The sequence below is a fragment of the Rubritalea sp. genome, from assembly GCF_051252225.1.
GTDB lineage: Bacteria > Verrucomicrobiota > Verrucomicrobiia > Verrucomicrobiales > Akkermansiaceae > Rubritalea.
This window is the reverse complement of the sequence record NZ_JBPOGE010000006.1, coordinates 115,343-230,685: the sequence shown is the minus strand read 5'-3', so window position 1 is coordinate 230,685 and position 115,343 is coordinate 115,343. Positions and strand designations below refer to the sequence as shown.

General features: G+C 48.3%; 83 protein-coding genes and 1 pseudogene (2 of these 84 running past the window's edge). 54 read left to right on the top strand and 30 right to left on the bottom strand.

Going from position 1 to position 115,343, the window contains the following annotated elements:
- From fbaA to ACSHX2_RS08230, 5 genes are all read left to right on the top strand, one after another.
- A protein-coding gene (gene fbaA / locus ACSHX2_RS08250) for a class II fructose-bisphosphate aldolase (RefSeq protein WP_435692386.1) crosses the window boundary here: on the top strand, positions 1–689 show its 3' portion. Its footprint begins 340 nt before the window's first position; only the last 689 of its 1,029 coding nucleotides appear in the window; its start codon lies beyond the left edge, outside the window; it ends in the stop codon at positions 687–689.
- Between the two features lie 287 nt (positions 690–976).
- Complete coding sequence (locus ACSHX2_RS08245) at positions 977–1,327, top strand: zinc ribbon domain-containing protein YjdM (RefSeq protein WP_435692385.1); 351 nt, start codon at positions 977–979, stop codon at positions 1,325–1,327.
- 235 nt (positions 1,328–1,562) lie between these two features.
- Positions 1,563–3,938 carry a glycosyl hydrolase family 95 catalytic domain-containing protein gene (locus ACSHX2_RS08240; protein WP_435692383.1) on the top strand — a complete coding sequence of 792 codons (2,376 nt, stop codon included), beginning with the start codon at positions 1,563–1,565 and terminating at the stop codon, positions 3,936–3,938.
- A gap of 424 nt (positions 3,939–4,362) precedes the next feature.
- Positions 4,363–4,755 carry a hypothetical protein gene (locus ACSHX2_RS08235; RefSeq protein WP_435692381.1) on the top strand — a complete coding sequence of 131 codons (393 nt, stop codon included), beginning with the start codon at positions 4,363–4,365 and terminating at the stop codon, positions 4,753–4,755.
- Between the two features lie 108 nt (positions 4,756–4,863).
- Positions 4,864–5,298, top strand: coding sequence for a DUF1214 domain-containing protein (locus ACSHX2_RS08230; RefSeq protein ID WP_435692379.1), 435 nt, complete (start codon positions 4,864–4,866; stop codon positions 5,296–5,298).
- 282 nt (positions 5,299–5,580) lie between these two features.
- Here the strand turns inward: ACSHX2_RS08230 and ACSHX2_RS08225 are convergent, their stop codons facing one another.
- Genes ACSHX2_RS08225 through ACSHX2_RS08210 form a run of 4 tightly spaced genes read right to left on the bottom strand, consistent with a single transcriptional unit; the run spans position 5,581 to position 10,276 of the window.
- A complete protein-coding gene (locus tag ACSHX2_RS08225; protein WP_435692377.1) occupies positions 5,581–7,191 on the bottom strand; it encodes a DUF3299 domain-containing protein in 1,611 nt (536 codons plus the stop codon).
- 2 nt (positions 7,192–7,193) lie between these two features.
- On the bottom strand, positions 7,194–8,435 hold the full coding sequence (locus ACSHX2_RS08220; protein ID WP_435692375.1) for a carbohydrate porin: 1,242 nt from the start codon (positions 8,433–8,435) through the stop codon (positions 7,194–7,196).
- A gap of 19 nt (positions 8,436–8,454) precedes the next feature.
- A complete protein-coding gene (locus tag ACSHX2_RS08215; RefSeq protein WP_435692374.1) occupies positions 8,455–8,781 on the bottom strand; it encodes a hypothetical protein in 327 nt (108 codons plus the stop codon).
- A 7-nt stretch (positions 8,782–8,788) separates the two neighbouring features.
- Positions 8,789–10,276 (bottom strand): amidohydrolase family protein, encoded by a 1,488-nt coding sequence (locus ACSHX2_RS08210; RefSeq protein WP_435692372.1) that lies wholly within the window; start codon positions 10,274–10,276, stop codon positions 8,789–8,791.
- A gap of 133 nt (positions 10,277–10,409) precedes the next feature.
- Here ACSHX2_RS08210 and ACSHX2_RS08205 point away from each other — a divergent pair, with 133 nt between their 5' ends.
- Positions 10,410–11,420 (top strand): helix-turn-helix domain-containing protein, encoded by a 1,011-nt coding sequence (locus ACSHX2_RS08205; protein WP_435692370.1) that lies wholly within the window; start codon positions 10,410–10,412, stop codon positions 11,418–11,420.
- A 71-nt stretch (positions 11,421–11,491) separates the two neighbouring features.
- Here ACSHX2_RS08205 and ACSHX2_RS08200 read toward each other — a convergent pair whose 3' ends face one another.
- Entirely contained in the window at positions 11,492–13,108 is a 1,617-nt protein-coding gene (locus ACSHX2_RS08200) for a PQQ-binding-like beta-propeller repeat protein (protein ID WP_435692368.1), read from the bottom strand.
- An 87-nt stretch (positions 13,109–13,195) separates the two neighbouring features.
- Positions 13,196–14,599, bottom strand: a complete 1,404-nt coding sequence (locus tag ACSHX2_RS08195; RefSeq protein WP_435692366.1) for an ATP-binding cassette domain-containing protein — start codon at positions 14,597–14,599, stop codon at positions 13,196–13,198.
- Between the two features lie 157 nt (positions 14,600–14,756).
- Between ACSHX2_RS08195 and ACSHX2_RS08190 the strand changes: the two genes are divergently transcribed.
- Complete coding sequence (locus ACSHX2_RS08190; protein ID WP_435692364.1) at positions 14,757–15,542, top strand: SDR family oxidoreductase; 786 nt, start codon at positions 14,757–14,759, stop codon at positions 15,540–15,542.
- Positions 15,543–15,640: 98 nt separating this feature from the next.
- Here ACSHX2_RS08190 and ACSHX2_RS08185 read toward each other — a convergent pair whose 3' ends face one another.
- The gene (locus ACSHX2_RS08185) at positions 15,641–16,369 is read right to left on the bottom strand and encodes a FadR/GntR family transcriptional regulator (protein ID WP_435692362.1); all 729 of its coding nucleotides are present in this window, start codon (positions 16,367–16,369) and stop codon (positions 15,641–15,643) included.
- A 137-nt stretch (positions 16,370–16,506) separates the two neighbouring features.
- On the opposite strand from ACSHX2_RS08185, the gene ACSHX2_RS08180 reads away from it, so the two are divergent.
- The 20 genes from ACSHX2_RS08180 to ACSHX2_RS08085 all read left to right on the top strand — a co-directional run bounded on the left by ACSHX2_RS08180 (position 16,507) and on the right by ACSHX2_RS08085 (position 46,115).
- Positions 16,507–17,328 carry an amidohydrolase family protein gene (locus tag ACSHX2_RS08180; RefSeq protein ID WP_435692360.1) on the top strand — a complete coding sequence of 274 codons (822 nt, stop codon included), beginning with the start codon at positions 16,507–16,509 and terminating at the stop codon, positions 17,326–17,328.
- A 29-nt stretch (positions 17,329–17,357) separates the two neighbouring features.
- Entirely contained in the window at positions 17,358–18,107 is a 750-nt protein-coding gene (locus tag ACSHX2_RS08175; protein ID WP_435692359.1) for an SDR family NAD(P)-dependent oxidoreductase, read from the top strand.
- Between the two features lie 42 nt (positions 18,108–18,149).
- On the top strand, positions 18,150–18,494 hold the full coding sequence (locus ACSHX2_RS08170; RefSeq protein ID WP_435692357.1) for a four helix bundle protein: 345 nt from the start codon (positions 18,150–18,152) through the stop codon (positions 18,492–18,494).
- 37 nt (positions 18,495–18,531) lie between these two features.
- Positions 18,532–19,395, top strand: coding sequence for a fumarylacetoacetate hydrolase family protein (locus tag ACSHX2_RS08165; RefSeq protein ID WP_435692355.1), 864 nt, complete (start codon positions 18,532–18,534; stop codon positions 19,393–19,395).
- A 52-nt stretch (positions 19,396–19,447) separates the two neighbouring features.
- Positions 19,448–21,094 carry a UxaA family hydrolase gene (locus ACSHX2_RS08160; RefSeq protein ID WP_435692353.1) on the top strand — a complete coding sequence of 549 codons (1,647 nt, stop codon included), beginning with the start codon at positions 19,448–19,450 and terminating at the stop codon, positions 21,092–21,094.
- A gap of 101 nt (positions 21,095–21,195) precedes the next feature.
- Positions 21,196–21,633, top strand: coding sequence for an L-fucose mutarotase (gene fucU / locus ACSHX2_RS08155; protein ID WP_435692351.1), 438 nt, complete (start codon positions 21,196–21,198; stop codon positions 21,631–21,633).
- A gap of 32 nt (positions 21,634–21,665) precedes the next feature.
- Positions 21,666–23,147 carry an MFS transporter gene (locus ACSHX2_RS08150; protein WP_435692349.1) on the top strand — a complete coding sequence of 494 codons (1,482 nt, stop codon included), beginning with the start codon at positions 21,666–21,668 and terminating at the stop codon, positions 23,145–23,147.
- A gap of 109 nt (positions 23,148–23,256) precedes the next feature.
- The gene (locus tag ACSHX2_RS08145) at positions 23,257–24,801 is read left to right on the top strand and encodes a phospholipase D family protein (protein ID WP_435692347.1); all 1,545 of its coding nucleotides are present in this window, start codon (positions 23,257–23,259) and stop codon (positions 24,799–24,801) included.
- Between the two features lie 166 nt (positions 24,802–24,967).
- The gene (gene trpA / locus ACSHX2_RS08140) at positions 24,968–25,771 is read left to right on the top strand and encodes a tryptophan synthase subunit alpha (protein WP_435692345.1); all 804 of its coding nucleotides are present in this window, start codon (positions 24,968–24,970) and stop codon (positions 25,769–25,771) included.
- Between the two features lie 70 nt (positions 25,772–25,841).
- Positions 25,842–26,648: a diaminopimelate epimerase gene (dapF, locus tag ACSHX2_RS08135; RefSeq protein WP_435692343.1), complete on the top strand. Its 807-nt coding sequence runs from the start codon at positions 25,842–25,844 to the stop codon at positions 26,646–26,648.
- 213 nt (positions 26,649–26,861) lie between these two features.
- The gene (locus tag ACSHX2_RS08130; RefSeq protein ID WP_435692342.1) at positions 26,862–28,430 is read left to right on the top strand and encodes a sulfatase family protein; all 1,569 of its coding nucleotides are present in this window, start codon (positions 26,862–26,864) and stop codon (positions 28,428–28,430) included.
- 147 nt (positions 28,431–28,577) lie between these two features.
- Positions 28,578–29,108: a sigma-70 family RNA polymerase sigma factor gene (locus ACSHX2_RS08125; RefSeq protein ID WP_435692340.1), complete on the top strand. Its 531-nt coding sequence runs from the start codon at positions 28,578–28,580 to the stop codon at positions 29,106–29,108.
- A gap of 77 nt (positions 29,109–29,185) precedes the next feature.
- Complete coding sequence (locus ACSHX2_RS08120) at positions 29,186–30,658, top strand: FecR family protein (protein ID WP_435692338.1); 1,473 nt, start codon at positions 29,186–29,188, stop codon at positions 30,656–30,658.
- A gap of 284 nt (positions 30,659–30,942) precedes the next feature.
- On the top strand, positions 30,943–31,662 hold the full coding sequence (locus ACSHX2_RS08115) for a PEP-CTERM sorting domain-containing protein (protein WP_435692336.1): 720 nt from the start codon (positions 30,943–30,945) through the stop codon (positions 31,660–31,662).
- 84 nt (positions 31,663–31,746) lie between these two features.
- The gene (locus ACSHX2_RS08110; protein ID WP_435692334.1) at positions 31,747–34,530 is read left to right on the top strand and encodes a sulfatase-like hydrolase/transferase; all 2,784 of its coding nucleotides are present in this window, start codon (positions 31,747–31,749) and stop codon (positions 34,528–34,530) included.
- A gap of 390 nt (positions 34,531–34,920) precedes the next feature.
- Positions 34,921–35,580 carry a PEP-CTERM sorting domain-containing protein gene (locus ACSHX2_RS08105; RefSeq protein ID WP_435692332.1) on the top strand — a complete coding sequence of 220 codons (660 nt, stop codon included), beginning with the start codon at positions 34,921–34,923 and terminating at the stop codon, positions 35,578–35,580.
- A gap of 85 nt (positions 35,581–35,665) precedes the next feature.
- Positions 35,666–38,365: a sulfatase-like hydrolase/transferase gene (locus ACSHX2_RS08100; protein ID WP_435692330.1), complete on the top strand. Its 2,700-nt coding sequence runs from the start codon at positions 35,666–35,668 to the stop codon at positions 38,363–38,365.
- 79 nt (positions 38,366–38,444) lie between these two features.
- Positions 38,445–44,042 carry an Ig-like domain-containing protein gene (locus ACSHX2_RS08095; RefSeq protein WP_435692328.1) on the top strand — a complete coding sequence of 1,866 codons (5,598 nt, stop codon included), beginning with the start codon at positions 38,445–38,447 and terminating at the stop codon, positions 44,040–44,042.
- Positions 44,043–44,251: 209 nt separating this feature from the next.
- Positions 44,252–45,004, top strand: coding sequence for a hypothetical protein (locus ACSHX2_RS08090; protein WP_435692326.1), 753 nt, complete (start codon positions 44,252–44,254; stop codon positions 45,002–45,004).
- 343 nt (positions 45,005–45,347) lie between these two features.
- On the top strand, positions 45,348–46,115 hold the full coding sequence (locus ACSHX2_RS08085) for a hypothetical protein (RefSeq protein ID WP_435692324.1): 768 nt from the start codon (positions 45,348–45,350) through the stop codon (positions 46,113–46,115).
- 26 nt (positions 46,116–46,141) lie between these two features.
- Here ACSHX2_RS08085 and ACSHX2_RS08080 read toward each other — a convergent pair whose 3' ends face one another.
- Positions 46,142–46,792 carry an SDR family NAD(P)-dependent oxidoreductase gene (locus ACSHX2_RS08080; protein ID WP_435692322.1) on the bottom strand — a complete coding sequence of 217 codons (651 nt, stop codon included), beginning with the start codon at positions 46,790–46,792 and terminating at the stop codon, positions 46,142–46,144.
- 96 nt (positions 46,793–46,888) lie between these two features.
- Here ACSHX2_RS08080 and ispG point away from each other — a divergent pair, with 96 nt between their 5' ends.
- From ispG to ACSHX2_RS08060, 4 genes are read left to right on the top strand one after another with little or no spacing between them, the layout of a single operon-like run.
- Positions 46,889–48,691: a (E)-4-hydroxy-3-methylbut-2-enyl-diphosphate synthase gene (ispG, locus tag ACSHX2_RS08075; RefSeq protein ID WP_435692320.1), complete on the top strand. Its 1,803-nt coding sequence runs from the start codon at positions 46,889–46,891 to the stop codon at positions 48,689–48,691.
- Between the two features lie 21 nt (positions 48,692–48,712).
- Positions 48,713–49,558, top strand: a complete 846-nt coding sequence (locus ACSHX2_RS08070) for a lysostaphin resistance A-like protein (protein WP_435692318.1) — start codon at positions 48,713–48,715, stop codon at positions 49,556–49,558.
- Positions 49,559–49,562: 4 nt separating this feature from the next.
- Complete coding sequence (locus ACSHX2_RS08065; RefSeq protein WP_435692316.1) at positions 49,563–50,447, top strand: thiamine-phosphate kinase; 885 nt, start codon at positions 49,563–49,565, stop codon at positions 50,445–50,447.
- A gap of 8 nt (positions 50,448–50,455) precedes the next feature.
- Positions 50,456–51,547, top strand: a complete 1,092-nt coding sequence (locus ACSHX2_RS08060) for a HupE/UreJ family protein (RefSeq protein WP_435692314.1) — start codon at positions 50,456–50,458, stop codon at positions 51,545–51,547.
- On the opposite strand, the gene ACSHX2_RS08055 is transcribed toward ACSHX2_RS08060, so the two are convergent.
- Positions 51,540–52,706, bottom strand: coding sequence for a hypothetical protein (locus ACSHX2_RS08055; RefSeq protein ID WP_435692313.1), 1,167 nt, complete (start codon positions 52,704–52,706; stop codon positions 51,540–51,542). The two genes, ACSHX2_RS08060 and ACSHX2_RS08055, sit on opposite strands and share 8 nt — an antisense overlap.
- Positions 52,707–52,777: 71 nt before the next feature.
- On the opposite strand from ACSHX2_RS08055, the gene ACSHX2_RS08050 reads away from it, so the two are divergent.
- Positions 52,778–53,236 (top strand): glycine zipper 2TM domain-containing protein, encoded by a 459-nt coding sequence (locus ACSHX2_RS08050; RefSeq protein WP_435692311.1) that lies wholly within the window; start codon positions 52,778–52,780, stop codon positions 53,234–53,236.
- A 55-nt stretch (positions 53,237–53,291) separates the two neighbouring features.
- Here the strand turns inward: ACSHX2_RS08050 and ACSHX2_RS08045 are convergent, their stop codons facing one another.
- The 3 genes from ACSHX2_RS08045 to ACSHX2_RS08035 are packed head-to-tail and all read right to left on the bottom strand — an operon-like array spanning position 53,292 to position 63,323.
- Positions 53,292–60,137, bottom strand: a complete 6,846-nt coding sequence (locus tag ACSHX2_RS08045) for a hypothetical protein (protein ID WP_435692309.1) — start codon at positions 60,135–60,137, stop codon at positions 53,292–53,294.
- Between the two features lie 54 nt (positions 60,138–60,191).
- Positions 60,192–62,768: a YfbK domain-containing protein gene (locus ACSHX2_RS08040; protein WP_435692307.1), complete on the bottom strand. Its 2,577-nt coding sequence runs from the start codon at positions 62,766–62,768 to the stop codon at positions 60,192–60,194.
- 3 nt (positions 62,769–62,771) lie between these two features.
- Positions 62,772–63,323: an RNA polymerase sigma factor gene (locus ACSHX2_RS08035; protein ID WP_435692305.1), complete on the bottom strand. Its 552-nt coding sequence runs from the start codon at positions 63,321–63,323 to the stop codon at positions 62,772–62,774.
- A gap of 488 nt (positions 63,324–63,811) precedes the next feature.
- Between ACSHX2_RS08035 and ACSHX2_RS08030 the strand changes: the two genes are divergently transcribed.
- On the top strand, positions 63,812–64,276 hold the full coding sequence (locus tag ACSHX2_RS08030; RefSeq protein ID WP_435692303.1) for a M50 family metallopeptidase: 465 nt from the start codon (positions 63,812–63,814) through the stop codon (positions 64,274–64,276).
- A 37-nt stretch (positions 64,277–64,313) separates the two neighbouring features.
- On the opposite strand, the gene rseP is transcribed toward ACSHX2_RS08030, so the two are convergent.
- Positions 64,314–65,789, bottom strand: coding sequence for an RIP metalloprotease RseP (gene rseP, locus ACSHX2_RS08025; protein ID WP_435692301.1), 1,476 nt, complete (start codon positions 65,787–65,789; stop codon positions 64,314–64,316).
- Positions 65,790–65,894: 105 nt separating this feature from the next.
- Between rseP and ACSHX2_RS08020 the strand changes: the two genes are divergently transcribed.
- Positions 65,895–66,923 carry a hypothetical protein gene (locus ACSHX2_RS08020; RefSeq protein WP_435692299.1) on the top strand — a complete coding sequence of 343 codons (1,029 nt, stop codon included), beginning with the start codon at positions 65,895–65,897 and terminating at the stop codon, positions 66,921–66,923.
- A 78-nt stretch (positions 66,924–67,001) separates the two neighbouring features.
- Here the strand turns inward: ACSHX2_RS08020 and ACSHX2_RS08015 are convergent, their stop codons facing one another.
- Positions 67,002–67,964: a 6-phosphofructokinase gene (locus ACSHX2_RS08015; RefSeq protein ID WP_435692297.1), complete on the bottom strand. Its 963-nt coding sequence runs from the start codon at positions 67,962–67,964 to the stop codon at positions 67,002–67,004.
- Positions 67,965–68,147: 183 nt separating this feature from the next.
- Positions 68,148–68,870, bottom strand: coding sequence for a DUF1287 domain-containing protein (locus tag ACSHX2_RS08010; RefSeq protein WP_435692295.1), 723 nt, complete (start codon positions 68,868–68,870; stop codon positions 68,148–68,150).
- Between the two features lie 327 nt (positions 68,871–69,197).
- Between ACSHX2_RS08010 and ACSHX2_RS08005 the strand changes: the two genes are divergently transcribed.
- Positions 69,198–69,665, top strand: a complete 468-nt coding sequence (locus tag ACSHX2_RS08005; RefSeq protein ID WP_435692293.1) for a hypothetical protein — start codon at positions 69,198–69,200, stop codon at positions 69,663–69,665.
- A gap of 71 nt (positions 69,666–69,736) precedes the next feature.
- Positions 69,737–70,330: a hypothetical protein gene (locus tag ACSHX2_RS08000; protein ID WP_435692291.1), complete on the top strand. Its 594-nt coding sequence runs from the start codon at positions 69,737–69,739 to the stop codon at positions 70,328–70,330.
- A 6-nt stretch (positions 70,331–70,336) separates the two neighbouring features.
- On the opposite strand, the gene ACSHX2_RS07995 is transcribed toward ACSHX2_RS08000, so the two are convergent.
- From ACSHX2_RS07995 to ACSHX2_RS07960, 8 genes are all read right to left on the bottom strand, one after another.
- A complete protein-coding gene (locus tag ACSHX2_RS07995; protein WP_435692289.1) occupies positions 70,337–72,871 on the bottom strand; it encodes a VWA domain-containing protein in 2,535 nt (844 codons plus the stop codon).
- Between the two features lie 174 nt (positions 72,872–73,045).
- A complete protein-coding gene (locus ACSHX2_RS07990) occupies positions 73,046–74,779 on the bottom strand; it encodes a vWA domain-containing protein (protein WP_435692287.1) in 1,734 nt (577 codons plus the stop codon).
- A complete protein-coding gene (locus tag ACSHX2_RS07985) occupies positions 74,779–75,657 on the bottom strand; it encodes a DUF58 domain-containing protein (protein WP_435692286.1) in 879 nt (292 codons plus the stop codon). The genes ACSHX2_RS07990 and ACSHX2_RS07985 overlap by 1 nt, the downstream gene beginning before the upstream one ends.
- On the bottom strand, positions 75,644–77,098 hold the full coding sequence (locus ACSHX2_RS07980; RefSeq protein WP_435692284.1) for an ABC transporter permease: 1,455 nt from the start codon (positions 77,096–77,098) through the stop codon (positions 75,644–75,646). Before ACSHX2_RS07980 ends, ACSHX2_RS07985 begins: the two co-directional genes overlap by 14 nt.
- Before the next feature lie 2 nt (positions 77,099–77,100).
- Entirely contained in the window at positions 77,101–78,105 is a 1,005-nt protein-coding gene (locus ACSHX2_RS07975) for an ABC transporter ATP-binding protein (protein WP_435692282.1), read from the bottom strand.
- 8 nt (positions 78,106–78,113) lie between these two features.
- Positions 78,114–79,910 (bottom strand): hypothetical protein, encoded by a 1,797-nt coding sequence (locus ACSHX2_RS07970; protein ID WP_435692281.1) that lies wholly within the window; start codon positions 79,908–79,910, stop codon positions 78,114–78,116.
- A gap of 35 nt (positions 79,911–79,945) precedes the next feature.
- Positions 79,946–80,962, bottom strand: coding sequence for an AAA family ATPase (locus tag ACSHX2_RS07965; RefSeq protein ID WP_435692279.1), 1,017 nt, complete (start codon positions 80,960–80,962; stop codon positions 79,946–79,948).
- Between the two features lie 10 nt (positions 80,963–80,972).
- The gene (locus ACSHX2_RS07960; protein ID WP_435692277.1) at positions 80,973–81,920 is read right to left on the bottom strand and encodes a hypothetical protein; all 948 of its coding nucleotides are present in this window, start codon (positions 81,918–81,920) and stop codon (positions 80,973–80,975) included.
- 520 nt (positions 81,921–82,440) lie between these two features.
- Between ACSHX2_RS07960 and ACSHX2_RS07955 the strand changes: the two genes are divergently transcribed.
- From ACSHX2_RS07955 to ACSHX2_RS07940, 4 genes and pseudogenes are all read left to right on the top strand, one after another.
- On the top strand, positions 82,441–83,025 hold the full coding sequence (locus tag ACSHX2_RS07955) for a rhomboid family intramembrane serine protease (RefSeq protein WP_435692275.1): 585 nt from the start codon (positions 82,441–82,443) through the stop codon (positions 83,023–83,025).
- 257 nt (positions 83,026–83,282) lie between these two features.
- Positions 83,283–83,459: pseudogene (locus tag ACSHX2_RS07950) on the top strand (hypothetical protein); the annotation flags it as partial.
- A 331-nt stretch (positions 83,460–83,790) separates the two neighbouring features.
- The gene (locus ACSHX2_RS07945; protein WP_435692273.1) at positions 83,791–84,618 is read left to right on the top strand and encodes an inositol monophosphatase family protein; all 828 of its coding nucleotides are present in this window, start codon (positions 83,791–83,793) and stop codon (positions 84,616–84,618) included.
- Positions 84,619–84,661: 43 nt separating this feature from the next.
- Entirely contained in the window at positions 84,662–85,117 is a 456-nt protein-coding gene (locus ACSHX2_RS07940; protein ID WP_435692271.1) for a 6-pyruvoyl trahydropterin synthase family protein, read from the top strand.
- Positions 85,118–85,133: 16 nt separating this feature from the next.
- Here the strand turns inward: ACSHX2_RS07940 and ACSHX2_RS07935 are convergent, their stop codons facing one another.
- Entirely contained in the window at positions 85,134–86,144 is a 1,011-nt protein-coding gene (locus ACSHX2_RS07935) for a hypothetical protein (protein WP_435692269.1), read from the bottom strand.
- 134 nt (positions 86,145–86,278) lie between these two features.
- Between ACSHX2_RS07935 and ACSHX2_RS07930 the strand changes: the two genes are divergently transcribed.
- Both ACSHX2_RS07930 and cls read left to right on the top strand, forming a co-directional pair.
- Complete coding sequence (locus ACSHX2_RS07930; protein ID WP_435692267.1) at positions 86,279–86,800, top strand: hypothetical protein; 522 nt, start codon at positions 86,279–86,281, stop codon at positions 86,798–86,800.
- Between the two features lie 61 nt (positions 86,801–86,861).
- Positions 86,862–88,331: a cardiolipin synthase gene (gene cls / locus ACSHX2_RS07925; protein ID WP_435692265.1), complete on the top strand. Its 1,470-nt coding sequence runs from the start codon at positions 86,862–86,864 to the stop codon at positions 88,329–88,331.
- Between the two features lie 286 nt (positions 88,332–88,617).
- Here the strand turns inward: cls and groL are convergent, their stop codons facing one another.
- The 3 genes from groL to dnaK all read right to left on the bottom strand — a co-directional run bounded on the left by groL (position 88,618) and on the right by dnaK (position 92,616).
- Positions 88,618–90,270, bottom strand: a complete 1,653-nt coding sequence (gene groL / locus ACSHX2_RS07920) for a chaperonin GroEL (RefSeq protein WP_435692389.1) — start codon at positions 90,268–90,270, stop codon at positions 88,618–88,620.
- A 32-nt stretch (positions 90,271–90,302) separates the two neighbouring features.
- The gene (locus ACSHX2_RS07915; protein WP_435692263.1) at positions 90,303–90,590 is read right to left on the bottom strand and encodes a co-chaperone GroES; all 288 of its coding nucleotides are present in this window, start codon (positions 90,588–90,590) and stop codon (positions 90,303–90,305) included.
- Positions 90,591–90,678: 88 nt separating this feature from the next.
- Positions 90,679–92,616, bottom strand: a complete 1,938-nt coding sequence (dnaK, locus tag ACSHX2_RS07910) for a molecular chaperone DnaK (protein WP_435692261.1) — start codon at positions 92,614–92,616, stop codon at positions 90,679–90,681.
- Between the two features lie 453 nt (positions 92,617–93,069).
- Here dnaK and ACSHX2_RS07905 point away from each other — a divergent pair, with 453 nt between their 5' ends.
- The gene (locus ACSHX2_RS07905; protein ID WP_435692259.1) at positions 93,070–93,795 is read left to right on the top strand and encodes a type II secretion system protein; all 726 of its coding nucleotides are present in this window, start codon (positions 93,070–93,072) and stop codon (positions 93,793–93,795) included.
- A 130-nt stretch (positions 93,796–93,925) separates the two neighbouring features.
- Positions 93,926–95,824 carry a biosynthetic arginine decarboxylase gene (gene speA, locus ACSHX2_RS07900; RefSeq protein ID WP_435692257.1) on the top strand — a complete coding sequence of 633 codons (1,899 nt, stop codon included), beginning with the start codon at positions 93,926–93,928 and terminating at the stop codon, positions 95,822–95,824.
- Between the two features lie 180 nt (positions 95,825–96,004).
- Here speA and ACSHX2_RS07895 read toward each other — a convergent pair whose 3' ends face one another.
- Positions 96,005–97,321, bottom strand: coding sequence for a mechanosensitive ion channel family protein (locus tag ACSHX2_RS07895; protein ID WP_435692255.1), 1,317 nt, complete (start codon positions 97,319–97,321; stop codon positions 96,005–96,007).
- 294 nt (positions 97,322–97,615) lie between these two features.
- Between ACSHX2_RS07895 and ACSHX2_RS07890 the strand changes: the two genes are divergently transcribed.
- The 6 genes from ACSHX2_RS07890 (at position 97,616) to dnaE (ending at position 109,179) form a co-directional block, all read left to right on the top strand.
- A complete protein-coding gene (locus tag ACSHX2_RS07890) occupies positions 97,616–99,364 on the top strand; it encodes a LamG-like jellyroll fold domain-containing protein (RefSeq protein ID WP_435692253.1) in 1,749 nt (582 codons plus the stop codon).
- 74 nt (positions 99,365–99,438) lie between these two features.
- Positions 99,439–100,398 carry a DUF6268 family outer membrane beta-barrel protein gene (locus ACSHX2_RS07885; protein WP_435692251.1) on the top strand — a complete coding sequence of 320 codons (960 nt, stop codon included), beginning with the start codon at positions 99,439–99,441 and terminating at the stop codon, positions 100,396–100,398.
- A 55-nt stretch (positions 100,399–100,453) separates the two neighbouring features.
- On the top strand, positions 100,454–104,107 hold the full coding sequence (locus tag ACSHX2_RS07880; protein WP_435692249.1) for a hypothetical protein: 3,654 nt from the start codon (positions 100,454–100,456) through the stop codon (positions 104,105–104,107).
- A 39-nt stretch (positions 104,108–104,146) separates the two neighbouring features.
- Positions 104,147–104,926, top strand: coding sequence for an SDR family NAD(P)-dependent oxidoreductase (locus tag ACSHX2_RS07875; RefSeq protein WP_435692247.1), 780 nt, complete (start codon positions 104,147–104,149; stop codon positions 104,924–104,926).
- A 124-nt stretch (positions 104,927–105,050) separates the two neighbouring features.
- Positions 105,051–105,269 carry an RNA-binding protein gene (locus ACSHX2_RS07870; RefSeq protein ID WP_435692246.1) on the top strand — a complete coding sequence of 73 codons (219 nt, stop codon included), beginning with the start codon at positions 105,051–105,053 and terminating at the stop codon, positions 105,267–105,269.
- A gap of 403 nt (positions 105,270–105,672) precedes the next feature.
- A complete protein-coding gene (gene dnaE / locus ACSHX2_RS07865; protein ID WP_435692244.1) occupies positions 105,673–109,179 on the top strand; it encodes a DNA polymerase III subunit alpha in 3,507 nt (1,168 codons plus the stop codon).
- A 106-nt stretch (positions 109,180–109,285) separates the two neighbouring features.
- Here dnaE and ACSHX2_RS07860 read toward each other — a convergent pair whose 3' ends face one another.
- Positions 109,286–109,696 carry a VOC family protein gene (locus ACSHX2_RS07860; RefSeq protein WP_435692243.1) on the bottom strand — a complete coding sequence of 137 codons (411 nt, stop codon included), beginning with the start codon at positions 109,694–109,696 and terminating at the stop codon, positions 109,286–109,288.
- A gap of 101 nt (positions 109,697–109,797) precedes the next feature.
- Entirely contained in the window at positions 109,798–110,739 is a 942-nt protein-coding gene (locus ACSHX2_RS07855; protein WP_435692241.1) for a helix-turn-helix transcriptional regulator, read from the bottom strand.
- Between the two features lie 143 nt (positions 110,740–110,882).
- Between ACSHX2_RS07855 and ACSHX2_RS07850 the strand changes: the two genes are divergently transcribed.
- The 4 genes from ACSHX2_RS07850 to ACSHX2_RS07835 form a co-directional block, all read left to right on the top strand.
- The gene (locus ACSHX2_RS07850) at positions 110,883–112,184 is read left to right on the top strand and encodes a hypothetical protein (RefSeq protein ID WP_435692239.1); all 1,302 of its coding nucleotides are present in this window, start codon (positions 110,883–110,885) and stop codon (positions 112,182–112,184) included.
- 160 nt (positions 112,185–112,344) lie between these two features.
- Entirely contained in the window at positions 112,345–113,655 is a 1,311-nt protein-coding gene (locus ACSHX2_RS07845) for a hypothetical protein (protein ID WP_435692237.1), read from the top strand.
- 388 nt (positions 113,656–114,043) lie between these two features.
- The gene (locus ACSHX2_RS07840; RefSeq protein ID WP_435692235.1) at positions 114,044–114,847 is read left to right on the top strand and encodes a hypothetical protein; all 804 of its coding nucleotides are present in this window, start codon (positions 114,044–114,046) and stop codon (positions 114,845–114,847) included.
- On the top strand, positions 114,844–115,343 hold the beginning of the coding sequence (locus tag ACSHX2_RS07835; RefSeq protein WP_435692234.1) for a hypothetical protein. Its footprint extends 748 nt past the window's final position; the window shows 500 of its 1,248 coding nt (coding positions 1–500); the start codon lies at positions 114,844–114,846; the stop codon falls past the right edge of the window. Before ACSHX2_RS07840 ends, ACSHX2_RS07835 begins: the two co-directional genes overlap by 4 nt.

Genomic DNA, 115,343 nt, shown 5'->3' with positions numbered 1-115,343 from the left:
GTGAGCGTATCGCAGCTGGCAAAGGACCACTTTTCCAATCTCACATGTTCGACGGCTCCGTAGTAGAGCTCGATGAAAACCTCGCTATTTCCAAAGAACTCCTCAAGGAGTGCGCTGAACTCGACATCATCCTCGAGATCGAAGCGGGCTGCGTAGGCGGTGAAGAAGACGGCCATGACACATCAGGCCTTCCTGCTGAAAAACTGTACACTTCACCTGCTGACATGCTGCAGGTCTACGAAGAGCTCAACGGTCTCGGCCGCTACATTTTCGCAGCTACATTCGGCAACGTCCACGGCGCTTACAAGCCAGGTTCTGTAAAACTCGAACCAACGATCCTTCGCGATGGTCAAAAAGCAGTCATGGACAAGTACGGTGCTGACGCTGAAATGGATCTCGTATTCCACGGCGGTTCCGGCTCTTCCCTAGAAGAAATTCGCGAAACTCTCGACTACGGCGTGATCAAAATGAACATCGATACTGACACCCAGTACGCATTCACTCGCCCAATCGTTTCTCACGTCTGTGAAAACATCGAAGGTGTACTCAAGATCGACGGCGAAGTCGGTAACAAGAAAAAGTACGACCCACGTTCCTACCTCAAGCTCGCTGAACAAGGCCTCTGTGACCGCTTGAAAGTAGCTTGTGATGACCTCCTCTCCACAGGAAATTCCATTTTTAAGAAGTAATCAGCTTCAGACTGAACCACTTACTTTAACTAAAATTTAGCCCCGTGTGATGACTATTCATCCACGGGGCTTTTTCATGTAAAAAAACCAAAGTCACCAGACTTTGCGAAATTGACCTTCGACCTGTAGACCCTCGACACACCGCAGTCGAAAAAAATGTTCACCACTCTAAACTGCCAAAAGTCTGAAGATCACAAGTCGGATTCAGCATCCTGTGATAGCAATGGAGCCACCTAACTTTTCACTTCACACTTGAAAATTCACCCCGCTTCAGCCTTGCTAAAGCCATGTCTGAACTTACCTGCCCGCTCTGCACCATGGATGATGTAGTAGAACACGATGCTAACTACGAGTGCATGGTCTGTGGCCATGAATGGAAAAAAGAAACTGAGGCAGAACAAGAAGAAGAGAGCGGTCCTCGTGTCGTCAAAGACGCCTTCGGAAACGTTCTCCAAGACGGTGATATCGTTCAGATGATCAAGGACAAGAAGCTAACAGGCACTTCAAAAGTCCTCAAAAGTGGAATGAAGTCTAAGCCTATCCGCATCCAAGAAGACGGTGATCACGAAATCACCTGTAAAATGGACGGGCTGACCATCGGTCTCAAAGCCATGTTCGTTAAGAAGGTGAATCCATAGCTCCCCCCACTATCATCAATACGTGCTATTGATTGTTACTTAAAACATTCAAACACACATTGCGCGGCGGCTAAGTAATTCTTGGCGCCACCACCTACCCCAGCTCGCTGGGGTATTTTTCTTTAAATTAAGAACCTTACCTTTCAAATAGGGTTTTCTACTACTCCCCCTTTTTTACTAGGGGTTTTGTAATATTGAGGGCAGGCACGCTGTACTTCTATGACCCTCTAGAATCATGATGAAAACAGCATTTGCATTACTACTTAGCACTATCATTGCGATGATGGTTCAAATCACTTCAGTCGCCGCTGAAGAGAAAGTCGATTATGAGAAATTCCTGTCCCGTCATGACATGATCTGGGATCGGACTCCTAACAGATGGGAGCTCGCGCCCTACACCGGCAATGGCAACGTCGGATTCTTATTCTATCAGGCGAAAGGTGAGGCTAAAAATGTAATCTCTATCTATGCTGGCCGCCACGATTATTACGATCACCGCGAACCTTATAAGGGCAACGAGAACCTCTGGATCTATCGTAGTCGCTTACCACTCGGTCATTTCAAACTCACCTCTCAGGGTGACATCTTAGAGACCGACCTGCGCCTCGACCTTTGGAATGCTGAACTCACCGGCAGCATCAAAACCTCTAAAGGCTCTTACACACTTCGTGGCTTCACCCACAGCTTGCACGATGTGATCTACTTCGAGACCGACGCCAACAATGAGTCTATCAAAATTTCTTGGCACCCAGACGCACCTAAAGCGCCAGTTCGCACCACACTAGAGCAAGGCGGAGGCCCCAAAGGTGGGAGCTGGGATAAAATGCGTGAAGCTCCTTATGAGATGCCACCTGCTCCAAGTTTGAGCGAGCAAGACGGCATGACATTCTCTTTCCAGCCGTTGTATAAAAATCGTGGGGAGACAACCACCGGCTGGGAGATCAAAGGCAAGGCTGATGCAAAGCAATACATCATTACAAGCACCCATCACAGCTTCCCAGAAAATGACAGCAAGGCAGTCGTTAAGAAGAACCTCCAGGAAGCCAGAGACTTGCTCGCTAAAAACACATTCGTGAATACGCACCAAGCTTGGTGGCACGAGTACTACCCACTGAGCTTTCTCACTATCAACGACCCGGAAAAAGAAGCCTTCTACTGGATTCAGATGTACAAGTTCGCCTCTGCCACCCGCGCGAATGGACCAGTGATGGATCTTATGGGGCCATGGTATCACAAAACCTTTTGGCCAATGGTATGGGGCGACCTCAATGTCCAACTACAGTACTGGACACACCTGACAGCAAACCGTCTCGATGTAGGTTCCTCACTCTGCAATTGGTTTGATAAACACGAGGCTCAACTCTTTAAAAACGTACCCTCTCACTGGAAAGGCAGCGCCGGCTTAGCGACCTTGTTTCCACAAGACCTGGTAGCAAGCCAGGGCGCCATCGTGCCAGATATGTTATGTTGGGTTCTCCATAATTATTGGCTCCATTGTGAATTCGACGCAGACCGTCAGCGGATGCGTGATGGCTTGTTTCCAAAACTACGCGGAACAGCCAATAGCTACTTAAATTACCTCAAGGACAACCCTGTCACATCTGACGATGGAAAAATTCATATTAAAAAGAGCTGGTCACCAGAATACCCCGGCGGTCGCGGGCAGGACATCAACTTTACAATCGGCTTGATGAAGTGGTGCTTCCAAACATTGTTAGATATCAATCAAGAGCATCAATTGAATGACCCGAAGGCCGCAGAATGGCAAAACATTGTCGATAACCTCGTGGATTACCAGATCGATGAAAACGGATTACGGATTGGAAAAGATATCCCCTATGACAAACCACACCGGCACTATTCTCATTTGCTGCCGTTTTACCCTCTCGCCTTAATCACTCCTGAGAACTCGAACGACAGCGCTATGCTGCGCAAGACCTTAGACCATTGGCTCTATGTCATCGATAATGAAAAGAAAGTGGATTCAGCCATGCCTTTCACCGGATACACGGCCACCGGAGCTGCATCTATGTACGCCTGCTTGGGTGATTCTAACAAAGCCTCTGAGTACCTGGATTTCTTAATCCAACACGATCGTGTCTCTCCTACCACCATGTATGCTGAAGGCAACCCAGTCATCGAGAGCCCGCTCTCCTTCGCCACCTGCGTCCACGATATGTTGCTGCAGAGTTGGGGAGGAAAGATCCGTGTATTCCGTGGCACCCCCGAAACTTGGGCTGATGCCGCATTCACAAACCTACGCACACAGGGCGCATTCCTAGTCACTGCCAAAAAGGTCTCTGGCACCACTGAATTCGTTAAAGTCGAAAGCCTCGCTGGCTCCCCATGCTTTGTTCAAACTGATGTGATCAACCCTAAGATTTACATCGATGGCAAGACCGCCACACCAGCCCAAATTCTCGAGAATCAAGACGGCATGTATCATCTTGATCTCAAGAAAGGGCAAGTGGCCGTTTTCTCAGCCAAAGATATCAAAGACCTCAACATGAGCGTTCAACCCATCCCCATAAGCGAAGCTCAACATAATCTTTTTGGACTCAGTGAGAAAACCAAACGACTTCCTGGGCATAAACAGTATTACCGTAAGTAAACCTGACTGTGGTCTTTGCCATTTCTCTCTCTCCCTACAAGAACGGTATTCAAAAGACACCGCGGTAGATTCCCCTCCGCTAGAGCTCATACCAGCGTAGAGAGGCCACTAGCTGAAATGGGGGGGCTCTTTCCACGCTAAGCAACCAAAGCGTTTTGCCGCCACTCGGATACGAGTGCAGGCAGGGTTTCATCAGACGCAGCATAGCTAGAATAACGGTCAAACAGATAAAAACTAAGCCAATGTAGATTTCTGGTTTATCTGTAATCTTGACCTTATTCGTTGAGTGGCATACTCATTTTAGTGCTTCATTTCATTTTACAAATCTAACAAAAAATCTGCTATGAAAACTAAATACCTGATAACGACTGCTGTGGCCGCCTCGCTGGCGTCTCACGCTTGGGCCGAAGCGCCCAAGATGAAGATGAGCACCGAGTTCCCCGAGGGGATCGAGACTCCTGACAAGCTAGAAACTTCCATCGGAACCCTGACTTCGGTTGATGGAGTCCCGGACCAGGAGACAACTCAGAAAGTCTATGACAACCTCGACCTCAATCGAGCAACCGAAGCGTTTTTGAACTGCATTCCAGTTTCGTCATTGAATGCTATGGAGCATGGCTTGCTGAAGCATGGACCCGCCAACACCACCGCGGTGCTGTTTGAGGAACTTATGGATTCGAAAGCCTTTTGGCTGACGCCGAACACCACTTCAGTTTACATGGCTTCATGGCTTGAGATAGGCGACGAGCCGATGGGAGCTCGCGCCCTACACAGGGAATGGCAACGTCGGATTCTTATTCTATCAGGCCAAAGGTGAGGCTAAAAATATGATCTCTATCTATGCAGGCCCCACGATTATTACGATCACCGCGAACCTTTCGAGGGCAACGAGAACCTCTGGAGCCTGCTGGATTCACGGATTTACATGCACTTCTACGCAACGGGGATTACTCCTGCGATGGCAGTAAAGAATGTCGTCAAGGGTTCGCAGTACGCGATTGCCTATCTAGACGAGGACGATGAGTCTCTCGACGGCAGCAAGACCTACAAGTTCCATTTGCCGAAGGATGTTCCAGCCAAGGACTTCTGGTCGTTCACGCTCTATGACAACCAGAGCCGTGCCATGCTGCAGACGGACGAGCGTTTCCCAGGTATCGACAGTAACAAGGAAGGCCTGAAGAAAAATGCGGATGGTTCCTTTGATCTCTACTTCGGTCCGAAGGCTCCCGAAGGACAGGAAAACAACTGGGTCCAGACGGACCCGAGCAAAGGCTTTAACGTGATCCTGCGTCTCTACGGACCACTCGAGCCATGGTTCGACAAAACCTGGAAGCCGGCAGATCCCGTGAAGGTGAAGTAACTAAAGCGGGAGACTCAACAATCCCTACCACTTTGGGGTGGCGTCCTGGCCTGGGCGCCGCCCCTTTTTACGACCGCGATGCGCGCGACACCGGGCGGAGGAAGCAACGGCATAGCATCGGAGATCGACCCTTCAAAGGGCGGGAACATTGTCATCGGTAATCCTCCGAAGCAGACTGATGTTTTTGTGGACGGCCGCAAGAAGGCCTCAGAGGGAGGAGTGAACCTTGAACTGGTGGCCGCATATAAGTCAGAGACAGTTGATGCAGAAATCGAGTTATTCCTAACGCATCATCCACGTCAGGCTGAAAAGACCGCAGCCGATCAGCACTACCGCCAGCGCCCCGACGATCCTCGCAGCTCGCGCAAATCGCTCTTGTCGCTCGCCTTCACCCAGACGTTTGTCGGCGAAGCGCCTCCCCAACAAGGCCAGCACGCCAATCCCGCTCATCGCCAGCGCCATGCCTGCGGAAATCGCGACGACCAAGAGAATCGACGGAATCAACAAGTCATTCGCCATCCCGAAAAGCAGCACCAGCAAGGCACCCGTACACGGCACCGAGCCCACCGCCAGTGCCAGCCAGCCACTCATTCCCTGGCCACCTTTCGCCACCGCCGCACAGGCATCGCAACCATCGTGGTGGTGATGTTTATGATCTGACTCCTCACCTGCGCTCGTATGCTGATCCCCTTGCGAATGATCGTGAGTATGCTTCGGCACCCGCAACGCCTTCCACAGCATCCAGCCACCTAGGCCCGCGATGACCGTGTAGCTGATCAGCTTGACCACCCGGTAGTCCGATGGCGCCGAACCGGTCGCTTGTCTGACCGCAAAGTCCGTCACCCACACAACGATCACTGCCGAAAGCACGTGGAATATGGCGATTTTCGTCCCCATGCCCACGCCTTTCATCAGCCCGCCTCCTTCGCCGACGAAGTAGGAAATCACCACTGCCTTGCCGTGGCCTGGCCCGAGTGTGTGGACAACGCCGTAGAGGAAGGCGATCAATAAACCTGTCCACAGCGGCCCGGATGATTCGCGGTCGCGAATGCTCGTCATCGTTTTCGTAAATGTCAGCGAAATTTTAGTCTGCAAGTTCTGCCACCAGGAATGCTCTCCTTCAAATAACGGCACCTCCACCTTGGACAGCACGTCAGAATCCTTCGATGAATAGACCGAAACCTGATGCGTCTCCATCGAGTAGGACACGCTCACCGAACGGGTGCCATCGACCAGAAAGAGCTCATACTTGCCAGGCTTGAGCTCCAATCCCCCCTCCAACCAGATCGCGGCAAAGCGACCTCGATCCTCCACCCCGTCCGGGCAATTCACGTGAACCATCTGGTTCGCTGGCGGCGGCGGCGTGTGAATGCACGCTCCCACCCACGGCACTAGCAGAAATTCCCTGACCCCTCCCGAATCCTGCTTCAGCGGCAGCATGTAGCCGGGAATCCGGATTTCCTCACCATCGATCCCTTCATCAACCCTGCCCGCCGCCTTCTCCCTCTGTTCGGCGACCCTCTGTCTCTGGGCCATGATCCAATCGATATCGACCCCCTGCTCCTCAAGCTTCTCAGCCAGACGCTTCTCCTCTTCGAAGTCTGCACCACCGGCCTCGACCTTCTCGCTCTCCAGCAGGAACCGGATCCGGGCGATCATGCTGAGATCCAGCAACTGCTCCTCGCTCAACTTCGCAAAAGGATCATCAAAGGTTTCCGTATCTTGCGGCAACAAGTCGGCCCACGCCAGTGAACGCACCTCCGCCTGAAGCATCGATCCTCCGTATCCAAAAACCACGAGAGCAAGAAAAACAGCCTGGCAAGCCGCTCTGTGAAAGCCGGCCAACTTCCGCCATCGCAGTGAGCCCTGATCATCCCAAATTTTGATGCACATATTCAGAAAGATAAAACTCCGCGCATGCCGAATATCACAATTAAATCATGCGAGGTATCCAATGCTGGATTACCCAATAGCTGAATGGAAGGTGTGGCACGCAGGCTCTGGGTGATCTGAGCACGGTAAAAGACTTCGAGTCCATACTGGTCATTAAGTCCGGGGCCGAAACTGCTCTCGTTCGGGCGACCCCAGTTGGCCGCAAATCCGAACAGATCGTCCTCGCTCGGCTGCCAGGCCAACCCCGCATTCAACGAGAGTTCTAGCAAGGATCCGCCGTCATCGGCATAGCCCGCGCGAAAAAACGGCATGTAGCTATCATTCACCCAAAACGATGAGGAGAAATTCACACCCCAGCCATCTGGCGTGGCGGTAGCTGTGATTTCATCCACCTGCCAGAAAGTCAGGTGCACGTTGTCAAAGTAGAAGCGATCCTTCGAACTCGTCCAGCCGATCTCCGCATACTTGTAGAACTCCGCCTCATCGAATACCCGCTCGACGCCCTCCCAGGGATCGGTCGGATCGGAATTCAGTCCTGCCATCCCTCCGGTAAGGTAAACGTTTTCCGTCAGCCACCCGCCCAACATGATTCCCGGAGCCGCATCGTTGGGCAGCGCCATCGAGGCCGCACCCGTGCTGAATGTCAGGTTGCTGAACCCCGTCCATGGTGAACCGAGCGCATAGACATCGACAAAATCTGTCACATCCATCATCCCGATATAGCCAACCATCCGGTCACCGATCTGTTGGCGCCAATAGAGGTTGGTCAGGCGCACTCCGTCATCGTTAAATGGAGCCCCCATGAAGCCGACACTGCCGAGATTTAACTGGTAGCCCGCTGGTGACGTGTCGGTGTAGCTGTCCCGGTATTCCACTTTGAAGCGCAGGCCTCCGGCGTTTTCCTTACCACGATTCACCATATCCCAGGACCCGTAGAGCCGGAACATTCCGCCCGCCGCCGAGTCATCAGTCGGGCTGTCCGAGGCCGTGAAATACTGCGCGCTGTAATCCGTTCCCCAGCTGAAACCCGTACGCTCGGCCACGCCTACCTTCCAGTTGTCATAGGAATTGAAAAAGTCCTGATCGAACCAGGACTGCTTTTTCTGTCGCTGCTCTTCAATAAGCACGTCGACCGAGTCCGGACCTCCGTCCATGGCACTCTCGGCAATCAGTGCTTGCGGCAGTATCACCGAGGCAATCAGGGTCCAACCGAGCGAGCAAAATAGTGTGGGCTTCTTTTTCATGTTTGATAAATGACGAGATCTACTTGAACCAACCTGCGAGTGCGTTCTCAACCACCGGCGTGATGTTGAATCCCACTATCCACGCCGTGGTCCCGTCGGTATCGGCATAGATGTTGTCGCCAAGGAAGGTGAAAAGATCCGGCTTCTTCTCGATGATCGCATTCCAAATCGGCTGCGGCTGCCAGTGCTTTGCGCTGGAACCAAACGCAATTCCCTGAATCGGTCCGGCAGGAAGCGTCAGCCATGCCTCTTGTCCCCCTGCCAACAAAGGCACAGCGGCAAAGAGTAAAACTGCCGCACTTGAGCTAAGTGCAACCGATGAGAAAATGGAAACGGATCGAAGCACCGATGAGTTACTTAAGCTCGTTCTTGTAGACCTTGCCGCCCTTGATGATGAGCTTGAGGTGCTCCTTCGGCTTGGTAACTACCATGATGTCCTCAAGTGGGTTCACATCATAGATCAGCACATCGCCCCAAGCACCCTCTGCCACCACGCCGAGCGGAGCAGCCTTGTAGGGATCGCGGGAATTTGCAAAGCGAAGCAACTCGGCATTGGTCGAGGTGGCCTGCTTGAGCAATTCCAGTGCGGTGAAATATTTCGAACGCATCTCGAATTCGTAAAGAATGGTATCCACCATTCCGGCGGCAGCATCAGTACCAAAGCCCATCTTTATACCGTGTTTCTTAGCGAGCTTCATCACGTTGGCATAGCCATCCAGCACCCGCTTGCCCTTGGCGCGATTTTCATCGGTGAACCAAGGCACGTCCATCAACCCAAACGGAGACGACAGGCTCCCCAGCCAGACGTCGTTTTCGGCCATCAGTTTGGCGGTTTCTTCGCTGATGAGGTGACCGTGCACGACGTCCTTCACCCCGGCTTCGATGCAGCGCTTCACCGCTTCATCGGTATAGGCGTGGGCGCAGACATAGGTGTCGTAGTCCGTAGCAGCCTCGACGGCGGCCTTCATTTCTTCCAACGAATACCCGACGCTTTCCAAGGGATCCTTGAGGGACGCGACTCCGCCTCCGGCCATGATCTTGATCTGGTGGGCGCCGTTGGCGATCGCGTGGCGGGTCGCTCCGCGGACTTCAGCCGGTCCATCGGCGAGCGTCGCAAAATTGATGGCCGAGGACCACCACTGGGTGCTGCCCGGATAGTCCTTCTGATTGGTCGGCGCCTGGCCGGCAAAGTCACCATGCCCTGAAGTACAGGTCACCATGGCACCGCTGGAATAGATGCGCGGTCCGTCCACGAAGCCGGCGTCGATAGCTTTGCCCAGTTCGACCGAAGGTCCGCCCGTGTCACGAATCGTGGTGACGCCCATCATCAGCATCGTCATTCCCTGAGGAATAGCATTGTAGGCAGGCGTGTAAGGCAACTGCTGGTTAAGAATATCGTTCGGCCCGGTCCCTTTGGACAGCATGATGTGCTGATGGGAGTCGATGATGCCGGGAATGAGATAGCCTCCCTTGCCATCGATTACCGAGACCTCGGCAGCTACTTTCTCTGCTTCACCTTTCTCGTTGGTGACGTTAAAATTGTAGGTTCCGCCCTCGAGACCTGGCGCATCAACCCCTTGCTTGACCGTCCTGCGAACCGCATCGACCTCCATCGTTCCTTCAGTCGGAATGTCTTTGGCTACTTTGCGGATCTTGTCACCGATGATGAGGACGTCATGATCCATTTTCAGTTCATCGCTTGTCCCGTCCCAGACGTGAACATTCTGGATGACAGTGCATGATGGGATTTCGATGCTCGTTTCAGACTCTTGCGCCGAAAGTACAGAGGTCGCTGCAAGGCTGACACCTGCGACGAATTTAAGGATGGGATGATATTTCATAGAAAATTTTTCGATTAATCTGCAGATGCCTATTATTACATCACGAATGTCTACCCGCCCAAAGCTCAAACTAGTTCTCAATTAGTGCCACGATGTAGACGAATCTATCATGGCGTGATAGCCTCGAAGAATCTTGAAGGACATCCCCATGATCAACACCTGCTGGTTGAAGCCATTCGCTGACTACTTTACTGCGCGGGAAATTAGCTTGGAGCCATACTGCCTGCAGGCTCAAATTGAGCTCAGCCATGTAACTTTAGGCGATGGTTGGATCACCAAACACCAACTCTACCTTTTCCTTGAAGCTTTAGCGAAAGGGGAGAAGATGCCGGAGGTAGGGTTTGTTGTCGGTGAACTCATTACCCCCAACTGTCTTGGTGCCCTGGGTGAAGCCATGGCCCAGCAAACAACTCTCGGCGGTGTCATCCGCACCTTTGGACAACTCATCAACCGCCACGTGGAAGGCAACCATTGCTGGCTGGAAGAGGGAGAAAATGGTGAAGTCTGGCTCTTCAACGAAAAATCCCACTCTCCCGAACATGGACGGACTATCGCCGACCACGCCGGACTGATGTCGATGATCAACCTAGTCCGCCTCATAACAGGACCCAGTTGGCACCCCGCCAAGGCCTGCCTCCAGACCGACGAAACGAACCTGTATATGAAACTCCAGGGATTTGGAGGATGCCAGATGGCGTTTAAAAAAAGAGCTACTGGCTTCGCTTTTCCCGCGAGCTGGCTACTGCACTCGACAAAGGGCAACCCATTCAACCCAGAGCACCTACAGCAATCTCCCGGACTCCTGAACGAAGGAGAACCGATCACCACCAAGATCAGGCTAATCCTCACTGAAATCATCGGCGTCGGAGGAATCCTTCCCTCCGCCAGCCTCGCTGCGGATCTCATCGGTATCAGCCTTCGAAGCCTCCACAGGACACTTAGCTCGCACGGCACATCCTATCAGAGAATCCTCGATACAGTCCGCCTTACCAAAGCGACGTCTCTGCTTGAGGACACGGACTCGTCAATTGCCGACATCTCAGTCGATCTGGGTTTTTCGGGTGCCAATAATTTTATCCGCTCCTTCAAAAAGACCAACGGAATGACGCCTGGTGCCTATCGTTTGGCTCGGAATCCGTCATAATCCAGACAACCAAACTGAGAGAGGCACTGCGCTAAACACTCAGAGCATCGTTAGGGTGAGTAAATACTACTTTATTTTCCACCACGTATTCGGACAACCTCCTTAAGGCCACGCTGGTAGATACTTCCTCCGGCGTAGCTCAGTCCACTCAGGCTCCACGTGGTTTTTGCGGGTCCTAGATCGTTGATCGATACGAGCGCGGAGGCATCAAACACGGGACGCGAAGCATCGACCACATAAGTCATGCCCAACATAGTTGGGAAATACACATATTGGTTCACCGCGATAGGTGCTCCGTTGCTGACGTGTCCCCAGCCGTCACCTTGGGCGCGCTTATCCGCAGCGGTATCGATCCCTCGCGAATTGACAGCTCTCGAGGGTAGATGTTTTCTCCAAAGAGTTTGATCCTTCTTCCCTGCTTCACGCACCACTTGGACTGGAACTTGAAGGTACTCGACCTTGCCATTTTCGGTATCTACTCGCCCGACACAGTGTCCTTCGTGAGTGAGAAACAGGAAATACTTGCCTACTAGAATAGGGCTTTCATTCGTAGGGCACGCTTTAAATTTACGTACCACTACACTGAACGGTTTGTTCAGATGGACAGTATATTTCTGAGTATCCTCGTCCCATAAATGAATGTCCGCCTTCGTGAAAAGCGGAAACTGTTCAATGAGTTTACCGCTCTTGGCTTCTAACTTGAGTAAATTACCCTGATCTATGCCATAAGCGTGATTTTCATCAAATTGCGAAACAGTGTAGGCAAAAGAGCCTCTCACATCATAGCTCCAGAGGCATTTACCCGCCTCCTCGCCACCTGCTAGGGAGAGACTAAAACCGCTTGGAGCCTCTGGTGGCCGATGCCCGCCTCCTCGCATATGATAAACGACTGGCTTCCCGCCCACATAGCCAATACGTGGAGTATTGTGCACTGAAGTCCCACTCGACTCTACCCACAGCGGCTTGCTTGTTAGAGAATCAAAGGCGCGAATATAAGTCCACGGCCAATCCTTTGGAGATGAATTGCGATCACCAACCTTGGCTTTCATCGGCTTGGCGAGTGGATCATCACTCTCGCGCATCATCACATAGAGCAACTGGCTATCAATGAGAATGGGCTGGCATTGCTTTGCATTATGCCTAGAACGAGCCTCGAATGGACGCTGCCAAACTTTAGCGCCAGCCATGTCATAGCAAGCCATCATCCCACCTGCATTTACGAACCAAACATGCTTACCATCGGTGACAGGCGTGGGAGTCGACGCATCAGTAAAGAGTGAGGAAAAGGGCCGCACCCGCGGACTAGGTATCGTGACCGACCATTGGATATCTCCACTCTCAGCATCGAGACAATAGCCCACGATGTCAGACCCTTCAGCCGCCCCATCTGCAGTGCCGTCCGGTAAAGGTTTATTGGTCGTTAGAAACACCTTATCCTTCCATACAGCGACCCCACTCAAACCCGCTTCAGGCAACTCAGTGCGCCAGAGAACGTTTTCCCCACGACTCACACTCCAAGTAGTAGGAACTACTTGCTCAGTCGTTGTGACGTTCGTTCCATTCGGGCCCGAAGCCATCGGCCATTGTCCTGCCGCGCCCTCGACAGGAGCCTGCGCGCTCGCAGTGGAATGGAAAAATCCAGCGAGAGCAATGGCAGTAACCGTGGTGAGTGAGAAAAGTGGTTTCATCGAAATAGAATCTAAAATTAAAAAAAAATCCAGCTATGGGGTGCTGAAGCTCAGTATCTATACTCACACAATAGCACTAATATTTCTTCAGCTCAGAAGCGTTTTCTCGATCGTATACGGCGCCTTACCCGCAGCTGCATTCTCAGGCGACGCCACGAATGTCAGCTCGTGCGTAAGAAACTCCACCTTGTCTTCTTGTTCGTGAGAAATGTAAATAATCTGCGCCATCCCCCTCTCCACAATGGTACGCATAAGCTGTAACACCAACGCTCTATTCACTGGGTCTAAGCCCTGGCAGGGTTCGTCTAAAATCAACAACCTTGGTCGCTTGATGAGAGCTCGAGCAATAAGCAACATCCGCTGCTGACCAAATGAGAGCTTTTGAAAATGTATAAGTTTTAAACGATCTAACCTGAGGAACTTAAGCCATTCTTGAGCGATCACCCGCTGCTCTGGAGTGACTGGTCGGTACACTCCAATGGTATCGAAGAACCCCGAAAGCAAGACCGTTTCAGCTGTCACCGTGACCCTGTATTGCTGATGCAGAGCAGTCGACATGATACCGATGAAATGCTTCACCTCCCAAATCGACTCTCCCGTCCCACGCCTTTTCCCAAACAGATAAAGTTCGTTAGAATAACACTGCGGATGGTCCCCAGAAATCACACTCACCAGTGTCGACTTTCCGCAGCCATTTGGCCCAGAAACCCTCCATTGCTGGCCTGGATAAATTTTCCAATCAAGATCAGCTAGGATCGGCTTATTGTGATAACCAACACTCACCTTACACAGGTCTACAATCGGCTGCTCCGCGCTCCCCTCGTATTCATTAGTCTGCGGCAAACTGCTAGGAAGCTTACTTTGACTAAAGTCTCCGGAAAAAAGCTGCTTCACCGCAGGATTCCCTAACACCTCTTCTTTTGCCCCTTGGAAAACGATCTTCCATTGGTCGAGACAGAACACATGCGTGATCCGCTCGTTAATCTGCGACAGACGTTGCGTAATCAGCAGCGTGGGGACTTTATGGGCAATCGTATCAATACACGTCTCGATACGCGACACGGTATCCACATCAACCCCGTCATATGGCCCATCTAAAATGAGTGCGTCAGGCAGCTGTGCAATCGCACGAGCGAGCATCAGCCTACGTCGCTCGCCAGTAGAAAGCAGACGAAACCCAGTATCGATACATTGCTCTAATTGCAGCTGCTCGATCAAATCTTCCATACTCACTTCAGCGACCCGATGCTCCTCTATCAGCTCACGCATCGTGCGACCGGTATCCACCTTATTCAGCCACTCGCTATCGTCTTCATAGATTTCGCGTTCGAGCAGAGCTTGTTCTTCTTCAAATGAAACCACCTGAATGTTTCGTTCAGGTGAAGAGTCTCGGAGCTCTCTCGCAAAACACGTCTTGCCTGAGCCATTGCCGCCCACTAGCGCCCAATGTGCATCACCACCCAAGTTCTCTATCGACCAGCTCTCTGTCATCGCCATTGAACAAAGCAACCCTCACTCGATCATGCAAGCGCCACCTTCCATACAACTCAACCCATGCAGCTATTTCCAGCAAGAAGGCGGCCAGGAAGACAGATAGCGGAGAATTTGTTCTTGCCATCAGCGCACGAATTCTCAACCTGTATTACAAATGAATTTGAACCTAACTGACAAAGTGGTCATCGTCACAGGTGGCGCAAAAGGAATTGGCGCTGGATGCGTAACTGCCTTTGCCGAAGAAGGCGCGATCCCAGTCATCGTGGGAAGATCTCCACAAGTGGGCCAAGCATTGATCGACCAATGCAAAGTAGGCGCAGTCATTGAAGCCGAGCTTACTTCTGAAGAAGCCTGTAAAAGTGCCATTGAACAAACCCTCAAACTCTACGGAAGAATTGATGGCATTATTCATAACGCCGGAATCAACGACGGAGTTTCTCTCGACAAAGGCACACCGGCTGAGTTCATGGCCTCATTGCAAAAGAACATTTTCCACGTGTTCACGCTTACCCATTACGCGCTTCCAGCACTCAAGGAGTCAAAGGGTTTCATCATTAACATTTCTTCCAAAGTGGCAGACACTGGGCAGGGTGACACCTCTGGCTACGCAGCATCTAAAGGGGCGATGAATGCCCTTACTCGTGAGTGGGCACTCTCACTCGCTAAAGATGGAATCCGCGTAAACACCGTGGTTCCAGCAGAAGTGATGACACCGCTCTATGAAAACTGGCTCAACACTCTCGAAGATCCGGAAACCACACTCAAGCAGATCGAGGCTCGTATTCCATTTGGCCAGCGCATGACCACCTCTGAAGAAATTGCCAACATGGTCGTTTTCTTATCTTCTGAAAAATCTAGCCACACTACTGGTCAGATCATCTACCCAGATGGCGGCTACGTGCACTTCGATCGCTCTTACGGCGCTGTGGAGAAAGAATAGCCAGCCTAGCGAATACTTTCTCTCTAACACCCGCTCACTCGATGAAAATCAGTGAGCATTTTTTTTGGCAATCGCGCACTCCGATTCGAGATAATATATTAATGAATACCCATGAGCTCTGAACGCTCAGTGGCAGCAGATAGGTGGTTCTCTAGCGCTAATCGAGCGGCCTCGCCATCTGCCGAGATCAGTGACGTCACAATAGCGTCATGTTCCGCCACAGTATCCTCACGCATTCCAGCTGTAGCCATCGCATGCGCATGACCGATACAACTCTGATAATGCGAATAGAGCGCCTTCCCTATCATGTTGATAAAAGCATTATTACACGACTCGAGAATCTGAATGTGAAACTTGGAGTCAAGTTCGCCAAAAGCCGCGGGATCTTCTTCAACACGCATTTTCTCTAAAATCTGAATCAAGCTCTCGACCCGAGCCTGCTTATCGCGCTCGCTACGCGCTAGGCGATTCAGCGCGGCACCCTCAATGAGGACACGAAATTCGATAAGATCATTAGAGGCTTTCTCGTCATTGATCAAACTCGAGTAAGTAGCCACCGCCTTCGAAATCACATCCAGATTCCCGCGCGCCACATAGCTACCACTGCCACTAATTGTTTCGATCATTCCCCGGCCACGCAGTTGCTTCAACGCCTCGCGTAAAGCGGTGCGACTCACTCCGTATTCTTCACACAACTTCCCTTCAGATGGCAGCCTTTGGCCTTCCTCTAATTTACCTGATAAGATTTTCCCTTCCAACGCCTGTTCCACGCCTTCGCTTAACAAAACCTGTCTAGTCGTATTGGATGTGGCGGAGCTTCTATTCATTAAAAGGTAAAAGTATATTAGACTCCTAAACTGGACAAGTGAATGTTCATCTTCCGGATCAATCACGAATCTGGAGCCGCTTACTATAAGAGATTGACCACGTTCATCCTGTATTACAGACTTCCGCCCCAAACGCTATGATCGATGCCCACCACCACCTCTGGAAGTACACCGAAGAAGAATTCGGCTGGCTAGAAACAGACAGTACCCGTCGCGATTTCCTCGCAGCAGACCTCGATACCCTATTCGCAGAAAATAAGGTCACTGCCGCGGTTGCAGTACAAGCTCGTACTATTCTTGAGGAAAATGACTTCCTCTTGGCAGAAGCATCAGCCAGTAAGCTCATCAAAGCTGTCGTAGGATGGGTCGATCTCAAATCCACCGCCGCGGGAGCACAGCTTGACCACTATGCAGCGAACCCATTTTTCAAAGGTGTGCGCGAAATCACCCAAGGCGCTGACGATTCTACATTTTTAGATAACAATGACTTCCATGCGGGAATTCGCGAAATAACCGCGCGTGACCTCACTTATGACGTTCTCATTTTCCAAGGGCAATTAGAGACAGCTAGCCGCTTTATCGATCAGCACCCAAACCAGCGCTTCGTACTCGACCACGCAGCCAAACCAGAAATCCGCGCGAGCCAGTTTCCTAGCACATGGGAGAAGCAGATCCGCGAGATGGCTAAGCGTGAACATCTCGTTTGTAAAATTTCAGGTCTCGTCACCGAAGTCCGCGATGACTCGTGGGACGACGCTCTCATGAGCCGCTATTTCGAAACTTTGCTAGAAGCCTTCGGACCACAGCGTTTAATGTTTGGCTCAGACTGGCCTGTAAGCCTCCATGCGAGCGACTACGCACGCTGGAAAGACTGTTTCACGGCATACTTCGACAAACTATCGGATGATGAGCAACGCGCCATCTACACCGATACCGCCACCCAATTTTACTCACTTTAATAATCTAACTTTCTAACACACTTATCTCTATGAAAACAGCAGTCGTCACAGGTGCAGGTTCTGGCATCGGCCAAGCAATCGCTATCAAACTCGCAGAAGCAGGCAATCACGTTGCCATCCTCGACTTCAATGTCGAAGCAGCCACCAGCACAAAGGAAATCATCGAATCTAACGGCGGCACCGCTGAGATCGTTCAATGCGATGTTTCCTCTACAGAGTCCGTTAAAGCAGCATTCGACCAACTCGAGCGCGTAGATATCCTAGTCAACAACGCCGGCATCGCAGCCATCGGTAACGTAGAAGTCTGCACCCCGGATGAGCTCGACAAGATCTACAACGTAAACGTCAAAGGCGTCTACCACTGCTGTCACTTCGCAATCCCTAAAATGCTCGCCAACAAGAGCGGCGTCATCCTCAATCTCGCGTCCATCGCGAGTAAAGTAGGCATCCTCGATCGCTTCGCCTACTCCATGTCCAAAGGTGCTGCACATGCGATGACTCTCTCTGTTGCTCGCGACTACGTGGACAAAGGGATCCGCTGTAACTGCATCTGCCCAGCACGTGTACTCACTCCATTCGTAGAAGGCTTCCTCGAGAAGAACTACACTCCAGAAGAGCGTCCAAAAATGATGGAAACACTCAGCGAGTACCAGCCAATCGGCCGCATGGGCACACCTGAAGAAATCGGCGATCTCGCTGCCTTCCTCTGCTCAGATAAAGCATCCTTCATCACAGGTTCCGCCTACGACATCGACGGCGGCGTCACTCTTCTTCGCTAGGAAACTGAAATCTTAAATCTGAAAAGTAAGAAGTAAGAATCCATGGAAAGCCTAGAAGACAGAACCTACAGTTTTGCCTTACGCGTCATCAAGATCACAAAAGCGCTTCCTGATGACCGTGAATCTAGACACATTGCTAACCAACTTTTCAGATCGGGAACTTCCGTCGCAGCAAACTACCGAGCATCTCGCAAAGGCAAATCCAAGAAAGATTTCATCGCGAAATTAGGTATCGTTCTAGAAGAAGCCGATGAATCCCATTTCTGGCTCTCCATTATCATCGACACCAATATACTGCCTCAAGAACTTGTAGAACCGCTACACAAGGAAGCCTCTGAACTTACCGCCATATTCACACAATCAATCAAAACAGCACGAAGCACGTAAACTTCTCACCTCTAAAATCTAACTTTTTACTTAATCTATGAAACTCATCCGCTTTTACAAAGACAACACCATCACTCCTGGCATCATCTGTAAGGATTGCTCGAACACAGCTGTCGACTGCTCTTCTTTCGGTGAAGACTGGAACGAGTCATTCTTCGAGAATGACGGCCTAAAGCGCCTCCTTGCATTTCTTATTGAGAACCGTGCAAGCCTCCCAGAATCTGAACTAGACTCCCTCACGCTCGCACCTGCGATCGCGCGCCCGTCTAAGATCGTCTGTATCGGCCTCAACTACGCACTCCACGCCAAAGAATCTGGTATGGAGCCACCAACTGAGCCAGTAGTCTTCTTCAAGTCGACTTCCGCTTGGTCTGGTCCTAACGATGACATCCTCATCCCACGCAAGTCTGAGAAATCTGACTGGGAAGTCGAACTCGCTGTCGTTATCGGCAAAAAAGCAAAATACGTTTCTAAAGAAGATGCGCTCGACTACGTCGCTGGTTACGCAGTCCACAATGACCTCTCTGAGCGTGCCTGGCAGATTGAAATGGGTGGCCAGTGGGTCAAAGGCAAGTCCGCGGACACCTTCGCCCCATTCGGTCCATACCTCGCGACTGCTGACGAAGTTGCTGACCCTAACAATCTCAATCTCTGGCTCAAACTCAACGGAGAGAAGATTCAGGACAGCACCACCGCTGACTTCATTTTCAACGTTCAGCACGTCATTTCCTACCTCTCTGAGTTCATGACTCTTCTTCCTGGTGACGTCATCTCCACCGGCACACCTGCTGGTGTTGGTCTTGGTTTTAATCCACCGAAATACCTCAAAGAAGGCGACGTAGTAGAACTAGGCATCGACGGCCTCGGCACACAAAAGCAAGTCGCTGTTAAAGAGAAGTAAGAACGTAGGGCAAATCCTTCTACTTTCTAATTTCCACCATCACCCTTCAAACATGAACGTTCTTCAAATTGACCCACGCGACAATGTACTTGTCGCTCTTCAAGACCTCAAAGCTGGCGACACTGTCAGCTTTAAAGGCAATGACATCACGCTCACCACGGACATTGATGCCAAACATAAGTTCCCGATTGCTGACCTAGCAGCTGAAGCAAAGGTAACAATGTACGGTGTGCTCGTAGGCACCGTCTGCGAAGACGTCGCTGCTGGCACCTTGCTCCACACGCACAACCTCCATCACGCAGCAGACCCATTCGGTATGGATCTCTATAATGAAGGTGAATTTCAGTGGAACACAGCTCCTGATGTTTCCCAATTTGAAGGACGTACATTCCAAGGTTTTCCACGTGAAGATGGCACCGTAGGCACCGCAAACTACTGGATCGTTATCCCGATGGTCTTCTGTGAGAACCGCAACCTGCGCATGCTCCAGGACGCACTCCTCAAACCACTCGGTTATTCTAAATCCACTAAATATGCAGATTTCGCCGAGCGCATGGCTGAAGCTGCTACAAATGGCAAAGACCTAACAGAGGTCACATTCGAATCTAATGAATCAGAAGCAGCGAAGCGCCTCTTCCCTAACATCGATGGCATCAAGTTCCTCTCCCACTCCATGGGCTGTGGTTCTGACCGCGGTGACTCTGATTCGCTCTGCCGTCTACTCGCAGGCTACGCAACTCACCCGAACGTAGCCGGTGTCACCGTACTTTCACTTGGCTGCCAGCACGCACAAGTTTCCATTCTTAAGGATGAAATGAAAAAGCGTTGCCCTGAGTTCAATCGCCCACTCCATGTGTTCGAACAACAGCAGTACCCTTCTGAAGAAATTCTTCTCGAAGAAACCATGCGCCAAATGTTTGCCGGTCTCGCAGAAGCGAACAAGCAAACCCGCCAAGAAGCACCGATCACCAAACTTGCCGTCGGTATGGAATGTGGTGGATCCGATGGATTCTCTGGTATCTCCGCTAACCCAGCAATCGGTCATGTCACCGACGTTCTCACCGTTCTCGGCGGACGCGCTGTACTCTCTGAGTTCCCAGAGCTCTGCGGCGTAGAAGCAGACCTCATTAAACGTTGTAAAACGAAAACAGAAGCCGCGCGTTTCATCCAGATCATGGAAGACTACAATGCCCGCGCAGAAGCGATTGGCTCAGGCTTCTCCATGAACCCTAGCCCAGGCAACATCAAAGACGGTCTCATCACAGACGCTATCAAGTCTGCTGGCGCTGCAAAAAAAGGAGGAACAGCTCCAGTCACCGATGTTCTCGACTATACCGAGCCACTCAGACGCGATGGTTTCACCCTCCTCTGTACACCTGGTAATGATGTCGAGTCCACCACCGCCATGACTGGCTCAGGCTGCAACGTCATCCTTTTCTCCACTGGACTCGGCACTCCTACAGGTAACCCTGTCTGCCCAGTGATCAAAGTCGCCTCTAACCGCATCACGGCTGAGCGCCACCCAGATCTTATTGACTATAATGCGGGTACAATCATTGAAGGTCAGGAAACAATCCAAGAAACGGGCAACCGACTGTTAGAAATGATTCTAGAAGTCGCCAGCGGCAACTACACCACAAAAGCAGTCGGCCTAGGCCAAGACGACTTCATCCCGTGGAGACGTGGTGTTAGTTTATAAGGTTGCATCACGGAGAAAAAAAGAGAGTACTACCAGCCAATTAAACGACCGTTAAGAAATTCTTAACGGTCTTAGCTCATCAATTTAAAACTAGATTAGTCATGCTAAAAGGAATCAGCCATCTCCTCTCACCAGAACTTCTCTCCACGCTCTATCGTATGGGGCATGGTGAAGAAATTATTTTCGCAGACGCACATTACCCAGTGCATGTGGCGGGAGTCCCAGTCATCCGTGCAGATGGTCACAAGATACCTGAGCTCTTAGATGCTGTCTTACCACTCTTCGAACTCGATGCCTACTCCGAGCATCCAGCAGCGATGATGGACGTCGTCCCCGGGGACACACCTGACCCAGCAGTCGAAGCAAGTTACCGCGCCGCGATAGATCGCCACCAGAAGGACGTACCATCTATCGACAAGGTCGAGCGCTTCGCTTTCTACGAACGCGCCAAGAACGCCCACGCCATTGTAGCGACTGGAGACACCTCCAAGTACGCTAACATCATTCTTACTAAAGGGGTCACCCCAGTAAGTTCATAAAACTTCCCCTCTAACCTACTACACTAACTACAATGAATAAAACACCCGTCGTACCTAAACAGTACCTCATCCCATTTATCCTGGTTACCGTCCTGTTTGCTCTCTGGGGCTTTGCTAACAATTTCACTGACCCCTTGGTGAAAGTATTCAAGGACGTCTTTGCGATTACCAATGCTCAGTCCACATGGGTGCAAATGGCATTCTACGGAGGCTATGCCACTATGGCTATCCCAGCGGCACTCTTCATCCGTAAATTCTCCTACAAGGCGGGTATCCTAATGGGTCTCGGACTTTTCGCTACTGGAACGATGCTCTCAATCCCAGCGGCGAATAGCGTAAACTTCAACCTCTTCATCGCCGCGATCTATATCCTCACATTTGGATTGGCGTTCCTTGAAACCACTGCGAACCCATACATCCTTTCCATGGGTTCAGATGAGACTTCCACCCAGCGACTTAACCTCGCGCAAGCATTCAACCCTATTGGCTCACTCGGTGGAGCATTTGTTGCCGCAAGCTTCGTGCTGTCGAACATCCAAGTTGCAGACTTCAAACAAGACATCTCAGGCTATAAAGAAGAACTCGCTGTCGAAAAATCAGCGACCAACGAACTGAACATTCTTCCATTCCTTAAAGCGAAAGAAAAGCCACGTAAAAATGATGAGAACGCGAAACAATACGTAGTAGAGCAAACTTCCGAAAAAACAGATGTCGACACAGCGATCAAAGATTTCCGCGACGGAAAAATCGAAAGCTATCAAGGAAAGACTTTCCCGGAGATTCAGAAGCACGACCTTAACCTTGTTTCAAAAACCTACATGACTCTCGGTCTTGTAGTTCTGGCAGTCTTTGTCATCTTCGTGATTAAGAAAATGCCATCCGCAGCTAAGACGGATGACAATGACCACGAACTCCACGTCAAGAGTACTCTTGCACGCCTGTTCAAAAATCCTCGTTATATCTGGGGTGTGGTGGCGCAAATGTTCTATGTCGGAGCTCAGATCATGGTCTGGACTTTCATCTTCCATTACGCCGAAACAGAAGTCGGTATGGACAACGCCACCGCAGGTAATCACCAGCTCGCAGCGCTTGTTCTCTTCTTGAGTTTCCGCTTCATCTGTACAGCCTTCCTCAAGTACATCTCTCCTGGTAAGATCCTCTTCGTTCTCGCTGCTGCAGGTATTGCCTGCACACTCGGAGCTATCTACCTCACCGGTATGTCAGGACTCTACTCACTCATGCTCGTATCTGCCTGCATGTCACTGATGTTCCCAACGATCTACGGCATGGCACTAGAGGGTGTTGGACAAGATGCTAAACTTGGTTCAGCAGGTCTTATCCTAGCTATCGTAGGAGCAGTTTGGCTCACTGGCTTCCAAGGTCGCATTCTTGACCTTGAATCCTTCATGGGCACCACTTCAGTCAGAGGTTCTTTCTACCTCACTGTTGCCTGCTTCCTCATCATCGCAATCTACGGCTTCTTCTTCAGAAACCCTAGATCCAAACAAGCGTAAGCTCACCTCAATCTAACCCTAACACTAGGGCGCTCCAAAATGGCAGGATTTACTCCTGCCATTTTTTATTTCCCTGAGTAATTTGAGCACTAAATCACCATTGAAGTAAATGAAACGACTACGAACCCTCATACAGCTATCCCAATTCCTTCTGTACGCGATAGCTGTCGCTGGGCTCAGTAGCTGCACGACCTTGCCAGAAGTCACCCACACTGAAAAAGTAGTAACGCTTAAAGCTCCAGCCTCTAGCAAGTTGGTAGAAGCTTCAAGAAATGTGAGCAATGGAAGTGAGTCACACTTTCTCCTCCTAAACGAGGCAATGGAAGCGATGCTCTGGCGACTCGCATTGATCGACTCTGCTGAGAGCTCTATCGATATCCAAACATTCATGTGGGAGAACGATGAAGCAGGCGCTTTGCTATTTGATCGGGTGCTCAAGGCTGCAGACCGCGGAGTTCGCGTGCGCCTCTTAGTAGATGATATCTGGCTGGAATCCAATGAAGATGGTTTAGCGGCTATCGATGCCCACCCTAATCTATCAATTCGTCTCTATAACCCACTTGAAGTACGCGGAAATGCTCTGAGCCGCGCCACCCATTTCCTCATGAACTATGAGCAGCTAAATCAGAGGATGCACAATAAAACCTTCATCGCAGATGGCGCTTTTGCCATCAATGGAGGAAGAAACCTTGGAAATAAATATTTCGGACTATCCGATAATTACAATTTTAGAGATCTCGATGTCATCTCTACTGGGAAGGTCATCAGAGACATCAGTAGTGAGTTCGACCTTTTCTGGAATAGTGCCTATGCCTACCCAGCGGAGTATTTGTCTAACAAAGCAGATCGCTTCGATGTGCCAGCTAGCCTCAACAATATGCGAAAATTACTCGCGAAAGAAGAGCATCACTTTCTAAAATCCTACCCCATCCACCGACAAAACTGGTCTAAGCGACTCGAAAAATTACCAACACTGATGCAAGCTGGTGAAGCGCATTTCCTAGGTGACGACCCCTATGGCCGTGAACGCATCGTCGTAGATTATCTGACGGAAGCGGTCAGTCAGGCTAAACAAGAGATAATCATCATTTCCCCCTACTTCATTCCTTATGCAAACCGATTTGACGGTGTCAAAGAATTGATCAAACGAGGGGTGCGCGTGAAGATCATCGTACCTTCATTGGGAGCGAACAATCACACACCTACACATAGTCACTACCGTAAATACCGCAAAGCTATCCTTGATGCAGGCTGTGAGCTCTATGAATACAATTTTCAACCCAGTGCCGAACAACGAGCATTGTGTGAAGTGAAGCCCGTTACAGCGGACTTTATTGGCATGCACATGAAGGCTGTGATTGTGGATAGAAAGACATGCTTCATCGGTTCTTTAAATATGGACCCGCGAGCCATGGACATTAATACAGAAGAAGGGCTAGTGATCGACTCCATAGCTCTCACTTCCGAGATGCTAGATACGGTAAAAACTATCACTGCACCCGGAAATGCATGGAAGCTCGAATACGATGATCAAGGCAAGATTGTCTGGAAAGGTGGGAACGGAGAGGTCCTCACTCGTCAACCGGCACGTACTAACTGGCAAAGAGTAGTTGATTCTATCGCCCGCTGGCTACCGATTGAGAGCGAACTTTAGTCACACCAATATGACTGATTATGTGTAATCGTATAGCTAACTATACAGATAAGAACTGTAAACCGCTTCCAACTGAATACGAAGTGAGTGCTACACTTATACTCACATGCAATGAAATGCGTATATTCCACTTGAAAATTAAGTGCTTCAGAATCAGATTCCACGCATGAGCAATCGCATCGACACCACTTTCCAAAAGCTGGCCGAGACCAACACCCCAGCCTTCGTCGCCTATGTCGCGGCTGGCGATCCAAACTTGGAAAAATCGCTCGAAATCATCAAAGGCTTAGCAGACGCTGGTTCTGATGTGATCGAACTTGGCGTCCCATTCTCGGACCCACTTGCCGATGGAGTAGTCAACCAGCTCGCAGCTGAACGCGCGCTCAAAGCCGGCACTACGCTTCTCAAAGTCCTTCAGCTGATCCGCGACTTCCGTAAGACTCACGAGACACCTATCGTGCTCTTCACCTATCTCAATCCGATCTATACATACGGTTACGAGAAATTTCATGCTGACGCTGCAGCAGCAGGCGCAGATGGCGTCCTCCTTCTCGACCTTCCACCGGACGAAGTCCCGTTCAACTCCGAGCTCGCAGCCAGAGAAGGGCTCAAGCACATCACTCTCATAGCGCCTACTTCACCAGAAGAGCGCATCGAATCACTCGCGAAACAATCCGAAGGCTTCATCTACGCGCTCTCCCGCACTGGTGTGACTGGTGCACAAGCAGCACCTTCTGATGCCATTGGAGCAACCGTAGAAAAGATCAAGCAATACACCGACACTCCAGTCTGTATTGGATTCGGCATCAATACTCCTGAGCAAGCCAAAATGGTTGGCGAGCTCTCAGACGGCGTAGTCGTGGGCTCTGCCATCGTTAACCAAGTCGCAGAAAATGCCGACTGCCCAGATGTCGCAGCCAAAGTCGCGGCATTCGCCACTCCACTTATTCAAGCCGCAAAAAATCAGTAAGATTTCAGGAATTCTGTCTAAATGGCTTCAGCCTACTGGTCATAAAACTTAACACCTAAAACATACCACTATGTTAAATTTCACCAAAATGAACGGCGCGGGCAACGACTTCGTTGTCATCGATAACCGTGACCTTTCCATCAATCTATCTAAGGAACAGATCGCCCAACTTTGCGATCGCCACCGCGGTGTAGGCGCAGATGGCCTACTCGCTGTAGAGCCTGCTGAAAAGGGCGCTGACTACAAGTTCCGCTACTACAATGCAGACGGCGGCGAAGCCGAAATGTGTGGCAACGGTGCGCGCTGCTTTGGCGCATACACTGCCCGTCTCAGCTCACCTATCAAAGAGCTCGTCACCTTCGAAACCATCGCTGGGACACTCTGCGCACAACTCATCGGCGACAACGTACGCATCGCCATGTCAGATCCATTTGATCTCGCCATGAACCTGCCTATCGACCTCGAAGACCTTGGCGACATTCACTTCGTCAACACTGGAGTGCCACACGTAGTAGCCTACGTGGATGACCTCCCAGCGCTCGATGTTGTGAAAAATGGCGCATCCATACGCTACCACGACCACTTTGCTCCCAATGGAACAAACGCGAACTTCGCCGCGGTGCTTGCTCCTGACCACATTGCTATCCGCACTTACGAGCGCGGAGTCGAAGGCGAAACTCTCGCCTGCGGTACTGGCATGTGTGCTTGTGCACTCTACCACCACATTCTCAATGGCGCTACTTCACCAGTCAAAGTAGACGTCGCTGGCGGCGACACACTCGAGATCGGCTTCGAACCACTTGGCGACAATAAATTCTCCAATGTCACCCTCACCGGCCCAGCTGACTTCGTTTTCACTGGCACCGTCGAGGTCTAACAAGCTTCGATAGTTACAAATTTTTTAAAATGCCCAGCAGCGTCTTTGTTACTGGGCATTTTTTATGGAACCAATCAGATTAGCTGTCATATAAAGACCCAACTCCATGAAATACTTCGGAATCGCTAGCGTATCTACTCTCACTAAAATGTGACACAGCGCTACCGACAGGCTAAGTCACCCGTACTAAAACTTACTTTCTACACAAACATCATGAAAAACATCTTCAAAAAAGCGGCAAATATAGGCTGCTGTCTTAGCGCGCTCAGTTGCGCCTTAACTGCCTCAGAAAAGCCCAACGTCGTTCTCATTTTTGCCGATGACCTTGGCTATGGTGACTTGAGCTGCTACGGCGCAACCAAGCTCAAGACTCCGAACATCGATAAACTCGCCGCAGATGGCAGACGCTTCACCGATGCTCATTCCGCGTCTGCTGTATGCACGCCCTCGCGCTATGCTCTACTCACTGGTGACTATCCGCTTCGGATCGGTTCGACTCGCCCGGTTTTCCTGAAAAGCGGTTTGGTGATCGATCAAGAAAAACAGACCTTGGCAGATGTGATGAAGGACGCCGGCTATGCCACTGCCTGTGTTGGCAAATGGCACCTTGGTTTTGGTGAAAAAACGCCCGATTGGAATGGCGACCTCAAGCCCGGACCGCTCGAGGTCGGCTTTGATTATTACTACGGTGTGCCAACGGTGAATAGCCACCCACCATTCGTTTATGTAGAAAACCACAATGTCGTGGGACTGCTCCCCGATGACCCTTTGGTCTATGGAAAGAAAGCGAAGACCGAGGAAATGCATGAGAAAATGGGCATTGATGAGATCGGTGGCGCAGATGCGGCTCATGAGCTTTACGATGATTATCAGGTGGGAACCCACCTCACTGAAAAGGCCGTGGACTGGATCAAGGAGCAAAAAAAAGATCCCTTCTTCCTCTATTTCGCGACCACAAACATCCATCACCCCTTCACTCCTGCACCGCAATTTCAGGGAACTAGCGAGTGCGGCCTCTATGGCGACTTCGTACATGAGCTCGATTGGATGGTCGGAGAAATCGTTAAAACGCTCGAAGAGCAAGGCGTGGCGGACAATACTTTGATCATTTTTACTAGCGATAATGGCGGCATGTTCAATGAGACTGGGCAAGATGCTTGGGATGCTGGACATCGCCTGAATGGCGAATTGCTTGGCTTCAAGTTTGGCGCATGGGAAGGTGGACACCGCGTTCCCTTCATCGCCAAGTGGCCTGGGCACATCGAAGCTGGCTCAGTATCCTCACAGCTCATTTGTAATGTTGATATGCTTGCTACTATGTCTGCGCTGACAGGAGCCGAGATCCGAGAAGGCCAAGCGATCGACAGTGTGGATGTGCTGCCTGCTTTCACAGGAAACACCTCAGAAGCCGTTCGTGAGAATCTAGTCCTCGCTCCGAGCAGACCAGGTATCCTCGGTCTCCGTAAGGGCAAGTGGATGTACATTAACAGCAAGGGAAGCGCAGGATTTGGCGGAAAAAAACGCGGCGAACATGGCTTTGCCGGCCCAGCTGCCATTACCTATGCTGGCTACTCCAATAGTGATATTGAGAACGGAAAAATCAAAAATGATGCTCCGCCTGCACAGCTCTATGACCTAGAAAATGATCTAAAGCAGACGACTAACCTCTATAAAGAGCATCCCGAAATGGTGAAGGAAATGGACGCACTTCTACAGACCTATCAGCCTGCAAAGAAGCCCGCGCCAAAGAGAAAGAAAGCTAAAGGCACCTCCGGCAACTAGCGTTATTGGTGCTCGAGAGAGAATTACAAGCGAAGCTAGGCGTAATGAATGAGCAGACTTTTTGAAAACACCCGTATTGCAGCACAAAATAGTCATTCGCGATCCTAATCTTGCTAAGCGTAGTTGGATCAGCATATTAAACTCCAGATGAACGAGGAGCCACTATCGCAAAACAACTCAGAAGCTCCACGCTTCGAGCAGTTGCTTGCAGGTGAGCAAGGGTTTCTGCACGCCCTCATTCGTTCTCTCGGAGTCCCCTCATCAGACTCAGCCGATGTCCTGCAAGCGGCGAATATTTACCTCATCGAGAACGTCGAAAAGTTTGAGGCTGGGACTAATTTCCGTGCTTGGGCGGCCCAAGTCACCCGCTACCGCTGCCTCAACTACTTCCGCACAGAAAAGCGTCGCCCCATGGTGAATCTTTCTGAGCAAGCACTCGACCTGATCACTGAGGAAGTCTGCCGCCAATACGACGAAACTGCGCAACAACTCTCCCACCTTGACCAATGTCTAAAAAAACTCCCCCCCGAGCATTCCTCTCTGATCCACGCCATCTACACAGAGGGCCAATCGCTCAAGGATTACGCCAACGCACAGAAGAAATCCCACAGCGCTGTCCGTAAAACCATTTCCCGTGTTCGCCAACTCCTCAAAGACTGTATCGAACGCCAAAACTAATTCACCACTCCTGCCACAGTAAAAAGTGAAAAATACTGTGTCACACTTCCCCCAATTTCACTCTATCTAAGTAAGACATGCCCGAGCCATCACCATATCAACCAACGCAGGAGTTCACCGAACTCGTCCAGCGTGTGCTCGATAAAGAATCTAGCCTCGAAGATGTCGCGGAGCTAAACCGTATACTGCCTCAGGATCCACAAGCTCTACAGTACTTCGTGAAAATGCGGATGCTACACTCCCGCCTGGTGGATCAGTTTAGCACGCACTCGTCTGGCCTTACTGCTATTCATCAGGCCACAAAATCTTCCTCCTCCCACTCTCCTACAGAAAAACTTAGCGTCCCATTCACGAGTCGCTTCTCGCGCCCAGTGGTCAAAAAGGTCGCTCTCGCGGCCGCAGCTCTGGTTCTTCTATCTTTCCTCGTTCCTACCCTCTACCGCAGTGCCGTAGCTGAAGACGCCTACCAAGTAGTTGCCACTCAAAATACGAGCGAATTCCAGCGTGGTTCATGGATGACCACCCACAGAACCTACCGTCTAACGGAGGGCTCTATTCAGATCAACTCTCCTGACCACAATAGCCTCACTATCCAGGCGCCTGCTAAGTTTACGATTAACTCTCACCAAGAAATCACACTCAAACAAGGTAAAGTCTGGGCTGAGCTCGACGGCAAACCTCTCGACATTCACACACCCCAAGGCCTCGTCCAAGACCTTGGAACCACCTTTGGCATCGACCAATCTTCACCTAAATCGACTCGAGTCGATGTCTTCGATGGAGCTATTCAGCTCTCTTTATCACACACTCGGCACAAAAAGGCAGGGAAAGGCCAAGCGCTCATTATCGATGCACACCAGTGGCCACCCAAAAAAGTCAATGCAGATGCCTCGCTCTACACCTCCAAGCTCCGGCAGCCCGTAGGCATCGCTTTCAGCGACAACTACCTAGACAACAAAAGCATCTTGGCTGAACAACCTATGTCTACTTGCTGGACTGTAGCTGATACTATTAGTGGCTCCACGCCTCTCGACCAATCACCTATCACGGTCAAATGGTTCTGCGGCTATAAACTCTTCCCAGAAGGCAACGCTGTATCAGCTGAAGCAGCACTCTTTCGCACCCATCTCCTATGTGGAAGCCAAAATGAAATAGATCCATCAACCGCTAAGGCTCTTGGTTTTTCTGGTGATCCAGAGATAGGAATTATTATCCGTATTGAAAACATCAAGCCTTGGCTCGAAAAAATCGGAGCCACCGGCTACCGCCTACAAGCCTTGCGTAATACGGGTTTACCAAATGTCCATTTCCTCCCCCTCAGTGTCCGAGCTTCAGAAGGATCTCCTGCGATAGAAGTTCAAGAAACCGACCGAAGCGAGCTCCTCTCATCGAGCTACCCTCAACCTGCCGATGGCACCGTCGGTTCAAGATCCATCACAAACTTCCAAACCATTTTCACCTCAGACTCACTTACCCTCACTTCCCCCACCCAAAAATCAGGCAATGACCGAGCTAACATCTCTGCCGTGAGAATCATTCCTGTCTTCTAGAGAGTCATTTTTTCTCATTGGCTAAGCGTTCTCCATAGCCTCGTCGGCATCACATTGATTCTTCGCCACCGTCGCGCCTAATCGTTCACGCTGACCAGACCAACCTTATCTTTAAAGCCGTTTAGGGTGTCTTTCCTCGCGGCTTTATCCTGTTCCCCCCACCTCCCAACAAAAAACGTCACTTTTTTTGTCACACTTGAGTACCATAGGTTCTTCGTTGGTGTATAAGTTTTCTGAGTTTAGTGCTCACGAGATCTCAACACCCTAGAAACGAACACGATTCAATGAAAAAAATAAAACACCCTATTCTCTCGAGTCTAACGGTTGCTCTACTCGCTTCTGCCACCACTACTCAAGCTTCCAGCGTCCTCATCGACTTCGGCTTTGCGGCTGGCGTTACAACTGGCAATTACAACAATATCAACGGCGGCGGCGCCACTGGTTCAGGCTCCATTTCAACAGTTGAGGGGACTTATAGCCTCATTAATACCACTGGGGCATCCGCTGGCCAAGTAGTGGTCTCTAGTGGCGTGACTGCGAACTGGGGAGACTCAGGTTCTGGAGCAAACTATACTGGCTCCAAGCCTCTTGCATTAAGCGGTATCGCAGCGACAGCAACCGATGACGGCTTATTCTTGAACAACAACGGCGGCACGCCAACTGTCACCTTCGCTTTCACAGGTTTAGACGCGTCCCAAGCTTATACTGTTTTGTTCTATTCTGCACGCGGTAACAACGGTGGACCGGCTACCGATATTGGAGTTTCTGTAGGATCAGGTACTGGCGCCAGTATCAGTAATAGCCTCAATAACGACTCGGAAGTTGGTACTTTTGTGGCCACTACAACCGCTGCTGGAGAACTCTCACTCACCTATTCATCTGGTGGCGGAAACACAGCTACAGCTCTTAACTTCATGTCAATCACCACCGTACCAGAGCCGTCCTCCACAGCTCTTCTCGGCCTTGGAGGCATCGCTATGATCCTTCGTCGCCGTCGCGCCTAAGTTCCCAGTCGGGGGCACATTCATCCATCATTTTTCAGCCGGGAAGCGAATCATCTCTTCCCGGCTTTTTGAAAAAGTAACTCTATGAAAATTCACCACTCTCTCTTTTATCTATTCGTCTGCATAAGCTCAGCACATGCTCAGATAAAAGTCTCCATAAACGAAGACAGCACCATCACAGCTGGTATGACTTCACGTCCAGATGGTTCGGTGGTGAGCACTTCATCAGAAACTTGGAATAGCTCCATCGATCAAAGTGGATCAAATCTCAGCCTTGCTGACACCTCTGGCGACGCCACCTCCGCAGAACTCTCGTATTCCGCCGGATTCATCAAATCAAATGAGCTCGGCTGGGAATCTCAATCCCAGGACTGGGTGATGATGGAAACTTGGGTAGGATTTAAACAAAGCGAATCGCTTACTATCAGCAATCTTCCAGCCAGTTACGCAGCTGGCTACTCCGTCGTCATCTATGGCGATTCGAATGACGGCAACACTCGCACGATGGATTATTTCATCGACGACGGCACTAGCACTAAAAGCGGCACCATCCTCGATGGTGGTTATTTCGACGGCAGCTTCTCGAGCGATAAGACGGTCACCATCACTGGCCTCACTGGTACTTCCTTCACTCTCACTGGTAATACTGGCAACTCGCGCTCGGCTATCTGTGGATTTGAGATCATTCCAGGAGCGATACCCTCGATCTCCTCATTCGAAGCCGATGATCACTACGTTCAATCAGGCACTGAAGTCACGCTCACCTGGTCAGCTAGCAATGCAACGTCCCTTACACTCGATCCTGGCAATATTGATGTCACGGGCACCAGTTCCCTCGCTGTAACACCAAGCGAAACCACCAACTACACTCTCACTGCTACCGGCGAGTCCGAAAGTGATACCGCAGAGATCACCGTAAGTGTCGGACCAGAAGTGCCGAACGTCATCATTTTCCTCGTCGACGACTTTGGAGTCACGGACACTTCCGTACCCTTTGTATACGACCAACACAACGATGCGGGTGTCCAAGTACAAACCGCTTTCAACAACTTCTATAAAACACCCAACATGGAAGCTCTCGCGGCCAAAGGCATGAAATTTTCCCAAGCCTATGCCATGCCAGTGTGCAGCCCTACGCGTACGAGCCTAATGACCGGTTACAACAGCCCGCGCCACGGAATCACGGTGCATTTGAACCTCGCTGGAACCATCGATAACACCGCCTTCACCCGAAAGAACAACCGCGGCCCCAACAATTGGCGTTACATGGGGATGGATGCTACAGACGTGACCCTTCCTCAACTGTTCTCCGCTGCCAACTACCGCTCAATCCACTGTGGTAAAGGACACTTCGGTGGCAATGGAAGATATGCAGCAGACCCTACTGCCATCGGCTTTGACGTCAACATCGCCGGATCCTCCTCGGGTCAGCCTGCACGTTACATTTCAACTTCCTCATTAGGTTTCGAGAGCGGAACCCGTGCGATGCCAGGTATGGAAGCCTACACAGGCGACGGCGCGGGAACCTACCTCACAGATGCGCTCACCACGGAAATGAATACCGCTATCAGCGACGCAGTCAGCGATGGTGTGCCATTTTTTAGCTACATGTCCTATTATGCGGTTCATTCACCCTTCACCTACAACCCAGGAGTCGATGCCTCAGCTTATAGTTCAGCGGTCTCAACCAATCACCAAAAATTCGCCACCATGGTCGAAGGGGTTGATATCTCCTTGGGAAACATCATCCAGCACTTAGAGAACCTCGGAGTCGCGGAAGACACCCTCATCCTCTTCATGGGCGATAACGGTAGTGACTCACCAGCACTCAGTGCCGAGGGGCAAATCGGATCGGCCACATTCAATGACTACCCGATCCGAGGTAAAAAGGCCTCCGCTTACGAAGGTGGCTCACGCATTCCTCTCATCGTTTCTTGGGCAAAACCAGATTCTGACAACACATTTCAGCAAGTACTACCTATCATTCAAGATAGCGTGGAGCACGATATTGTCTCCGTCATGGATGTCGCTCCTACAGTTCTCTCTATCTGTGGACTCGAAACTCCTTTCATGGATGGACATGACCTCAGCCCTTACCTCACCGGTCAGGCGGGATCGCACCGGCCACAAAAGCTCATCAACTATGTCCCCCACGAACACCGCAGCGATTACTTCCTATGGTACCGCGAGGTCGACTGGAAATTAATCTATCGCTTCTACAACGACTCCTTTGAGCTCTATAACCTCGCATCCGACCCTGATGAATCAGACGATCTGTCCTCTGCGCAACCTGATAAAATGCTCACCATGGCGCGCACAATGGCAGAAGAATTGGACAATTCCTGGGGTGATCTCGGCAAACTCTGGCCCACACTCAACCCTACTCAAGTTGCCGTTCCTGCAAGACCACTAGAAGACGATCCTTTCTTCATCCCCTTTGATGTCGATGGAAGAGACACCGTCGACACCGATAACGATGGACTTACCGACGCCGAGGAAGACCAAGACGCAGACGGCCTGCTCGGCACAAGCGAAACCAGCGCAGATGATTCTGACACGGATGACGATAACACGGACGACTATACTGAAACTCGCTTAGGTTTAGACCCGCTTGACCCGAATGAGGCATTTACAGTGCGCGCTACGCAATCAGCCGAAGACACGCTGACTCTCACTTGGCCCTCCGCACCTGGCTTAACATTCGATATCCTATCCAGCCCTGATTTAGCCACACCCATCTCAAGCTGGACACCGCTCTATTTAGATGTCGACGCAGATTCTACCGAAGCAGAAACCAGCTGGGGCATCTTGATGGACCTCGACCGAGAGTTTTTCTCCATCCAGCTCAAGCCCCCGGAATCTCAATAAAACATTCACTCCATCACCACAAAACATCCAACACACTGGCAAATGCTACATCCTCTCAGCTGTAGCATTTGCTTTTTTGGGTGCTTTCCTGACTGGTAGTGATTCTACGTAAAATACAGACATTTTACCCACTCCTTGATACCGCGGAGTCCACCGTAGCTTCAAGTGATGCGAAAAAAATGCCAGTCTTGGCGCACTAAACTCCCACTCATGCACCCCGATTCTTGAGCAATCCTCTACAGTACTCTCTGTGAGATAAATACCTAGCCATACAGTTATTTAAAAAAAAGACACTTTCTTTGTCACACATGTCCCACTTGCGCTCTTTCTTAATGAGAACCCGTTTGCGTGTATCGTGTACGGCACTCACTAAAATCACAAACTAACAATATGATGAAAATTAAAGCAATAATGGTAGCTCTCGTTGGATCAGCTATTTCAGCTAATGCAGCTTATATACTCACAGGTACTGACGTCGCACTCGGTGATGGATCAGGCATCACTTACACGGTAACTGGTGATCTCTCTAATCCCTCAGGAAATGATCTCCGGTTTTCTACCAATACTGGAGGTTCATTCACAATCACTTTTACAGGTGGCGCCGTCAATCTTAGCATCTTCAATTCAGAAGTGAACCAAGCTGTTAACTTCGATGGAACCGTAGGCAACAGTGCCGAAGTTATCGCAAATGCTGGTACTTGGTCATACAGTGCTGGCGACCTTGATTTAACGAACAGTAATGGTGCTGGAGCCAACGCGGGAGTCAACGTCGTAGGTGGCCTAGGAACTAACACATTTACGATCGGTAACGCACGTAAATTTGCCGACAACAATGGCGATAACGTTGCTGGCAGCGGCGCTCCATACAGTGAATCAGATTGGGGAACATTCTCGATTAACGGTGTATCTTCAATCACCTACACCTATTCCGACACAACCAACTTCGATGGTTTCCGTATCGACGCTGTTGCCGCAGTTCCAGAGCCTTCTTCCACAGCTCTTCTTGGACTCAGTGGTCTTGCTCTGATCCTTCGTCGTCGCCGCGCATAAGCTCGTCGATTTCGATAATCACAACTGTTATTTTTTGAGCCGGGAGGGAAGTGATTCCTTTCCGGCTTTTTCTACCTAAAAACCTATGAAGCTCAACCATTCTCTCCTCTTTTTCTTCGCCTCCATTACTTCTCTCTCTGCCCAGATCAAAGTAGCGATCCACGAAACCAGCGCCATTGCGGCAGGTATGAGTTCACGTCCGGATGGCTCAGTCGTCACAGGCTCCACGGAGACTTGGAATAACAGTATCGGCCAAACAGTTTCCAATGTCAGCCTTGTTGACTCCTCCGGCAACACCACCACCGCCACATTTTCCAACAATGCGGGCTTCATCAAATCGAACTCCCTTGGCTGGGAATCTGAATCCCAAGACTGGGTCATGATGGAAACCTGGGTTGGCTTTAAACAAAGTGAATCCCTCAGCGTCAGCAACCTACCAGCAAGCTACGCCACAGGCTATTCAGTCGTCATCTACGGCGACTCTAACGACGGCGGCACCCGCACGATGGATTATTTCATCGACGACGGCACCAGCACCAAGTCCGCCACCATCCTCGACTCTGGCTATTTCGGCGGAACGTTCAGCGACGACAAAACTGTCGTCATTACAGGCCTTACCGGCACCTCTTTCACTCTTACAGGTAATCCCGACTCCGGCGATTCTCGCTCGGCCATCTGCGGCTTCGAGATCATTCCCGGCGTCACACCCATCGTCACTTCCTTTACCGCTAGCGATTCCTACATTCAACCTGGAGAAAGTACCACACTCTCATGGTCAGTGAGCAATGCCACCACACTCACCCTCGACCCAGGCGCGATTGATGTCACTGGCACCAATTCGCTCTCCGTCACCCCAAGTGCCACCACCACCTACACACTCACCGCCAGTGAGGACGATGATAGCGATGTGGCTCAGCTCCAAATCGGCGTAGGCCCCGAGCGCCCAAATGTGCTGATCTTTCTGATCGACGACTATGGCTCCATGGACACCTCGGTTCCTTTCGCCTATAATAGCTATGATGACAGCGGCACGCCTCTCGTCACCGCGTTTAACACCTTTTATCAAACGCCAAACATCGCAGCGCTTGCTGCAAATGGCATGAAGTTCACCCAGGCCTACGCCATGCCGATGTGTAGCCCGACACGGGTCAGCCTGATGACGGGTCAAAACTCTCCGCGCCACGGCGTCACCGTCCATCTGAATGCATATGACACCATCGACAATAGATCCTTCAGCATCAAGACCCACCGAGGTCCAAACAACTGGCGCTACCATGGGATGGACGGCTCCGACGTCACTCTCCCGCAGCTCCTCAAAGACACAGGCTATCACACCTTCTTGGTAGGTAAGGACCACATGAGCCATGTGCAAAACCCAACTGCTATTGGCTTCGACGTCAGTGATGACGGACTCGTCAAAGCCACCGTCATGACGACTAAAACGAACACAGCTCTTGAAAATGCTGTGGCTAGTGGAAGCCCATTCTTTGCCTACGTTTCCTACCGAGATGTCCATACTGCCTTCTACACTGCGGGCGATGCCATCGGTGACTACAGCGACGCCTATAATGCAAACCACGCCAAATTCGCTAGCATGGTGGAAAGTGTCGATAACTCCGTCGGCGCCATCATGACCAAGCTCACTGACCTAGGTGTAGCGGAAGATACCCTCGTCATCTTCCTCGGTGACAACGGTAGTGACTCACCTGCCCTTTCCGATGAAGAATGGCCTCTCGGCACCTTTTTCGATGACTTCCCAATGCGTGGCAAAAAAGGATCAGCCTACGAAGGCGGCATCCGCGTGCCACTCATTTTCACATGGGCCACACCCGATGCTACTAACAGCCTCCAACAGAGTCTAACTATTCCGGCTGCTAGCGTGGAACACGACATGGTCACCGTAGAAGATCTCGCACCCACCGTCTTGTCATTGATTGACCAATCTTCTTCCACCATGGATGGCTACGATCTTACTCCCTACCTGCGCGCTGAATCCGGCACCCACCGCCCTCAGAAAGTCTTACGCCACATGCCGCACGAACACCGTAGTAACTACTTCACCTGCTTCCGTGAGGGCGACTGGAAAATCATTTACCGCTACCATATCGAAGAATCGATCGCGAACTCTGAAACCCATGAAGACGCAGGCTACGAATCCTTCGAGCTCTACGACTTAGCTAGTGATCCAGATGAATCCGACAATCTCGCCACATCGAACCCTGAGAAACTCCTCACCATGGCCAGAGCGATGGCGCAAGAACTCAATGAATCATGGGGAAGCTTCGGCGCACTTTGGCCAGCTCATAACCCCACACGCGTATCCATACCCGCTCGAGATTTAGTCGATGATCCATTTTTTATTGATTTCTCATTAAACACACGCAGTCTGGTCGACACGGATGAAGATGGCCTCACTGACGTAGAGGAAGATATCGATGCAAATGGACTTGTTAGCCTAACAGAAACAAGCGCCGATGACTCCGACACTGATAATGATAGCACCAACGATTACGTAGAAACCATCCTCAATCTGGACCCGCTTAACCCTAGCGAATCCTTCCAGCTACATAGTGAGCAAAACCCTAACGGCTCACTCACACTCACCTGGCCCTCCGCCCCAGGTTTGACTTTCGACCTTCTCTCTAGCCTCGACCTCGCCACTCCCCCTTCCACTTGGAGTATTCACACTCCAAACGTGCCAGCTGACTCGAGCGACCCAAAAACCAGCCTAGATATCCCCATCTCGGCAGACCGTGAATTCTTCACGATCGAACTCAATCCCTAGCAACAACGCTAGAGATACCCGATGCACGCCCTCGGATTTAGGAATCCGTAAATGTGCATATAACCCAAAAACCAAACTAATGAAACCCACTCATTTACTTACCTGTGCCCTGATGTCGGCACTGACTCCGCTTACCCAGGCGGAAATACTCGTAGCATATGATTTTAATGCTACTGCCACCGACCTCAGCGCGGCAACGATCGTTGCCAACAAAATCATTGCCAGCCAAATCAGCTCACCAATGGACATCGCATTCGTCACCACCGCAGGTGACAATAGCGGCCTGGATGCTGACGGCAATAGCCTCGGTGACCCAAACACCAACGGCTCTATCGGCATCCAAGTCATCGATGCCACTACCAGTAGCTTCGAAAACGCGCTTGCAGGCGATGACTACATCGCCTTCACCGTCACTCCTGAGCTCGGCCAAAAGTTAAATCTCACGAGCCTGTCATTTAAAGTCGGTATGAAGGCTGCGACATCAGTAGATGAGTACGCTCTCACCGATGCATCCGGCAATCTGATCGGCTCCCCAGAATTGATCACCACAGTAGTTACTTCCGGCATTGGCACTTACCAAAGCGTCAGTATCGACTTGTCTGACCCACAATATCAAAACCTAACAGAAGAAACCACCTTCCGACTCTACGCATGGGGCCGCGAAACCACAAATACCGCTAGCACTATCGCCTTTGTCGATAAAGTAGTACTCAATGGCAGCGTCGAAAGCACGCTCCTTGTAGGCTATGATTTCGACAGCACGGCGACAGACCCCAGCGATGTGACATTTCTTGCGTCAAACCTGACAGCAAGCGCTCTCACATCGCCAATGGACATCGCCTTTGTCGATACTGCTTCTGATAACACTGGAGTCGATGCCTTTGGCGCTGATTTCGGCAGCACCACATCTGTCGGTGCGGTCGGCATTCAAGTGACTGATGCCACAAGAACGAGCTTCGAGCTTGCAGTGGAAAGTGATCATTATGTCGCCTTTACCCTCACGCCTAATCAAGGGTCAGGACTTCAAGTGAATGGCCTTTCGTTTAAAGCCACAAAAAAGGCAGAAACATCCGTAGATGAGTACGCCATCACCGATGCAGCTGGCAACTTGGTCGCTGGTCCCTTTGCCATTAGCAATGTAGTCGGTCTCACTGGAGTCTATGATGGACTCACAGCTAACCTGACAGGAACTGACTTTGAGTATCTCACCGAAGCCACAGAATTCCGCATCTATGCGTGGGGACGTGGAACCAATAAAACCGCTAACACCTTGGCGGCAATTGATAAAATCACGGTACACGGTAACACCTTTGCTATGGGTAGTGATTTCTATGTCGCAGCCAATGGCAACGACTCCAACTCTGGCTCAGTGGGTCAACCACTCGCCAGCATCCAGCAAGCCATCGATAACTCAGGACCTGGAAGCACAATTTACCTCCGCGGTGGCAACTACCATCAGGAAGTAGATTTGTCAGGCGTCGCTGGCATAGCTGGGCACCCTATTACCATCACTCCTTACAATGGTGAAACGGTAACCTTCGACGGGACAAAACCGATCACCACCAACTGGACGCTAGACGAGGGAAATGTCTACAAGACAACACTAACAGAAGATGTCACTCAGTTGTTTGTCGACGACCAAATCATGACACTCGCACGTTTCCCCAATGCTCTAGTCTGGTCAGATGAAATGTGGCACGCACGCACAAGTAAGCAGTCGGGATCAACCCGTGGTTATATTGTGGGTGCAGATGCCATCGGCGATGCAGGTGTCTCTTTCGAAGGCTGTATCGGCATGTTTAACTTCGGAAATTTCGAAACCATCATCTCACGAGTCTCGTCACATACGTCTGGCGCTAATGAGTTCAACTATTCTCCAAGTGCGGGTATTTACAGACACTCAGATGAGTATTTCTTCGAAGGTGGTGTCGATAATGCAGAGCGTGCCATACTCGATATCGCCCAAGAATGGGCCTATGATGAATCCACCAAGACCCTTTACCTTTGGGCTGACGATGGATTGAATCCGAATGGCCGCTCGATCTCTGGCAAGGTTCAGAAGTTTGCCATCACAGGCGATGCCTCTACTCAGAACATCGTGCTCGATGGCTTGGACTTCCATGCTACCGCGTTCAAGTTCACTTCATCGGATGGCATTACCATTCAGAACTGTGACTTGCGCTATCATACGGCTTCAGATCGTGCACTCGGCTCGATCGAGGCACCAGAACCAGCTCAGGTGAGCGGGACGACCGATGATTATTGTGAAGACCTCCTCGTCTACAATAACACCTTCCGCTATTCTGATACGGCAGCGCTCGTTTGCTCGTATTTGCAAGACCCCGTAGTCGAAAATAACCTCTTCAGAGATGTCAACTACACCTGTGTGATTAGCACGGCAGTCCAAACTTCGCAGGCTCAGAACCTAGTTCTCCGCCGCAATACCTTAATCAACTCGGGGCCTTTTGCGGGTTTCCGATTTGGGCGGAACAAGGAAGACGAAAGCTTCGAGCCATTCATCCTAGAGCATAATTACACCGAGAAGTGTTCGCGTCTACAGGAAGACGGAACTGCGTTTTACAGTGCTCTTGGCGGACTCGCTGGCTCCGTTTGGCGCCACAATTGGGCCTATGATAATTATGAAATCGATTATCGATTTGATGGCGCTAATACCCCGCTGGAAGGGGTCGAGGCTAATTTCTATCGAAATGTGGCAATGGCGACTACCACCAAGCAGGTGAATCAGATCGGTGCAGCGTATAAGCTAAAAGGCGACTATCACGAGATCTATAACAACATCGCCGTGCATGGTCGTGCTGACTTCGAGGTCTCGATCGAAAAGGGTGGGAATGAAAACTCCTTCACCTCTAACAATGCGGGCGACAAATTGGTTGGAAATGATGGTGGATCCGCAGTTCCAGGAACCGCATCCAATAATTATGCTGCTCAGAACGAGCCGAGAAGGATGCTCGACATCCTGCGCGATCCTTACAATTTCGACTTCCGCCCCAAAGCGGATGCCGTCGAATTTGTCGATCAGGGGAAAACTATCATCTGCGACATCAATGGAGAAAGCGTTGATCTAACCGCTGGTTATTATGGTGCAGCTCCTGATATCGGAGCCTACGAATACGGTGATGAGAATTACAGTATTCCTGGCTACCAGTATCCGCAAGCAACTGTCCCATATCCAGCAGATGAAAGAAAAGACGCTCCGTATGATGCCGACTTAATGTGGCTCGGAGGACTAGATACAGTCTCCTATAAGGTGTATCTCGGAACGTCGGCTAACAGCCTTGCGCTTGCTGTAAGTCAGACCAACAACATCTACAGCCCAACAAACTTAGTCAACGACCAGGCTTATTTCTGGCGTGTTGACTGTGTGCTAGCCGACAACTCAGTGGTGACTGGCGATGTTTGGTCATTTACTGTTAGCGATCACGCACCACGTCCGCATTCAACGCGCGTGTCGCTCGATGAAGATAGCTCTTTAGCCATTGAACTCACAGCAACAGACCCGAACGGCGCGGCATTGACCTACTCAGTGATCTCACAACCTTCCAATGGTTCACTCAGTGGCACTGCTCCAAACCTTGTTTACACGCCAAATGAGAATTTCTTCGGCACTGACTCCCTTGTCTACACCGTAAACAATGGTACGACCGACAGCCTCAGAGGTATTGTGATGTTTGATGTAACTGGAACTGAAGACTCCCCTACCTTCAGTCTGGCTACGAACAGCATTGCCACCGCTAGCACTTCAGGACCTTACAGTGGTTCTCTCGGTACATTGGCCACCGACCCAGATGGTGACGCTCTGAGCTTCACAGTACTCAGCGGTCCATCCTGGTTGACATCCACTGCGGATGGCACGCTCAGCGGCACACCACAGCTTGCTGACCTTGGAACCAATTCCTGGACTATCCAGGTGACCGATTCCACTGGACGCTCTGACACTGCCACACTTGAAATGAGAGTGGTCGAAGGAAGCGTATTACCACTCAGTTTTGCTGACCTTGGCACCTCACTTGATGCCAATGCTCTGACAGCTGAAGGGAGTGCTACAGACCTAACAGTCACAGGTGCTGCAGACGGCAATGACTACCTCTATTCTGTGATCTACAGTGGTACAGATTACGATGGAGACTCGGCCAATGACACACTGACCTTCGATGTGCGCGTCAAGGGTTGGAGCGGTAGCTCGACCGATGTCGGAATTGCAACAGACGGAAGTACGAATACGGCTTCGGCTACGATAGGCACGACCTCTGCCAGCGTGGTCTTCTCTGGAGCTCGATTTGTCGTGGGCGACTCCAAGATGAATACTACTGAAAGCCTAGAGTTCCTGACGGAAAACATGGCTGTATCTCTGACAGACACGCAAAACTCAGGTAACGTTTTCTCAAGCGGCTTCACCTCTGCCCGCTTGGAGCAAACTTCGAGTACGGGTAATTCGCACCGAGCTATCTTCGGCTCTGGCACAGAATTGCTAGGCATGGGCTTCGCGACCAATCAGGAGTCCGGCACTCTCAACGTAGGCAGCGGTTCACTCTACATCTCATCAGATGAAGGGGGCGGCACTCGCTCTACCAGCTGGGGTGTGGCTAATGTCGATTTCGACCTCGAAGTCGAAGTCGTTCCGTCGGGAAGCTATACGCAATGGGCCGCTTCATACAACCTAGGTGAAGATGGACCACTAGTCGACAGCGACGGCGATGGTATCTCCAACCTCGAAGAATACCAAAATGGCTATAACCCATCGGTAAATTCTACACCTGTATTTAGTGAGAGTTCATACACAGCTGCGGACGCCACCGCCGGTCTAGCCTACAGCTCCACGATTGATGGATCAGCAGCTGACCTCGAAGGCAATGCTTTGACTTACAGCAAGCAAAGCGGCCCAGCCTGGTTAACTGTTTCCTCTTCAGGTGACTTAAGCGGTACTCCTTTTGCTGGAGACCTCAGCTTAAACACTTGGACAGTGGAAGTGTCTGACGGCAACAGCAGTACCACTGCCACACTGGAAATCACGGTCAATATGAACCAGGGTGTTGTGGCTCAATGGGCCATGAACGACACTTCTGGCACAGTAGTGACAGATGTTACTGGGAATGCATTTGACGGAACTTCCGTAGATTGCTCTTCCATGACTGGTGTCGATGGCGACGCGCTGCTCTTCAATGGAACTAGCTCACGAGTGACTCTCCCAGTAGAGGCATTTGCAAGCATCAGCGACCAAGTCAGTATCTCGATGTGGGCCTATGGCAATACGGACCTACCGAAAAGCAACTCGGTATTCTACGCCGTAGATGCATCTGGTAACCGTCTGCTCAATATCCACCTACCTTGGGGGAACTCCCGAGTCTATTGGGATGCCGGTCATGACAACACTTCCTATGACCGTATCTTCAAGACTGCCAGCGCAGCCGAATATAAAGAGGCTTGGAACCATTGGGTCTTCACCAAAAATGCCACCACTGGTGACATGAAGATCTACCTCAATGGAGCACTCTGGCATTCAGGTACTGGCAAGTCTAAGCTCATTGGAACAGTCAACACTGCCGCCATAGGAGCTCAGGTCTCAGGCTTCAGCTACAGCGGCGTATTGGATGACGTCCTGTTAATGAATATCGAACTCAGCGATGAGGAAGTCCTAGATCTCTATCTCAGTTACTGAAACAACTGATCGATAGAATAAACTAAATACACGCTGCACACATTTATTGTGATGCAGCGTTTTTTTATTTCACATTGATCACCAGCACTCTATGTATTTTTTCACACCACTACTTTAAAGTACGCATGGCCATCTCACCCTTATGCAGCCCTGTAGTGAACGCCATTGACTGACCTTCCAGCCACGAACATCTTTATAGACACCAGCACATGAAAAATACGTCACCCCTCCTCTCACTCATAGCTACTGCACTCTTAATCCCCTCTCTAACCGCAAGCGATGCACCTATCCTCATCGACCTAGGGAGCGGAGCTGGCAAAGCTGAAGGTAACTATAATTTGATCAATGGTGATGGACTCACTGGTAGGGATGCCATTAAAAAAATACTAACATCCTATCCTCTGGTTGATGAAAAGGGCTCACCTGCAGGAACTCTTGTAGTGAAGAGCGACGACCTTGTAAACTGGGGAGAAGCCGAGTCGGATGCTTGTTGGACTGGCTCCAAACCTGCTGCACTTGCCGGAATCCCTGCCTCAGCCACAGATGATGGATTCTACATCAGGTGCCGCCACGGCATCACACCAACCATGAGTTTTGCCTTTTCTGGACTTCCTGCATTTCAGGAGTACTCCGTTGTTTTCTACTCTGCACGCGGAGCTCTAGGAATTGGTGTAACCAAACTTTCAGTAGTACTAGGTAAAGGTAATGGAGCGAGCATTTCTAGCAGTTTTGAAAACTCAAGCGAAGTCGGCACTTTTACCGCGCAATCCACATCTAAGGGATACCTCACCCTTGATTACACTGTCCCCTTGAGGGGAAAAAGTAGCCTCGGTGCGTTAAATTTTATATCACTGACACCCATTTCCGGAACGTCTTCTGTTGCAGTTCCGTCTTCTATTTCTGATCCATCTGTTGGGGCTTTACTCAGCTTAGGGGACGCCACCGTCATACTAAAGAAGTAAGAGAGCGCCTCTAAAAGGTAAGACCCTCATTCGACTGAGCCCCCTCACAAAATCCGACTATCTCGATTGAGCTCAGCGATGAGGAAGTCCTAGATCTCTATCTCAGTTACTAAAAACAACTGATCGATAAAATAAACGAAAGTCACGCTGCACACATTTATTGTGATACATCGTTTTTTGTTTCACATTGACCATCAGCACTCTATGTGCTTTTTACATCGCTCTTTTATACTACTTGCGTAGGCACCTGACCCTGATACCGCCGTCCAGTGAGCACAATTGACTACTCGGCAATTTTCAGCGGACATCACTCTACCACGAACATTTCTATCGACACCAGCACATGAAAAATACGTCCTGCCTCCTCTCTCTCCTAGCTACTTCACTAGTAATCCCCACCCTAATAGCAAGTGACGCACCTATCCTAATCGACTTAGGAAGCGGAGCTGGCAATGCTAAAGGTAACTATAATTTGATTAACGGTAAGGGACTCACTGGTCTCGACTCTATTAAAAACATACTCGGAACTTATCCTCTAGTTGATCAAAAGGGCTCACCGGCAGGAACTGTCATAGTGAGGAGCGGAGAACTTTCAAACTGGGGAGACGCCATGTCGGACGCTAGTTGGACGGGCTCCAAACCTGCTGCACTCTCAGGAATTCCAGCCTCAGCCATAGATGATGGACTCTTCATTGGTAACCGTAGTGGCATCACACCAACTGTAAGTTTTGCCTTCTCTGGACTTCCTAAATTTCAAGATTACTCGGTTATTTTCTACTCTGCACGCGGTGCACAAGGAATTGGTCCAACCAAAATTTCAGTAGTAACTGGTAAAGATAAAGGTAATGGAGCGACTATTTCTAACAGCTTTGAAAACTCGAGCGAGATCGGCACTTTCACCGCGCAATCCTCAGGCAAGGGATTCCTCACCCTTGACTACACTGTCCCCGTAAAGGGAAAAAATAGCCTCGGTGCGTTAAATTTCATGTCACTGACTCCCATTTCTGGAACGTCTGCTATTTCAACTTCAGATCCATCCGTAGGGGCTTTACTCAGCTTAGGGGATGTCACCGTCATACTAAAAAATCAAAATATCACTTCTAAAAAATAGTGCGCGCGCTCCGGTAGAAAGCGTCCTCACAAAACTCGGCTATCGAGATTGAAATTCTGGCCCGAAGTCTGCATCATTACTTGATCAAGAAAGCAGACAAATTGCGCGACCTTTTCAGGGGAGTTAAACTCACCTAACACGTGCCTCTGCTTTGCTGATTCGTGCACAGTATCAGGTAAAACTTGGGTCATTTTCGTCTCCATGAAGCCTGGTACTATCAAATTCACTCGTACACCACGCCCACCCCATTCCTGGGCGAGTGACTTGCACATTCCTTCCAGACCAGCCTTAGCCGCTGCGTAGTTCACCTGTCCCAATGGCGGGTGAAATGCCGAGTAGGAACTGATAAAAATCACATGGCCAGTTCTGCGCTTAAGCATTTGTTTACTTACCGCACGGGCACAGCGAAAGGCTCCCTTCAGGTTCACATCCATAGCTAAATCCCATGCTTTTTCAGTCATCTTAGCGAACAGCGCATCTTCCGTTTTCCCTGCATTACAGACTAGCAGGTCGATCTCTCCCGCTTCTTTAAAAAAAGCATCGACCGACGCGCTATAAGTCACATCTAGCTCCCCCCTACCCGGAGCTAACACCACATAACCATCGGCTTCTAACTGCACCCGCAGAGCCTCTCCCAAGCCTCCTTGTCCACCGGTGATCACTGCACGTTTTGCCATAGACATTTTCTACTAGTAGATTCTAGCATAGGCCAACGAAAACTACTCAATGGGAGTTGGACTGAACTAGAAATCTAGTCTATACCCTAGTACATCATGACCGAAGACGCTCACACAGCTCTCCACTATTGCCCAGACCTCTTCGCATACCAGCGCCGAGTCTCACGCGAAATCACTATTGGCCCATTAAAAATGGGTGGCGACAACCCCGTTCGCATCCAGTCGATGATTACCACGGACACACGTGATACAGATGGCTGTGTACAGGAGATCCTAGAGCTCGCTGAAGCAGGCTGTGAGCTGGTGCGAATCACTGCACAAACGCGTAAGTACGCCGAAAATCTCGAGAACATAGTGAATGGCATTCGCGCCGCTGGTTGTGAAGTCCCACTCGTGGCTGACATTCACTTCAAACCAGACGCTGCGCTTGAAGCTGCGAAATGGGTCGAAAAAATTCGCGTCAATCCGGGTAACTTCGTCGATAAGAAGAAATTCGAAATCCGCGAATACACCGACGAGCAATACGAAGAAGAGCTCGAACGCATTCGAGAAGAATTCACCCCACTCGTCGAACTTTGTAAGAGTAAGAACCGAGCGATGCGCATTGGCACCAACCATGGCTCTCTCTCTGATCGTATCATGAACCGCTACGGCGATACTCCGCTCGGCATGGTCGAGAGCGCACTCGAGTTCGCACGCATCGCCCGTGATAACGACTACCACAATTTCATTTTCTCGATGAAGGCTTCCAACCCGAAAGTCATGATCGAGGCCTACCGACTCTTAGTCGCGCGTCTCACCCAAGAAGGTCCAGACTGGAACTACCCTATCCACCTCGGTGTTACCGAAGCCGGTGACGGCGAAGATGGCCGCATCAAGTCAGCAATCGGCATTGGCTCTCTCTTAGCAGACGGCGTTGGCGACACCATCCGCGTCTCACTCACTGAAGATCCAGTAAAAGAAATTCCAGTGGCTCAAGCACTCGTCGACAACATCGAGTTCTCTCACCTTCCTCACGACCCTGAGAACCAACAACGTGGCACACTCAGCTATGACCCGTTTTCCTACAAGCGCCGCGCAAGTAAGGAAATCACCATCAATGACTTTAAACTCGGTGGAGCAAACACCGTCCGCGTTTTTACTTCTCAAGAGAAATACGACGCCCTCTCACACAAGCTCGACAAACTCGGTGACTTCCAACCCGAAATCGTCGCTGAAACATCTGGAGCTGTCGAAATAGATCCTGAAAACGAAAAGGAAATCGCCACCATCAACTCTGAGGCTAAGCCCACTCTCGTAACCATTCCAGATGGTCATCCAATGGCTGTGATCCATGCGTATCGCCTACTCGCATGTAAGCTCGATGCTCACCATCCTATCTTACTCAAAGACACATTCCACCCATCTAACGATCCCGAAAAGGATTTTCAAGATACCCTACTAACAGCTGCTAGAAACATCGGTTCCTTACTCTGTGATGGCATTGGCGACGCGATTCTAATCCAAGGAGAACAGGCTCCGGGCCAATCACTCCGCCTCGCTTATAACGTCCTCCAAGCAGCTGGGACACGCATTTTTAAAACTGACTACGTTGCCTGCCCAAGCTGTGGCCGCACGCTCTTCAACCTCCAAGAAACCACCCAAAAGATCCGTGCTGCCACTGGTCACCTCAAAGGTGTTCGCATCGCCATCATGGGCTGTATCGTAAACGGTCCCGGTGAAATGGCTGATGCCGACTTCGGCTACGTCGGTGGCGCTCCTAACAAGATCAACCTCTACGTCAATAAGACGCCAGTGAAGTTCAACATTCCTGAAGATGAAGCAGTCGAACGCCTCATGGACCTGATCAAGGAACACGATAAATGGATCGAGCCTCCTTCTGTCGTGGCAGAGATCTAAGCATTTCTAACATCACCTTTAATGCTTCAGCTCGCAATCAGCCAAGGTGCCTTCGGCCACCAAATTCTCCAAGACATTGGACTCGTCTGTTTCATCTCTATGTTGCTTGCGGGAGCATTCCACGTGTGGCTACGTAAAACCACGCCTAGCCTGCAATGGAACCAATTTGGTAAAGTAGATGTCTCTCGCATTGTCCCAGCCGACATTCTCGGCTGTGTCTTCGTGACCCTCCCGTTCACCCTCACTCTTCTCATGCCCTACACTGGGCCGGCGAAATCACTCAGCCCCATCCAACTAGCACTTAGCTTTGGGATGCTCCTGATGATGGCTGGCATTGTACTCTTCATGTACAAGCAACGTGACATGCTTCCGGAGACATTAGGGCTCAACCCGCGGCATCCAGCCTACGTCTTTGCCTGGGGAGTTGGCGCCTATGTCTGCTTCATTTTACTCTCTATTACCCTCCAGAACGCTGGGCTCGAAACATGGCTAGAGAGCCGTCTCGGTAAACCACAGCATCAGCAAATTGTTCAAGAAATGATAAATGCTGTGCAAGTAGAACGAAAATTGATTCTCATCCTTGGAGCCTGCGTAATAGCTCCTCTAGCAGAGGAAATAATTTTCCGCGGCTACCTCTACCCAGTGCTCAAGCGCTACACTGAGCCAGCCTTCGCAGCCATCATTACGGGCATCATATTCGGTGCTATCCACGGCAACATCTGGGCAGTCATCCCGCTCTCTCTCTTCGGCATTTTACTCGCTGTCCTCTATGAATTTAGTGGTAGTATTTGGTCCTGTATTCTCTGCCACGCCCTTTTTAATACAATCAATGTCGCCTTCTTGCTCTCCATGGGAGACCAGCTCTAAAAAGATGAAATTGGGCGACAGCAATGAGGACTGCATTATCGAGCGCCTTTGCACTCAACTCACTCAGCTCGATGATGTCATCGTCGGACCTGGTGATGACTGTGCTGTCGTTCAGTTAGAAAATGGCGAGCTCCAGCTACAGAAAACCGACTGCGTAGTGGAAGGCGTGCATTACTATCCAGATGAACAAGCAGAGCGAGTCGGCTGGAAATCCATGGCTCGGGTGGTGAGCGACATGGCTGCGATGGGCGGCACACCACACACCATGCTCGTCACTCTCATTTTACGCTCAAATACTGAGCTCGCATGGGTAGAGTCACTCTATAAAGGGATGCAAAAATGTGCCGACGCCTTCCAGTTCTCCATCGTCGGTGGCGAGACCTCATCTGCCCCAGATGCCTCGGCAAATATGATCTCCATCGCTGGAACAGGAAAGGTAAGTAAAGAAAGTCTCACCCTACGCAGTACGGCAAAACCTGGCGACGCGATCTTCGTCACAGGATCACTAGGTGGTTCACTCGCGGGTAAACACCTCGATTTTACTCCTCGCATTAAAGAAGCGCAGTGGCTCGCTCTCCACTGTAAACCAAGCGCCATGATGGATCTCTCAGATGGACTAGCAAAAGACCTCCCTAGGCTCGCAAAACTCAGTAATGTAGGGTTCCTATTAGAACCTGAAAACCTTCCTGTGAACCCAGAATGCTCTCTCCAACAAGCCCTCAGCGATGGCGAAGATTACGAACTACTTTTGACCGTCCCTAATCAACAAGTAGAGCATCTTCTTTCACTCTGGCCATTAGAGCGCGCACCCCTCTCTCGCATCGGCGTCATTCAAGAACGTTCCGAAAAAAATAGCACACTCGATGGAGGCTGGGATCACTTCCACTAGCATCTACCATGAGAATTACTCTGCTCATACTTCTCATCACATGCTTGAGTTGCCACGCACACGTGGTACAGCAGCTCTTCGTCGATTTCACTACTGACGAACAAGAATGGACGGCAACCGTTCGCTTCGATGCAGGTATAGCATTGCCAGAGATGCGAGCAGACAAAGACGCCCTTCAGCCAAAACGTGATTGGCTGCTAGGTCAGTCAGTTAGTGAACATGAAAAACTCCGTAGAGAAGCGGAGAAATATCTAAAGTCGTGCCTCATTTTTACAGATGGCACATCACCATTGCCATGGAAAGCCACATTTCCAGAATGGCAAGCTACTCCTCCCCAATTTAGGTCACCCTTCACTGACCTCGGGTTTGCATACTTCGATATTGTTATGAGCGGACAGCTGCCACAGCAAGAGCTTGTCGTAAAAGTCGCTGAAGGAGAGCATCCCGACTTCGTCTTTGCCAATGGTGACACCTTACTCACTGTCGAACCACAACACTCTATTAGCTTGTGGCGAGCTCAACTCACTAAACCTAGCAGCACTCAAAGTTTCTGGAATTTTGTCCAATACGGCTACCGCCATGTACTACCGAACGGCTGGGACCACGTACTATTCATCGCGGCCCTCTGCTGCCTCAGCTTCGCTTGGCGACCACTCCTAGAGCAGTCACTTATTTTCACTCTCGGCCACAGCATTACAATGGCGTTGAGCATCACTAATATTCTGCCTCCTCTTTCCCCTAACAGCTTGCAATGGGTCGAGGTCTGTATCGCGGCAACCATCGTTTATGTTGCCGTTGAAAATGTCTTTTCTCAAAAAATGCGAGCACACCGCTTCATTACTATCTTCCTTTTTGGACTAGTTCACGGTCTTGGATTCGCAGCAGTCTTAGGCAATACCATCCGTGCTACTAAACACATTACCATGCCCCTAATTGCCGCAAACCTTGGTGTAGAACTCGGTCAACTCACAGTCATAGCGCTCATGATTTGCGCGCTATTCTGGCTACACAAGAAACCCTATTTCAGAAAAATACTTCAGACCATTTCCATTTCTATAGCCCTCACCGGAAGCTACTGGATTATTGAGCGAATCAGTTAAAATTGATCTTCACCCCGCGCTTTCGCCAGCCAGTTGTCACATCCTCTTCGAGTTCCTCCCAGCTACGTCCTGCGCGCAATACCTCAAGAGCCTCTTTCCCTTTCTTGCCCTCTTTCAATGCTCCCAGGAAGTTCTTGAGATTAGCTGCATCACCTTCGCCATCGTAGTGATTGAAATACGTCACAAGTAAAGCTCCCAACCCATAATTGAAATTAGCATTCCCAGCAAAAGCGAAGTCTCCATATGACATCGTCATAAAGCTCTCTAACTTGGGCGCAGAGATCTCCTCACCAAGATTCCTTCCTCGGTTATCGGCCTTAGCAAAAGAGGTCACATATTGCTCAACATAACTAGGAGCCTTACTCACAGAAAACTTGCCGCTTCGATAAGGCGTAACTGCCACGTACTCCGCAAAACCTTCGCTAAACCATCCTCGTGCACCTTCAGCGTAATACTCTCTATCAGTCAGCTGGTGAGTGATCTCATGCGGTAATGTCTTATTGCTACGGTCATAATCGAGCGCCCAACTACTACCACGCTTAATCAGGCCAAGACTCTGGCAAGGCACCATAATGACGTCTTTTCCAGACATATACACACCGGCAGACCCTTCTGGCCCACCTGCTCGAACGTACGACTCAATAGTATCAAAGAGAAATACCTTGTAGCGCTCCCCTGTCTGATATGCCTTTTTGTTAGCATAAGGGAGTTGCTGGACATACTCCCGTGTAGCTTCAAACAAGACGGCAAAACGCTTCACCGGCACTTTACTCAACTTGGTATTGCTCACAAACTCGTAATGCGGACTACGATAAATCACCCTCCCATCTTCTCCCTCTTCTTCTGTGATCTCTATATCTAGGTCGGTCGACACTAATTTTGGCCACTCTTGCTCAAACTGCTTTTTGTAATCTACCGACTGATCACTAGCTTGAGCGCCCTCAGCCTCCCAGCCCTTCACGAATTCTTGATCCTGCTTGCTAAGCTTCGTCAAAGGAATCTCAGTCTCCTTCCCTTTTAATAGCACGGTCACCGTAGTATCAGTCTTATTAATGAGCTCAGCCTCTAGGCTACGCCCTTTCACATCTGTCCACGTGCGCGCATTCACTTGGGAAAAGAGAAAAATTGTAACGGCAATTGAGTGTGAAAAAAAATTCATATTAATACGTGCAGACCTTTCCTATCATGATTCTTGCAGAAAAGAAAAAAAATTGTACCATCAACTCACTTATGAAAAAGTTACTTACCCTTGCAGTAGCAACCCCTCTACTTTTTGCCTCCTGTGCTCAGGACTCTATGACTGGTGACACCTACACTCGTGGTGAAGCAGGTCGTGCTCAGTCTGTTAATGCTGGAAAAATCACTTCTATCCGCAATGTGAAAATTGAAGGTAATAACAAGGCTGGCGCTATCCTCGGCGGTATCGCTGGTGGTTTCCTAGGAAACGAGATCGGTAGTGGATCCACAGCAAACACAGCAGGTGCCATTGGTGGTGCAGCCGTTGGTGCGGCTCTCGGTTCCCACATGGAACAAGCTATCGGTTCCCGCCAAGGCCTTGAAATCGATGTAAAACTCGACAACGGCCGCAGCGTTTCTGTAGTTCAAGAAGCGAACCCACGCGAAAGCTTCAACATCGGTGACCGCGTTCGCGTTCTCAACAATGGTGGCACTACTCGCGTGACTCACTAATCCTTATTTAAACAACTTTCTAAATGCCCTGTTAGTTCAAACTAGCAGGGCATTTTTATGCACGTCTGAAGAATAAAACTGTCGCCAAGCTCAGAACAAAAAGCAGCGCAAAGAGCTTGGTGATACCAGCCCAACCGAAACTACTTGGGTTCTCAATTTTCAATTCTAACAACATTGGTGTATTGGCTGAAAGCTGACTTTCTCTACGGAAATGAAGTACAGTTTCAGTCTCTGGAATATCCACTTCTATTGTCTGAGTGGCTGGCTGCGCGGCTAACTGCTGACTCACCATCCGATCAGCGATCTTTTGCATCGCATCACGCTCTTCCTTACTGTTACCCATGAGCATTTGTTCAACCTGAGCTGGATGGTAATTATCTTTGCCTTGGAATAGAGGGTTATTATTTGCCGCTTCCTCAAAAGCTGCATTTTGGGTAAAGGCATTCCCTTGCGCTTTATTCTCAAGATAGAGTTTCTGACGTCGGGTATTTAAGCCCATGATCGCTTGCTGATTTCTTAAATTGCGTAGCTGTACCCGAGCATCCTCATTCGAGGCCGCATCTACAGCTCGGTTTTTGGAAACTTGGCTGAGCACTTTCTCAGCCTTCTTGTAGTCACCCGTAGCTATCCAGCTATTCGCTTGATCTAGCTGCACACGTGCCTGCTCAGCTTGTTCAGTACGCTTCACATTTATCTTACTACGATAGTCTAACATATCGTAAGATTTCTTACCATATCCTGACTCCACTAGGTCGAATCCTCCAGCGCGCCCGACCAGTTGATATCCTTCGGGAAGACTCACAAACCAATCCACCTTCTCTAGAGGCGTGCTTAACTGCGGCCCTACCAACTCGATAGAGCGCAACTTTTTCTCAGATCCCTTGGTACGATACAGAATATTTACAGTGGCGTGCTCACCATCTTCTGTACCTTCAGTCACGTAGAACAAATGTGCATTTCCCTCACTTACGATGTCCACACTCTCGCCATTGACTGTCACGCTGAACAGCTCAGCTCCATCAGGAAGAATTGCGCGCATCGATCCTTTTTCTACCACGCGCACATTCAACTCCGAAAGTGTGACCGATGCTCCATCCACGCCAAACACAGTGGTAAGCTTCCCGCTCAATGCTCGTAACTTTAATGTATCCGCTACTTCATGCCTCTGCACTTTTACGCGGAGAGTATTTTCTGGTTCTGACACCACATAACATAAGGCGGGCACGCTACTATCCGCTTTATTTTTCAAACGTTGAGGTACTGCTGACCAATCACTATCTCTCCAGCCCACTGCCGCTGAAGCACGCATATCCAGTCTACCACTCGTACGGATAGCCACATAATGCTTCGACTGTCTCACTCCTTCTAACAACAACGGATAGATCATCTCATCACCATTGCGATGTTCGACATTTTGCTGAAATTCTACTTCGAAAGGAATCTTGCCAATCATTCCCCTTCTGAGACGGACTTCCCATTTGTTATCCTCAAGATGCACCATCTCTTTTACCGCAGCACCACTCGCACGCACCGTCAGCATTTCAGCTTCGCTGAGACTTGGAAGCTGGAGTTGAAGAGCTTTCACGGCTGCATTCTCAACTTCGTAAAGAAAACTCAGACGGTTCCTTGTTTGACCCTCACGTAAGCTTATTTCCTGCAAGAGGTTCGCTCTCACCCAAGGATCTAACTTCTCAATGCCCAGGCTCAACATCCAATCTGACTGCAGAAGCTTGAATGCCAGATCCCCTTTACGGTGGCTACCACTCTGCCGAGCATCACGCTGGGTCACATGCTGACGCTGAACAATTCGGACTTGGATTCCTTGCTCCGGGACTACTAGCAATTCGCCAATCTGACGCATAGCATCGACCAAATTAATTTGCGGTACTAGCCAGTCACTTTGATCACCGTCAGCAACAGGAGAGTTCGCAGTATAGCTCAGGTGAAACTTCTGCATGCCCTGAGTCTTCCCATTGAGTTGAATGACGAGATGCCCATCACGCTGAGTCCAATCCCTCATCGCTGCGCCACTCACGGACTCAACTTCTAGCCCTTCTGGCATAGTAAACTGTAACTCAAACACACCAGCTCGCAAGATTTCTACCTCTGCATCTACTGATAGAAGAAGCCGTTCTTCTGCAATAGAAAGCACCTGTTTTAGTTCTGCACGCAGTTCTGGTGCTACTGGGTTAACTTGCAGGGCTAGGGAGGCCTCTTGAGTTCCGTAACGGTAGACTTTGTTCAATACAATATCCTTTCCGAGATCGCGCTGAACAGACTGAAACAAGCCCTTATGGAAATCACTCAAGTTCGCGATAGCCATTCCTTCCGTCGTCACAGCATCTGGCTGAGCATCATTTCCAAATGCCAAACCAAACACACCTACTACCGAGCTCGCTCCTTCCACTCTCACCGGCTCTAAGTCTAATCCCTGAGGCAGACTTTCTATCCCTCTCTGTGACTTAATAAGTATATTTATAGAATCAGTATGAGGCTTTGTTAAATGGACGCGTAGAGTTTCTTTTTCAGGATCAAAGTACCAATCTTCGACCGCCCTTCCTGATACCTCACCAATCATCATTCCCTTAGGCACCTTGGCCTCAAACTCTGACATTTCCCCAGAAATGGGACGGAGACGAAGACTATGCCACGCATTCACCACACCTGGCGCAGGGATATAGATGTCCGTGCTCTCCACTGAAAATCGGAGTTCCTCCTGTTTAGGATCACGTCCCTGTGGCTTGAACTGCAGCATTACAGTTCTATTAGGAATAAAGACCATCGCAGCTCCACTCTTAGTAGCGTCAACATCATCTAACTTCTTAGTTTCTACTGCTTGGTCCGAGGAAACTTCCCACCCATTTTTATCAAAACTAACTTTCAATGTACGCGCTAAACTATCGCCAGTAGGTAACTGCCACTTACGGTCTGCCACCCCCTTCATCGACATTTCGTAGCGCATATCACCTCGCACCACGCCGCTCTCTTCAGCGACTAACTGCCAGTACGTGATCCCTTTTTCTGTATATTTATTCAGCTTAGCACCCGTAATGTTTATTGAGGTAAGACTCGCTGGTGACTGGAGTAGAGCAATGCTTTCCCCAGCCTTGGCCTTCCAGTAAATTGTCGCCTCAGCCTTCAAGTGCTCGTCTGAGATCTCCCATGTCTGCTCGATAGAGTCCGCAACTGTACTCGCGTTCAAATGAGGCATCGTAGAAAATAACAGCAGCAATGCACTAGTAGCGGCACCTACGACAGATGCTGAAGGGGACTTTTTCTTTCGACCTTTCACCCAGCGAATAAGAATCCTTAAGGCCACAGCTCCATTCAATAAGACCAGTAGTGAGAAGAAGCCCACAGCACCGCCTAACTGCCCTAACACGCCTAATGCTATCAAGGACAGAGCCGCAGCTCTCACCGTTGGTTTCTTTAATTTTTCTACTAAGAAACTCGCGATAACTAGCAGCACACCGAGGCCCGATGTGATAGTCCATGGTGTAGAACGCAATGCCTGATTCTTAGGTAGGTTAGATAGTTCTAGAACGATCTCCTTCTCAGGCGAAATCACTGGAGCCACGACTTCAAAGCTTTGTTGGTTCACTCTTCGCTCCTCATATGCCCTAACCACCGTCACAAAGCTCATAAGAAGAGCGATCCCTACAAATAATACGGCCAATACGGAGATCCAGCCACGACGCTTGCCTAACAATATGCCAAGAACCGTCAAAACTACTATGAGCCAAAGAGACCATTGATGCTGCAGAACCCATTCAAAACCGCTCTCCGTGAGATTCGGCTCAACGGCCGATACATTACCACCAACCACATCTAACAAATATCCAGTATCTGCTTGGACTGTCCATTCACCCACCACAATAGGGGCTGATAAAACGGGCACGCCGACACTAAGGTGACGTGGGTTTTCTGATGCTCCACCGTAGCGCAGTCTCACCTCTACGGGGGCATTTGGGTCTGCCTTAGCCGGTAGCGGCAACAAAAATTTCTCTCCATCCATACGAGCATTGAGAATCTGACCATCTGCTGAAACCTCTAACAACTTACTGCCTACTGGAAGTTGCATCTCTAAAGCACGCCTACCACGAGTTTTCACGAAAAACTGAGCTTCAGTAACCACTTCGCCATCACGTGAGACCTGGGTTTTTAACTCGGCGAAATCTACCACTTGATCCACCGTATCGCTCGGTGTGTACCACTCGACATCCATGCTCAGTTCGAAACCGCGCGCCGCATATTGCCACGCCGCTAACGATGGAGCTGAACTCATCAATCGGTATTCAGCTGGTAACTCTGTGGCGCCTAACTTTAGTAGACCAGAAGCCAGCTTCACCTCTTTTTTTACCTGAGTCGGGCTAACCACTTGAATAAAACCGCTTTCGCTCGTTGCATCTAGCGGCTGAATCGTTCCCAGCTCAATTTCACCACCGCGCGCGTTCATTGGCTGTTCAAAAGAAACTAACAGAGTCGAACCTCCCATTGCCGGCTGGTGTAAGGTAACTACGATTTTTTCGCCATCTTGACGCCAACTACGCACGTTTTGTCCCTCTACGATCACATTGCCGATCCCACCTTTTGCACCTAACTCTGGCACCTGAAGAACCCATTCATGCATCGGAGCTCCTATCACGAAATAGTTCACTAGCACGCTACCATAGAGCATCCCTTCCTTTAGAGAATAGAGGTGAAACACATCTGCACTCACACTCTGCTCAAGGGCTTCAACTTTCATTTTCGCCTGCCACTTTGCATCACGAATCCGATACGCTTGTTGGAGCTGACTGCTTTTCTGAGGAAAGTATGCTAAAGGCATTTCATTTAGATGATCAGTCTCTCCAGTCACCACTCGCCATCCCAATGCAGCTTCCACACCTAAGTTCCCTCTGATCGTTTTTGCATGAGGGTGCTCGATTTTTAACAAACTCCAGTCGCCCTCTTCAGTAGCGGCATTGCGCGCAAGTCGTATCTGGATGAGCTGACGCCCAATCACTTCTTTCTTAAAACTCACCGTCAAACTTCTAGTACCATTTTGCACCGTCCTTCCGACTACCATTTGGCCAAACTCAGCAGTGGTTAAATTCGCAACCGCATACTCTGCGGGAATACGCATTTCCCATTCTCTTAGCGGAGCTTCTCGTATGTCTAATTCAATGTCAGCACGGAGTTCTCTATCAGTTTCAGATAGGCTATAGACTAGCATTTCGTTGACACTCACTTCAGGCAATATCTGGTCTGCCGATATCTCCCAGCTGCGCTCAGCCGAGGGAAAACGATACACGAACACCTGTGTGCCAGACCGAGCCAACTCGCCACCAGGGTATTGCTTAGGAGAAAGCTGCATCATGCCTTCGGTCTTGGTTACACCCAGTTTGACAGCGCCATTATTGGTGAGCCGCACATAACCAGCGTGCCTCATTGCGCCCACTGGTGTGATCTGCATAGGCTCCACTTTCACAGGAAAGGAACCTAATGGGTACTGACTCCGAATCGTAATAGAATCTAAATCTTTACGCTCACCATTGAGGATGATTTTTAATACTCTCTGCCCCTCTAGATCGGAGACAGACCATGAAGCCACTTGAGCTCCAGTGAGATCCACAATATCTCCAGGACCTTCTAACTTCAGCTCGATCTCGCTCATTTTTCCCTGTAACACTTGGAAATCCAGACGTGTCTCAAAATGCAACATCCCTGCACCCACACTCACCTCAGAGAGAGCTTGAGATGAATAAAATAGCTTGCTCGATCCCTCCTCGCGCTGCGGCTTCCATCGTAATGAAAACTGCCCACTCGCCGGTAAATACGTGCTCACCGTATTACCTAAAAGGGCATCCTCTTGCTCCACCCTACCCACAGCGGTGCGACTGCCACTTGGCACATCCTTCACTGTAATAGGCACGGCAGAAGCCGTCGGCAGTTTAAATGAAAAATCCGTCCAGCCCTCCAGTTGATCAAGAGCCACTGAAAATGATAAATCGATTGGATAACGACCTGCTTTATCAAAGTAAATTCCATATCGAGTGTTCTTACCTTCGCTCGGAGCACCTTGAACCCTAAGTGAGTAACCTTGATTACTAGGGAAACGGAGCAACGCCATTGACCCTTCTAACAATGGCAACTCGGCATCAGCTTCTGTAACCACTGCGGAACCGAATAATCGTAAAACTGCGGACTCATTTGCTGCATCAACGGACGCCTCCATAGCCAATCCCTCTAGCACAACACTCTCAAAAGCTGATCCCACCTGAGAGTAGTTCAGTCTCACTGCATTATTCCCCTTCGTAAGCATCGCCAACTTTTGGATGTCTCCTACATCAATAGGACTACATCCCTCAGCTTTCACCAGTTGAACCTTAGCTCCTTTGCGCCAAGTCACTTCAATTTTGTGCTGAAAGCCGGTAGCTTTTGCTGCGCCAAATGTCAAAATTCCAAACTCATTCTCCTCACGGTCGACCTCTCGCTTCAACTGAAGCTTAATTCTCGCTTTTTCTTTCACCGCTAGATCGAGAAATTTCTTATTCCCCTCATGGCGTAAAGCCCACGCTTCTATTTGATTCCCCAGCACAGAAACTCCATCAGTAGGGCCAAAAAGTTCCAAGCTAAGCACCTCTGGCTCACCTTGAACCACATCGATGTTAATGGCTACGTTCTGGACAATTTTCGTAGCATCCACATGCACTGTATTCATTACATCAGTGGTGTAAAATACAGGGACAGCAGGCGGAACCCCTGTAGCTGTAATCACCATTTTTCGTGCGGCTGCTGTATTCACCTGAACCTCATCCTGAGCACTGGCCGTGCTAGAAAGAAAAGCAGAGCACAGAGATGCACACACGACTCCAGAAATACACTTTCTAAAGAATCTAACAAATGAAGGGTTTTTCATAAATCTAGTCATAACAAGAATTGGGGTTTTGTTGGGTAAAATGAATGTAAATTCCTAACGCGTCGTCATTTCAACCATGCGCAGGAGATCTTGGACTTTTTGGTTTTCTTGATAGTGATACTTCAGCCTACCTTTCACTCTTGTGAGTTGGCTAAAATCGACACTCCCAGCGTCACTCTGGTGAAGTTTCTCTCCTAGTAAACATGCTACAGAGGCCAGCTGTAGGGATGCCTCAGCGTCCTCGAGCGATACTGCGTTCACGATATAGGGTATCGCCCAGTTGCGTTCCACCATCTGCCCAGTGGCAAGATCTCTGAATCGGACGAACACAGTTCCTACAGCACCCTCTCCATCCGCTTTCGTCTGGATTTGATAGACTGCAGAGCCACTCTCCTCAGCGGCCATTTCAGCCGCATCCACCGCATCATTCCGGAAATCTTCTTTTTTCAATCGGTGCTTCTCGAAACCTAACAACTTATACTTGCCCACTCGTTGAGGATTAAACACCACTTGCACTTTCACGTTCTTAGCCGCCGGATGGAGAGCTCCAGCGATCTGCTTAGCAAAGCTATCTGCAGCATCTTCTACAGAATCTAACACATAATACCGACCATCACCTTTTCGAGTAAGCGCTTCTAAAATTCCGTCATCTAAGCCATCAGCACCTATTCCACAGGCGTCAAATGCGATTCCCTCATCTCTTAATTTCTCAATAATAGCTCTTAAGCTCTCTGGGTCCGCATCACCTAAATTGGCAGCACCGTCTGTGAATACGACCACCCTCGCCTGCGTGCCCTCTAGCTCGCGTTGCTCTAGGTGCTGACCACCCAAAACGATAGCCTGCTCTAGGTTTGTACCACCTTCACTAGGTCGATTCCTTGCTAACTCTACTAACTCAGCAGCTCTGGACCCATTCCATTGATCCGCCAATAAGCGAGTCTCACGAGAAAAGCTCATCATGCTTACTCTGTCATCTGGTCCTAATTGAGCGGCCAAAGTTTGCAAAGCCTCAGTAACAATCGCTTTTCTATCAGGTCGCTCCATAGATCCCGAGTTGTCTAACAAGATCATCAAATTCAGTGGTGACTTACGCCCGAGCGCTGCAGTGCTCATAGACACCCTGAGTAAATTACGTTGCTGGAGAAATGGGTGAACAGCTTGCCCCTGAGCGCAACTCACCTTTTGCGCCATCGTTGGTTTGGAATCTCCGTAATCAAAAGCGTTCACAAATTCCTCAGTCCTCACAGACTCGGCAGCAGGCCATTCACCTCTCTCTAGCATCGCAGCACGCGCCAGCTGAAACGAAGCATCATTCACATTGAGTGAAAAGGTTGAATGACTAGTGTCTGATGCCTCGATTTCGTCAATTTCAACCGGCTTTTCTTCCGCTTTCTTCAGCTCTTTTGCTTTTTCTCTGGGTTCGACCTCAAGCTCTCGATCCTGATCCATTTCTGGCAGTAGCGCTGGATGCCCCTTAATTTCTGGCAGTAGCGCTGGATGCCCCTTAATATCTAGGGCAACTGATCTCTCATGAAATGCATAACTTCCTGAGCGGTTGGCTTGTGTCACGATATTCGGGACCGCTGGATCTGCAAAGGGATCAACACCCGGGACTGCTTCAAGATCATCCAATCTTAAATCACTACCTTCAGCACGCATTGATCCTAATGAGCCGGACAGCAACACTTTCCTCGGGCGAGCTTGTGGCGATGCTACGATATTCCCATTCACCTCTATTTTCCGCTGAGTAGCATTCTCTCGTGAAGACTTGTATCTCGCGCTTGGAGTCGAATCTGCAAAAGGGTCAGCCTCGTATTCATCAACCGTGTGATCGGATTTCGCTAAACTGCGTTCCCCCCAATTCTCTTCACCAGTTTGCATTTTACTTTCAAAGGCTCCACTAGACCTAGCAGCAATAACTGGAGGAGCGGCAGGCTGCTTCGCCATAGCCAAGCTGTCGGAGTTCACCGCAAGCCCAACTCTTGCTGAAACTGCATCACTCGCTCCAAAGCCATTGTCACTAAATCCTTCTCCAAAATCCGCATCATTACCAAACTCGAGTGAGGCTACCTCCTCAGAGAATTCAGGTACGGGTATGCTACTAGCTGCTGCAGATGAAATTACCTGACTCATCCTACTTGCTGGAGCCGATGGAACTCTCAGCACCTCATTGACAACCTCAGGTTTCTCCAGAGCCTCAGCCTCTGACGGTGAAGCATAATAGGACACAAGCTCTGGTGGTCGCACCGACTCTGAACCCTTCACTTGCTTCATCACTGGCCCATAGCTCAACATCGCTAAGCCGCCTACAATCGCGATGACAGCCGCCACGGAAGTGATCACTCTCTTCCATGGGGAGCGATAAGTAACCACTACAGGCTCCTCTTCTACCTTCTCAAAGCTTCCTAGCACCAACTTGCGCCGTGCATCCGACAGTTTCCAGTCCTCTTCTAGTATAGGGTCTGCTGCTAAACCAATCGCCCCGTGAACATCTAACATTTCGAGATAAAAGGCATCTAACTGCGCATCATTTTCAATGTGGCGCATGAGCTCTGCCTCCTCAAAAGCTGATGCTTCGCCCAGAACCATTGCCACAATACGTGCTTCCATCTCTTTTAGTTCATCACCCATGATTTAACCTTCACTCCCTTCTACACCTGCGCTTTTCAGCGACACTGCTAATGATTTCAGCAAGTGGTGTAACCGATACCCCACATTCCCGATGCTAATGTTTAGCTTCTCAGCAATGACCGCATAACTCAGATTTTCTTCGTATTTTAAACGGATCAACTCCCTATCCACTTCCTCCAACTCTCCCATCAAATGGCGTAATTTACTCGCCGTCTCTAATTGATTAGCCTGCTTGTCTGGCAATTCTTCAAAGGCTGTATTTGCCTCTTCATCACTCAAGCTCTCTCTCTTATGCTTACGTAAATAGTTGAGAGCGAGATTTCGAACCGCTCGGTAAAGCCAAGGTTTCGGGTTTTCCACACTCGACCAGTGCTGATGTGCACGGAGAAATGCTTCTTGAACAAGCTCTTCCGCCACTTCCTTTCTGCGTACTAACCTGTAAGCATAATGCAGCAGGGGCGTCTCTTCTTGATAAAAGTGATCTTCTATAGATCCCTTCTGAGAGCTTTCTGTCGCTATGTGAGTTACTACCTTCATTGGTAAAGAGAATTTCATGTTTAGAAAATCCTAGTCTTATCTATTACGACACAGCTCTTTGAATATCCTTAGAACTTTTTTCACTTTTTTCTACATTCAACAAACTAGGGCTCATAATCAGCTAGAGTGAACTCCCTCTTTATCCCGATAGCTCTCGTTACTGCTCGCCTGAAAAGATGCACCAGATAAGCGAATGCTATTTTATACCAATCTGCGATTCAAAAGAGACTAATGCTGGAGTGATTTCCTGGTCAATCAAGGCGTGACGAAGGAGCGGTGCGAGCACCGTAACTAAGGAATAACACAGATTCAACAGGATAGCGCCCAGCCTTCACTTCTTCCGCAACGCGCTATTCCCCAAGCTTCAGTAAAATCACATTTATCTCTTTTGAATCGCAGATTGGTATTATAAAGTCACTAAGCGCATCTGCCTCATCGTCGCTCTATTTAGCATCCCTGCGGAATAAAGATTGGAACATCTCGCACTCTCCCTTTTCATCTCCCGTATGAGTAAAGAGCTTACAGCATACCACGAAGCCGGGCACGCCGTGATGGCCATTCTTATGGGCCGTTCCGTTCAAAAGGTAAGCATCATTCCTTCGCAAAATCGACTTGGCGCCGTGACCATGCAAAAAGGCAGAGCCAAGCAAGTTCAAGATAAGCTAGAAGCAGAAATGCTCATCCTGCTCGCTGGAATGGCTGCCGAAGGACGCAAATCTGGTCAATACAACCTCGTCGGTGCCAGCCAAGATTTACGGATGGTCGAAAAGCTCGCCCTCTCCCGTGCCGGCAACCCGAAACAGGCCACCAAGCTCATTCACAAAACCTTGGATAAAACCCAGCATCTTCTCTCTAACAAAGCTAATTGGTCAGCCGTGAAAGCAATCGCCAAAGAGTTGTTAGAAAATGAATCGATCAGCGGCCGCGCCGCCGTCCACCACCTCGAGCTCGCTCAGGCTAAAGAAAAATAAGCAAAGAACCCGGCGTTTTATCACTGGGCTCGTCTTGCTACGCCTCACCAAAAGCTTTTTCTAGATCTGCCTTATTCCAGATTGGAAGCTGAGGAGTATTCGGGTCGCGCTCTGGCGCATCCCCCGTAAAGCTAGTAAAGCTATCCTTCATAGTCACATAGACAAAAACGGTAAGAAGAACGACTACGAAGCCAGTCTGAATCACTTCTAGGAAGCGCGTATTCAACGGCTTTTTACGGATTGCCTCTGCCACAGCCATAGTGATATGACCACCATCTAACACTGGGAATGGAAGTAAGTTGAAGATCGCAAGGTTGACATTAAAGAGTACCCAGAAGTAGAGCATTCTACGTAGTGGGTACTCACCTTGGAAGATGTGGTACTTCACTTTACCGATTCCCACTGGACCTGAAAGGTGTTCGATTTTGATTCCAGAATTCTGCGAAGTAAGACCATCTATCGTCACGAAAAGCATACGGCTAGTCGAAGAGATCTGCTCCCACGGGCTAGGGTAAAGAAGTTCAGTGACTTTTTCTGGCCCAGCAAAACTCATGCCTATCATCGGTTGAGGATCAATCTCTGGATTCACTTTATAGCCATTACTCGGTACTAATGGCATCGTTTTGAGGGTCAATTCCTCATCGCCACGCTTCACTTGCACGGTGAGAAGCTCTCCTTCATGTTCACGTAAAACACTCGAAAAGTGAGGTGTGCTTTCTACTTCGATTCCTTCCACTGAAAGCACCTGATCACCCACCTCGAAGCCACTAAACTCAGCAGGGCCGCCTTCCATTAAAGATCCCACTACTACTGGCTCAAACGGCCAAATTCCGATCTGGCGCACGCCGTCGCGCTTGAGGAAGCTCTTCGCTTCTGGAACAAAGAAACCACACTCAATGTCCATCAAGCCTTCGCCTGGACGGTCTACTGTGAGAGTAATCGTGTCCCCTTTACTAAACACCACACGCTCAGAAATACTATCCAGCGAACCAGCAAAACCTATCACATCCTCGCCATTGATTTTAAGAATTTCATCGCCTGGCAGCACTCCAGCCACAGCCGCAGGCATTTCAGGAACTACAAAACCGACCGTCTGTGTATCGATCAAATCCTTCGGCTTACCCACCTGCCACAACACCACTGCAGCAACTACTGCCAGTAAAAAGGAAAAAAGTGGCCCCGCAAATGCGACAATAATCTTATCAAGCGGAGTAATAGGAGGCAGTGGCTTCTCACGGTCAGAATTCCCACCCTCGATCGACTCCATCGGCGCCATTTGTGGCAAAGCAACAAATCCGCCGGCAGGTATGGAACCTAAACCATATTGGACACCATTGATCGTTTTTTTCCAAATCGGCTTTCCGAACCAAATCTGGAAACGCTCCACCTCCAACCCACGCCAGCGAGCGGCCATGAAATGGCCGAGCTCGTGGACAAAAATGATCACATTAAAGCTAAAGATAACAGCGAGGATCAACCCGATGCTTTTGAGGATTGTCAGAAAAGTTTCCATACAGTTGCTGAGCAATCTAAGGCCAAATACCGTGATGACAAGTGGATAGCCAGATTTCCTTCATCATCATATTGACGCCTAGTCTATTTAAGTCATCATGCAAGTATGGCATTCCGTATTGATAAGGCGATAGTAAGAGGCTGGATCGACAATACTACTCCTGGAATTACCCGTGGCGGCCTCGAAATCATGGGCATGGAGCGACCGGTAAAAATCTTACTCCGAGGGAATTGCTGGCGTGATCTAGCTGGCACCCGTATAGAATTCAAAAACCCCAAACCCGTTTTGCAAAAAGACGTGATTGAGGGCTTACACACACTCCAGCGAGGAGTGGTTGGCGACATGACAGCGTCTAAACGCATAAAAGCGCCATTTCTCACTCAAGAACAAATCGAAGAGTTAGAAATGGAGACTAAAGATATTCAGTTCGGCTGGAAGAATGCGCTCAGTATCGAGTGGTACAGCTTAGTAAACGGCCGCGTCATGCTCGAAACTACCCAATACGAAATGTCGATCAGCACCCACCAGTGGGAGCTCGACGAAAAGGGTGAGCAAAAACAACGTGCTGATAACAATGCCGCCATGGAACACTTTATGGAGCTCATGCTCACGGCGTCAGAGGCTCAGTCTGAGGTCAAAGAAATCGAGGGTGAAGTCGATGAATTTGAATGGGAAAAACGCCTTCGCGTGCGCGACACCTTAGAAGAGGCCGCCTGGTTCCTTGGAGACGGACCACCCGGCGAAGAAGAAGTAGTAGTAGAATACGAGATCGAAGAGGTCAGTATTAAAGGGCGCGAGCCGCTCGTGCAGCATGCGATCCTCGTGCAATCAACAGCTCTAGACTTACTAGGTGACTCCATGCTCGATCAGGGACCGCGCGGTGACTTAGCGCTCTCTGTCGCCTATATATACGATAATCTCGATGAAACTTGGCCAGTGGATGAAGACGATAAAGTCGTGCTCGAAAATGGCTATATTCTCGCAGTACTCAAGCGCACACTCGAAGCCTGTAACAGTGCCATCGCAGCCTGCAACACCCTCAATATGGAGGATGATCGCTACGAGGACCTTCGTATTCACATCTTCCACCTCCGCGACCTCATGATCGATAAATCGCACACCCTGCGCGACTAAGCCTTTTCCTCTCTAAACAAAAAGCCAAGACGTACACGACGCCTTGGCTTTTTTAAATGCGTTATCAGCGCTAAAAAACTATTTAGTGAGGTGACCGCACAGCTCTACGATTTGTGAATCCAGCTCTACCTTGGAACTATTCACTGTCTCAATATCGAGTGAGCCTAGCTGCCCCTCCTTAAACACCATAATCTTATTGGTATGGCCCGCTAGCAGTGAATCTACGGCAGCTACTGAAAATTTATAGGCCATGATTCGGTCATTTACAGTCGGAGAGCCTCCGCGCTGCACGTGTCCGAGCACAGTAAGTCGCGTTTCCATATTTAGATTCACGGTGATCCAGCGCGTCAGGTACTCAGCCATGTTCGTACCTTCCGCCACTATAGCTAAAATCGAACTACGTCCATTTGCTATATCTTTGCGCAGGCGCTGGCCGATCGAGTCGAGATCATATTCAAGCTCAGGCACAATGCATATTTCAGCACCACTAGAGAGCGCACTTACCATAGCTAGATAGCCGCAGTCACGACCCATGGTCTCGATCACAAACGCTCTGTTGAATGAGGTCGCCGTATCTCGGATCGAATCCACGCTGTCGCGAATCATGTTCAGCGCCGTATCCACACCTAAGCAGTAATCAGTACCTGGAATGTCATTATCGATAGTCGCCGGGATCCCAGCAAAAGGGACTCCAAAGTCAGCATAAAATTGATTCAAAGCTGCAAATGAACCATCGCCACCGATTACGATCAGCTTGTTGATTCCGTGTTTCTGTAAGTTGTCATACGCTTGTTTGCGATACTCGTACTCAAAAAAGCGCTTGGATCGGGATGACCTCAGAACAGTACCGCCCCGGTGAAGAATGCCTGATACGTCCTCGCGTGTTGCTGCGGATATCTCTCCATCAATCATGCCGCGAAGGCCATTACGTATGAGGAACGGTTTTAACCCCTTACTAATTGAATAATCGACAGCACTTTTCACTGCAGGATTCATTCCAGCGGCATCTCCGCCGGAAGTCATAATTGCTATACCTTCCATGGTTAAAATAAGTTGTGGTGAATATATTGCCGTAATGACAACACCCACTTTTTATAAGCCTTTAGTCGGAAACACAAGGGGCAGCTGAACCAAAATTTTCACGTATTACATGAAAACGCCATGCATAGGATGAAAACCCTCTCGTTTCTCACAGACTCCTCAATCCGAGATACCTAACAAGACTCACTGATCATAGCGAAAATGACCAATAATCTCTTGGTCCAGTAGGGCGTCTTTCCATTCAACACCCTCACCCACATTTTGTACCACCCACTTCTCATGGAAGCGTGATCCAGGACCTGGAACTATAATACCAATATGCGCATCACCATCCGGCAAACGCCAGAAGACAATGTCACCATTCTCATAGTTACCCACGACACGAGTCACTGGAACTTCTTGACTGTTACGTGCAAAAAATCGCTGTAAATTAGGAACTCGGCGGTGATCAATATTAGTATCCGTTTCTTTCAAACCCCATAACTGTGGATAAAGTCTGAAATTTTCACGCATGTCTTGGTGTACTCGCTCTTGCAAGTCTACCCCAACTCCGCGGAAACCTCTAACAATGACATCTGCCGCGACTCCACGTCCTGCAGGGATATCACCCATTGGATATGAAATGTTATAATACGCCGCATCATAACTCACAGAGTGCTGACTGCGCTCCAGAGCAGAAGCCGCGAGCTGATCGCCAAATTTCTCACTCTGTTTGAGATGTGCAATCGCCACAGTCGCTTTATCTTCCGATGCCACATCCTGCTGCGTTTTCACATAATCAGCAAAAGTGGGCCAAGCGAAATACGACACAAACAGCCCAGCCATCAGAAGGATCACCCAACCACCAATAACTGGCTTGCGTTTCTTCTTTTGGGGGATCGGTCCAATGTATTCGATCGGTGTCATTTAGGAAGCTCTAGAAGGTGTTATCACCTACAAAAATCACCCATTAAGTGAGTTGCATATTTGTAAACCTGCACTGACCATTAGACAATACTTTTCATCTAACATGATTATTTTTTTCTACAGTCGTAATTAATTGATAATAAGAACATTAAAAGCCATCAAAAGCTTTCCCTTTTAGAAGCCAAATTCGACACCCATGAAACGTGGCTAGCGCGCCTCTTTTTCACCTCCCTTATTCAAGAAGTAATTTAACTACTCGGAAGGTTTCCTATAGCACGCATAGTACCAAACTGGTAGAAGCAGTCACTAAACCCACTACCTACCACTATGATCAAAACATTACTCACTTGTTCTATGCTCGCGGCAGCTAGCCTTCTAACTTTCACAAGTTGTGCCTCCTCGGTAGGACTCGGTGGAGCAGGCTCATCAGCCTTCGCATCTACCACTATAACAAATACCTCACGTGCTCGGGTAGATGCAGCTATTCTACAAGGTTTCCGTGAAGAAGGGTTCAGTCTCATCAACCAAAGCGCCCATGGGTTTAATTTCCAGAAATGGGGGGGCACATCCGCTCAAGTCGTTTACGGAAGCTGGTTCAGCGATGGAGTCGCAGCGGAACCACAGATACAAGTTGTCGATATTGGCGGCGGTAACTACACAGTTCTCTGTGATGTCTACATGCGCGAGCACAATGGCTCTGAGCTAATGGACGCCAACTACAAGTTGCTCGCTAATGGTAAACTAGCCTACAATTCTCTTTTAAGAAAAATTAAGAAACAAGCTGAAGGCAAGTAAACTGAATACTCAAAGCGTCACGCGGCATTTTTCACGTTTGCATGCACCACAAAATGGGTTTTGTTGAGCCTATGAATATCGAAGTTTCTGACAAGCCTCTCCGATGGGGCTCGCTCGACCTTTCACTCTTTGGTGTAGATCAAGATTGGGATGGCAATAAAGTAGAGCCTCAGGCCGCTTTTGGTTTCGCAGTAGATCAAGACTATCTGTGGTTTGTGGCGGCACATCAGAAAACCCCGGCTCTTCACCCAGATGCTCAGCCAGGTGCATTTCAAACTGAACTGTGGAAATACGATGTAGCGGAGTTCTTTTTATTAGATCCTGAATCTGGGCGTTATCTCGAATTCAACCTAGCTCCGAATGGCGCCTGGTGGAGTGCCGAGTTTAGCGCACCCAGAATTCGCACTGAAATAGGCGAACACCCATTTCCTGAAGTCGCTACCTATGCAGAAATTGCTGATGATGGCTCATGGATGGCCGCTGCAGCTCTAACGATCAGCCAACTACGGAAGCGTTTTCATTTTGGTGCAGAGTCTCGGCTCAATGCATGCTTCATCATCAACTCTCCCGAGCAACAATTCCTCTCCGCCGCCAAGCTGAATGCTCCCGAACCGGACTTCCACCTTCCCGACCAATTTCCAAAGGTCCACTTTTTTCACGTCTAACCTAGATCAACGCTTCGCCCTACTGTAGCGTTTGCGCCGCGCTTCAGCACCACCGCTCTCAGAGTTGTTTACGGCTGATTTTCTCACTGGTGTATGTGATTCGGGTTCAGAAGGCTTCTCAGACTTCATATTCGTTCCCTTTAAATTTCGTCGTTCTCTTCTGATTTTTTTAAATTCAGGAAATTGCCATCCCGTACGTGTCACTAATGCTTCCAAAAGCATTGCTAACAATAACGCCACTAACAAGGGCACACGAACATCAGATCTCACTTCGCTATTAGGTTGTAACCAAGCATTTGTTAAATCGACTAGTTCACGTCCACCACTGCTCTCAGATAGACCGCGAAGTTCTCTCAATCTTTCCTCGTCAAATGCCCATTCTGCACTCGTCCCAATCGCAAGTGGACCAAATGGTATCGCATGGTTTTTAACTTGTACGACCCCTCTTACTACATTCCCTTCTGCTAAATTATGCGATAATGAGTAATGCCCAGGCGCAATCCTACGCCAATCCAACTCAAGCACCTCTTGCTCACCTGACTGGGGGTCTTCTTCTATTAGTTTTATAAGAGGTATATCTTGGGAAAAGTCCCACTCCTCAGTATCATAGAGCAGATCAAGACTAAGCTCAGTTCCTACTACTTTATGGCGAAGACCTATACCTGGAGGTAAGTCTACTCCCATCAACCAGCGCGTGACTGTTTGTATAAAATCACCATAACCGTCCCAATCCCTGATTCTATTAGAATGCATGCCTCCCAAGGGAAATGAGACTGCCATTGTCCTACCAATGCCCCTGCGGCTGTGAGCCACTAGCGGTGCTAAGTATTCATCTTCAGTCACCAGAGACACTGTGGCATCATTACGAGCGTAGGAGAGGTTATAAGCATCCACTTGTTTCAACCACTGAAAAGGCTTGGGAGAAATATCTGCCCAAAATCCGGTGGCTTTACTACCAGTCACATCCGTGACAAAAGCTGAGCGAGCCAAAGTTACTGTTTCTTGAGCAAACAGCTTAGGGATTTCTGCAGCTTTCTGGGTAAAAAACGCCCTGCCCTTACCACGCTTCGCAATGTCGCTCAAAAATGCAGCATCTACATCTCTACGTGTACCTAAACCAATGACTGAAATGGTTGCATTCTGCGTATTCATTTCCGCGATCAGATCCTTGTAGTCACCAGGCTCTTCAGCATCTGCCGCATCCGCAAAAAGGATCATATGCTTGGTCGCAATTGGAGATTTTTTAAGCGCATCCCAAGCATCTTTCATACCCGTATACACATAAATACCGCCACCCATAGACTGGATTCGTCGTACCCTTCGAATCATCTGTTCCTTGTGCCCAGCAATTTGCTGCTGGCGCACAATCTCATGCGATTTAGAATCTACAGCGTACACAGCCACACTATCTAAATCACCTAACAACTTTATGGCATCCTCAGTCCCACTATTGGCTAGATCCATTTTTGTTCCCATTCCTGCTACCCCAGCCACTGCAGCCATTGATCCCGACCTATCAAGAACAATCGCCATAGCCACGGAGAGCTTCCTGTGATCCTCCTTGAGCTCCATTGAAATGGGTAAAAGTTCATCAATTGGTGATTTGAAGTAACCGCCTGAACCAAATGAATGCTTTCCGCCTACCATCATCAAGCCCCCACCTTGATCGCGCACATAAAAGTCGAGACCTAATAAAAAGTCGGAGGGAATTTCGTATGCAGGAACATTATTGATTACAACTGCCTGACTGCCAGTTAACATTCCAACTTTCAGACTCAACGGGTCATCTACCAGTTGCACATTGATTCCCTGAGCTCGTAAAGCTTCTGCCATCGGGTCATTTTGATACTTCGATACAAGGATAACTCGCGGTCCACCAACAACCTCTACCCATTTTTCAGCAGTATTATTCCCTAGATGAGTATCTGACTCTGGTAATATTTTTACTGAGAACTCATAGGCTCCCGAATCAGTAATTCGAGTAGAAAATTCAGATTTACCCACCCCGTTTACCACGCGAATGACAGTGTCTTGACCTGATATTTGAATACCATTTTTGTAGACCCTCAGAGGTACTTCCCCATCATCAGAGCCCTTCACTGTCACCCCTAGTACAAATGGTTCACGTACCTGCACACGAGACGGCAGCTCGATATGCGACACTCTATAATCTCCTTCGACTTCTTCGCTAACTAAACGATAGTCCACTGGAACGCCAAGGGAATTAAGTTTACCTCCCAAATTATCCAGCGGCTCAGTGGAGTAACCGTCACTAAACACTAAAATACGCGAGTTGCGTTCCGAGTCAGCTAAGGCAGCCACATGCTCTATAGCTAGACGCGTACGTGACAAATTTTTTGCCCCTGAATAAGTCTCTACCTGGTTCTCTTTAACAAAGACGTCCGTAGCATACTCCACTTCTCTCAAGTTTGAGTCAGCAGTGGGCTTAGCAGACTGTAATATACCTTTCCATTCACGAACGCGCGATGCGACCTGACCCTCGGTGGAATCAGAATAATCATAGAGCACCCACAGATCCATTCCTTGATTTTTCTTAGTAAAACTCGGTTCACTAAGAATTAAACATAAGACCACCACGCAAACTACACGAAGGGGCCTCCATATATTTAAACCTCGAATAACCCAGCCCAACAATAAAACTGCGGGAATAAGTAAAAACCATTCTGGATGAACAAAAGACATAGATTTCAATAATTAAGGTAGTTTCCCCTTCTGGAACCACGACACTCCGAAAGCAATGAAACAGAGTAATAGTACGTACCTCCACATCCTTTCAGATTCAGATTGTTGAAACTCCGCGATTGCTGATTGCTCCACCATTCTCTCCTGCGTAGAGCACCGCCCAAAATCTGCCTCTCTAGTATCAGCAAAGCATGCTGCTCCCAAAAAATGCACGAAACTACCCTGCTTGATTCTGAAAAAACTAGGCTCCATTGGGGCATAAACACTATGAGCCTCGGTTGATTGGATCAATGCAACAGTCTCGTCATTACTCTCAATCCTTTCTACTTGAATAGGCTGTTGTTCTTCCTTGCTAGCGATCGTAATTTTCTGACCTAGATCTACGATACCCGCATGGAAAGCCGACGTCTGGCTTCGAACTTCCTCAATATAGCGCCATAGAAGAACCGCAAAAGCTTCCTGCTTGAACGCATTAGAACGAGCTAAGTCGAAGTTAAAAATAAGCTGTGGAGCCTCCTTTTGGCGTAGTAAAATGAGCGGCTTTTCTCCCTGCCACAGTAACACAGCATCACTATCTAATAAATCTGCTCCACGGCATTCACCTACTAGAAGTGATTGCCAGTTCACCCCATCCATCAAGGCATGTGGCTCTGACACCAACTCTCCAGTTAAGTACTGCCCAGTATAATCAGAAGCGATGATCGATGCCATACACGCGTCATCTACTTGGCTTAGTGAATGTGCTGCCACAACCCATATATCAACGTCTTCAGTGCTCTCTACCCCATCAAAGCTCTCTATCAGTTTCTGGATGAGGTCCATATTAGGAGTCGCTGATTGTAGCTTAAGCATCTTCTGCACAGGTCGAACAAAAGGTAATCTATCATCCAAAGTAAAGTCGTCTTCATTCAAACGCAGCTCACACATCCGCGCTCCCACTGGGAACTGACCACGCAGGGTCAATACCCGATTCGGTCCTAGCTCTATCACCTTCGGATTGGTGATCTTTTTACCATCAGCGATTAACACCCAGCTTCTTTCCTGCACAGATGCACTATAGTTCCTGACACTTACCTGCCAGTACAGTTGCTCACCTTCTTCTTGAAATTGAATGCCTGTGAAACCACAATTTGCGATGTCTTCACCCACTGAATACACATGACTATCTGCCACAGTTTTATCTGGCATTACATCTGTTATAAAGACGACTTCACCATCTGCCCCAACTAAACTACGCGCCATCTTGAGACTATACACAGAACTATGTGCAGCTTTGATTGGCTCCCACTCTTTCAAAGACAGCATCAGTTCATCATCTGAATCACCATGATACAAGGGCGACTCATACGCATCAGAATCTAGCAGGAATAATTCTAAGTGTTCAGCGCTTCCTTTATAATCACTCAAAATACTCTCTAACTTAATCTTAGCAGCATCTTCGAACACTCGCATTGATGCAGAGCTATCGACCACAATCGCTACACGCTGAGTCAGCTTTTTTTCAAACACCACTGGTTTGACTAGTAGGAACGTAAGTAGCAGCACCAGTAACAACTGCATCCACATCGGTATCGATTGGACTAACCTGTCAATGCGTCTCCCTTGTAATGACTCACGAGTACCGCGATCGAGTAAAAATAGGGTGCTCACATACACAGGCTGCGAGCGACGCTGAAAAAAATGAATCAGCAAGATAGCTGGTATCCCAAGTAGAGCTATAAAACCAAATGGATTTGAGAAACTCATTACTTCAACTGAAATCCTCCATTCGGTATCGCTTCCACTGAGAGTGCATCTAACAGACCAAGAGCTGCACTCACTCTAGAGAAACTCGCGTGATGTCTTTGAGACTGATTTTTCCATAATTCAAAATGCCTCAAATAGCTTTGCTGATAGGTATGTATTCTAGAGTTATCAATATGGTGGGACTGCTCATGACCATTTTCAACATCCACAAATTGACAATTCCCCCTCCACTTAGGGTTCGCCTCATCATTATTAAAAGGAGCTAAGATAATCAAGCTACTGTGACCAGCACACAGGCTTTTAACCAACTGAGTAGGCTCAACCTCATAGAGAGTATCTGAAATGAAAATACGAATAGCATTCGAGCGAAGCTGTAAGTTCTGAATACTTGGTACGGCTTCAGTTCTCTCCATACCTTCGATAAGAGAAACCCATTTGTCGCTCGATAATAAATCCACTGGCAGAGCCCTACTTACTGAGCCACTAACTAGCTGTATACGCAGAGAGGCTCCATGTTGAAGGGCTGAATGACAAGCTGCCAGAAATACCTCCACAGTCCGCTGAGCCTTCGTTTGTTCATAAAACATGGAGTTTGAAACATCCATGATAACATCCACTACAGGGCGCACTTCTTCACGGTATAGCTTCATTGTATAAGACCCAGTGCGCGCATATGCTTGCCAATTAATATGACGAGGGTCATCACCTGGCTGGTAAGTCCTATGGTCATGGAAGTCGAGTGACGACCCCGAGCCCGCACCAGCAAACTCGCCAGCCTGACCACGCCATGTTTTACTCCTTAGAGGTAATGAAACGCGTTCTACACAGGCTTTGGCCTGCGCAATAGCACTGGGTAAATCAACTTTACTTAGGCTCATCGGAACTCAATAGGTGCTCTGCAGATTTTTCAGACTCTCTTATGTGCCTCCATACTGGCCGAGCGAGTAAGAGGGAAATCACAGCATAAACGGCGGTCAAAACATATGAGAGTATCACATACGTTTCACGCTGCCCTCGTATTTCCTCTATGCCGAAGTAGTTCACCATCGGTATCCAGAAGAAGAACATAAGTATGGTTTTTTGATCCGTTGACTCAGCGATAATATAAATCACCAGAGCTAAAACACCTGAGAATATTAGTGCGATAAGATAATGACCTATTAGATTCACCAACTTCCTAAAAAAGAAACGGCAGATAACTAACGGGAACAAAAGAACCGCAAAGGTATTCACCACAAAGGCATGAAACTGGTCATCAGAAAATTCATTACCCGCTATAATATTTAACACCTGTATCCACACAAACAACAGCCCCACATAGATCACGGCTGTAGCCCACCCTGGATAAAGAATACGCCCTAATATTTTTCCGGCAACCCCTCTCTTTACAAATGGCACACAGACTTGCGGCACAAGATAGCAATGCTCGGAAAGAGCAATAATAGATAAAGGAATAAGCAAGAGAAGAGAAATAAGAATGGCGGCTTGTTCATCAACCCTGAGTATCAAAATACCTGTAATCACTATCGCTCCAAAACCTATCAATTTACGTGCTGTGCTGCGATTTTCTGCAAGGGGAGCAATCACTGATGCTCCAAAGTCTAAGCTAAGCCAGGTCACAAAAACACAGGACGCAATATATGCAATTAACGCATAGATCACATCTTTATCGTATATGGTAAATATCTCTACCAGGTTTTCATAGCCGCCCATTGCTACCCCGAACACAGCATAGGGAATCATGAAGCACAGGCCAATGACAGCCACAATACCGCGCAAAATCATAGAAGGAATCGCTGAAATCCCCACTGCGACTGCCGTCACTACCATTGATGTCAGAAAGAGAAATATAAAGAGGGTAATCTCCGCAAAGAGATGCATTCCACCAAAGAAGTAGCGCATGATCATATACGGCATGAGAGTCACAAAAATAAGCGCTGACTGGCTTACCAATGAAATCCATTTTCCGTAGACAATACGCCATGCACTCAAATTAGTAAGCACCATCAAATCGATAGTCTTATTCTTCATTTCTGAAGCTATCGTATTCATTCCGCGTAAGGGCTGCACTACTAGCACCGCCAATGCAAAAAAGATGAAAATGGAGGTCGATAGACTCTCACCCGAATTGTCATAGGATGCGGCGAAACCGTAACCGATCATCACCAACATCATCAACGCCTGCAGGGCCAAAAACAGTATAAGGAAGCCCACTCCGCGTAGCCCCTGCCTAAGCTCCTTCACCAGCATAGGATTCATCTTGTCAGAAAAGTCTGTAACCTTTTCTACCACGGGATCTATTTTAATTGTATCACTCATACTCAATTCTTAGCTGAACTTGCTAGCACACTTGGCAATGGAGGCGGGGTCGTTACCTGAGTATTACCACTCTCCAGTTGCCCCAATATATCAATAAACGCATCCTCCAAATTTCGCTGTTCCTTGTGAAATTCTGTAATCATCAGGCCATCTTTTATCATTCCCTGTAGAACACGTGCCGCCACTTCTGGAGTACTTGAATCTATGCGAATTCGTCCGCCTTCTTTCCTCTCCTCAATAAGTTGTGTATTAGGCGCTGTTAGAACCCATGACGCCACCTTACTTGGATCCCCTATGACTTTAATATCATAGATACTTCCACCAGAAATATCGGAACTGTGCTTCAGTGAATCCGAATCCCCATGGTGGACGATCTTTCCACCATTGATGAATAAAAGCGTATCACACATCTCACCCAGTTCTGACAAAATGTGGGACGAGATAAAAATCGTTTTACCTTCCTCAGAAAGTAGACGTATAAGATTTTTTAACTCTACTCGCGCCTTTGGATCTAAACCAGCGGCTGGCTCGTCCATGATTAAGACCTCTGGGTCATGAATCAACGAACGGCCCAAGCATAGTCGCTGGGTCATACCCTTGGAGAGCTTATTTGACATGCGATCAGCAAGTGGAAGTAGGTCAGCAAACTCCATCACCTCTTGCACCCTCATCTGCCGCTCTTTACCATGGTATCCTAAAGTACGTGCGTAAAAATCTAAGTACTCTAACACCGTCATGTTATCGTAATTCCCAAAATCATCAGGCATCCAACCTAACAAAGACCTTACCTTTTGCGGAGCATTGAGAACATTATGACCACAGATTTCAACCGTACCTGAGGTTGCGTAATCCAGGGTTGCCATGATGCGCATGGTGGAAGTCTTACCTGCGCCATTAGCGCCGACAAAACCACAAACTGAACCTGCATCAATTTCAAAAGATAAACCATCTACAGCCTTCAGTGGCCCAAAATGGCGTTTTAAATTATTAACTACTATTGAGGACATCTATTAAATTAGTTTGGAACTACTGGACCGGTGAATACGGAATAGGTTTTTTCCCAGTCGACAGAGGAAAGCGTGTCTATACCTGGAGCTTGTTGAGTAAGAGCAATGAATGAAGATTTGCGTAACCAGACCATTTCCTTAATCTTTCTTGTGAGCTCCTTATTAAATTTCTGAGTTCCTTCTTCTATGATACTACTCACCTCATGGTGTTTTAGCTCTCTCATCGTGACCTTTGCTCCCTGCTTTACTTCACCCTCACTTTTAAACCATTTTCCGTTGGCGTCTTGGTAGAGCAATTCCTCAATAATAAAATCAAAGCTTGAGTATAGTTCCGGCCGCTCAGCACTGCCTGATAATGCAATTCTTCCCCGCATCGGAACTACTGCCTCAATATAATGTGCCAGCTGTGAACGAGACTGGAACCAGTCACCTTCCGCCACCATACCCTCAGGAGTCAGCTGCACTCGATAGCTACTCTCACCGCCGGCATTGTCCACTGTGACACGGGCCATACGTGACGGTTGGAGCGGAACTGGACTCATAATCATGGACACTCGAGATTCAAAATCTCCCCCAAATAGCACACCTGTCTGACAAAACTGCTGCTGTTTTACATATGCCTTATACTCACCATCATCGGCACGCACCTCTACAAGTTGAACCCGCTGGCCAGTTCCTCCAAATCCATCTTGAACCACAATCACAACAAGCAGCACCAAACTCGTACCAATCGCTATCAATGGAGTTGTAATGAACAAACGATGCCTTTTCCCTGATTTTGCAAAAACAAACAGATTGATCGGTCCTACAAGAATCCCGAATACCAACAGAATCATTACCAAATACAGAGGCTTAAAATCCGTCCCCTCTAAATCCTTGTAGAGCCCCCAATGAACCAAATCGTAGTCTTCATTGATTTGCCTAGCGAATGGCTTATGTGAGAAACTTTTTTTTGCCCCAGCCCCTCTCACTAGTGACGTCAACGGTACTTTTCCAAGTTTTCCGTTTTTCTGAGTATACACCATGTGCACCTCTCCTAGTGAACGTCGGGTATAGGCACCCTTTTCTAATTCGAAACCTAACTGTGAAAGCTTCAACGCTCTATCACTCGTAGCTATAATGAGAGCTCCACCCAGACGATTCCATTCTAATAGGGACTCCCGAGCAGCTGAATCCACTTTAAACCAAGCTGTATCGCTCAAAATAATGGAATCATATCCACTATATGCCCGCCAATCTGAAAGTAGCTCACCGGGCTGAAACTTACCTGCAAATTCTATGTTCGAAGAACGAGAGCTACCCGATAGATGGCTCTTTTGAAGGTAGTCATTCAGAATAGATCCATTTTCAGTAAATAAATCCTCACTCATCAAAACCGATGGCCACTCGATGAGAGCCTCGGTAGACATAGAGTCCTCTAATTTTTCGAGGCCTTTGGAATTTACTTCTACATGTAGCTCAAGCTCACTTGGATCACTGCCACCGTGGATAGACTCGAACATCGTCACTATTGGAACCAGCAACTGGTATGTTTTCACCTCACCGGCGGGACAATCGAGCAAGTAATTACTTACCATCGTATTATCCTGATTGTTACCAAAACCCCATCGAGGCGAGGAGCCATCTGAAGAGTTAAATCCAAGCATCCATGAGCGTGATACACTGGAGTTGTTTGTAAGCTCTACTTCTATAGGTAAAAAGCCCCTGTTAGGAACAGTCCCATAAAGGCTCTCGACCCTGATAGAGGCTATACCTTTAGGATACTCATGGTCTGAAATAGTGTACTGAGCCCATAGCTGACTCATGCAGCTAAATAATACAATTATGGAGGTAAGTAACTTCATTTGGTTGCCACTGTTTTGAGAGTTTTAGGCGTGTCTATATCTTGAAAAGGTATTTCATTGATTAACTCCTCAACCACCTGATTGACACTGACACCTTCTACTTGTGCATTGTACCCTAAGAGAATTCGGTGCCTTAGCACAGCTGGTGCGACAAACTTCACATCCTCGAAACTCGCATGTCCACGACCCAGCATAAACGCTCTAGCCTTAGCAGCCGAAGCCAATGACAGTGCCGCACGAGGACTCGATCCGTACTTAATGTGAGTTGATGATTTTGACTCACCTGGGTGTGTTGCAGTCACTAATCGAGCTATATAGTTTGCTACTACTTCATCTAAATACACTCGACGCACATCTAATAAAAGCTGCTCAAAGTCCTCAAACCCCATAACCTCCGCTACTTCGGGTTCTGAGCCAAGTTCACGATTCAGTACGATCTGTTGTAATGTAGCTGCGTTGTTTTTCTGCACTTCTAGCTTAAACAAGAAGCGATCTAACTGGGCCTCAGGAAGTGGGTAAGTCCCCTCAAGCTCAATTGGGTTCTGAGTAGCTAAAACAAAAAAGGGCAATGGCAGAGAATGTGACTCACCCAATACGGTGACAGAACGCTCCTGCATGGCTTCTAGTAGTGCCGATTGAGTCTTTGGAGAAGCACGGTTGATCTCGTCAGCTAATACTATGTTCGAAAACAATGGCCCTTCTTGAAAAACAAAATTTCGAACCCCATCAACCTCCTGTAAAACTGGATTTCCGGTAATATCTCCTGGTAATAAATCGGGGGTAAACTGAACTCGCTTCGTACTTAATCCTAACGATTTTGAAAGGCCCTTCACCAGTTCCGTTTTACCAAGACCTGGTAGGCCTTCTAGCAAGATGTGTCCACGTGCCAGTATACCTGTTAGGACTAAATCTATCAACTCAGACTGACCAAACAAAACTCCATTCAGTGTGTCTCTTAGAACATTAACTTTTTGCACAGATTCCTCTAATTCTGCTTCTGTCACGTAATCCATATTTTATCTTCTACTTAAAAAATTGTTTCAAGGCTCGCTGTTCACCTGGCATGAGTGAATTTTTCCAGACTCTATCACCGCCAGAACTCTGAGAATTAACTTCTCCGCCATCAAGACGGGGCGCTACTTTTTCTTCAATTTCGTGTTCTGTATCGCGCGTTCCAAGAAGGTCACCAGGTGTCATTCCATCTAAACTTTTTGGATCAATCCCTTTAAAATCTCCCGTATCAAGTGGTGGGATCTCATCTCCTAAAACACCAGGCACATGACCGGGTCCTCGCGATATACCACCTTTCCCTCCACAGTCTCCTTGATCTCCCTGAGAATTACTCTCTTCGTCTGCCATCTCTTTTGGCTCAGGACCTATACCTTCATCTCTTTGCTTTTTAAGCTGTTCAGCACTCGCCCGCATACGCTCTCGCATCGCCTGCAATTTCTCTTTATCCACTCCAGTAAGTTCGCGCATATCAAGCCCTTTGAGTTGCTCGAGTAAGTCCTCGTTTAACTGCATTGCGCCTTTACTCATATTCTCAAGAGCCTCTCCAAATTCACTCATCAATTGCTGCTTTGCTTCCTGAGATAATTGCGCTGCTGCATGGTCAAGACTCTGTAGAGCGTGCTCAGCCTTGCGGAGAGACTGCTCCAGCTTCGCCGCATTATGCTCATGTGATGTTTTTAAAGAATCAATTGCCTCCAAACTCGTGTGGCTGAACCAATCTTCACTATTCTGCTGATCTAAAAGATCTATTTTCTCTTTTATATCTTCGATGTACTCTTCCTCTACAACATCATGTTGCTCTAACTCCTCAATAGAGTTCCATAAGTCTTCGTATGCCTTTGGTGCACTCGTCTGATAATCCTTATTTCCTAGCTCACCGACCGGTATATACAGAGATAAACCAACTAAAAATATTGCTCCAATCACTGGGTAGAGACAACGAGCTCTATTCCATTTCAAGCCATTCTCTTGAATTTCAGGGAGCTCCGGCCATTCCGAATAGCCAGCCCTCGCAGCGCTAAGTCTACTATTCGTATGTAGACTAGCATCCAACCTAACCAAAGTTTCATCCAAGTTCGTGAAACGTTTTTTAGCCCCCCAATATACCCATACAAGTACTCCACACAAAATCACCAATAGAACCAGTATGACCTGCTCCAGAACGACTTGAATATGTGACTGCTTCAAAAGCACAATTATTACACATGCTATTAGAGACAAGACTACCATTGGGACCCTGAGGCATTCCACATACCACGCAAGATTGACCTGCCTCATCGTCTTACGACTCAAGGCTAACCATTTCTTCTCTGTAGTAGTCCCATCCATTACTTGCCCAACGACGTCTGTAAAAACACTTTTACACAACAAAGCTAGGTGATCTAAACGACCAGAACTAGTTATAGCAAGCTAGTATTCCCGCCCATGACACTTCTTTCTTTTCATTTGCATTCATGTTAGTTCGACAGAAACTTATCCAGTGAAGTCAACACACCCCAGAAAAACGCGCGCAGAGCGGCCAACATTCCGCTACTTGCTAGACCTCGTGCTTTTGGCTTGGGTCATTGAGGCGGTGGATCAGTTTTTGTTAGGAGGTGGACTAGATCGCTTCGGTATCCAACCACGGAGTTCCTACGGACTCATTGGTATTCCACTCATGCCCTGGCTCCACGGTGGTTTTGCCCACCTAAGCTCTAACACCCTCCCCTTCCTCACCCTTGGTTACATTATGATTAAGGCCGAAGGGAGGCGCTTCTTTTATAGTTCCGCAGTAATTATTCTGTTAGGAGGAATCGGCACTTGGCTTATTGCTGCCCCCGGTGGAATCCACATTGGAGCTAGTGGCCTAATCTATGGTTACTTTGGTTATGTAATGACGCGTGCGATCATAGAATCGCGCCCGCTCTGGCTCCTCACAGGTATCCTCGTTGCTCTTTTCTACGGTTCCATGGTTTTTGGAGTCTTACCTCAAAACGATCGGCCAATCTCGTGGGAAGGTCACCTAACGGGCATGCTGGCTGGCATTTGGTTAGGCAGACGCCACAAAGGAATGCGCAGTACTTGAGCCTTAACCTAGAGCTCGTCGCTTCTTTCTAGGCAAAGAGCGTGTTAGATTACTCTTTCTATGTATGGGAAGTGGATATCTACTAGTATCTCACGTACAGCCATTTGGCTATGTGTGTTCTTCTCATTCTCTACTCAGTTAGGTGCATCAAAAGCGTTATCCAGCACCGAACCATCCATTGACTGGTCTGGGCTTTTTCTAAGGTTATTCGCTGGTTTAGCGCTGTCCTGTGTGGGCTCTAAAATCTCTCAGATGGGCTCAAGACTATTGCAGGAAACCTGCTTAAAACCCCCCTAGAGCATTTTACCGGTAACCAAATTAAAGCAGTCTTTACCGGAGGCTTGATCACTGCACTCATTCAGTCCTCATCCATTACTGTTGGCTTTGGCTCAGCCAGTCTCATAGGGCTACCCAGTCGGCAGGAGTTATTATGAGGGCTCATATTGGTAGTTCGATCACCACACAAGTCATCGCCTTTGATCTTGAGCACGCCTCGCTAGCTTTCGTAGCTGTCGGATCCTCCTCATCATAGGAGCTAATGTTGGCACCTGTGTAACAATCTTAGTTGCCAGCCAATCTAGGTGAAAAAGTACTCACATTGATGTTAAATTTCCCCTCTGCCAAAAACCCTAATGCCTCGTTATTAAAATTTAAGAAAACACTCCATAAGATCGACAAAATCTATCAAGAAATATTCTACTACCTCTCAGAAATTCACCGGAGAAAAACACGCGGTAAAGTGAACACCACTTTGAGCTTCACAGCGTGGCCACCTCAGCGCAGGCTACCGCCATGCAAGAGCATCTCGTTTCCATCCTACCCAAATGCCTCGAAACCGTAGCACAAGCTGCCGCGTTTCAACTTCAGCATTTTCGCTCGATGCCTGCGGGTGCCGATGACCAAAAAGCCGCGCGCGAGATGGTCTCTTTCGTAGATGTCGAGTCCGAGAAAATCTTACTAGATGGACTCATGCCTCTCGTTCCTGGTGCAGGATTTTTCGGTGAAGAATCCGGTAAGACCGGCTCTCAAGACCTCGTTTGGATCGTGGATCCACTCGATGGCACCACAAACTACCTCAGCGGGCTTGACCATTATTCCATATCCATTGCCTTGGTCAAAAATGGCCAACCGATCTTTGGTGTCGTCCACAAACCGATGACTAAAGAAACCTGGAGCTGTATCAAAGGCCACGGTCTCCACTATAATGCAGAGCCTACGGAGAAAGTTTCCCAAACACTCACAGCCAAAGACGCACTCTTCGTCACTGGATTCCCTTACCGTTCGCAGGACATTGCTAAAAACTTTTTCGCCTGTGCAGATGAGGTGCTCGTCACGGGCCGAGGCATCCGCCGTACAGGAAGTGCAGCGCTCGATGTCTGTAATGTGAGCTGCGGCTGGTACCAAGGATTCTGGGAAAGCGACCTGCAGCCCTACGACATAGCTGCGGGCATGCTTTTCATGCAGGAAAATGGATGTATAGTCAGCAATATCGATGGCGAACCCTACGATATGTTCAATGACAGAATCATGGTAGCCGGTCTTCCGAGAGTACAAGAAACACTACGCTCCATCGTTGCCAAGCATTACGCCTAATTTGAATCTCGATTCTTCATTCTAATTTCTAATACCTGACAGCATGCCCTACCGAATTTGTAAAATGATCGAGGTCGAAAACGGCCACCTTCTCTCTAAGCACCCAGACAAATGCCGCTTCCCACACGGTCACACCCGTAAGGTAGAACTGATTTTTGAAGCAGACAGCCTCGATAACCACGAAATGGTCTTCGACTTCAAACTCGTCAAACGCATGGTCGACGACTTTCTAGAAACCTACGACCACGCACTCTGCATGAACACAGATGATCCCAAGTTTGCGTTCTTTAAAGAAGCGTATGGTGAGCGCATCATTGGCTTCGAAGGGCTCGACCCAACCACCGAAGTGATGGCTAAAACGATCTTCGACCATACCTCTGGCCAGCTTAAGCATCACATTGACAATCCCGACCCCGAGTACCCAGTACGCGCTGAAGTACACCTCAAAACTATCCGAGTCTGGGAGACTACCAGCTCATGGGCTGAATACGGCCTTTAGTTCACTCCAGCTTTCTCTAACCGAGAAATACATGGCAAGCTAAGGCGAAGAACCCTGCCGGCACAATGAGTCGGCACCACTTATCTATGCGCGTGGCTAGCTTTGCTTTGCCGTGCTTGGTCAGGACAGAGGTCAGGACTGCTTCTCCGAGTGTCGCAAACACCAGCAACGTGGAACTGAGAATAAACGTATCCATCCGCGTAAGGTAGGAGACGGCAGGCACAAGGCTATCGATCGAGAATCTATACGCGATCAAGGTCAGCATCGAAGTCGTCGCCACACCGATCTGTGTACCCGCTTGTTCGGGGTCTATCCAGAATACGATCCATGACATGGCCACGATGAGAAAAAGTGGGAGAATCACCTTGATCAAGTAATACTCATTGTGCCGTTTAGCCTCTAATGAAACGGTAAACATAGCAGCTTCGTTCATTCCCTCAAAAATAGATGTGTTATGTGGCCATGCTTTATGTCCTAGTATTTCCCAGTCTGGGAGTGAAAATTGAGGCGAAATACCAGATGGTAGCTCCTTTTCTAACTCGAATTGAACCTGATCCACTGTATGCCCAACAGACACTAGAGTCACTTCGAAGTGCTGTGAATCAAAAGGAAAGTTCTTCAAATCGAGGATTTGCGAAAAATCACCCCATATCCGCTGAGATTGGCTCACTGTGCCATCTGGCTGAATAGTCACTATATCCTCCATCGTGTTGAATGTTTTTTGCCGGTTTGTAATCTGCACCCTAGGGTTCCAAACCTCCGTAAGTTTTTTGGTAATCGGCCCATCGCCAACATGCTGCTCACGTGGGTCATGCCATTCCGCTTGATAGAATATATTCAATGTGAAACTCTGAATCGCACTATTAACCCCATCGATGTCTAATACGACATAACGCACTTTCACCTTTGTTGGCTCACCAGTCCCATCCATAGGGTGCCGTTTATCGATTTGAGCACTAGCGACAAAGCTGATCAATAAACTGATTAATACCGTAAAGTAAGCTATAATATGGGGAGCCCTATTCATGAATGAGAATAGTACTAACACAGTACAACAAGTGACCGCACTCCTTTTCACCAGCTGGCACAGAGAAACTCCATAGATAGACAGCATTTTTATTTTGACCAAGCTCTGACACTCACCTCTCATCATATAAATTCATGACACGCGATTCCTTTCTTAACCAAGCCAGAGAACTCTCCCTAAGTGCACGGGCATGTATCTGCCTGCATATTACCGAGGCCTACTTCAGAAAAATCGGCCTCGACCACCCACTCGTGGATGAATTTTTCGACCACCTCTGGGATCACCCGCTACAAACCGAGCCTAAAGCATTTTCCTCTTGGGAAGCTAAGCGAGGTGATTTGGTCGACTTTGGCCTCACCGATGACTTACCTGACGACCTCGATGAGCTCATGCCTAAACTGCCGATTGATGAAGCCCAGCTTTTCTCCGTAGTTGAGGCTCCGGTCGAAATTCTATGGGGTAATTTTTTTAGTAATTTAAATGAGCCAGCCTCCTTTGAGTACCTGACATTTAGTGTAGATTTGGCAGATAAAGAAGGTCTCATTTTCCCCAAACTAGACCTCTACCAACAATCCCTTTTTACCGACAATAACGGCTGGGGAAAACCAATTAGTATAATCACTCGCGATCAATGGCGTGAAGGAAAAGTACACTAAGCCTATTCACATATTTCCAATACATTGACTGATCTAACCCTTCTGTTAGCCTCTACTAGTCATGGAGATAGACAATCAGATCTTGGACCTAGCAAGGGCGTCTAGTCCATACTTACTCGCTGTTCTACATGTAGCCTGTGCCGTATGGGTCACACTCCATGCGATACTTCGTAAACGTGAAGTTCGCACCGCCATTGCTTGGATTGGACTCGCATGGCTCTCACCATTTTTAGGCTCTATTGCTTACTGGATGTTTGGTATCAACCGGATCCAACGAACAGGTATATCACTAGGATTAATCCAGGAATGGGACCACGCCCCAGAACAAATTCTCACCAACGAAGATCAAAAACGTATTCATCGAGGCAGTACCGAGCATCCTACCTTCGTCGGACTAGTCCACCTCGGTGACAAAGTCATAGGCTCTAATCTACTATTAGGAAACGCCGTCACACCACTCATAAACGGAGACGAAGCCTATCCAGAAATGCTCAAGGCAATCGATGAGGCTGAAGTTTCCATTTCTCTAAATAGTTACATCTTCGACTTTGATAGAGTTGGTAATCAATTTCTTAACGCTCTACAGCGAGCAAACGATCGCGGTATCGAAGTACGCGTAATGATCGACGGCGTGGGAGCACGCTACTCTAAACCAAGCATGGTAGGCTGCTTGCAGAAAGCTGGCATTAAGGTTGCAGCTTTTCTTCCATCGAAAGCTCCTTGGAAAATGGCGTTTGCAAATCTACGCAATCACCGAAAAATCCTCGTTATTGATGGGAGAGTTGGCTTCACCGGTGGAACCAATATCCGCGAAGGTCATTGTCTCAAGCTTGACCCGGTCTTCCCAGTCGCTTGTCTCCACTTCAAGATAGAAGGCCCCGCCGTCTGCAATCTACAAGAAGCTTTTGCTGTCGACTGGTCATACACAACTCGTGAAAAACTCATCGGTCCCATATGGTTTCCCAAACTCGAGCGTCGTGGCAATATCCTCGCCCGAGGAGTCCCTGACGGTCCCGATGAAGATCTTGATAAAATCAATGAAATGATCTTGGGAGCTCTTGCAGTGGCCAAGGATCGCGCGCGCATTATCACTCCTTATTTCCTCCCATCACGTTCCATCATCGACGCTCTCGCGGTCGCTGCCATGAGAGGAGTGAAGGTCGATGTCCTGCTACCCTCCAAAAATAATATCGCCATCATGAACTGGGCCATCATTCCCCAGCTTCCCCATTTGATTAAAAAAGGGGTCAACATTTTCTTCTCCCCCGCTCCTTTTGATCACACCAAGCTCTTCGTTGTTGATGGAATTTGGTCCCTCATAGGATCTACTAACTGGGATCCACGTAGCATGCGGCTCAACTTCGAGTACAACCTCGAATGCTACAGCCAAGAGCTCGCCGAAGCTCTCGACAAAGTGATCGATCAAAAACTCACTCGAGCAGAACAAGTCAGTCTAGATAAACTCGAGCAACGTTCCACTCTCATTCGCCTCAGAGATGGAGCAGCCCAGCTCATGGCGCCGTATCTGTAAGAAACAGTGACAGGGACGCAATCCCTAAGCGTCCGGCTGTGCACCTATTTTTGAAACCATTAAAGATGGGATTTCATGAAGTTGCACTAGGACTATATTGTAGCCTGAAAGATTTGATAATCTCTCAACCTAGCCGGACACTTAGGCAGAAGTGTCCCAACCTGAAACAAAAAAGCCGACCACGTATTTCACGTGATCGGCTTTAAATATTTTGGACTCGTTAGAGTTGTATCTAGCTGGAACTTTTCACTTCCAACTTCGCACTCCTAACTTAGGAGCGCAGCGACTACATCATGCCGCCCATACCGCCCATGCCGCCGTGGTCGTGACCACCTGCTGCTGCTTCTGGCTCTGGGATGTCAGTGATGAGTGCTTCTGTAGTGAGAAGAAGACCGGAGATAGAACACGCATGCTGAAGAGCAGAACGTGTTACCTTTGTCGGGTCAACTACACCAGCTTCGATGAGGTCAACGTATTCACCAGTAGCAACATTGTAACCAATGCTACCTGTGGATTCACGTACCTTGTCGACGATGAGTGCACCTTCAAGACCTGCGTTAGCTGCAAGCTGACGCAGTGGAGACTCGATCGCACGAGCAACAATGCCCATGCCAGTCTTCTCGTCTTCGTTAGAAGCTACGTCACAGTAGTTATCTGCTTCGCACTGAGCAAGAGCACGGATAAGAGCAGTACCACCACCTGGGACGATACCTTCTTCAACCGCTGCGCGAGTCGCGTGAAGCGCATCGTCAACACGGTCTTTCTTCTCCTTCATCTCAGTTTCAGTAGCGGCGCCAACGTTAATGACTGCAACACCACCAGCGAGCTTAGCAAGACGCTCCTGGAGCTTCTCACGATCGTAGTCGGAAGTTGTGTCTTCGATCTGCTTACGGATCTGACCTACACGGCCAGAGATATCTTCTGAAGAACCTTCACCTTCAACGATGGTGGTAGTGTCTTTAGCGATAGAGATACGCTTAGCTGAACCGAGGTCATCAAGCTCAACCGACTCAAGTTTGATGCCGAGTTCTTCAGTGATTACTTTACCACCAGTAAGAACTGCGATGTCTTCAAGCATTGCCTTACGGCGATCACCGAAACCAGGAGCTTTTACAGCTGCAATGTTAAGTGTGCCACGGAGCTTGTTCACTACAAGAGTCGCAAGAGCTTCACCTTCTACGTCTTCAGCAATGATGAGGAGTGGACGGCCAGTCTTAGCTGCCTTCTCGAGAAGAGGAAGCATGTCCTTAAGATTAGAGATCTTCTTCTCGTGGATGAGGATGAGAGCATTTTCGATATTACACTCCATGCTTTCAGGATTATTCACGAAGTAAGGAGAAAGGTAGCCCTTATCGAACTGCATACCTTCAACAACATCGAGTGTTGTTTCGATACCCTTTGCTTCTTCTACTGTGATTGTGCCGTCCTTGCCGACCTTATCCATTGCTTCTGCAATGATGTTACCGATCTCAGTGTCCCAGTTAGCGGAAACTGTGGCAACCTGAGCAACTTCCTTAGACTCGGAAACTGGCTTGGAAATTTCTGCAAGCTTAGCAACGATCGCTTCGCATGCTTTGAGGATGCCGCGCTGAAGGTTGATTGGGTTAGCACCCGCAGTTACGTTACGAAGACCTTCTTTGTAGATTGCTTCAGCAAGTACTGTCGCAGTAGTGGTGCCGTCACCAGCTACATCATTTGTCTTGGAAGAAACTTCCTTAATGAGCTGTGCGCCCATGTTCTCGTATGGATCTTCAAGTTCGATTTCCTTAGCAACAGTAACACCATCTTTAGTGATTGTTGGGGAACCGAATTTCTTGTCTAGGATCACGTTACGACCCGCAGGCCCTAGTGTCGCTTTTACTGCACGAGCGAGCTTTTCCACACCACGAAGGAGGGATTGGCGTGCTACTTCGTCAAATTCTAATTGCTTAGCCATGATTTAATGAAAATTTAAATTTAAAGAGATTTTATTTAGTTAATGATACCGAGGATATCTGACTCGGACATGATCAGGTGGTCATCTCCGTCGACTTTGACTTCAGTACCACCGTACTTTGAGATGAGAACTTTATCGTTCACTGAAACGGAGAACTCAAATGCTGAGCCGTCTTCGTTTTTACCACCTGTACCGAGAGCTATAACGATAGCTTCCTGTGGTTTTTCTTGTGCGGAATCTACAAGAACGATGCCGCCTGCAGATACTGTCTCAGCATCTAAGCGCTTAAGAAGCACGCGCTGTCCGATTGGTTGGATTGCCATAGTATTTGGTTTTGTTTTTTGTTTATTTGATTTGAATAAAAACCATCCGACCCTTTTCACAGAACCGGATGGTAGAAGTTAGTTTGTATTAGTCTTCGACAACTTCAGCATCGACTACTTTGCCTTTTGCTGACTTAGGCTCGGATGACTCAGCACCTGCCTCTGGACCTGCTGCACCGCCCATGTCTGGCATTGGGCCACCGGCTGCTCCAGTGCCGCCGGCTGCTTGTGCCGCCTGGGCTAGCTGCTGAAGCATTGCTTCGAGCTCTTCCTTAGAGGACTTGATCTTTTCTGCATCATCTTCTTTGAGAGCTTCTTTCACAGCGTCAACCTTACCTTGGATCTCGATTTTAAGTTCCGCTGGTGCTTGGTCACCCATTTCTTCGAGTTGCTTCTCGACCTGGTGAACCATGCTGTCTGCATCGTTCTTGAGCTGGATTGCTTCTGCGCGCTTTGCATCCTCTTCAGCGTGCTCTTCAGCTTCGCGCTTTGCCTTTTCGATTTCTTCGTCGGAAAGACCGCTTGAACCTTCGATCGAGATCTTCTGTTCCTTACCGGACTTCTTGTCCTTCGCAGAAACGTGGAGGATACCATTTGCATCGATATCGAATGTTACCTCGATTTGAGGAACGCCGCGTGGAGCTGCATCGATACCGTCGAGGCGGAAGTTGCCGAGAATCTTGTTGTCTTCGAACATCTTGCGCTCACCTTGACAGATACGAATGTCTACAGCCGGCTGGCTATCAGCTGCCGTGGAGAATACCTGTGACTTCTTCGCTGGGATCGTAGTGTTACGCTCGATCATTGCAGTAGCAATCTGACCTGCTGTCTCGATAGAGAGAGTAAGCGGAGCTACATCTAGAAGGAGAACATCTGCTACGTCACCTTGGAGAACACCACCCTGGATACCTGCACCAATCGCAACCACTTCATCAGGGTTGACTCCTTGGTTTGGCTTCTTACCTGCAAGTGCTTCAGCTGTCTCAACAACCTTCGGCATACGTGTCATTCCACCTACGAGAACTAGCTCATCAATCTCGCTAGCGGAAACTCCAGCTTCCTTTAGACAGTCGATAACTGGCTTCTTAGTACGCTCAAAGAGTGAATCCGTAAGCTGTTCAAGCTTGGCGCGAGAGAGAGTTTTCTGAATGTGCTTAGGACCAGTCTCGTCCATAGTGATGAACGGAAGGTTGATGTCGTATGTCTGTGAAGAGGAAAGAGCAATTTTTGCTTTCTCTGCTTCTTCTTTAATACGCTGAAGCGCATCTGCTTGCTTCGCAAGGTCGATACCAGAGTCATTTTTGAACTCATCAACAATCCAGTTAATAAGAGTGTTATCCCAGTCATCACCACCGAGTTGAGTGTCACCGTCGGTAGCGAGTACTTCGAAGACACCATCATCGATGTCGAGTACGGAGATATCGAATGTACCACCACCAAGGTCATACACTGCGATCTTTTCTTCGCTCTTCTTGTCGATACCGTAAGCGAGTGCAGCTGCTGTTGGCTCGTTGATGATACGGCGAACCTTCAGACCTGCGATCTCGCCTGCTGCCTTTGTTGCGGAGCGCTGAGAATCGTTGAAATACGCAGGAACAGTAATAACAGCTTCTGTGATAGTTTCGCCAAGCTTAGTTTCAGCATCAGCCTTAAGCTTGCCAAGAATCATTGCTGCGATTTCCTGTGGAGAGTAAGTTTTTTTCTCACCGTCTATTTCCACCTGAATGTGCGCATCGCCATTGTCCGCTTTGACAACGTCATAAGGCGTAGCTTTGTCTCCATCAGCAAGCTCATCGTACTTACGTCCGATGAAACGTTTCGCTGAGAAAATAGTATTTTTGGGATTGGTCACTGCCTGGCGCTTAGCCGCCTGACCTACGAGACGCTCACCAGACTTGGTGAATGCCACGACCGAAGGTGTAGTACGTGCACCTTCAGAGTTTTCTAAAACAGTAGCTTCGCCACCGTCCATTACCGCCATACATGAGTTGGTGGTACCTAAGTCGATTCCTAGAATTTTAGCCATAATAGTTTTTTAATTAGTTTTTTTAAGTTTTAAATCCCGTCTCTTTCTTAAGACGGACACAATTTGTTGCCTACTCTTATGCAAGTTCCGTGCCACCACCACTCAATAAAAACATAAACCATTAACAATTATTAACTTATATACGAATAAAGGATTCCACACTTAAAAATAAACGACAAAATGTCTCAAATAACTCACGACTAATTAGACAAAGTGACGCAGCTGTGTCAGAGTGTCCTGTTAGGCCGCAAACTCACAGCCAAGCTGATGTAGATGACAATTTACGAAAGTCTATTTCTCCTCCGTTTTTTCCCTTGCCACATCAATAAGCACCGCTAGTTTGTCGTATCGGTCTCATGCCGCCTGCGTGATTCCGCCATATTATAACGCGCCGCCCCCGTGGCACAATACACGCGCATCATACAGGTAAAACCAACAACCCATACTACAACAATGAAAATTAATCATGTACACCACATGCGCGCCCGTCGAGGCTTCTCGCTTGTGGAACTCCTCGTGGTGATTGCAATCATCGCAGGACTCGCGGCCATGTCTTATGGCCCGATAATGAAACAGATGAAACAAGGTAAGAAGACACAAGCCATCTCTCAGGCTAAGAACTTACTTACTGCGCTCAACAGCTTCGCCAAAGATAATGACGGTATTTTCCCAAGTGAAGATACTGCCAGAAATGAAGAATCTGGCAGCAACGCAGAAGATTGCTTTAACCAACTTATCTATAATGGTTACGTAGATAATGAAAAACTATTCTGGAACAGCGAAAACGCAGTTTTAGGTAAAGCTGATTCCAATGAGCCAGATAATGATGGCGAACTTTCGACCGGTGAAAACGTCTGGGGCTATGTAGCTGGACTCAGCCAATCCTCCAGAACCACGCTTCCCATTTTCTTTGACTCTTCAGTCTCTGCAGGACAATTCAGTACAGAAGTTTGGGACGGCTCAGCAATTGTAGCAAAGCTTGATGCCTCAGTAGCTTCTCTCAACATTGACGTACAAGGCAAAGGCTTCATCAACGAAGACGGCTCGTTCAAGAAAGGCCCCATCAAAGAGAAAAAGGGTAATCGCGAATACGACATTTTTAGTAATGCCGCATTACCACAAAACACTGACGTTTACGCCCCTGGTGGAGGTGGTAGCATCAGCAGAGTGAACGACTAATTTTTACTTCTCTCATTCCAAAAAACCGAAGGGCCACCGCCTTTCGGTTTTTTTATGTCTCACTTTTTTAATAGCAGAGAGCATTTCTCGCTAGATTATCTCATTCCTCGAATTTAAAGATGCATCACTTATGAGCAACTGGTCAATCGATGACGCCCGCGAACTCTACGGAGTTCAGCGCTGGGGCAATGGCTATTTCGACATCAACACTGATGGAGAAACCGTCGTGTTACTAAGAGATGGCGAAAAAGAAGTTCCCGTTTCACTTCAAAAAATTATTGAAGGGCTAAAGGAGCGGGGCTCAGCCATGCCACAGCAGTTACGTTTCAGAGATCTTTTAGACCGTCGAATTGAGCACCTTAATGAGTCATTTCGCTCGGCTATTGCCGAAACCAATTTCCAAGGAAATTACCGTGGTGTATACCCGATCAAGGTCAATCAGCAGCAACAAGTCATCGAGGAAATTACCGAGTTCGGTAAAAAATACAACTATGGGCTCGAAGCTGGCTCGAAGCCTGAGCTCATTGCCGCGCTCGCCTACATGCACGACCCCGATGCCTACTTGATCTGCAATGGCTACAAAGACGATGAGTTCATCGACCTTGCTCTTCAAGCTGTTGAAATGGGAATTCGGGTAATTCTCGTACTCGAAATGCCGAGTGAGTTAGCAGCCATCATCAAACGCTCAAAAGCCTTAGGTATCCGCCCAGAGCTAGGTATTCGTTTTCGCTTGTCCACTAAATCAGAAGGCCACTGGGCTGAATCTGGTGGGGACCGCTCTGTCTTTGGCCTCAATTCTTCCCAATTGATCGATGCGATCGATTTGCTGAAAGCTGAAGGCTATCTCGACTGCCTCACACTCTTTCACTACCATCAAGGTTCGCAGCTTCCTAACATCCGTGCCATTCGTGAGGCGGCAACTGAAGCCGTGCGCGTATTCGTCAACCTTGCTCAAGAAGGCGCCCCCATGGAAATTCTCGATATGGGTGGTGGGCTCGCTGTCGACTACGATGGTTCACACTCAAACTTTTCTTCATCCTGCAACTACACACTCACAGAATACGCCACTAACCTCATCGAGGTCGTGCAAAAACACTGTGATGAATCTAGCATCCCACACCCTACGCTAGTCACAGAATCTGGCCGTGCTGTCGTAGCCTATTACTCAGTGCTTGTGTTCAACATTCTAGACGTCACTAAATTCTCACATCCAGATGAGCCCGATGCACCAGAAGCAGGTGCGCACGATATGCTCTTCAACCTTTGGGACATCCGCAATCGTATCGACGACAACAATCTTCAAGAATGCTTCAACGACGCACTCTTCTACCGCGATCAAGTACGTGACCTCTTCCGACATGGAGTCGTCAATTTACGCGAACGAGCGGTCGCTGAGAAAATCTACTGGCACCTCTGCACTCGGATCGCTCAAAAAACCGAGCATTTAGAACACGTTCCAGAAGCTTTGCAGACCCTACAGTCTAATCTCATCGACTTTTACTACGCCAATTTCTCAGTATTCCAATCCCTACCAGACGCTTGGGCGATTCAACAGCTCTTCCCGATCATGCCGATTCACAAACTTGATCAAGAGCCTACTCAACGCGCTATTCTCGCAGACATCACCTGTGACTGTGATGGAAAAATAGATCGGTTCATTGATCGTGACAGCGTCTCTACTTTTCTACGTGTCCACAAACGCGAATCAGGTGAGGAATATAATATAGCCGCCTTTCTCGTCGGCGCCTACCAAGAAACTCTAGGAGATTTACACAACTTACTTGGCGACCCTCATGTGGTTTCTGTGAGCATCGAAGACGGAGAAATCACCTACACACATGAAGTCGAAGGTGACTCTGTGGCTGATGTACTTTCCTACGTAGAATACGAACCTAAGGATCTAGAAAGACGCTTCCGCAGTTTCGCTGAAAAAGCAGTAAGACAAGGCACTATCACTGCTACACAGCGTAAAATAATCATGGAGTCCTATAAGGCAGGACTAAGTGGTTATACTTACTACGAAGATTAATAATTGAGGAGCTCGAGCCATAAAAAACCTGCCCAGGTAACCCTGGACAGGAAAATAATATGAAAAATCTCACCGATCTCCTACCACTCTATTTTGAATGGTAGCAGTAAGCTTCACCTACTTAGATACTAGGCTCTATATTTGTGACACTTTTTCTCAGAAAATGCACAAATTGGCACCCTATTGCCCCTCAGGAATAGGAATATTCCTATGGTAAACATGAATATCTTGCTGAGGAAATGGTATGCTCACACCTTCGAGGTCAAAGCGCTGCTTCACCATTTTTGTGAGGTCCCAGTACACATCCCAGTAATCGACTGTTTTCACCCAAGGTCGAAGTAGCAAATTCACGGAAGAGTCCCCAAGACTATGCACTCCTGTTTGTAGTATAGGTTCCTTTAGAACCAGTGAATGCGTATTCGCGACCTCTGCAAGGATCACCAAAGCTTTATCAATATCATCTGAATAGGAAATCCCGAACACTAGGTCGACCCGCCGTACCTTACGGCCGCTGTAGTTCGTAATGGTATCTCCCCAAGCTTTCTTATTTGGAATAATGAGCTCTTTATTATCCATTGTAAGCATTGTTGTAGAAACTAGGCTCATCTTATCTACCTTGCCCGCTACCCCTGAGATTTCGACAAAATCCCCCTCATCAAATGGCTGATAAATCATGATCATCATTCCACTCGCAAAATTACCCAATGTGTCTTGAAGAGCAAAACCAATAATAAATCCGCCAGCTCCCATTGCTGCTAGCATCGGCCCTAATTCTACGCCCATCCCAGCCAAGACAACCATAAAACCAACCACCATCACTACAGACCCTGTAGTGCGAATCACAAAATCCTTAAATATGCGCGACCCCTTTTGCTGCTTCTGTAAGCCATTTCTAACAAGCTTAGTCACAAATTTAGAAGCTAGCCAGAAAAACAGCATCGTCGCCGCAGCAGATGCTAACTTACCTGCGAAGGCTATCCCTCCGTCTTTCGCTTTAAACCATGTATTAAGTTCATCCGCAAAGTAGCTGATACGTCCACTGGGGTTGAGCTCACCTGAGATATCGGTAGCCGATTTCAGATAGCTCGTAGCCTCTATTACATCTCCCCCTTTGGCCTCCAGCGCTACAATCACGATTTTAACTCTCTTGGCAACCTCCAGCTCCTTGACTCTTGAGTCGCGTTCCTTATTTCTAAAAACTAGTTGATCATTTTTTGAGAGCTCACCAGATCGTAGTCTATAAGTATACTCGGCTGTTTCAGAAATCTGAGATTGAAGCTCGATAAGCCAATTCTCTAACTGCTTTTCTAACTCAGCTTTACGCATCGGCCTTAGCTGGACAGCAAATAACTCAACTGGCTTAGCTAAATCTACTACTGGCACCACCGCCGCTTCAGGTACTTCTACTTCCTGCGGTGCACCCACTGCATTCACTGAATCTATAGATAAAAAGGATGCTACTAGACACAAAAATAACTGTCCGAATGGCCGTTTCATTAGCAGACTTAAATCAAATTCATCAGTGAATGGCAATGACTAGTGTTTCCCTCTATTCTTAGAATATTCCAGATGCCACTTGATCTAGAAAACCCTTTCAGTAATATGCTCCGTACTACAGTTCATAAAACCTAGAATTAAAGCTCTGACTTTTCTCATGCTCTCTAGTATTTCACCAAGCAATGACTTGTTAGGTGTTTTTAATCATTACGCTTCACTCACCACACGTTTAGTGTTAGCGATGACTAAGCCCCCAATCATAACTTCAATAAAAGACCCTGACCCAAAAGCCCAATGGACGAACGCTATAATGTAGGATCGCTGATCGAGGAGCTATCCTACGGAAAACAATTTGCAGCTGAGGATTCACTAATTCAGCGACCTGTTCAAATTTTTAGATTCGAAACACCGAGCGGTGACGAAGAAGTCTGGAAGGAACAATTTGGTCATCTCTCCAGCGAACTCGCAACAATTACGCACCCAGGTTTACCTATTATCTACGATCATGGAGTCGATAGCGAAGGCCCCTACCTCATACGTCAGTTACAGGAGAGCATAGATATCAACCATCACTTGGTTCAAGATGGTGCTTTCAGCGAGTATGAAGGATGGGAGCTAGCTCACCAACTGTTAGAAATTTTCGATGCTGCTCGTACTTCTGGTAATTTCCATGGGGCTCTCGACCCAATGCATGTTCGCTTCATGCCCCGCCCAAGTGGAACAAAGCGCTTTACCATTACCGACTACGGTCTGGCCGAAATTCACAACACAATTAATGGCTCTTCTGATTTCCTAGGTGCTCTTTATCTCATCTCCCCAGAGCAAGCAAGAGGTGAGGAAATAAATGAGCAATCTCAAGTATTTGCCATTGGTCAGCTCATCTTCCACGCCCTTTCTGGTGGCCACCCCTGGATAGAGTTATCGCTTGAGGACGTCAAAAAATTAGTCGTAGAAGATCCAATCGCTCCGATCATAGACTATAACCCAAGTATCCCAGAAGGCTTCTCCCATTGGCTCCAGAAAATGACAGCCGTTGATCCAACAGAACGTTTCAGCAGTTACCAAGAAGCCGCCGAAAACCTCCCTCAACCCATTCAGTCCGCGCCAGTTCCTATCTCAGCCTCTACAGCAACTGTGGCTCAGAATGTTACTGCGGCTCAAGTGACGACGGCTAGCCACGCCATCCACCCAGCCGAACAGCGTATCACCACAGCCGCTGAAGACTTTGCCGCAAAAAAAGCGGCTGAAGATGAAGTCAAAAAACAGGAAATTGCACAAAAAATTTCCATCATGAAAAATCCAATGGTGCTGGGAGGGGTTGGAGCCATTCTCCTCCTCTTAATTATTGTGATAGTTATGTCAGGAGGCGAGGAAGACAGCTCTGATATTACAGCTACTCAAGTTATTGAAGAAAGCAATACTGCTATTCCACAACTCGGTCTCGTCTCCTTTATGGACTTCAATAACGGTTCGGTCCAAGATCCTCAAAATAGTACATTCTTACTCGAGCCTCTAAAAAATAGACCCTTGTTTTCTAACAATGGGCTAAGTGGTAAAGCTCTGGTCATTGATAAATCACACTACTTCAGACTACCCATCACAGGCACACCTCTCGCGGATAGATCAAAAGACTTCACCCTCTCATTCTGGATGAAATCAGGAAGTAATCATTCTAGTAAACTAGCTATGGTCAGTAAAGAACCATGGAAGCAGGGCAATAGTGAACCATTTGAGAGTGATGAAAAACTTTGGCAATGGACTCCAGATAAAAACTCCTCACTCCAAACAAGTAGTTGGAGCATGGTTACAATAGTGTTTTCTGGTTACGACAAATCCATCAGCCTCTTTCTCAATGGAAAAAATTTAGGTCGCTCATCTAACGACGCTAAAACAGTAAATAGCCACATCTATGTAGGCTGTGACAGCAATGAGAACTTCTTGCATCAAAATCCTATGGTTATCGATGACCTTGTTATTTGGGATAGAGCCCTCAACCAGAGCGACATCAAGTCAATGTATGACGCAAGCCTCTCATATAACTAAATTCGCTTAATTTTTTTCCAAATGGGCTCTTCAACATGAGAGCCTTTCCCTATCTAACACGACCTACACATCTAATGAAAAAAGCTTTCTATTCGCTGCTCGGTGCCGCCCTTACTCATACCGCCGTCCAAGCTGGTTCGGTCACGGACGTTTTACCAACCGAGACAACATCTGAGCCTGAAGGTCTCTACATTGGAGCACCTCACTTAGAGTTTTTTACTCGCTCACAAAGCAATACTACTGAACTTCCTGGGTATTTCGTTGGTTTCGCCGGCTACCAACATCAGTTTGAATCAGATTTTGATGACATTGATGGAGATGTTAGTGTAGATGATTTTTCACTCTTTGGCCCCATCCTACCACTTAACTACGGAGACTGGCATCTCCTTAGCTTCTTCTACTATACGAACACTCAATTCAAAAGTAGCGGAATGCCACTCCTCCCCGATAGCGACCTCCACTCTTTAAGCGTTCCTATTGCAATCTTCAAAGAGCATGGTGACAGCTGGATTTACGGAGCCTTCGCTATGCCAAGCTGGAATGGCGACTTTGATGCAAGTGATAATGATGCTATCGCCGCTGGTGCTGGTGTCGGATATGTTTTTAGTCCCGATTTCCGGTTTCTTGTGGGAGCATACTATTCTCACACCTATGGCAATGATTTTTTCACCCCAGCGATCCAACTTATCTACCGACCAACCGTCGATTTTGAAGCCTATATTCTAGGACCTATCGCAGGTGTGTCCTATAGCTTAAACGATAATTTCTTCATCGGTACTAGCCTTCGCTATAGCTCACCCACTTGGAAAATAGAAGCTGACGATGCAGGTCCCGAGCGCACTGTGAACTCTAGTCGTATCAACCTAGCTCTGAGTGCTGAGCACCGCATTTACAAAAACATTTGGGCTGCTGTCGATTTTGGTTATTCCTTCGCTCGCGAAATTAAAATCGAAGACAACGACAACAACACTCTGACTGATACAGATGTAAAGCCAGGCCCATTTGTGAGTCTTGCTGTTAACTACCGTTTCTAAAGCTAGATAAACTCCTAGACATACACTAACAGAACGATCTAGAGTCATTCTGTTAGTGTTGTTTTTTATTCGTTACAGAGTACCGAGGAGAATCGATGCTGGATTTGCGCTCATTTCCAGTCTGGTTCTGCTTGTACTCCTCTGTGTTCTAGCACTCGCCTGCGTTCAGCTCAGCGTAATAGAAAAACAACAAAGCCGTGCTACGCTAGCTGACTCTTGTGCTAAAGCGAATGCTCGGCTAGCAATCCAGATTGCGATCACACAGCTCCAGCAATACACAGGTCGAGACCAGACCGTTAGCTCGAGAGCTGATTTATTAGATTCACGTAAAATCCCTCAAAAGGATACAGACCCAGCTCTAAAAAATCCCAACTACACTGTCGCATACCAAACCGAGGCAGTCACAGCAGAGGGAACGAACGAAGGGATTCGACTTAAAAAAGTCAAAACACTCCCCGCTCACCTGGTATCGGGAAATGAGTTCTATAATTTACTCAGCTGGAATAGCTCAAACTATCCAGAAGGATACACCACCGCCGAGTCAGCCATTCCACACGGCAAGGCTGTAACTCTACATAAATCGGCCACAAATACTCCAGTAACAGTTCCAAGAGTCACTCTACCTAACCAAGGTAGCTACGCCTATTGGATCTCTGATGAAGGATGTAAGGCGCGAATCAACACTGAAGACACTGAACGCAAGTTTAACCAAAACATCGCTCTATCTGAAACTCATAGTTCTCAAGATTATAATAGCCTCCGAGCCCCTTCCCAACTCAGGCCTCTAGAACTGCCTCAGATTGCAACTCCCGAACGGAATATCAGCCTTGGTACAATATCGATCCTCAGCGAAAAACATAAAGATCTACTCTACAATCACCCCCATTGCTACACAGCCCATTCACGATCTGTACTCATTGATCTCCAGAATGGAGGTCTAAAGAAAAACCTAACAGCTGCTGTAAATGCCAGTGATGCAGAGTTTCAAGCACTCACTACACACTCAGGAAATGAAGCTTCTCAGCCGTCTCCAGTATTCCTTTATAAAGCATGGCCCTTCCCTCCTGAGAACGAACCGCTTAGCTTCAGTCACTACGCTGCTATACCATGGGAACTCCTGCGCTCCTATATTAGGCGACCTGAATGGGAGTCTAACATAACAGGAGAATCCCCCAAGCTGCTCGCGCATTTAGGCTCCCTCGCGCACAAATTACCTTATTATTGGCAAAGCTCTAAAGTCAATTACAGGCAGCATATGGATGCGCGCCTTGTCCGCCGCCAGCCCATCCTAACACGTTTTCAAATCGGCTTTGATTTCAGCATACAATACAATGGAATCGAAGCCGGAGAAGAAGACTCACACTGGCATTCCTATATCGTTCGCCAACACTTCATGCCTGTAGCTATCTTCTGGAATCCATATAATGTCGACCTCACACTCACTGAGCCGATAGAATTCCAGCTCTACCTAGATAGAAATTGGAGCTCAGGAAAACACAATACGGAACTATCAGTCACTCCAGAAAACCATGACCCATGGAAAACCTTCTCGTTGGTGAACGACTCAAAAAATGAAGCTCCTAACTGGTCTGCACCCACAACAGGGAATGGTTCATTCATCTATCCATTCCACCCCAACGGAAATACAGCTTCTACATCCGAGCTATGTAGACTCAGCTTCCATATCCCTCCATGCACTATCCCATCAGGAAAAACAGCCACTTTCTCAGCTCCTAATGGCAACCAGCTATTAAAATACTCTAGAGGCTCACCTAACATGTTGGGTCATGGATATTCCGCGGGTAGTTCATTTTATTCGAAAAATGCAAAGCTATATATACAGGCCTCCTCGGAAACTAGCCCACAGCCCAATACGCCTACTCTAAAAATTACCCGCTATCCTACTGAAGGTGGTGCCGAACGTACACGTCTACAGGTTACTAATCACTCTAGCTTTCAACGAATCAACTGGGACTTTTTTAACATTATTGGCCCCAGTAATATCGAGTTCATCCCCCAAGATATAGCAGATGACGAACCACTCGTTTTAGGCTCGGTAAACGGATCTCAAACTCCCCAATTCACAGCTACTTTGATTCGTAAATTCCCCGAGATCTCACACCATATTGGAAATGGTGCTTCTTGGGTCACGGCCACTAACAAAATTGATACGAATGCGTTCAATGCACCTTGGAATATTCATTTCGGTAATAATCCCTCTCGGTACGGAGCATATGGTGCACATCCAAGTGGCTATGATATATTTACAGCTCCACCTCAATTTTTATCAGGCATCAGCATTGGTGCCTCCCCCCTCATTCATCCCGAATTAACTGCATCAGGAGAGGCCTTTGTCGGACATAGCGATAGATTCTCCACAGGATCTAACACTGCCATACAAATGGCAATTCCTCGGCATGAAACACGCGCGATTTCACTCGCCCATCTGAGCCAACTCAATACTTCGAAATGGGTCAGTAACTACAATGCTGACCAGAGTAATGCCTCAGCTACCGATGCCTTCAATGCTACCACAGCTATCGGCAATTCGTTCCTCCCCCCTAACATCCCTCCAAATCACACCAAAAACATCGTTCAGGATAAACATGCGTACTCAAGCTCGTCTACAAGCAGCCACTACGATCAGAGCTTTAATTACAATCACACCCTCTGGGACCGATACTTTCTAACAGGTCATCGATCACAAGACACTCTCGATACTACCAAGCGACTGAACTTTTGTCCTAACAAAAATATTGAAGCCCTTGAGCCACTAGACACCACGCACTGGAACGATCCACATTTAGCCGCCTCACAGCTACTCTTGCGCGGAGGCTTCAATGTCAACTCAACTTCAGTGAAAGCGTGGGAAGCTATCCTTTCAGTCACAAGAGGACTGCAGGCATCCAATGGAGTAGAAATAGCTTCTAACCTAACTCCCTTTCCCAGGTTACAGTACATCGAAGCCTCAGCAATCTCCAGTCCTCCAGAAAACGCATCAGAAAAATCACTCTACAACGGTAGCACCTTACGTGCACTTACTGACCTAGAAATCCGCGAACTGGCAGAAGCCATCGTGCTCGAAAATAAAATTCGAGGCCCTGCACCCACGCTTTCTCAATGGATTAATCGTAGCCTCAGCCCTGAGCACCATTATCGGAAATTTGCGAAAAACCTCCCACTTACCACCCAACAAGTTTGTTACGAAGGAACACTCCAAGCGGCAATCAATAGCACATCGATCAACGGCATTTTTAATACAGTAAATTGCACTTACCCCGAAGAAATCATCGCAGACCCTTCTTCTCTCGAAGATTTTCAGCACGGCAAACTGAACACTCTAGCTCTCAAGTACCACAGCGGCTATGGCGCCCCAGCTACCCTAACACAAGCAGACATTCTGCAGAGCATTGGTCATCTACTATCAGCCCGCTCGGACACATTTACCATTAGAGCCTACGGCGAGTATAGAAACGCTAAGGGTAAGATTCTTTCTACCGCATACTGTGAGGCTATAGTGCAGCGATTTCCTGAATATTATGACAATAGAAACTCATCAGATATTCCGCCTAACAAATGGCAGCTAGGGACAGAAAAACCACTTAAAGGAAATTGGACAAAAAATCAGGAGCTCAATGAACTAAACTACAAACTAGGAAGACGTTATAAAATAATCCGCTTTCGCTGGCTGCACCCTAACGAAATATAATTTGAGAAGACCGCCCAAATAACGTAGATATAGACTACCATGTCATACATTGATTCTCTTTTTAATCTCTCTAACAATGTGGCTGTCGTTCTCGGCGGAACAGGTCAACTCTGTAGCCAAATCGCATTTGGTCTCGCAAAAGCTGGCTGTGAAGTAGTCATCTCAGGGCGTGATGCCGACATAGGAGAAGAACGCGTGCTCGCTATCGAAGCCGCTGGTGGCAAAGCTTACTTCGTTGAAGCCGAAGTCACCGAACGTGGTTCGATCGAAGCCCTCGTTGATATAGTCAGTGAGCGGTCAGGCCGTATCGACACTCTAATTAACGGAGCGGGGATCAATTACCGGAATGCAGTAGAAAATATCACCGAGGCTGAACTTAAAGGTATTTTCGAAGTCAACTTCAACGGCGCATTCCGCGCATGCCAAATTTTCGGAGACTATTTTAAGCAACATGACCGCCCCACTAGCATTATAAATATTGGCTCTATTTCAGGACTCACCCCTCTTTCTGATCGCTTTATTCAGTCAGCAAGCAAAGCAGCACTTCATAATCTAACAAAAAACTTGGCTCGTGAATGGGCAGAATTTGACATCCGGGTTAACACCCTCATCCCAGGCTTCTTCCCTGCTGCACAAAGTGCCATAATGCTCGATGAGGCGCGCGTGTTAGAAATCCTTCGTGTGTCCCCTACATCACGATTTGGTAGACCTGAAGAGTTAATAGGAGCGACTCTTCTCCTTGCCTCTCATTCTGCGGGCAGCTTCATCACAGGCTCAGAAATTGTGGTAGATGGAGGCTTCTCCGCCACATCAATTTGATTAACGTAATCTAATTAAATAAGCTACTTCCATTGATTTACATTGACTTACGTTTTCCTTTGAGAGAGAAATATCCATATTCCTCAAAGGGAGGAATTTTCTCACATATATTAAAGGAGGCTAGATGCAGAATAATAATAACGACCTGTTGCACACTGAGAAGATCATTGCTGATCGCAAGACTTTCTACCTAGATCTAAAAAACAATGCTCGCGGCATGGTAGTAAAAATTACTGAAGACGTGAGCGGTAACCGCGACACGATAATGGTGCCAGCGGACATCCTAGGTGACTTCATTGCTGCACTCTCTGACATCAAGGCTACTTCAGACGACAATCAATAGTCGATCTAGCCTAACATTTTCTAACGCACTCTTTTATCGAGTGCGTTTTTTGTTTTCTACACATTTCACATCAACTCCACTTCAATATGCTGGTAACTATCTAAAGTTGAATGATCTTGCTTTTTTAAAACAGTTGATTCATATTTAAAAATACCAAGACAAACGGTTATCTGCACATTGTAGGTATTTGGAGTGTTTTGTAAAAGTTCCCCCCGAACAAAATCCCCCCAAAAGGAAAAAATCCCCCCAATCAAGCTCACCTTAAACGGCGGGCTTTTTTCTTGCCCAGATCTGAGAAAAAATCTCACTCGTTAGAGACTTTGAAGTTGGTGTCCACGGGCTCACTAGTTACAACCTCCATGCTTACCCTTTCCTCTCATCACTTTTTCCTTTTCTCATATAAATGTCTGACTCATTCGTTCACCTCCACGTTCATACCGAATACTCCGTAAAAGATTCCATCGTCCGCATTAAAAATCTGGCTGGAGCAGTAAAAGAGAACGAGATGAATGCGGTCGCTATGACCGATCACGGTAACCTCTTTGGTACCGTTGAATTTTATCAGAAAATGACAGGCGAAGGCATTAAGCCGATCCTTGGCTGTGAAATCTACCTCGCTCCCACCTCACTCAGTGTTAAGAAAGACATTCCAGGGCGTAAACGCTCCACTCATCTCACTCTCCTAGCGAAGAATAAAGTGGGCTGGGATAACCTCACAAAACTCGTCTCAGTTGGTCATCTCGACGGTGACTATTTCGGCGAGCCACGTATCGACCGCGAAACGCTACGCCAATTCTCTGAAGGCATCATCTGCCTCTCTGGTGACGACGACGGCCCTATTCAAGAATGGCTTGAAAAGGGCGATACCGAAGCAGCGCGTGCGCAGGTCAAAGAACTCATCGACATATACGGTAAGGAAGACTTCTACATCGAGCTCATGGACCACGCGCTGGAAACCCAGCCCACCATGATCAAGTCCCTACGGGAGCTCGCTGATGAGCTGGACATCAAAGTAGTCGCGACTAATGACGTCCACTTCCTCAAAGCAGAAGAACATGAAGCGCATGATGTACTCATCTGTATTGGTGAATCCTGCCTGCTCCTAGATGAGAACCGTAAAAGCTACTCTGACCAGGTCTACTTCAAGTCCGCGGCACAAATGCGCGAACTCTTTAAGGACATTCCAGGCGCCTGCGACAACACTCTCGAGATCGCTGAAAAATGCAATGTCGAGCTAGTGTTAGACCCAACAAGCTCAGATAAGTACCCGCAGTTCGAGGCCCCAGACGGCTCCCCACGTGAAGAATATTTTAAGAGAGTCTGTGCCGAGGGTGTACAGATGCGCTATCCAGAAGATAAAATCCAAGAACTCTGTGGTATCTATGACACCGATGTGGATGGAGTCTGGAAAATCCTCAACGAGCGACTCGAATATGAAGTGGATATTATCAACTCACTCGGGTTTGCCTCCTACTTCTTAATCACCGCCGACTTCATTGTCTGGGCGCTAGACCACGCCATTCCTGTTGGCCCGGGCCGTGGTTCTGCGGCGGGCTCACTAGTCGCCTATGCGATGAAGATCACGGACATCTGCCCGATGCGCTTCGGTCTTCTTTTCGAACGCTTCCTCAACCCTGAGCGTGTCTCCCCGCCCGATGTCGATATCGACTTCTGTCAGACTCGTCGCCCAGAGGTCATCGATTATGTACGTAAAAAGTACGGAGAACGCTGTGTCTGCCACATCATCACTTATGGTACTCTCGGAGCCAAATCCGTACTCCGTGACGTCGCTCGCGTACTAGGTGTTTCCTACATGGATGCTGACCGTCTAGCCAAGCTCATTGAAGCCGTTCCTGGAGTAAAACTTCAGGGCGAATACGATGCTAAAGAAGAGCTCCGCGACCTCATCGACGCCTCCTCCACCTACAAGGAACTCTGGAAGTATGCTACCAAACTAGAGGGTCTCAAAAGAAATACCGGCGTCCACGCTGCTGGTGTCGTGATTGGCGATGGCGACCTTGATCGCCACGTCCCACTCGCACGTGCGAAGGAAGGAGAAGTTGTCTCCCAAGCAGACATGGGAGCGATCACCGAGATCGGTCTTCTTAAAATGGATTTCCTTGGCCTTAAGAACCTCACGGTCATCCAAGATGCGGTCGATCACATCACCCCGCACACTCCAGGTTTCAACATCACTCAGGTACCGCTCGATGACAAACCAGCGCTCGCCCTCCTTAACCGAGGCGAAACCATGGGCGTGTTCCAGCTGGAATCTGGCGGCATGGTCGAAACCTGTAAGAAATACGGTATCGACAAGATTGAAGACGTGATCGATTTGCTCGCGGTTTACCGCCCTGGTGCCATGCAGTACATCGACGAGATGATCGCTGTTAAAAAAGGCGAGAAGACCGTCGACTACGAGCATCCGCTCCTTGAAAGCATCTGTGGCGACACCTATGGAGTAATGATCTATCAGGAGCAGGTGCAGAACGCGGCGAAAGTCCTCGCCGGATACTCACTCGGTGGTGCGGATATTCTCCGACGCGCGATGGGTAAAAAGAAGCCATCTGAAATGGCTAAGCAGCGCGAAATTTTCGTCAAAGGTGCTGCAGAGACTAACCAGATCGACTCAAAGAACGCCAACAAGATCTTCGATAAAATCGCTGGCTTCGCGGGTTACGGTTTCAACAAATCTCACTCCGCCTGTTACGGTCACATCTCCTACTGGACCGCCTACCTTAAGGCGAACTTCCCCGTCGAATTTCTCTGTGGTCTGCTCTCTAATGAGATCAACAATACCGACAAAATTGCCGTTTTTATCGCTGAGTGCCATCGCATGAAAATAGAGGTCCTCCCACCAGACGTTAATAAATCTAAGCTCCGCTTCGCTCCAGAAAAACTGCCTTCTGGAAAAATGGCGATCCGCTATGGACTCGCTGCCATCAAAAACGTTGGTGAAGGTGCCGTAGGGGTCGCCATTGCTAACAGAGAAGAAAATGGCCCATTCGAAGACATGGACGACTTCTCGAATAGGCTCGATACAAAGGTCGTAAATAAGCGAATCCTAGAAAATCTCATCAAGTCCGGAGCTATGGACTGGACCGGCGAAACACGTGCTAGCATGGATGCTCGGCTCGAGACAGTCATCGCCACCGCATCCTCATCTCACAAGGACCGTGCTGCTGGCCAGGTGTCCCTCTTCGACTCCATGGACTTCGGCTCCGCCCCAGAACCGGACGATGCACCTCTAATCCTCTCTGAATGGCCAAAAGAACAACGTCTTGATACAGAAAAAGAACTGTTAGGTTTCTATATTTCAGGACACCCGCTCGATGCCTATCGAGGAATCATCGATGCAGATATGTACACTCGTATCGGCCTCATCGATGAGCTAGATCTCAGTGATCGTCGCAAGCGCCATCGCTTCGCCGGCATGATCAAGCACATCGAACACAAAGTCACCAAAGCTGGCAAGCCCTTCGGCGTCATCCACCTCGAAGACTTCACCGGCACCAAGGAAATTCTCTCATGGAGCGAGTCGTACACGCCCGCACGTGATGAAGGCCTGCTCGAAGCCGGCAATGTCATCCGACTCTTCGGTAATGTCCAAGAAGACGATCGCAACCCGGACAGCCGCCGCGTTTCTGGCTCTAAGATTGAGGGAATCACCAGCAAACGTGCTGCCGGCACTGACAAAAAAGCCCTCAACATCACGCTCTGGACAGCAAAACACGACGAGAAGGACTTGCATGAAATTAAAGGAATCCTCCAGTCCAACCCAGGCAAAACTCCTGTTCTGCTCCACATCCAGAACACCATGGGCGACCGTGCCACCCTCGCAGCTGGAGAATCCTTCAATGTCCGTAAATCTGACTCCCTAGAAATGGCTCTAACCAAGTGGATGGAGTGACTTAGTAAATGAGGAAAGCCCCCCCAACTTCAAACTTTCGGACTGAAAAAATAGAACGCTCGGATCAACTCAATGAAGTAATCCGAACTCATGGTCTTTGGGCTTTTTATGCTTGAGAAGGGCATTCACCCGTTGGTTGCCAGAATGCGAACACGCCGCCTTCTGGGTCCTGAATTATCGCGAAACTACCCATTGGCAAATCAGTACGCTCTTTAATGACAGTAGCCCCTAGCTCCTTCGCTTTTACTACAGAATTATCCACGTCCTCTACATTTACGTAATGCAACCACGCAGCAGTGTCGCACGCCCCTTCCGGAGGAACCACACACCCAGCTACCACACGCTCTCCTTGCTTGAACGTAGTATAGGTCTGACCATCGGGTAATTCCATATCCTCGGTAGTCCAGCCAAATAGCTTGCTGTAAAAGGCTACACTCGAAGCCTTATTGTTGGTTGTAATTTCATTCCAGGAAATGATGCCCGGTCCCGATTCACAATTGTTAGAATTCTCACTCATAGTATTATTTATTTGATTTGATGAATACCGACAGCTTCAGCTAATCGACAACACGAAGCTTCTAACACCTGCTACTGACAACCCTATGTCAGTAGCCTTTTTTATTTATACAAGTCTGCAATTTTTTCCGCCTCAGCACGCAGTATCTGCCCTAACTCTAGAGGCTGTTTAACCAGCACAGAAGTGCCCAGACCTATCATCGACTTGGCTAACCACTCCACAGAGTAGGTTCGAGCCTCAATCAAGTAGCGGCCATTCTCTAAAGCGTCTTTTGCTATTACCTCACACGGGAGCTCAGACATAACACGATCCAAAGCCCAGCGTTCACATTCAAATATGACTGAGCTTAATACTTCATCACAAACCTCTGCCTTATAAAAATCAGTCACCGAAAAATCATCGTGCGCAGTAAACACCTCCTCTAACACTTCCCATTCTTTTATCCTATCTAATCGAAAATCACGGATAGATGCTCGCAGTCTGCACCACGCAATCAAGTGCCACCTACGACCATAAAAAACCAAACCTAGCGCCTCCACTACACGCGTAGTAAGCTCTCCTCGCGCAGCGGTGTCATAGCAAATCGACACACATCGCCGCTTCACGACAGCGTCTTGAATAGGCATCAGCATACCCTCATCCTGCATCCCGTTCGACTTACTCCACACCTCGACACGCTGATCCATTTGGCTCAAGTAATCCTTATGTCCTTCGGGTAAAGCTGCTCTCACTTTAAGCAGGGCATCCTCTAACCTTTCTTTTAAAGAGCCATCACTAAACTGAACTGCAATCCCCCCGCTCATGAATAATGCAGCAGCCTCAGCCTCGGTGAACATAATGGGAGGCATATGGTATCCCTGCATCAGGCTGTAGCCCACCCCAGCCTCGGCAACTATAGGCACACCCACTTCACTCAAGGCCGCGATATCTCGATACACAGTGCGCACGCTCACCTCAAAGTGCTCTGCCATTTGATCAGCAGTTACCACCCTACGGCTCTGTAACATAAGAATCATAGCTGTGAGACGATCGATACGGTTCATGATAACTAAGCTATTAATCCCTATGAGAAAAATATGAATCAGAAAAGCTCCTTCAATCTGTCATCTCTCCGCTCACAGTGATTACAAATATAGTGATACTTTTATCATAGCCACCCACATAGAAGGTCGCTTAGATCTACAGCATGAATTCTCAATTGTGGGTGACTTTAGGAGCATCGTGTCTTTCGCTGGTATCTGGCTATTTCATAGGAAATTTCCAGGGTTCGAGCGAAGGGCCAGGCTCTGCGCTCACCAGTCAAAATAGCCATAGTTCTGGGCACTCAATCAGCGGTCGACAGAGTGACTCACTGAGCTCTAGCAAATACGCAACACGCCCTACTTCCGCTCAAGGGCGCGCGGAATTTGCCGTACACCATGCACGAGCGAAACTCGAAGAATCTGGTAATATGATGATGGATTTCGGCATCTTTGCCGATGTCTGGAATACTCTTGATGACCTCAGCGCTGAAGAGTTACAGCTCGCTCTCACCGCATTAGAAGATGAGCCAGCTATGAACCAAAGTGCGATGATGCTGCGTATGATGCTACTCAGCCAATGGGGAGAAGTCGGTGGTCAAGCTGCCGCGGAATATGCTCTAAGCCAACAAAAAGGTGGAATGATGCGTGGAATGGGGCTGATGGGGTGCATGAGTTCGTGGATAAAGGTAGACCCGATCGCCGCCGAAGCCTGGTACGAAAAGAACAAGGATTCCTTCAAAGGTGGAATGTTTAGTAATGGTAATATTAAAAGCATGTTCGTCAGAGGTCTTGCCAAGCGCGACATCAATGCAGCCTTTAAAAAAATCGACATGAGTAACACGAGTGAACGTAATGCAGCAGTTCAAACGATGGCCCACCTTGTAGCGGAGGACGACATGCGTTCTCAAGTCATAGAGAAAGTCCAATCCTTAGAAGATGCTCAACTCAAGCATAAGATGCTCAATAGGATGATGAGTACACTCTCTTATCAAGACCTCGACGCCGCCAATGAGCTATTAAATCAACTCAAAGATTCTGACCCTAAGGAATTTAAAGAGTATCAGAGTAGTCTCTTGAATGGGATGCGAATGATCGACCCTAAAGCCGCATTGGAATATGCTGAAACAGAAATATCCGATGAGAAATCACGCAACCAATCTCTAAAATCGAGCTTTGCTCAATATGCTGCGAACGATGAAGCTGCAGCCCAAGAATGGCTTGATTCACAAAGCTTCGAGAACAAAGACCAGTTTTACCAACGCGCTTCTAGTAATCAACGCTGGCAAAACCCCGATAAATCCATGGAATGGGCATTGAAAATATCTGACGATGATAAGCGTACAGACGAAGTCATCTCAGTCTATGAACGTTGGAAAGAAGAGCATTCAGCGGGCGCTGAAGCATGGCTCGGCCAGCTGGATGAGGAAAGCCAAGCTGCCATTCTCGAAGGAGTCGACAAAGACTAGGTATACTAGCCTCTCGCTTAAGACTGCAATTTCCCCACTACCGCTGACATGCCATCCGACTCCCTAGAAATGGCCCTCGCCAAGTGGATAGATTAGATTTCACTTACGCTACATTCTTTTAGCATAGTCATGCTAAGCGGATCTTGCTTACATGCGTTCCATGAATTCTCGACTGTGTGTGACTCTGGGAGCATCAGGCCTTTCTCTTATTGCTGGCTATTTTTTAGGTCACCTTCGAGAACCAAGCGATCGAGCTGCATTTGCTGATTCTTTCGATCAAGAGAGTGTTTCTACTCATCCCTCATTCTCTGAACGTGAGAGTGACCCTCTCAATTCAAAGAAATACGCAACACGTCCTACTTCCTCTCAAGGGCGTGCTGAATACGCTGTCCGACTCGCTCAAGAAAAGTTCGATCAATCCAAGGTACTGGGGACGGACTTCGGCACCTTTGCCGAGGTCTGGAATACTCTGGATGGTTTTACTAGCCAAGAATTGCGGAATGCCATGACGACTATAGATTCCCGCCCTACTATGAGTGAGAGTGAGATGAGGTTTCGCTTGATATGCCTCACTAAATGGGGAGCCGTAGATGGACAGTCGGCGGCAGAATATGTACTTAAATTGAAATCTTCTGATGGCGGGAAGGTTAATGATCTGCGTACGTGCCTAGCATCCTGGATAAATACTGATTTGGTAACCGCAGATCTTTGGTACGAGGCTAATAAGACTTCTATTAAACAATTTGAAGAAGATCATGTAGGATTCATTAAGAACACCCTCGTCGAAGGGCTGGCAAAACGCGATATCAATGCCGCTTTTGACAAAATTGACTTCAATAATTCCGGCGAACGGCAGTCCTCCATTCAAACAATGGCATCATTAGCGGCAGAAGATTGTCATCGCGACAAGGTAATCGAGAAAGTACTATCTCTAGAAGATGAGCAACTCAAACACGACATGCTTGCTCTAATGATCTCCACTATCACCAGTCGCAACTTAGATACTGGGTCAGAACTCATAGATTCTCTGCGTGATAGTGATCCTGAAAAGTTTTTATCGTACCAAGCAAGCTACGTCATGGGAATTGAGAATATTGATCCCAAGGCTGCTCTGGAATATGCAAAAACTGAAATCGCAGACCCAGAAACCCGAATGGGACTGTTAAAAGGTGTCTTTGCACGATTCGTTTATAATGACGAACTAGCTGCTCAAGATTGGCTAAATACGCAAAGCTTCGAAAGCAATGACGCCTTTTACGCTAGAGCATCAATTCTGTTTTGCCGGCACCACCCTGAAAAGGCAATGGGCTGGGCACTGAAAATTGGAGACGATGACACCAGAACGCAGGAAGTTATGCTTGCCTACCAACAATGGACCAAACTGCATGAAGCCGGCGCCCAACAATGGCTCAACACCCTAGACGAAGAAAGCCAAGCCGCCATCCTCGAAGGAGTAGATGAAAAAGACTAGTTAGAATAGATCACTCCTCTTTTGCGTTGCCCGTAAACAGGAGCTCTACCTGTATCGGCATGCCCGATTTAGGTAAGGTGAGTTTGGTAGAATAGCGATAAATATCATCCTGAGGAATTTTGGAATTACCCACACGGAAGAATTGAGGGACATCTTGTTTGCTGAAATCCACATGCTGCATCCTATACTCAGTTCCGACATCCTCCGTGTCTGTTTGTAGGGAAGCTACTCGGTGAGGCTCCGCACTTCATTAAGTTTATCTCACATCTTAAGAAAGCAGCTCCATGCCCCTTTCTATTTATTTATTGGATTACGGCACTCAAAGCATAGCCTCTACCTTGTGTTAGCTAGATTTACCACAATCTGCCTTTTTCCCCTTACTCTATTTATGGCTACTTCATGTAACCGAGAAAAGTCGAGTAAGGCTGTATTTGAGACAGAACATCCCGAAGCAGCTATAAGCAAAGATCCCCCCACAGAGCTCGATATCTCTTCATACGCTTTGAACGATACCTTTCTCAGTATCTACCCTGCGACGCCACAACTAGCGGCAAATATAGGAAGAAGCGCTTACGGGGTGAAGCCGACAATACTACAGGATGAGCTACAACACTCGCTTCCTGACGACCCTTTATTAGCCAACCTCTATTTATTCAATCATTGGGAAAATGAGGATTCAGCGGCCTACCATTCTCTCTACGAAAGGCGATCCAACCAATTTTACATCTATGGAAATAGCCGTTTTACTGCATATTTCGAATCGCTCTATTACCAACAGAATAAGTCAGACTATGAAGTATTGTCGGTAAGTATCTCTCTTTACCGAGGTAAAGCGCCAAGATCGATACCATCAGCTTGGACAGCCAATCACCTCAATAAGGCCACTTTTCTAACTAAACATCAACTGGTCACTTATCCCAACTCGGGGGTGATTGAGTTAAAATGGAATGATTCAAATAGCATTCAATACACTGGAAAAATTACCCAAAATGACACGATCGAGATATCTACCTTAGTATACGACTTCGTGGATACAGTCACTCAGCACAAAGTGAGGTTCGAGCTCAATGGTGAAATAAGGAAGTCTCCAAAGCAATCCATCTTCTACCGCCAATACGGTGAGGACATCTACCTACTCAGCTTAAGCTACCACCCCGTAGACTCCACACTCCAAACAATCCCTCAGCTATGATACGATCAATAACCCTGTATATATTGCTTTCACTCGTAAGCCTTGGGAATGAAATACGAACTTACGCCATTGAGCCTGAATTTATCGATTTTCTACTCAGTCACGAAATCAACCGAGAAACCGCATCGATCAGTTCCAAAGATCCATTTGCTGACCCAGCTGAATGCGTCCCTCTGATTCAACTGTCAAACCTCAAATCATCACAGGCTCCCTTCTCGAGAGAAACATATTTAACTCGTATAAGGACGCCACAGCAAGAAGACCAATTCTCCCCCTTGGACCGAGTCTATGACATTCGCCTTTTGTTAAAAAAATTTGATGTAGAAACGCAACTCAACGGCTGGACTCTTTATAACGCTACCCAAAAGAAGCTAGTGTGCTACCACCTTAAGGAACACAATGCTAAACTCTTAGAAAACATTTCTAAAATACATTCGAAGAGCGCTTTGCAACTGCTGAACTCCACTCAGAAAATTGCGAAACCGAATTCTTCTGA

Bases quoted from the DNA above. Each gene is read 5' to 3' on its own strand.
- ACSHX2_RS08040 (WP_435692307.1), bottom strand. From the start codon at position 62,768: ATGGGTGATGAACTAAAAGAGATGGAAGCACGTATTGTGGCAATGGTT.
- ACSHX2_RS07860 (WP_435692243.1), bottom strand. From the start codon at position 109,696: ATGAGTGAGAATTCTAACAATTGTGAATCGGGACCGGGCATCATTTCC.
- dapF (WP_435692343.1), top strand. From the start codon at position 25,842: ATGTTAAATTTCACCAAAATGAACGGCGCGGGCAACGACTTCGTTGTC.
- ACSHX2_RS08230 (WP_435692379.1), top strand. From the start codon at position 4,864: ATGCACTTCTACGCAACGGGGATTACTCCTGCGATGGCAGTAAAGAAT.
- ACSHX2_RS08015 (WP_435692297.1), bottom strand. From the start codon at position 67,964: ATGGAAGGTATAGCAATTATGACTTCCGGCGGAGATGCCGCTGGAATG.
- ACSHX2_RS08245 (WP_435692385.1), top strand. From the start codon at position 977: ATGTCTGAACTTACCTGCCCGCTCTGCACCATGGATGATGTAGTAGAA.
- ACSHX2_RS08145 (WP_435692347.1), top strand. From the start codon at position 23,257: ATGAAACGACTACGAACCCTCATACAGCTATCCCAATTCCTTCTGTAC.
- ACSHX2_RS08035 (WP_435692305.1), bottom strand. From the start codon at position 63,323: ATGAAATTCTCTTTACCAATGAAGGTAGTAACTCACATAGCGACAGAA.
- ACSHX2_RS07975 (WP_435692282.1), bottom strand. From the start codon at position 78,105: ATGTCCTCAATAGTAGTTAATAATTTAAAACGCCATTTTGGGCCACTG.
- ACSHX2_RS08210 (WP_435692372.1), bottom strand. From the start codon at position 10,276: ATGAAATATCATCCCATCCTTAAATTCGTCGCAGGTGTCAGCCTTGCA.
- ACSHX2_RS08030 (WP_435692303.1), top strand. From the start codon at position 63,812: ATGAGTAAAGAGCTTACAGCATACCACGAAGCCGGGCACGCCGTGATG.
- ACSHX2_RS08080 (WP_435692322.1), bottom strand. From the start codon at position 46,792: ATGGCAAAACGTGCAGTGATCACCGGTGGACAAGGAGGCTTGGGAGAG.
- ACSHX2_RS08055 (WP_435692313.1), bottom strand. From the start codon at position 52,706: ATGAATTTTTTTTCACACTCAATTGCCGTTACAATTTTTCTCTTTTCC.
- ACSHX2_RS08065 (WP_435692316.1), top strand. From the start codon at position 49,563: ATGAAATTGGGCGACAGCAATGAGGACTGCATTATCGAGCGCCTTTGC.
- ACSHX2_RS07840 (WP_435692235.1), top strand. From the start codon at position 114,044: ATGGCTACTTCATGTAACCGAGAAAAGTCGAGTAAGGCTGTATTTGAG.
- ispG (WP_435692320.1), top strand. From the start codon at position 46,889: ATGACCGAAGACGCTCACACAGCTCTCCACTATTGCCCAGACCTCTTC.
- ACSHX2_RS07875 (WP_435692247.1), top strand. From the start codon at position 104,147: ATGTCATACATTGATTCTCTTTTTAATCTCTCTAACAATGTGGCTGTC.
- ACSHX2_RS08085 (WP_435692324.1), top strand. From the start codon at position 45,348: ATGAAAAATACGTCCTGCCTCCTCTCTCTCCTAGCTACTTCACTAGTA.
- dnaK (WP_435692261.1), bottom strand. From the start codon at position 92,616: ATGGCTAAAATTCTAGGAATCGACTTAGGTACCACCAACTCATGTATG.
- ACSHX2_RS08175 (WP_435692359.1), top strand. From the start codon at position 17,358: ATGAAAACAGCAGTCGTCACAGGTGCAGGTTCTGGCATCGGCCAAGCA.
- ACSHX2_RS07845 (WP_435692237.1), top strand. From the start codon at position 112,345: ATGAATTCTCGACTGTGTGTGACTCTGGGAGCATCAGGCCTTTCTCTT.
- ACSHX2_RS07890 (WP_435692253.1), top strand. From the start codon at position 97,616: ATGGACGAACGCTATAATGTAGGATCGCTGATCGAGGAGCTATCCTAC.
- ACSHX2_RS08010 (WP_435692295.1), bottom strand. From the start codon at position 68,870: ATGACACCGATCGAATACATTGGACCGATCCCCCAAAAGAAGAAACGC.
- ACSHX2_RS07990 (WP_435692287.1), bottom strand. From the start codon at position 74,779: ATGAGTTTCTCAAATCCATTTGGTTTTATAGCTCTACTTGGGATACCA.
- ACSHX2_RS08110 (WP_435692334.1), top strand. From the start codon at position 31,747: ATGAAAATTCACCACTCTCTCTTTTATCTATTCGTCTGCATAAGCTCA.
- ACSHX2_RS08090 (WP_435692326.1), top strand. From the start codon at position 44,252: ATGAAAAATACGTCACCCCTCCTCTCACTCATAGCTACTGCACTCTTA.
- ACSHX2_RS08150 (WP_435692349.1), top strand. From the start codon at position 21,666: ATGAATAAAACACCCGTCGTACCTAAACAGTACCTCATCCCATTTATC.
- ACSHX2_RS07965 (WP_435692279.1), bottom strand. From the start codon at position 80,962: ATGGATTACGTGACAGAAGCAGAATTAGAGGAATCTGTGCAAAAAGTT.
- ACSHX2_RS08050 (WP_435692311.1), top strand. From the start codon at position 52,778: ATGAAAAAGTTACTTACCCTTGCAGTAGCAACCCCTCTACTTTTTGCC.
- ACSHX2_RS08125 (WP_435692340.1), top strand. From the start codon at position 28,578: ATGAACGAGGAGCCACTATCGCAAAACAACTCAGAAGCTCCACGCTTC.
- ACSHX2_RS08165 (WP_435692355.1), top strand. From the start codon at position 18,532: ATGAAACTCATCCGCTTTTACAAAGACAACACCATCACTCCTGGCATC.
- ACSHX2_RS08130 (WP_435692342.1), top strand. From the start codon at position 26,862: ATGAAAAACATCTTCAAAAAAGCGGCAAATATAGGCTGCTGTCTTAGC.
- ACSHX2_RS08105 (WP_435692332.1), top strand. From the start codon at position 34,921: ATGATGAAAATTAAAGCAATAATGGTAGCTCTCGTTGGATCAGCTATT.
- ACSHX2_RS07970 (WP_435692281.1), bottom strand. From the start codon at position 79,910: ATGAGTCAGCTATGGGCTCAGTACACTATTTCAGACCATGAGTATCCT.
- ACSHX2_RS07935 (WP_435692269.1), bottom strand. From the start codon at position 86,144: ATGAATAGGGCTCCCCATATTATAGCTTACTTTACGGTATTAATCAGT.
- ACSHX2_RS08005 (WP_435692293.1), top strand. From the start codon at position 69,198: ATGATCAAAACATTACTCACTTGTTCTATGCTCGCGGCAGCTAGCCTT.
- ACSHX2_RS08200 (WP_435692368.1), bottom strand. From the start codon at position 13,108: ATGAAACCACTTTTCTCACTCACCACGGTTACTGCCATTGCTCTCGCT.
- ACSHX2_RS07870 (WP_435692246.1), top strand. From the start codon at position 105,051: ATGCAGAATAATAATAACGACCTGTTGCACACTGAGAAGATCATTGCT.
- ACSHX2_RS07940 (WP_435692271.1), top strand. From the start codon at position 84,662: ATGCCCTACCGAATTTGTAAAATGATCGAGGTCGAAAACGGCCACCTT.
- ACSHX2_RS08220 (WP_435692375.1), bottom strand. From the start codon at position 8,435: ATGAAAAAGAAGCCCACACTATTTTGCTCGCTCGGTTGGACCCTGATT.
- ACSHX2_RS08120 (WP_435692338.1), top strand. From the start codon at position 29,186: ATGCCCGAGCCATCACCATATCAACCAACGCAGGAGTTCACCGAACTC.
- ACSHX2_RS08190 (WP_435692364.1), top strand. From the start codon at position 14,757: ATGAATTTGAACCTAACTGACAAAGTGGTCATCGTCACAGGTGGCGCA.
- ACSHX2_RS08160 (WP_435692353.1), top strand. From the start codon at position 19,448: ATGAACGTTCTTCAAATTGACCCACGCGACAATGTACTTGTCGCTCTT.
- ACSHX2_RS07885 (WP_435692251.1), top strand. From the start codon at position 99,439: ATGAAAAAAGCTTTCTATTCGCTGCTCGGTGCCGCCCTTACTCATACC.
- cls (WP_435692265.1), top strand. From the start codon at position 86,862: ATGGAGATAGACAATCAGATCTTGGACCTAGCAAGGGCGTCTAGTCCA.
- ACSHX2_RS08020 (WP_435692299.1), top strand. From the start codon at position 65,895: ATGGCATTCCGTATTGATAAGGCGATAGTAAGAGGCTGGATCGACAAT.
- ACSHX2_RS08000 (WP_435692291.1), top strand. From the start codon at position 69,737: ATGAATATCGAAGTTTCTGACAAGCCTCTCCGATGGGGCTCGCTCGAC.
- ACSHX2_RS07980 (WP_435692284.1), bottom strand. From the start codon at position 77,098: ATGAGTGATACAATTAAAATAGATCCCGTGGTAGAAAAGGTTACAGAC.
- ACSHX2_RS07855 (WP_435692241.1), bottom strand. From the start codon at position 110,739: ATGAACCGTATCGATCGTCTCACAGCTATGATTCTTATGTTACAGAGC.
- dnaE (WP_435692244.1), top strand. From the start codon at position 105,673: ATGTCTGACTCATTCGTTCACCTCCACGTTCATACCGAATACTCCGTA.
- trpA (WP_435692345.1), top strand. From the start codon at position 24,968: ATGAGCAATCGCATCGACACCACTTTCCAAAAGCTGGCCGAGACCAAC.
- ACSHX2_RS07915 (WP_435692263.1), bottom strand. From the start codon at position 90,590: ATGGCAATCCAACCAATCGGACAGCGCGTGCTTCTTAAGCGCTTAGAT.
- rseP (WP_435692301.1), bottom strand. From the start codon at position 65,789: ATGGAAACTTTTCTGACAATCCTCAAAAGCATCGGGTTGATCCTCGCT.
- speA (WP_435692257.1), top strand. From the start codon at position 93,926: ATGAGCAACTGGTCAATCGATGACGCCCGCGAACTCTACGGAGTTCAG.
- ACSHX2_RS08115 (WP_435692336.1), top strand. From the start codon at position 30,943: ATGAAAAAAATAAAACACCCTATTCTCTCGAGTCTAACGGTTGCTCTA.
- ACSHX2_RS08240 (WP_435692383.1), top strand. From the start codon at position 1,563: ATGATGAAAACAGCATTTGCATTACTACTTAGCACTATCATTGCGATG.
- fucU (WP_435692351.1), top strand. From the start codon at position 21,196: ATGCTAAAAGGAATCAGCCATCTCCTCTCACCAGAACTTCTCTCCACG.
- ACSHX2_RS08100 (WP_435692330.1), top strand. From the start codon at position 35,666: ATGAAGCTCAACCATTCTCTCCTCTTTTTCTTCGCCTCCATTACTTCT.
- ACSHX2_RS08045 (WP_435692309.1), bottom strand. From the start codon at position 60,137: ATGAAAAACCCTTCATTTGTTAGATTCTTTAGAAAGTGTATTTCTGGA.
- ACSHX2_RS08070 (WP_435692318.1), top strand. From the start codon at position 48,713: ATGCTTCAGCTCGCAATCAGCCAAGGTGCCTTCGGCCACCAAATTCTC.
- ACSHX2_RS08225 (WP_435692377.1), bottom strand. From the start codon at position 7,191: ATGTGCATCAAAATTTGGGATGATCAGGGCTCACTGCGATGGCGGAAG.
- ACSHX2_RS08185 (WP_435692362.1), bottom strand. From the start codon at position 16,369: ATGAATAGAAGCTCCGCCACATCCAATACGACTAGACAGGTTTTGTTA.
- ACSHX2_RS08060 (WP_435692314.1), top strand. From the start codon at position 50,456: ATGAGAATTACTCTGCTCATACTTCTCATCACATGCTTGAGTTGCCAC.
- ACSHX2_RS08195 (WP_435692366.1), bottom strand. From the start codon at position 14,599: ATGACAGAGAGCTGGTCGATAGAGAACTTGGGTGGTGATGCACATTGG.
- ACSHX2_RS08095 (WP_435692328.1), top strand. From the start codon at position 38,445: ATGAAACCCACTCATTTACTTACCTGTGCCCTGATGTCGGCACTGACT.
- ACSHX2_RS07985 (WP_435692286.1), bottom strand. From the start codon at position 75,657: ATGAGCCTAAGTAAAGTTGATTTACCCAGTGCTATTGCGCAGGCCAAA.
- ACSHX2_RS08235 (WP_435692381.1), top strand. From the start codon at position 4,363: ATGAGCACCGAGTTCCCCGAGGGGATCGAGACTCCTGACAAGCTAGAA.
- ACSHX2_RS08180 (WP_435692360.1), top strand. From the start codon at position 16,507: ATGATCGATGCCCACCACCACCTCTGGAAGTACACCGAAGAAGAATTC.
- ACSHX2_RS07905 (WP_435692259.1), top strand. From the start codon at position 93,070: ATGAAAATTAATCATGTACACCACATGCGCGCCCGTCGAGGCTTCTCG.
- ACSHX2_RS07995 (WP_435692289.1), bottom strand. From the start codon at position 72,871: ATGGATCTGTGGGTGCTCTATGATTATTCTGATTCCACCGAGGGTCAG.
- ACSHX2_RS07930 (WP_435692267.1), top strand. From the start codon at position 86,279: ATGACACGCGATTCCTTTCTTAACCAAGCCAGAGAACTCTCCCTAAGT.
- ACSHX2_RS07895 (WP_435692255.1), bottom strand. From the start codon at position 97,321: ATGAAACGGCCATTCGGACAGTTATTTTTGTGTCTAGTAGCATCCTTT.
- ACSHX2_RS08170 (WP_435692357.1), top strand. From the start codon at position 18,150: ATGGAAAGCCTAGAAGACAGAACCTACAGTTTTGCCTTACGCGTCATC.
- ACSHX2_RS07850 (WP_435692239.1), top strand. From the start codon at position 110,883: ATGAATTCTCAATTGTGGGTGACTTTAGGAGCATCGTGTCTTTCGCTG.